Consider the following 115,343-nt stretch of genomic DNA (forward strand, 5'->3'; position numbering starts at 1 on the left):
TGTAAATTTTGTTTTGTGGTAATCCTAAGATTCCACGTTATCTTCTTAAACGAACTATCTTGTTACTCTCTTCATCATGTCAAAGAACTGTGCTCCGCGTCTTCCGAAACTTGATGCGCTGATCGTTCTCAGCGCCGTACTACCCGATTGGGAGTGCAAAGGTGCACCTCTTTTTTTTCATACGCAAGTACAAGGCAAAAGTATTTTGAAAGTTTTTTTGAAATAATTTGTAAAAAGCTCAAAATGAGGAAAATGTGCCCCGAAAATATTTTGAAGTTTTTTTACGGGGTTGGGTTAAGGTATGGAAACAGGGCTGGAATGGATGGGAATGAGGTTGTGGGTTCTTTTTCTGGTTGTGGGGAGGTGGGTTTGTTTGTGGTTTTGTTCCTATATATAAGGAAGGAGAATGTTTTGTTCAGCAAGGCAGGTTTGCGGATGGTTCATAGGAGGCTCCGAAGGAGCCGTGGGAAGCTTGGTCGTACTTGATTGCTATAAACAGGTGGCTCCGAAGGAGCCCTAAGAAGCTTGGTCGTATTTGATTGCTATAAACAGGAGGCTCCGAGGGAGCCCTAAGAAACTTGGTTGAATTTATTTGCTATAAACAGGTGGCTCCGAGGGAGCCTGGGACATTACGGGATTTGATTTTTGATAGAAACAGGGAGCCCCAAGGGAACTGAGAAAATTTCGAAAATCATTCCCGGTTAGGAATAGTATACTTAGTGATACGTCTAATAAACAACAATTCTAATGATCCAAAAAACATTCATTAGAAGCTTTATCAAAGATTGGCTTATCTTCATTATGTCTATATTTTGAAGTCATCTACTTATTTTCCACCCAAGTAAATTAAGAGGTGACAGTTTAGCTTACTGTCTCTTCTAAAACTGAGTTTAAATAAAAAATGCCTTGCTTACTGAACAAGGCACTTTCTGGATTGCAAATAAAGATTTCTTACTTGCCCAATTTTGAAACAACTTCTTCCAGGTTTATTTTCATTGCTTTTTGCCCTTCCGGTGAACCAAAGTCTGAATACAACTCTGATAAAACTGAATTTGCAGAAACTACTGAAACCCCCAACTGGCGCAGATAATCAAAACTCAGATCATCAGCCAATTTGCTCATACTTCCACAAGCGTCGGCCACAACCATCACTTCATAACCATTACGTAATGCACCTTGCATGGTGTGCAACAAACATATATCTGTTGTTAAGCCACAAATAATCAGTTTCTTTTTGCCTAATGCTTTTACTGCCTCGTTAAATTTAGAGTCAAGAAAACAGTTGATAGTTCCACCACGTTTGATGCGATTTGCATATTGTGCTGGTGCTAATTTTTGAATGTCTTCCCAAGTTTGTCCCACTTGTTCTTCCATTGTAGTTGTAATCAATAATGGTACTTTTAATTCAGAACCAATACGAGCCAACATGCGCAAATTGTTCTCTACATTTTTTTTATCCTGGCTGTAAATCCAATTCATTGTCATTGTTTGGTGGTCAACTAAAAGAATGGCGGAATTTTGTGGTGTGAATTGCGTTGGTACTTTCGCTGTCTGTCCAAAACTTGATACTGAAACCATTGTTGCTACTACAAGCAACGCTGTTTGAAATACTTTTGTCATCATTATATTTTTATTATTGTTAATAAGGATACAAATATAACTAGCTTTACTTACTCATATATAGCAGTTACCTATGAGTAAGTAGTTACCAAAAAGTAAGTAGGATGGAAAGCGAAACGAAAAATAATACTTGTCCTTTTAGATTAAGGGCGTCAAGAGATGCTTTGGAAATCATTCAAGGTAAATGGCGTATTCCCATTGTAATTTCTTTAACATATGGAACTAAGCGTTTCGGCGAAATACAAAGAGATATTGGTGATGTGTCGCCAAAAATGTTGTCGCAAGAGTTAAAAGCATTAGAAGAAAACAAAATCATCAGTCGCACTTTATATGATAGTATGCCCGTAACTGTTGAGTATTCACTCACGCCACTTGGTCAGTCAATGAATAAATTGTTAGATGAATTGCTAAACTGGGGAAACCATTTCAGGAAAGAGATTGTCGGCTAATAATTGCCGAACCAATCAGCTTATCTAATCACGTTCACTCAAATCCTCTTTACGTTTAAGAAGAATTCTTTTGCTCAAATAATGATCGCCAACCATTATCATGAAAAGCAATAAACCAATCCATAACAAATTCTTACTTCCAGTCCAGTGCTGGTAAGAGAATAAGGCTCCGAGTGAAAGCACTGAAATCGTTGCAAGCATCAATACTGCTCTAAGAATTGTGATGTAAGTTTTCATATATTCTGGCTAAGATTTAATTCCGTTCCTGAATACAGGCCTTGACTAAACAATAGTATCTATTCTGACAAACCTTTATAAAATGAAAGGTGCTCTCAATTAAAACTGAGAGCACCTTCAATATATTGTATTTCGTCAGATCAAGATCCGCAGGCTTCGCATCCTTCCGGATCGTCGAGCGAGCATTGCATATCAGAACGGCTGTCACGCGATGCAACTGGTTTTGTATGATCTTCGGCATATTGTACATAGTTCAGTGCTTTTTCAGCAACAACTTCTGTAACCGGTTCGATCTGTGCTTCTGCCTGTTTTCCTAAAGTGAATTGGACAGGAGCCGATGCTGCACGGGTACGTAAATAATACATACCTGTTTTCAATCCTTTTTTCCAGGCATAGAAGTGCATTGAAGTCAGCTTACCAAAATTCGGTTCTTCAAGGAAAATATTAAGTGACTGCGACTGGCAGATAAACGCGCCACGATCGGCCGACATATCCAGGATACTACGCTGCTTAATTTCCCAGGCCGTTTTGTAAAGATCCTTAATGTTCTGAGGAATATTTGGAATAGCCTGAACAGAACCGCTGGCCCGAACCAGATTATTTTTCATTTCCTCATCCCAAAGACCAAGTCTGACCAGATCCTTTAACAGATATTTATTTACAACTACAAATTCTCCTGAAAGAACACGCCGTACATATATATTGGAAGTGAATGGCTCAAAACATTCATTATTACCCAAAATCTGGCTTGTAGAAGCAGTTGGCATTGGAGCAAGTAATAATGAATTTCTTACACCATTCTGAATAACTCCTTTTCTTAACTTCTCCCAATCCCAACGCTGACTGTCTGGTTTTACACCCCACATATCAAACTGGAAAATACCCTGTGAAATCGGGCTGCCTTCCCATGTCTGGTATGGACCGTGAGCTTTTGCCAATTCCATAGATGATTCCATCGCACCATAATATATGGTCTCGAAGATATCTTTGTTCAGCTGACGTGCTTCATCAGAATCAAACGGCATACGCATCATGCAAAAAGCATCTGCCAATCCTTGAATACCAATTCCAATCGGACGGTGTCTTTTGTTACTATTTTCAGCTTCCGGAACAGGATAATAATTCAGATCAATGATCTTGTTCAGGTTGCGGGTAATCACTTTTGTGATCTCATATAATTTCTGGTGATCGAAACGATAAAAACCGTCCGCCTGCATTTCTACAAATTTCGGCAATGCAATCGAAGCCAGATTACAAACCGCTACTTCATCCGGAGCTGTATACTCCATGATTTCTGTACAAAGATTTGATGATTTAATCGTTCCCAGGTTTTTCTGGTTAGATTTAGAATTTGCGTGATCTTTGTACAACATATATGGTGTACCTGTTTCAATCTGCGATTCAAGAATTGCAAACCAAAGATCCTGTGCTTTTATCGTTTTACGGGCTCTTCCTTCAAGCTCATATCTTTCGTAAAGTTTTTCAAATTCTTCACTGTGCGTATCGGCAAGTCCCGGACACTCATGCGGACAGAATAATGACCAGGTGTCATTAGCTTCCACACGCTTCATAAACAAATCAGGAATCCACATGGCGTAAAAAAGATCACGCGCACGCTGCTCTTCTTTACCATGATTTTTTCTTAAATCAAGGAAATCAAAAACATCTGCGTGCCATGGTTCCATATAAATTGCAAAAGAACCTTTACGTTTTCCGCCGCCCTGGTCAACATAACGAGCCGTATCATTGAATACACGAAGCATCGGAACAATACCATTGGACATTCCATTGGTACCTTTAATATAGGAACCCGTCGCACGCACATTATGTATGCTCAACCCGATACCACCCGCCGACTGGGAAATCAAAGCACATTGTTTCAATGTATCATAAATACCATTGATGCTGTCTTCCTTCATTGTCAAAAGGAAGCAAGAAGACATTTGTGGCTTTGGCGTTCCTGCGTTAAACAAGGTAGGCGTCGCATGGGTAAACCATTTTTCAGAAAGCAGATGATACGTCTCTACCGCGGCCTGAACATCTTCCTGGTGAATCCCGATTGCAACACGCATCAACATTTGTTGGGGGCGTTCTACGATTTTACCGTCTACCTTTAATAAGTATGATTTTTCAAGTGTTTTGTAACCAAAATAATCATAGGCATAATCACGATCATATATAATTGTGGAATCGAGCAAAGAGGCATTCTGACGGATCACTTCGTAAACCTCTTTGGAAATTAAAGAAGCATTTTCACCTGTTTTTCCGTCAACATAAGTGTAAAGGCGTTTCATGGTTGCTGAAAACGACTTCAACGTATTTTTATGAAGATTTGAGATCGCGATCCGGGCGGCCAAAATTGCATAATCCGGATGCTTGGTAGTCATAGAAGCGGCTGTTTCCGCAGCAAGGTTATCCAGTTCAGCGGTAGTAACACCATCATAGATTCCGGATACAACTTTTTTGGCTACTTCTATGGGCTGGATGTAATTATTATCGAGGCCATAGCTCAGCTTCTCAATACGGGCAGTCACTTTGTCGAATTTTACCGACTCACGGCGACCGTCACGCTTTATTACGTACATGGACATGTGAAATATTTTCTGAGGTGAAAGATTTAAAGTTGATAATGAATTTTTCTGGAGGGACGTGAATAATTTTCTTTGAAATAACTCAAAATAAATTGAAACTGCAAGTCGGATTTAAGCTTTTTAAGTCACAAATTTTAACAACATAATTTATCAAATTGTTAAGATTCTCGTAACAAGTCAATTAAGATAAAAATTAGTGTAAAAGATATTTCAGAAAATTTTTATTATCATTTTTCCAAAAAAATTTGCAACTTTTTTTTGGAAACTTTTACGTAATTACAAAATATAGATTAGTATAACAATTGATATTCAACAAATTATAAAATATTTACTTTACGGTGAAATTTAAAATTTGTAAACTTTTTTAAAATCGCGGGTATATTTCTCTACACAATACTTTAATTATTTTTAATCCAATTCATTAATTCAACTACAAATTAGCCATATGGATAAGCCTTTTGAGCACCAGTCAAGAAGAACATTTCTGAAACAAACCGCTGGTTTGTCAGCAGGCTTTGCAATAGGAGCAGAAACGTTTGTACATGCCTCCGATTTTGACAGTGATCTATCAAAGTTTTCATTACCCTTAGGCGTTTATGCATCCTATGAAAAAGCCGATTTGCTAAAACAGTATGGCTGTTCCTATATTGAAGAATCAGTTGGCGGTTTTCTCATCCCGAAAGATGGTGACATGCAGTATGCCAAAAATCTCCGGCAATTAAAAGACGAAAAATTCCCCATTCGTTCTTATGTAATTCTTTTGCCGGGACAACTAAAAACATTGGGCCCGGATGCGAATCATGAAGCCATTTTGCAACGGACTGATCTTGCACTGAAACGCGCAAAAGAGTGCGGATCAAAATATATTGTTTTTGGCAGCGGTGCTTCCCGGGTCATTCCGGAAGGATTTGACCGGGAAAAGGCAAAAGCACAACACATAGAACTAAGTAAAAAAATGGCTCCGCTTGCTGAAAAATATGGTGTAAAAATTGCTTTGGAACCTCTGAATCGTGGAGAAACCAATTTTATCAACAGTTTGGCCGAAGGTGTTGAAATCATTGATGCCGTGAACAGCCCGTCCTTCCAATTGCTTTGTGATATTTTTCATATGTCAAAAGAAGATGAGCCGGCCGACCAGATTGTCAAATTTGGCAAGCATATTGTCCATTGCCACATTGCAGAAAAAAAGGACAGGACACCACCCGGCGTTGCCGGAGATGACTTCAGACCTTATTTAAGTGCCTTAAAAAAAATAAAATACAAAGGCGGGCTTTCTATTGAATGTTTTGTGTATCAGGATTTCGACAGTCAGTCCAAAAAAGGGATTGAGGTACTTCAAAAGCAGATTAGTGAAGTCTGATTTTGAATAATTTAGACACATCGCGTAGATATTGAGAAAGATAACTCAAAATTGCTTGGTTTACTTGATAAGAATTTTTACTTTTGCAATCCTTTTTGAGAATTGTATAGAATCACATAATTGCATATACCAATGAAAAATGATATTCATCCCAATTACAGAGAAGTAGTATTCTGGGATTTATCCAGCGACGACAAATTTATAACACGCTCTACAATCGAAACCAGCGAAAACATTACCTGGGAAGATGGAACAGTTTATCCTGTTTACAAAGTGGAGGTTTCTTCTAAGTCTCACCCATTCTACACAGGTAAAAATGTACTTGTTGATACTGCGGGACGTGTTGATAAATTCAGAAAACGTTACGGTACAAAAGAAACTACTGAAGCTTAATTTTATTTAAAATTAAAATCTTCAAAGAAAGCAGTCTCTAAGCGAAAGCGATCAGAGACTGCTTTCTTTTTTTGTCGGTACGAAAAAAATGGCCGAACTTTGGTGATACATACTAAAACTGAATATGCGTAGTATTATCCTGTTCGACGATCCAGAAATTCGCTTACAATTATTACCATTTACATATACAAGACCAGTCGCCGGTATCCGCTGCGGAATCCAGACGATTGCTGAAAAGTGGAGTCAATGGTTGCAAACTGAAATTTCTTATCAGACTGAACCATATCTCGCGCATCGATTTCCACTGATAACATCCGAAGACAACCTTTATATAAACGGAGCGCTTTGTCCTGACGCTTTATTAATTGAAGCAATTGAAAATCTTTCTCCCGAATCATTTCTTTTATCAAATGATAATAAGATTTTAGCGGTTCGGACTTCTTCTTCCGAATGGACACCAAATGAAGATCCGGCAAAATTAATCAGTCAGACCTACACTGAACCAATAGTTTTTATTCGTCAAGTCTGGGATATATTCTTAAACAATGGCGCACAGATTAAATCTGATTTTGACAGAATAACCTCTTCAAAACAATCTGCAAAAATTACAGATCCTTTTACGCACTGTTATAATCCGGAAAACATTTTTGTGGAAGAAGGAGCCGTTATCAAGGCTGCCATTTTAAATGCAGAAAATGGGCCAATCTATATAGGTAAAAATGCGTCTATCCAGGAAGGAGCTGTCATTCAGGGGCCGTTTGCGATTGGAGAAAATTCAGTTTTGGCGCAGGGAACAAAAATAAGACCCAATACAACCGTGGGACCTTTTTGCAAAGTGGGTGGCGAAGTGAGTAACTGTGTTATCTTTGGATACAGTAATAAAGGCCACGACGGATATTTGGGAAATTCAGTATTGGGCGAATGGTGTAATCTGGGCGCGAATACCAATAACTCAAATTTAAAAAATGACCACACTGCTGTGAAAATCCATAGTTATGCAACCGGAAAGCTGGAAGACACAGGCTTACTTTTTTGCGGATTATTTATGGGGGATTATTCCAAAGCAGGGATTTCAACCATGTTCAATACCGGAACTGTTGTTGGCGTGAGTGTCAATGTTTTCGGAGCAGGATTTCAACCTAAACATATCCCCTCTTATTCCTGGGGCGGTAATGCGGAAGGATTTTCTGAGTACCGGTTAGAAAAAGCGATTGCTGTTGCAAAAGATACAGTTGGCCGGCGTGGTGTAATATTCGATGAAAACAATCATAAAATAATGGAACAGGTTTTTGAACAAACTCAAAACCATCGGTAAGTAGCTCATTGCAATTAGCGTCTGGCCGGTCAGCGAACCGGTAGTATGTGATTTGATCAATATAAAAAATAGATTAACTAAAAACCAACGTGCTTTTTAAAGATATTCCAGGACTGACGCCTATCAAATCCACACTTATTCGTTCTGTGCAAACAAGCCATCTGGCTCATGCTTTGCTGTTCGATGGCGCAAACGGAGGCGGAGGATTGGCTCTGGCACTGGCATTTGCCACTTATATCAATTGTGAAAACCGGAGCGAGCAGGATGCCTGCGGCGTTTGTGCCTCTTGTGCAAAAATGAATAAGTTAATCCATCCGGATTTTCATTCCATTTTCCCTATTGCTACTTCTAAAAAAATAACAGGAAATACGAGCGAAGCATTTTTACCACTCTGGCGGACATTTCTGCTGGAAACGCCATACCGCGTCTTACCGGAATGGCTGGATTATATTACTGCCGAAAACAAGCAGGGAAATATTTCAGTGGAAGAAGCAAGAGGAATCCTGAAAAAACTTTCTGTTAAATCTTACGAGGGTGAATATAAAATTCTCTTAATATGGAAACCGGAAATCATGAACGCATCTTCTGCAAATGCGCTCCTGAAAATTCTGGAAGAACCTCCATATAAAACGCTTTTCTTACTGGTTAGCGATCAATCGGATCGATTGTTGACTACCATAATTTCAAGAACACAACGTGTTGCCGTACCTGCTTTTTCTGATGATGAAGTCCGTCAGTTTTTGAAACAACAGGCTGTGAGTGAGACCGTAGCCAATCAAATAGCGTATCTTTGTGATGGCAATCTGTCAGAAGCACTTCGACTTGTAAACGAAACTTCCGATGACCGGTCAGCATGGTTTGCGGAGTGGATGCGGTATTGTTACAAATACGATGTGACAAGTCTTGTAAAACTGGCTGATGCTTTTGACGGAATGAATAAGGAAAAGCAAAAAGGTCTTTTCGAATATGCATTGCGGCTTTTCCGTGACATGCTCGTGTGGAGCCAGGGTGCTGCTGAACTGTTGCGGGTTCCACAAGAAGAACTTACTTTCGTGCAGAATTTTTCTAAGGCCGTTAATTTCGATGCTTTGGAAAATATGGTACAGGAAGTGAACGTTGCTTATTACCATATTGAACGGAACGTAAGGGCAAAAATGGTTTTTCTTGATTTATCATTAACCATAGCGCCATTTTTTCAACGCAGATGAAAAAAAAGATTGATCTTATTGGTGCAACCGATATTGTAGATTTACCAGAACTTGGATGGTATCAGGTTCCTGTCCGCGTTGATTCGGGAGCAACTTCTTCCGCCATTCACTGCGCACGTGTGAAGCTCATCAAAGATGGTGAGCAGGAAAGATTATGTTTCTACCTTGATGTAAAAAAAGGTGCGCCCGAACAATCCTACACTGTAAGCGATTTCAAGGAAACCGTTGTCAGAAACTCATCCGGAAAAGCAGAAAAACGGTATGTGATCAAAACACAGATCGTTATTTTTGGCAGGAAAATACGGACCGAGTTTTCGCTGGCCAACCGTAAAAAAATGAGTTACCCCATTCTTCTCGGGCGAAAATTACTGAAAGGGCGTTTTTTGATTGATGTTTCAAAAAAAGATCTTTCCGCCAAACAAAATGCTGACAAAATCAGGCACAAAAAGAACCCTGATCCGGAGGCCAACCCTACGCTTTTAATCCAATAGATTTATATGAAAATCGCCGTATTATCCACCAATCCTGATCTTTACTCAACAAGGCGTCTGGTGGAGGCAATCAAACAAAAAGGTCACCAGGCTGTGGTTATTGACCATGTCAAGTGCTTTGTCATGATTGAAGGAGGAAAGCCAACCGTCATTTATAAAGGAAAAGCGATAAAAGGGATTGATGCAATCATTCCAAGAATCGGGACTTCGGTCAATGCTTTTGGTTGTGCTGTTGTAAGACAGTTTGAATTGATGAAAGTTTTTACAACCGTAAAATCACAGGCAATTTTGCGGTCCAGAGATAAATTGCGGAGTATGCAGGTTTTGGCAAAATCCGGTGTGGATATTCCAAAAACCGTCTTTGCCAAAAATCCGGCTTTGGTTACCGAACTGATCAATATGGTCGGCGGGCCTCCGGTAGTTATTAAATTGCTGGAAGGAACCCAGGGCGTTGGTGTGGTATTAGCAGAAACCACCAAAGCTGCGAAATCTACAATTGAAGCTTTTTACGGATTACGCGCCAATTTCCTGATCCAGGAATTTATCGCAGAATCCAAAGGCGCAGATATCAGGGCTTTCGTGATTGGAAATAAAGTTGTTGCAGCCATGAAACGCCAGGGACATGAAGGCGATTTCCGCTCCAATTTACACCGCGGCGGCGAAGGTTTTGCCGTAGAATTATCACCAGAAGAAGAACGCACAGCCATAGCAGCTGCCAAAGCATTGGGTGTCAGGATAGCCGGTGTTGATTTATTACAATCAGAACGCGGCCCGTTGGTCATGGAAGTTAATTCTTCGCCAGGTTTAAAAGGAATTGAAGAAATCAGCGGGATCGATGTTGCCTCTTTGATTGTTGCTTACATTGAAGAGAAAATTGTTACGGATGAAGGAGATACGGTTGGGGTTTAGAAAATAAATGCCCTATCATTGTAACCAATTTGGTAACAACCTGTATCTTTACACCACTTCATGAGAATAATAGCAGCTAAAACTTTGAAAGCTTACGGAGAACTTTATCCACAAGCTAAACAAGCATTATTATCATGGCATGAGGAAGTAAAAGTAGCAGATTGGAATTCTCCGAACGAATTAAAAATGCAATATGGAAATGCATCAGTCCTTAACAGTAAAAGGATTGTATTTAATGTTCATGGAAATTATTACAGACTTCTTGTTGATGTAGAATTCAGATTAAAGATAGTTTTTGTAGTCTGGTTTGGAACGCATAAAGAATATGATCAAATAGATTCTAAAACGAAAGGTTATGATAGCTCCAATAAAAAATGATGAACAATACGAGCAATCGCTAAAAAGGATATATTTTTTAATGCAGCTCAATATCAATCCTGATTCATCAGAATCAGATGAATTGGAAATCTTGTCAATTTTGGTAAAGGATTATGAAAATATTCATTTCCCAATTCCAAAACCAAAACCTTTGGAGGCAATAAAATTCAGACTTGATCAAATGGGAATAAGTGAAAAGGAATTTTCAGAAATTCTTGGATACCGTTCCCGTAAATCCGAAATCTTATCCGGAAAAAGAAAATTGAGCTTGGCAATGATTAGAAAGTTAAATGAGAAGCTACAAATCCCTGCCGAGATTCTCATTCAGTCTTACTAATGATTTACATTTCCCATACCAAATATTATCCTTACCCAAAAATAATTAACTAATAGCGCTAATAGCCACAAGCTAATACAGCTAACAGAATCATGCATATCAAAATAGGAACACGCGGTAGTAAATTAGCACTTTGGCAGGCATATTATGTTGAAAACCTGATTAAAAAAGATGGCGTTACTACTGAAATTGTTATTATCGAAACAAAGGGCGATAAAATCCTTGACCGCTCCTTATCTAAAATTGGAAGTAAAGGTGTTTTTACCCAGGAATTGGAAGATCAGCTGAGAAGCGGTGATATTGACATTGCCGTTCATAGCGCCAAAGACCTTCAATCACATCTGGATGATGATTTTGAGTTGATCGCTTTCACAGAACGAGAACATGCCAATGATGTTTTGGTAAGTCATAATACCAGTCTTTCACTGGGTAGTGGAGATCCATTTATTGTAGGAACTTCCTCTACGCGGAGAATCGCAATTCTAAAACATTATTATCCGCATATCAAAATCGTAGATATGCGTGGTAATCTGCAAACCCGGTTCAGGAAACTTGAAGAAGGACAATGTGATGCTTTGTTACTAGCATATGCCGGAGTTCACAGGATGGAATACGACGGTTCCATTGCGGAACATTTGCTGCTCGATGAATTTACGCCAGCTGTTGGGCAAGGAAGTGTGGCTATTGAAACTTCTGTTCATCTTCCGCAGGAAAAAAAAGATATTTTAAGAGAACTGCTCAATCACGAACCGACTGAAATATGTCTTAGGACGGAAAGGGCTTTTTTAAAGCGTTTGCAAGGCGGTTGCAGCATTCCCGTTTTTGCTCTGGCTATTTTAAATCACGAAGAAATTACAATTTCAGGCGGTATCATCAGTCTGGATGGACAGGAATTAATACGTCGTTCTGAAAGCGGGTCAACCGCATTTCCGGAGGAATTGGGTACAGCCTTAGCCGACGAGTTACTGGAAGCCGGAGCGGACCGCATTTTAAAAGATATAAAAACGCAAAACGGTACTTTATAACATTTCGTTTTGTCAATATGCAAAAATCCCCGTCTGCTCGAAGCAAACGGGGATTTTTTTCATGAAGAGCCGATTCTAGTTTTTAATCGGAGGAACAGTTTCTGCGGGTTTCTTTGTACTGTCTGCCGGGGTTGCAGGAACCACAACGGCAGGTTTCTTCTGCGTACTATCCGGAGTTCCGGCCGGTATGATTACTGCCGGAGCTTTTTGAGAAGTACTGTCAGCAGGTGTTGAAATTACTGGTTTCGCTATTGTGCTGTCTGACTTAGTGCTGTCAGGAGTACTCATGCTGCCGACTGGTCTTGGAAGTAAATCCGTACCTGCCGGTCTGGTAGCAGTGCTGTCGGGCAATCCTGCTGGTTTAACGCCCATTCTGTTTGATGCACTGTCGGCAGCTGTTTTAGGAGCCATACCTGCTTGTCCCTGCGGACGGTTAAATCCACCTTGCGGACGGCCTGCGGCTCCCGGAGTAATGGCTGGTGTTGCAGCCGGAGTTGCCTGCTGTGTCTGCACACCGCCACCTGCATCGTTTCCACCACCATCACTTTTCTGGTCATCATTACTTACCGATTTCCGTTTGCGTGGTTTGGTTTCAACAAAAGTCATTTTACCAAAACGATATGAGAAGTTCAGACGGAAACCACGGTTGTAGCGATACATTGTACTAACCTGGTCAAATGTTGCGGATGAAAGATCCGTTTTCATTTTCAGGGCATCGCTCAGGAAGTTTTCCATCGCCAAACCTATACTTCCTCTTTTGTTTTTGAAATCTTTTTTGATACCGAGGTCATACATTCTGAAACCACCGGCCGAACCTTGCAATTGCACCTCTTTACCTCTTGCAAATCCACCACCCTGGATTCCCCAGCCACCTTTCAAAGTAACACCGGTACGGAAACGACCGCTTACTACCACACCACTGTTATGTGATTGAAGCGCTGCCAGCGGACTGTTGTTTTTCAGATTAACATAATATGCATCCAAACCTCCGCCAACAGACCAGATTTTGAACAAAGTTATATTACCGAAGATATTTCCACCGTAGTTCTGTTTTTCTCCAATATTGCCGTAGGTGGTTGTAATTACACCATTGTCGTCGGTAGTACGAATATTTTCAATCGATCCATTGGTAAACCGAGCGAAAGTAGATACGTTGAAATACAAACTATTTTTGAAAAAGCTTGTCCCTAATTCAATCTGATCTGTTAATTCAGGTTTAAGATTAGGATTCCCTCTCGTAATATTCTGCGGGTTTGATGCATTTGTATTCGGGTTCAGGAACTGAATACCCGGACGCTGCAAACGGCGGTTATAACCTAGTTTGATCGTTTGTCCTTTTCCAAAAGTTTTGGCAATATTTAAACTTGGAACCAGATTTCCGTAAGAAGGAAGATTAAGATTGCCGCCTTCTGCCTGTTTTGCATCAATGGTCGTGTATTCATAACGGGCACCTCCCTTAACTGTAAATTTACTTTTGGTGGTAAGGGTATAGGAAGCATAACCGGCCGCTACATTCTGATCATAATTCAGGCTACTGACTGAATCCTGTACATTGTTTGTAAAATAACTGTAATTGCTTATCACCTGACGGAAAATTCCTTTTCCACCAACTTCAAACAACTGATTGTCTTTTACCGGCGTTGCATAGTCAATCTGGATCGTGCTTTCCTGATTCGAGCTTTTGTTATTATTACCCGTCTGACCAACCACTTCACCAATTATATTATTGTTGTATGAATAAAGATCTGCGTCATAATCATTCGTCCGGTTGTTGCGGCTAAACTGACCAAGGATACTTAATTCCTGCTGTGGTTTGCTTAATGTTTTGATATAATCAACATTGACATCCCAGGTTCCCGACAAATCTTTTACGTCCACATCGCGGAAAGAAGATTTTGTTACCCCACTCTGCGTGTTATTGGTTAAAATAGTTTGTGGCGTAAGTGCATTTCTCAAACCATAACGGATACCGGCTGAAAGTGTCGTGTTTTTATCAATTTCATAATCCATACCGAAATTGTAAGAACCGAAAGCACCATTATTTTTTGATTTTGTAATTTGTTGAACGGAGAAATTATCGCCTGTTTGCAAGTTATCTGTTCTGCCTGGCTGGTGATAATTAAAACGGCCAAAACCTCCTAAACTAAAACCTAGCTTTCCTGTCCGGTAATTTCCTCTCAAACCTAAATTTGAACCACGGTTACCAACACCTGTATCAAGATTTAACGTTCCGCCTTGAATCGTACTTTTTTTCGTAATGATATTGATAATACCACCCGAGCCCTCCGCATCATATTTCGCAGACGGCGAAGTAATCACCTCAACCGATTTAATCATATCCGCAGGGATTTGCTTTAATGCATCCGCAACGCTGGTAGCTACCATCGTTGATGGTTTGTTATTGATTAAAACGCGCACATTTGAGTTTCCTCTAAGCGAAACGTTTCCGTCCAGATCCACCGTAAGCATAGGCACTTTCCGCATCACATCACTTGCATCACCACCCTTACTTGTAATATCTTTCTCAGCATTATAAACAAGGCGGTCAACTTTCTCCTCGATCATTTGCGCCATACCTACCACCTGAACTTCATTCAGCTGAACGATATCCGGCGAAAGTACGATTGAGCCCAGATCAAGATCCGTTTTTTTGTCAATTTTGATCCCTTTTATCGTTTTTGTTTTATAACCGATAAATGAGATTAAAATCTTAAAATTTCCGGAAGCAACTTTGGTCATGCTGAAAACACCCTTTTCATCCGTTGTAGTACCATCAACAGGTACATTAGTTTTGTCGTCGATAACTGCCAATGCAGCAAATTCAACAGGATTTTTCGTTAGTGAATCAACCAGAATACCTCTTATTTTACCACTTCCTTTGGGTGCGTCATCAACTGTTCCGGGAATGATAGCTTTTTGTCTTTCACCTCCACGTTGAAAATCACCACCTCCACCGCCCGGACGGCCTCCGCCACCTCCGCCGCCTCCCCCAAACTGTGCAAAAGCAGAAGTAGTCAGCCCAAGGATCAATGCTAATAATGTAAATCGTTTCTTCATGTTCATGGTTATTGGGGCAATGTATTGTGTATAAATCAAGTTCAAAATAAGTTGCTATTAAATTCTAAAAAAAAGGCAATAGATGGAAAGGTAGGTAACACCGATCAAAAGGCATTTCTGGACGATGAGAAGGTGACGGATACCGCTCTCTTTTCCAGGAAATTTTACAAACAGCTGTTTTTCACATATATTAAATAATTATTCCAGTATTTCGTTTCCCCATTCAATGATTTAGGAATTCACTCATAGAGGCTCACAGCCCAACTGTCGATTTATAACTTACTTTGATCGATTGGACTAGGCTCTTTGATTTTTTCCCACTAAGATTGTATTGTGATAAGAAGGTTTAATAAGCGTTGAACAATAATACATGCATGGATACTCCCACAGTTAAAAAATATACTCCGTTTTTCTTACATCTTCTGGGCTGGAGTTTTCTGGCCTTATTTCTTATGTGGCAGCCTTTAAGCTGGCAAATTCAGTTTCCAAATTCATTCTGGATCAAGCAGGCTGTTTTATTTTCACTTTTGATTGCCATATTTTATTTGAACGTCTATTACTGGTTTCCCATGTTTCTGGCGAAAAACCGGTATTGGCGTTTTATTTTATTCAATTTTGTTTCCGTTCTTATACTCGCTACAATTATTGAGCAGGTAAAGGTCTACATCAACCATAGCGAGCAAATGGACCGTGCGTTTAAAATGGCCAGGGAAGCAAATGGTGATAAAAAATCACACGACCGGCTGGATTATTTCGCTATGCTTACTGCATTGATTATCATTGGTATAAGCACCAGCGTTGCCGCCGTGCAAAATGCTGAGCGCGACAAGCAATACAGGCAAAACCTGGAACAGGAAAAAATAAATTCAGAACTTTCTTTTCTGAAAGCGCAGATAAATCCGCATTTTTTCTTCAATACATTAAATAATATATATGCATTAACGGTGATTGACGTTGAAGCAGCCCGTGAGGCTTTACACAAACTGTCACGTATGATGCGATACGTATTGTATGAAACCCAGCACGGTACTGTTTTGCTAAGCCAGGAAATCGCGTTTGCCCAGGATTATATCCAGCTTATGCAGTTGAGGCTCACTGATAAAGTTAGTGTAAGTTTGAAACCGCCCGTTCCGCTGCATGATGTTTCCATAGCACCAATGCTGTTTTTGCCATTTATTGAAAACGCGTTTAAACATGGCGTCAGCGCGGTTCAGCCTAGCCATATCGATATAAAAATCTGGCAGGAAGGTCACAAAGTTTATATTGATGTCCGCAATACGTTGTTTACAGAGAAGAGAACGGTGCTGGACGAAAGTAACGGAATTGGTTTGACAAATACCCAAAGAAGACTGGATTTGCTCTATCCGGGAAAATACCAGCTGGACGTGAGCGAAAATACCAGTGAAAAAGAATTTGAAGTACATCTGGAATTGCAAACTGCATGAACGTATTACAATGCATCGCCGTAGATGATGAGCCTCTTGCACTGGGTTTGGTTTGTGCTTTTATCAACAAAACACCATTTCTGAACCTGGCCGGAAAATATTCCAGTGCTGTGGAAGCTTTGGAAGCTATTCATGAATTATCGGTTGATTTAATATTTCTGGATATTCAAATGCCGGATCTGACCGGAATTGAGCTGGCCAGGATTATCGAAAAGTCAGGGAATCAAGGACCTAGAATTATCTTCACAACCGCATTTAATCAATTTGCACTGGATGGTTTTCGTGTTGATGCGCTGGATTATCTGTTGAAACCTTTTAATTATGAAGAATTTCTGAAAGCGGCTACAAAAGGAAAAGCTTATGTAGAACTGTTACAGCGGGCCGCAAATGGATCTGCCCCGGAAATGAAGGAAGATTATTTATTTCTGAAAGTTGAATATCAGCTTGTAAGAATTGCCTACGATGACATTTTATACGTGGAAGGTTTAAAAGATTATGTCAAAGTGATTTTGAAATCGGATACCAAACCTGTGCTTTCGCTAACCAGTCTGAAAGCTTTGGAAGAAAAGTTACCAGCGGCAAAATTCATGCGGGTGCACCGATCTTTTATTGTAAACCTTGATAAAATCGCCGCCGTTACCCGGAATACGATTCAAATTGGAGCGGTAACCATCCCGGTAAGTGATCAGTATAAAGAAAATTTTAGTCAGTTTTTGAGTAAGTGGATGTGAGGGTTTTAAATTATTTCTTCTTAATACTCGCTAAAAATTCATCCGGAGTCATTACTGGTAATCTGGATTCTTTAAATTCTTTTGTGTTTCTTGTGATAATAATATGACAATTTGCTTTCAAGGCACTGAAATATTGAACTGCATCTTCAAAGTCAGAAAAGTTTGAATTTAATCCTTTTTCAATTATTTCGTCGTCAAGCAGTGCAACTTCGGAAATAATCTTAAATTTCCGAAGCTTATCAAGAACAATATCAACATTATCAATCTTAGTTAATAAGTAATTTATTGTTGTATACGATAAACCAGAAGCAACCATTTTTATTTCCCCCTTATCCGCAAGCGAAGTGATTTTCGCAATTGAATTGTAAAATGGGAGCCTTTCAGATAGCAAATCCATCATCACATTTGTATCAAGGAATAATTTAGCTTTCACTTATATTTCTCTTCCAAATGAGAACGATACTCCTTTTTGTCATCAAAATCAGGTGGCAATTTTGATCCTGACGACATGCTTTTTACAAAAGGGGTGATTTCAATTTCTTCAATATTTTCTGTTTCGCCTATTCCAGTTAATGATTGTAAATAGGATTCTATAATTGCAGATAAACTTCGTTTATGAGAACTAGCGTATTCCTTTGCTTTCTCAATAACATTTTTATTCAGCTTTAAAGTTAATTTCGTGTCCATAAAACATAAAATTGTACGTGCAAATATAATAAATTGATACGTAAAAAACAGTCAGATCTGAGCATTCATACTCAATACCTGACTGCTTTATCAATAGCTAAATCCTAGCTGCTAATAGCTAACGCCTAAACCTATCCCTTCAATTCTTCTTTCAGGAAAAACCCTGTATAACTTCCTTTTACCTTCGAAACCTTTTCCGGCGTTCCTTCGGCAACTATTTTTCCACCCAATGCGCCACCTTCCGGACCAAGGTCTATTACATAATCCGAAACTTTGACAACATCCAGATTATGTTCAATGATCAAAACCGTATTTCCCTTTTCAACCAACTTATCCAGAACGACCAGAAGATGTTTTATATCCTGGAAATGCAAACCGGTAGTTGGTTCATCCAAAATGTAAAGCGTTTTACCGGTATCTCGTTTTGACAATTCCTCCGATAGTTTCACACGTTGTGCTTCACCGCCGGAAAGCGTCGTAGCGTGCTGACCAAGCGTAATATATCCTAAACCTACATCAAAAAGTGTTTGTACTTTTCTCAAAATCCTCGGTTGGTTTTCAAAAAAATCCAGAGCCGTTTCCACCGTCATATCCAGAATATCCGCTACTGATTTTCCTTTAAACCGAACTTCCAGCGTTTCACGGTTAAAACGTTTTCCTTTGCAGGTCTCGCAGTTCACATGGACGTCAGGAAGAAAATCCATTTCAATTCGCTTCATTCCAGCACCTTCACAATCCTCACATCTTCCACCTTTAACATTGAAAGAAAAACGTCCGGGTTTGTACCCACGGATTTTTGCTTCCGGCAATTCTGCAAAAAGCGTACGGATATCGGTGAAAAGATTTGTATAGGTGGCAGGATTCGAGCGTGGTGTACGTCCTATCGGCGACTGGTCCACTTCTATGACTTTATCAATATGCTCTAAACCTTCAATTGATTTATAAGCAAGCGGTTCTCTTCTCGACTTATAAAAATAATGGTTTAATAACGGAAACAGTGTTTCATGAATCAATGACGACTTCCCACTTCCACTTACACCGGTTACCGAAATCATCGTTCCCAGAGGAAATGCCATCGTCACATTTTTCAGATTATGACCGGTACATCCTCTAAGCGAAAGATAATTACCATTCCCTTTTCTGCGAACTTTCGGGATTTCAATTTTTTGTCTCCCACTTAAATAATCTGCCGTTGAAGACCCATTTTTCAGAAATTCCTCAGGCGTTCCTGCACCTACCACATTTCCCCCATGACGGCCAGCGCCAGGGCCAATATCTACAATGTAGTCGGAAGCAAGCATCATATCCTTATCATGCTCCACAACCAGAACCGTATTGCCAAGATCACGCAGACTTTTCAAAGAATTGATTAGTCTGACATTATCCCGCTGATGAAGCCCGATACTTGGTTCATCCATAATATATAAAACACCTGTAAGTTGGGTACCGATTTGTGTCGCCAACCGGATCCTTTGCGCTTCACCACCTGAAAGTGTACGAAGTGCCCGGTTTAAAGTCAGGTAATCCAGACCTACGTCCAGTAAGAATCCAACCCTTTTTCTGATTTCCTTCAATACCTCGTGACCGATAACCCGTTGCCTTTCTTCCAACCGGTCTTCCAGACCTTCCAGCCAGTTCGACAAATCACGCACATCACGGTTTGACAAATCGGCTATATCTTTTCCGTCAATTTTAAAATGTAAGGATTCTTTTCTCAAACGTTTTCCATTACATTCCGGACAGGTATTGATTGTCATAAAATCCTTCAGCCAATCCTGAATCTTATCATTTCCACTTTCCTGCTGACGTTTCAGGAAATTGATTATTCCATCAAATTTGGTATCCCATTCAGTTCCGGGATATTTTTTGGAAGCTACTGCCACAGGTTCCTCACTTCCGTAAAGGACAACTTTGATCGCTTCCTCAGGGAATTTTTCAAGCGGTGTGGTTAGATTAACTTTGAAAGGTTTCAATAAAACTTCCAGTTGTTTGAAAATCCATGCATCACGATATTCTCCCATCGGCGCGATTCCAGCTTTGCTAATGGATAATTTGCGGTCCGGCATGATCGAATCTTCTGTAATTTCTTCAACCAAACCTAATCCCTGGCAAGTCGGGCACCAGCCATAAGGCGAGTTGAACGAGAAATTATTTGGAGAAGGATCATCGTAACTGATCCCGGATTCCGGATCCATCAGGTTTTGAGAGAAATAGTAAGTTTCTCCTTTTTCATCCAAAACCATCAGAGCACCTTTTCCCTGTTTGATAGCCGTGGCAACAGACTGGCTCAAACGAAAACGCGACTGGGGATCTTCCGATTCCGTTTTTGGAATAACACGGTCCACAACAATTTCAATATCATGAACTTTATAACGGTCCAGCTGCATTTTTGGAACAATATCCTGAACCTCTCCATCCACACGCACTTTGGTATAACCCAACCTTGCAATCTGAACGAACAACTCGCGGTAATGTCCCTTTCTTCCTTTAACTGCGGGTGCAAGAAGAATCGTTTTTTGTCCCAGAAACTGAGTCATCAATTGGTTCACAATCTGGTCCTGCGACTGCTTCACCATTCTTCTTCCCGTAACGTATGAATATGCCTCACCTGCCCTTGCGTATAGTAACCTCAGGAAGTCATAAATTTCAGTAACTGTTCCAACTGTGGAACGGGGATTTCGGGAAGTTGTTTTTTGTTCGATACTGATTACCGGAGACAAACCACTGATCTTATCAACATCCGGCCGCTCCATTTCTCCTATAAATCCACGGGCATAGGCAGAAAAGCTTTCCATGTAACGCCTTTGTCCTTCTGCATATATGGTATCAAATGCCAGCGACGATTTTCCACTACCACTGATTCCTGTTACCACGACCAGTTTATTGCGGGGAATGCTAACATCAATATTCTTCAGATTATGCTCACGGGCACCCTGTACTTCTATCAGGTCCTGTTCCGCAAGTTCAATTCCATTCAAATGTTTCAAAATGATGCTGTTGATTTATAACCGTGTAATGCTCTCAGTAGATAACCACAAAAGTACATGTTGAGTTGCAAAATTTCACCTGAATGTTCACTGACTTTAACAAATTTCGAATTGTGCGAAATGCAGATTACGTATAGCCCGCAAACGTTTGCGCATTGCATATAACGCAGAAATGTAAAATTTGTAACCATTTATATATTAATATTATTTATAAAAATAATACCCTATTTATATATGTATTTTGCGAATAATCTGTACTTTTAATATTATCTTGACAATAAGTAATACTTTTTTAACATCTAACAAAATCCCCCATTTATGAAACAAAATTTACGATTCTTATTTCTTGGTGTGACCCTGTTGCTTCTGGCAATTTTTGGCAGCAGCAATACCTATGCCCAGGACAAACGCGTCACAGGCAAAGTCGTTTCCTCCACAGACAACATTGGCTTACCCGGCGTTAACGTAACTGTAAAAGGAACCACCACCGGTACCGTTACAGACACTGATGGAAAATATGCGATTGATGTTAAAGGGGCCGGTGCCACACTGGTATATTCTTCGATCGGTTTTGGCAAGCAGGAAATTGCAGTTGGTACTAAATCTGTAATTGATGTCAGCCTGGTGGATGACATTAAAAACCTGAGTGAAGTGGTTGTGACGGGTTACGGATCTCAATCTAAAAAGGAAATTACCGGAGCGGTAGCTACTCTGGATGCCAAACAATTGTTAAGTACACCGTCTACCAACCTTGGCCAGGCACTACAAGGAAAAGTGCCGGGTGTGGTTATTGGTAATGAAAACAGCCCTGGTGGTGGTGTTTCTGTACGTATCCGTGGTTTTGGAACAATCAATGACAACTCACCCCTATATGTTGTTGACGGAGTTCCTACCAAAGGTGTTGGAGCAAACGGTGTGTCCAATACTTTGAATACACTGAACCTTAATGATATTGAATCCATGCAGATTTTGAAAGATGCATCTGCGGCTTCTATCTACGGTTCACGTGCGGGAAATGGTGTTGTGATCATTACAACAAAAAGAGGAAAAGTTGGGAAACCGGTTTTTACTTATGACACTTACTACGGAACGCAGCGCCCGGGAAAACTTCTGAGCATGCTGAATACGCAGCAATATGCCGATTTGACCTGGGAAGCGAGAACAAATACAATTAATCAGGCCAAGATGGTTGACGGTGCATTTCCTTCCGGAACTGCTTTAACTTATCCTACGCACGCGCAGTTTGGTAAAGGAGCTACACCCCAAATCCCGGATTACATTTTTCCGTCCGGAACTTACGAAGGTGATCCAAAAGTGGCCAAAAATCCGGATGGAACTTATGTTAATTACAGTACTGACGTGAACTCAGCCGATTTTAACAAAACAAAATGGCTGATCACAAAAGCAAATAAAGAAGGCACTAACTGGTTAAAAGAAATTTACCAGCCTGCACCCATCCAGAACCACCAGATTGGTGTTTCAGGCGGAACAGAAAGTGGTCGTTATGCGATGTCGCTGAATTATTTCAACCAGCAGGGTATCATGATCAATACGAGTTTCAAACGCTACACTTTACGTTCAAACACTGAATTTAATATTAACAAACGTATCCGCGTTGGTCAGAATTTCCAGGTTGGTTATGCACAAAGAGTTGGTCAGCCAAACGGAAACAGTAATGAAAGTAACCCGACAACATTTGCTTATCGTGTACCACCTATCGTTCCTGTTTATGACGTTGCCGGAAATTTTGCAGGAACACGCGGTACTGACGTTGATAACTCCGTAAACCCGGTTTCGCTCCTTGTAAGAAATAAGGATAATAATCAAAATGAAGTCCGTCTTTTTGGTAATGCTTATGCAGAGGTTGATATCCTGAAAAACCTGACCGCAAAAACGAGTTTTGGTATTGATTACAACTTGTATAATTATCGCAACTACACGCCAAGAGATATTGAATCGGCCGAAGCGAGAAGTACACAAAGCCTGACGACGACCAATAACTACGAATGGACATGGACGTGGTACAATACATTGACATACAACATTGTTCTAAATAACATCCATAAATTCAATATCATCGCCGGTACTGAATCCATCAAAAATTACTACGAGAACTTTGATGCCACACGTACCAACTTCCTTGTTGATGCCTTGGACAACCGTTATCTGAGCGCAGGAACAGGTGTTCAGACTAACAATGGTGGTGCGGCTAACTGGCGGCTTGCCTCTGAATTTGCACGTGCAAGTTATGGTTTGAAAAGCCGCTACTTATTTGATGCAACGATCCGTCGCGACCGTTCTTCCAGATTTGCGGCTGCTAACCGTGTGGCCTATTTCCCTGCTCTAAGTGGAGGATGGGTATTGTCCGAAGAAAGTTTTGCAAAATCAACGGCATCCTGGTTGTCTTATGCCAAACTTCGCGTGGGATGGGGACAGACAGGTAACCAGGAAATCGGAAATTACAATTCATTTACACAATATGCTACAAACCCAGCTTTATCATTCTATGACCTGAACGGAGCAAAAACTTCCGCAATTCCGGGATATGAACTGGTACAGTTTGGTAATGTGAAAGCAAAATGGGAAACTACAACCTCTACCAACTTAGGTTTGGATGCAGCCTTTTTCAAAGGGAAATTTGACCTGGCATTAGACTGGTATACACGTACAACATCCGACATGTTGTTTCCTGTATCGCCTCCTTTAACCGCTGGTGTGGCTACTGCACCTTTCCAAAACATTGGTTCTATGAGAAACCGCGGTGTGGATCTTGGTATCAATTATAACGGAGCTGCACTTGGCGGAGATCTTACTTACACGATTGGTGCCAATGTAAGTACATATCGTAACCTTGTAACCAAAACAAATGGTGATCCAAATACGCAGTATTTTGGTATCAACGATGAACGTATCCAGAACTTTGTTGTAACACAGCAAAACCATCCGATCTCATCTTTCTTCGGCTACAAACATGATGGTATTTTCCAAACCGATGCCGAAGCAAAAGAAGCTCCTAAAAACAATTTGGGAGCTAATGAAAACAGAGCGGGTCGTTTCAAATTTGTAGATGTAAACGGTGATGGTGTAATTGATACAAAAGATTTGAGCATCATTGGAAATCCGCACCCGAAATTCACTTACGGTCTTAACATTAACGTGAATTACAAAAACTTCGGGCTTGCTTTGTTCGGGGCGGGCGTGCAGGGTAACGAGATCTTCAACTACGTAAAATACTGGACCGATTTCCCTACTTTCTTCGGTAACAAAAGTACACGTATGCTGAACGAATCATGGAGACCTGGCAAAACAGACGCGATCCTTCCTCAGCTGAATTCAAGCGATCAGGTGAGTATTCTTCCTTCTGATTATTATTTGGAAAAAGGTTCTTATTTCCGTTTTAAAAATATTCAGCTGACTTATTCTTTACCAAAGAATATTTCTACAAAACTGGGACTTGGACCTTGCCGCATATATGTTCAGGGCCAGAACCTGATCACGATCACGAAATATTCAGGAATGGATCCGGAGATTAACCTTCGTAACTACGGTGCAGGAAACGACAGACAGATTGGTGTTGACGGAGGATCATATCCTGCTTCAAAACAGTATATCGTTGGACTTAACGTAAGTTTCTAATCACCTGACCTGGCAAAACTTTAATTATATAAAGCAATGAAAAAAATTACCATACTATTCTCGGCCGTTATTCTGGGAATTCTGAGTTCATGTTCAGATAAGTTTCTGGATGTTAATCCAAAAGCGGCCCTAAGCTCGACAACACTTCAAAACAAAGTTGGTGTAAACGCCCTGCTTGTAGGTGCATATGCGCTGCTTGACGGATGGGCAACAGCCGAAGGTGCTTACCGGTCTTATAACGTGGGGGCCGACAACTGGGTATACGGCAGCGTTGCCTCAGATGATGCACATAAGGGTACCAACGCGGGTGACCAGCCACCAATTTCATTAATTGAAACAGGAAATATTGCGTCGGATAATATCTATTTCCGTGGAAAATGGAGAGGTATGTATGATGGTATCGCGCGTACAAACGACGTACTGCAAAATCTGGCAAAAGCAACCGACTTCACTGACGCCGAACGTGCTCAGGTAACTGCCGAAGCCCGTTTTCTTCGTGGAAACTACCATTTCGAATTGAAGAAAATGTACAATATGGTGCCTTACATCGACGAAAAAACGTATGACCCGAACAATCTGGAAAGTACTAAATTGCCGAATAGCACGGATATCTATCCAAACATTGAAGCTGATTTAAAAGCGGCATATGACGTTTTGCCAACTTCACAATCGCAACCAGGCCGTCCTACTAAATGGGCAGCGGGAGCATTACTTGCAAAAGTTTACTTGTTTCAGAAAAAATATGCTGAAGCAAAAACGATTCTTGAAGCGATTGTTGCAAGTGGAAAATACAGTCTGATGGCCAAATATCATGACAATTTTCAGGCAAGCACTAACAACAATGCAGAATCTATTTTTGAGGTTGAATATTCAGTGAATGATGGTGCAGCTGGTGGAGAAAACGGTAATATAGGATCTACTTTAAATTATCCATACGGTGGTGGTGCCTTTACTACCTGCTGCGGATTTTTCCAGCCTTCGAATAATCTTGTGAATGCTTTTAAAACGGATGCAAACGGTTTGCCATTGTTGGATACTTATGATGATTTAGATATCCCAAATGACCAGGGCATTGAGTCCACAGCTCCGTTTACTCCTTATGCAGGACCGCTAGATCCTCGTTTGGACTGGACAGTTGGCCGTCGTGGAATTCCATATCTTGACTGGGGCGTTCATCCTGGAAAGGCCTATATCAGAGATCAGACTTACGGAGGCCCGTATTCTCCAAAAAAACACGTTTCACATAAATCTGACCCATCTTTCGCATCAAATAACCGTCTGAATGCCAACAATTTCCGCATGATCCGTTATGCGCAGGTTTTGTTATGGCTGGCTGAAATTGAAACGGAAATTGGTAGTCTTGACAAAGCGAGAGCTTATGTAAACCAGATTCGTGCAAGGGCGGCAAGACCGGAAGGTTTTGTTAAAAATGCAGATGGCACACCAGCTGCTAATTATGTGATCAAAGAATATACATCTGCATGGCCGGATCAGGCATATGCCCGTAAAGCTGTCAGATTTGAAGAACGTCTTGAACTTGGCATGGAAGGTAACAGACGTTATGATCTTGTACGCTGGGGAATTGCGGCTGAAACTATGAATGCATATTATTTAATGGAAGGTACAAAACGCGCTTACCTTAAAGGAGCTCAGTTTGTAAAAGGAAAACATGAATATTTCCCAATTCCAATTCAGGAAATCTTAAACAGCCAGGTGGGCGGAAAACCTACTTTGACACAAAACAGCGGATATTAGAACATCAGGTTGAATTTAACAATAAAAGAGCCGATTCATTTGAGTCGGCTTTTTATTATTATTTTTGTATCGAAAACTTAAAATTAGCCCGATATGATACTTAAAAATGAAAGCGATTACGAAAAAGCATCAGAAAGAATTGATGAAATTTTCGGCGCAAAACCTGGCACACCTGAGAAAAAAGAACTCGAAGAATTGCTAAAAGCGGTAAAAGCTTACGAGGACGATTTCATCAGAATGTTGAAAGAGAACGATATGTAATTTTTTGGCCGGTTATACCTTCAGCGCCTTCGCCTGATTCCAGTATTCGTCCATCTCTGTCAAAGTCATTTCCGTCAGCGATTTCCCGTCCGCTTTTGATGCCTCTTCCATATACTGAAAACGCCGGATGAATTTTTTGTTTGTACGCTCCAATGCAGTTTCAGGATTAATATCAACGAATCTTGAATAATTGACCAATGAAAATAACAAATCCCCAAATTCGCCTTCTGCTTCTTTTTGATCTATTACCTCTCCCGTTTCAATATTAAAATTTTCTTTAAACTCCTGTAATTCTTCTTCAACCTTTTCCCAAACCTGCTGTTTTTCATCCCAGTCAAAACCAGCTCCACGCGCCTTTTCCTGAATACGCATGGCTTTAACCAATGCAGGCAAAGATGCAGGAACTCCGGAAAGAACTGATTTATTTCCTTCTTTCAATTTCAGTTTTTCCCAATTCTGCTTCACCTGTTCTTCGGTATCAGCTTTTGCATCGCCATAAATATGCGGATGACGAGAGATCAGTTTTTCACAAATTCCGGTCAGTACATCAGCAATATCAAATCTAAACCCTGATTCAGGATTATTTTCAGAAGCGATTTTGGCATAAAAAACAATGTGCAAAAGCACGTCTCCGAGCTCCTTTTTTATTTCAGGCAGATCGTTTTCCAGAATCGCATCCGACAACTCATATGTTTCCTCGATGGTCAGATGCCTCAAACTCTCCAAAGTTTGTTTTCGGTCCCAGGGGCATTGTTCCCGCAACTCATCCATAATCGTAAGCAAACGGTCAAAAGCCATAAGTTGCTGCTGACGGCTTTCCGGCAAATCATTGAAGTTTTTTTCCATAATTCAAAGGTAAGGTTTCAGGGTTTAAAACATAAAAATTCTGTTAAACGCTCATGGCAATTTTCTCAAATGATGAAGCTTGAAATCAACGAACTTTTTTTTATCTAAAATGATTATTTGAGTATAACCAACTTAATAATATCTATTGAAGAAAATTCCTGCAAATCAATCTTTTAAATCAACTTCCTCATCTTCACAATCGTTAAAAAAGCGATTTTCTGCTTTACAAAATCTTCCCCGCTTTTTTGGTCTGGTTTGGGAAACAAATAAATTTCTCACATTAGGAAATATTTTTTTCCGGCTTATCAAATCCGCTCTTCCGTTACTAATGCTTTACATTGGTAAGGAAATCATTGATGAGGTAGTCCGTCTGATTGGAAATCGCACAGATTCACATACTTATTTATGGATGCTCGTCGGCGCAGAACTTGGGCTAACGATTATTTCAGATCTCCTGAACCGCTGTATCAATTTATTTGACAGTCTTCTCGGTGATCTGGTTGCTAATAAAACCTCCGTCGATTTAGTCCATCATGCTGCAAAACTGGATTTATATCAATTTGAAAATCCTGTTTTTTACGACAAACTGGAACGCGCCCGTAGGCAAACTTCCGGCAGAACCGTTTTGCTTTCTCAGACACTGGCGCAAATCCAGGATATATTAACCTTGCTTTCCCTTGGTGCAGGTCTGATCGTTTTCAATCCCTGGCTCATATTAATTCTTATCATTGCTGTTATTCCTTCTTTTTTGGGAGAAACCCATTTCAATGAAAAAACCTATTCCCTAACACGTAGCTGGACACCGGAAAGGCGGGAACTTGATTACCTCAGATATCTGGGATCAAGTGCTGAAACTGCGAAAGAAGTCAAAGTTTTTGGTCTGGAAAATTATCTGGCGAAACGTTTTAAAGAACTTTCAGAAGAATATTATCTGGCAAACCGCAAAATCTCGATCAGCCGCGCCAGTTGGGGATATGGCTTATCGGCTATCGGAACGCTGGCTTATTATGCCGCTTATTTTTTTGTTTTGATCCAAACGCTCAGCGGAATTATCACCATAGGAACGATGACTTTCCTTTCCGGTTCATTCCAAAGAATGCACGGAATGCTCCAAAGTATCATGAGCCGGTTTTCCGGGATTGCAGAAAACGCGCTTTATCTGAAAGATCTTTTTGAGTTTTTTGAAATTAAACCCACAATACTGGCCAACGAAAACGGCGAGTTAATCCCCAGGCCTATTCAGAAAGGAATAACTTTCGAAAATGTCAGTTTCAAATATCCTGACAATGATTTCTGGGCGATAAGGAATCTTTCTTTCACTTTAAACCCTGGCGAAAAACTTGCCTTGGTTGGAGAAAATGGTGCTGGTAAAACGACTCTTGTAAAACTTCTTGCCTGTTTGTATAAACCCACAGAAGGCCGGATTCTGATTGATGGAATTGATATTCTGGATTATCAGCTGGCTGATCTTCGGGCCAATATCGGGATCATTTTCCAAGATTACATCCGCTACGAAATGACGGTTTCTGATAATATCGCTGTTGGGGATATTGAAAATATTGATGATAAAGAAGCGATTCGAATTGCATCAGAAATGAGTATGGCCAACGAACTGATCACCCAGCTGCCTAATGGTTTTGAACAGGTTTTAGGGAAAAGATTTAAGGAAGGAACTGAACTTTCCGGCGGCCAGTGGCAAAAAATTGCTTTGGCCCGCGCCTATATGCGGGATGCACAGCTTATCGTTTTGGATGAACCCACTTCGGCACTCGATGCCCGCGCAGAACATCAGGTTTTTCAGCGTTTCAGCGAACTGATCCATGGAAAAATGGCTGTATTGATTTCTCACCGATTCTCCACCGTCAGAATGGCCGACCGGATTTTATTTCTGGAAAAGGGACGACTGATCGAATTCGGATCACACGACGAGCTATTGAATCTCGACGGGAAATATGCTGAGTTATTCCAGTTGCAGGCCCAGGGATATTTATGACAACGAAGGAATTCTCAAACCGGTTTGAAGCAGATTACTCGTGCATTTTGCTATAATCACACCTTCCGAGTTCACGATACTTCCTTCAACATGAACAATATTTTTGCCGGCGCGAATGACATTTCCGCTGGCAAAAATCTTTTCTCCAACTTTTGCAGCGTTCAGATAATCACAATTCAGGTTAACAGAAACAAAGGCAAATTCCCTTCCCAACGCATATACCATGGTCCCGACTACTTCATCCAGAATGGTGGCAGCAATACCGCCGTGCAGGATTCCCATCGGATTTGACATATCCTTTCTAACCACAAACTCAACCTTCATACTTCCTTCCTGAATATCAAGCAGCGTTCCGTTTAACCACCGTCCAACCGGGGAATGACTTTCCTGCATGGGTTTCCCGATAAAGGACTGCATATATTTCAGACGGGTTTTGTCGTTGACCTGATCAGACATCAAAGATTCATTCATTTTATTTAATCATTAAGAACTGTAAATATACAGCGGTATATAATTGGAAAATAGTAATTAACACAGATTTACAAGAGCAACTGCGTCAATACTATGGATTTTATTGCTACGTATCAAAGGTAATTGCTACCTTTGCCCGTGTTTTTCGAAGACTTAAAAGAGTATCCAAATATGAATTTTACGTTATCACAAATTCCTTCCCGTTCTGAAAAGCCTCGTGAAAAGGGGATTACGATGGTTATGGATAAGGGGCTTAGTATCAGGGAAACCGAAGATATGATTTCGAGTGCCTCAGGGTTTATCGATATCGTCAAGCTGGGATGGGCCACTTCCTACGTTACATCTAATCTGAATGAAAAACTGGCGGTATATAAAAATGCCGGTATACCAGTTTATTTTGGCGGAACCCTGTTTGAAGCTTTTGTAGTAAGGAATCAGTTTGATGATTATCGCAAACTTCTTGATAAATATGATCTGAAATTTGCAGAGGTATCTGACGGATCAGTTGAAATGCCACAGGATGTAAAATGTGAATATATCCGTAAACTGGCTACACAGGTAACCGTTTTGTCGGAAGTAGGATCCAAGGACGAAAACAAGATAATCCCTCCATATAAGTGGATACAGCTCATTCAGTCTGAATTGGAAGCCGGCGCATGGAAAGTGATCGGAGAAGCAAGAGAATCCGGAAATGTTGGACTTTTCAGAGCCAGTGGTGAAGTTCGCCAGGGTTTGGTGGAAGAAATTCTGACTCAGATCCCTTTTGAGAAAATGCTTTGGGAAGCACCGCAAAAATCGCAGCAGGTCTGGTTTGTTAAACTTTTAGGGTCAAATGTTAATCTTGGAAATATTGCTCCAAGCGAACTTATTCCATTAGAAACGATTCGTCTGGGACTGCGTGGAGATACTTTCAACCATTTCCTGAATGCAAAGACAAAAAAAGAATGGAAAATTGATTCGAAATAACTGTTTTACCTCATCTTTCATCTTATCACATAATTGGTCAAATTTTTAAAGCCATGGAATTATTAAAGCAGTTTATTGATTTTTTCCTTCATCTGGATAAACATTTGTTTGATATCGTACAGCAGTATGGTACACTCACCTACGTTATTCTTTTCCTGATCGTTTTTACAGAAACTGGTTTGGTTATTATGCCGCTTCTACCGGGCGATTCGTTGCTTTTTGCGGCGGGTGCGATTGCAGCCAATGAAGGAACTGGTCTTAATGTAGTATTGATCATTATCGTATTGATCATCGCAGCACTTTTAGGTGATAATGTCAATTATTTCATGGGGAAAAAGTTTGGTGGTGAAATTAAAAAACGAGAACGGATCCTGTTCCTGAAAAGAGAATATCTTGAAAAGACAGAAGCTTTTTATGAAAAACATGGCGGAAGTACTGTAATCATGGCCCGTTTTATTCCGATTGTACGTACAGTTGCACCTTTTGTTGCTGGTGCAGGAAGTATGAATTATTCAAAATATATTGGATACTGTGTTTTAGGTGCTATCCTCTGGGTTCCGTCGCTGACACTTCTTGGCTACTTCTTTGGGAATATGGATATTGTTAAAAGAAACTTTGAACTTGTCATCTTTGGTATCATCGGATTCTCAATACTGCCAATGATTTTTCAGTTTTTCAAAAGCAAAATGGCAAAGCCGAAAACAGCCTAGGTTTTTTAACAGTTTTGCTATCACCTCTCATAACATTCAAAATCAAGACCTTCCAAACCAGGAGGGTCTTTTTTATGTAGGATATCAGTTACTTAAATAAAAAAATCAGCAACCAGGGTCAATATAAAAAAATAATTTAAAAAATTGTTAAAACAGTTTAGGGGTTTTTGACCTTTGTTTGACTATACCTTTGTATTCCTGTAAATGGAAACTAAATGAACACAACTTTAACTGATGAACAGCTGGTTATGAAACTTAGCGAAGGCAATAAAATTGCCTTTGGGGAAATTTATGACCGGTATTGGTACAAATTATTTTGTATCGCGTATCATCAGACCGGCACAAAAGAGGAAGCCGAAGAATTGGTTCATGATTTGTTTGAAAGTCTGTGGAACCGCCGTGAACAAAGCCAGATCAAACACCTGAGTTCCTATCTGGTGATTTCAATGAAAAATTTGATAACCAATTTTATCAAATCAAAAATTACCTGGCGGAAATATAAAGAACACATCATTCTGCAAAAAATGCAGGAAAATGCTTTGACCGAAGATACCGCCGAATTTACAGACCTTTCACAGGCACTGGATAATGCTCTGAAAAAACTTCCTGAAAAAACGAGCAAAATATTTCAGCTAAGCAGGTTTGAAAATCAGTCGGTAAAGGAAATTGCAAAAGAGCTGAATTTGTCAGAAAAAGCGGTTGAATACCATATCACAAAATCACTCAAAGTTTTAAAAGATCAACTCTCGGTCTATCACACACAAAATTGAAACGAAGACAACTAAAAGAGAAATGAATCAATTCGATTTTGATATAGTATTGCAAAAGTATCTGTCCGGCGAACAATCGCCTGACGAAGAAAAGTTTATAAACGAATATCTGGAAAATAATCCCTTTGAAGAAACGCCTGTTTTTGAAGCTGAAAAAGAAAAAATAGGAAAAAGGATCAAGCAAAAACTGTATGCCGAAACGATCCGTGAGCCTGTTTACATTCGCTTTTTACCATGGATAAAGGGAATAGCGGCTTCGGTATTAATTCTGTTTGGAAGCTGGGCATTTTTAAAAAAATCGGAGTATGCTGATATTCTCAAACTTGAAACATTAGGTAACCAGGGCGTTGTTGAAATTAAAAATACATCAGCAAAACCACAGCGGGTATATCTGGAAGATGGCAGTGTGGTGATTTTGAAAGAGAAAAGCAGCATCAGTTTTCCTGAACATTTTGGTGCAGAGCGCAGATTGGTCTATCTGCATGGAGAAGCATTTTTTAAGGTAAAAAGAAACCCTGCGAAGCCGTTTATCGTATCTACTGAAAACCTGGTCACGCAGGTTTTGGGAACCAGTTTTACGATTAAATCTTATGACGATGCGCGGTCCATTGAAGTTTTGGTAGCAACCGGCCGCGTTTCTGTGTATGAAGTAGCTGAAAAATCTCCCTCCAATAGCAATGGTGTTATCCTGACCAGAAACCAGAAAATCACTTTTGACAAAAAATCAAAAAAGATGGAACTAGCCATTGTTGAAAATCCGGTGATCAACCGTTCCGAAATTCGGGTCGCTTATGGATTTTCATTCCTGGAAACGCCCGTCAAAGAAGCTTTCTCATTACTGGAAAAAGCATATGGTATTGATATTGTCATTGAAAATGATGCAGTTGAAGCCTGCAAATTTACCGGTGATCTGACGGATCTCTCTTTATTTGAACAACTTGACCTGATCTGTAAATCCTTAAACGCTACGTATGAAAGAAGAGGAACAACGCTTTTCGTTCGTGGAGAAGGTTGCTCGAAATAGCTGAACGCACTTATATTAAAAGGAAGCTTACATCTTTGAATCTCAATAACCCGGAAAAACTTTTTAACCTATGAATAGAAAAATACCTCGTGAACGAGTTGTTTACAACGTGGCAAGTGCTACTGTCAAACAACTGCTGATTTTTATTTTATGCTGTGGTATTTCTACGGCGCATACGCTTCATGGTCAGGAATTACTGAGCAAGGAAATTTCGCTTAAAGTGGAATCTCTGGAAATTAAAAAGATTTTGAACCTGATTGAAAAACAGGCGGATGTAAAATTTGTATACAGCACCAACAGTATTCAGGGAATTCAAAATACTACGCTGAAAGAAATAAAAGGACCATTGAATAAAGTGCTTGACCAGATTCTGGCACCTATCAATGTGTCGTATGAAGTTGTGGGAACCACCAGGATCCTGCTTCGTAAAAAACCTTCGGGAACGGCGATCCAATCACAAGGAATCATTTTCCCAAACCAGTTAATTGAACGTAAAGTTTCAGGAAAAGTGGTAGATGAAAAAGGCGAAGGTTTGCCAGGTGTGAACGTTCTGGTTGTTGGTAGCCAGACGGGAACTTCAACCAATGAAAAAGGTGAATATGCACTGAATGTTGGTGACGGCGCCGTGACGCTAAAATTCTCTTTTATCGGTTATGTGAGTCAGGAAGTATTATCAGACAAAAATAGTGTTGTCAACATTTCACTGGCTCCGGATGTAAGCGCGCTGAAAGAGGTTGTTGTAGTAGGTTACGGTACGCAGGAAAAGAAAGATGTTACCGGTGCAGTTTCTTCCATCAAAGGTGCGGATTTCCAAAACTTGCCATCAGGTGGTGCGCAACAGGCATTACAGGGAAGAGCCGCCGGTGTTAATATTGTCAGAAACGGTGGCGCACCTGGTGATGCCGGTTCAATTCAGATACGTGGTTTTGGTACGGTAAATAACTCAACGCCATTAGTTGTGATTGACGGGGTGCCTTCCGGAACGATGAATGATGTCAACCCAAATGACATTGAATCGATTGAAATCCTGAAAGATGCCTCGGCTTCTGCGATTTATGGAACACGTGCTGCAAATGGCGTTATCATTATTACCACAAAACGCGGAAAATTCGATAACCCGATCAACCTGACTGTTAATGGTTATGTTGGTGTTACAAACCGTATCAAAACACTTGACGTTCTGGACGCGCCAACTTTGGCTTCCTTAAAAAGAGAAGCGTACACAAACGATGGTTTACCGATTCCCGCGATCTGGAATGATGCAAAATATCAGACTCAACTTACAAATTGGCAGGATGAAATATTGAAACAAGGCGTTACCCAAAACTACGACGCATCGATTCGCGGGGGTGGTAAATATTCATCTTTCTCCTTATCCGGCGGATATTATAACGAAAAAGGAATAATAGGTAAGTCAAATTACAAACGGCTTACTTTCCGCATCAACTCTGATCATAAAATCGGATCAAAAATTAAAATCGGACAAAATTTCCAGTTTACCAATACGCACAATACCTCACCAGATACACAGTCTTCTCAGACAGGATTGCTATGGAGCGCTATTCGTTTTCATCCCGGACTGCCCGTTAAAAATGCAGACGGATCTTACAGCTCAACCCAGGGAATTGGTGCTTTTGGCGATATAAACAACCCCGTTTTTACGATTGATAACCAGGATCAGGACAATATCCGTAACCGTTTTCTAGGCAGTGTAACCGGCGAGCTTGAAATTGTTGAAGGATTAAAACTGCGTGCAAACCTTGCCATGGATGCAACATTTGGTGAAACGCATTCCTTTGATATTAAAATCAACGATCAGTTCAGAACAAATTCATACAATCAGTTGAATCTTGGACACGATAAAAACTGGTCATTTTTACAGGAATATTTCCTTTCTTATGACAAAAAATTTGGTCAGCATTCGCTTAATGTCGTAGCGGGTTACACATCACAAACTTTCAATGATATCTATGCAAATCAGCGTGGACGTGATTTTGCGAGTGAAGACCCTTCCCTGCGTTACATGCAATATGCCGGAACCATCGTTTCCATTTCTCAAAATGACGGTGGAAACGGCGGCCGCAGTTATGATGCATTGGGCTCCGTATTCGGACGTATAAATTATTCTTTGAAAGACCGCTATTTACTTACAGCTACGGTCCGTAGTGATGGATCTTCAAAATTTACCCCTGGTAACCAATGGGGTTATTTCCCTGCTTTTTCTGCCGGATGGAGAGTTTCAGAAGAATCATTTTTCAAAGATGCTCTTCCCTTTTTCAGCAACTTTAAGCTAACGGGAGGTTGGGGACAATTGGGTAATCAAAATGTAGCCTCATTGCAATATCTCGCCCTGATCAATTCTTCTTACCGTTATGCATTCGGAAACGGTGGTGTTCAGAATTTCATTTCCGGCGCGGCACAAAGCAGACTGGCCAACACAAATATTGGTTGGGAAACGGCTGAAATGACAAACTTTGGCCTTGAAGCAGGTCTTATGAAAAACAGTTTGTATTTCTCCGCCAACTATTTTGTTAAGGATACCAAGAAAATGCTTTTGGCACCGCCGGCAGTAGGTACGATCGGAACTGCTACCATTCCTGATCAGAATATCGGACAGTTGAGAAACAAAGGTCTGGAATTTGAAGCTTCTTATCGTCACTCGATTGGCGGATTGACACTGAATTTCAGTGGTAATGCTACTCTTATCCAAAACAAAATCACGAAACTTGCAACACCGGGCGGATTCCTAGCCACACAGCTATACGGAAGAGGTCAGCAGGAAATTGTAAGGACTTATGAAGGCCATACTTACGGTACTTTCTATGGCTATAAAACAAACGGAATTTATCAAAATCAGGGCGAGATTGACGCTGATGCGAACATCGCGAATGATTCCCGTAAAACCGGAGGACAAATTAAACCTGGGGATGTGAAGTTTCTGGATTTAAATAACGATGGTGTTATCGACGATCAGGACAGAACGATTATCGGCAGTCCTCAACCAAAAATAAATTACGGTTTTTCAGCAGGAGCTAATTTTAAAGGTTTTGATTTAACATTATTCTTTGTTGGCGTGGGCGGATCAAAAATCTACAATGCAGACCGTATGCAGGGACTTGACGCAAGTTATTCTTTCAATTTGTATGCAGAAGAACAAAATCGCTGGCATGGAGAAGGAACGAGTAATTCGATTCCACGTGTAAGTATTGATAACGGAAACCGTAACTATCGTCCTTCCGATTTGTTTGTTGAAAAAGGGGATTTTTTACGTTTGAAAAATATGACACTTGGTTATACGGTTCCAAAAACGGTTATCAGCAAATTAAAAATGTCACAGGCCAGAGTTTATGTAACGGGTCAGAACATTATCACTTTTACCAAATATTCAGGACTTAACCCGGAAATTGGATATGCAGCTGGCGGTCAGAAATACAGTCAGCTCAATGTGGATTATGCACAGTATCCGCTGGCGCGCACGTGGACAATCGGAGCTACACTATCATTCTAATCTAAACGTTCAGATCTATCCCAGCCGAATTTTAATCCTATGAAAAAGATAACGATACTAGCCGGATATATTTTTCTTGCAACGTTTATGAGTTGCCAGAAAGACTTACTCGAAACAACACCCTACGGACAGGTTACGTCCCAACAATTCTGGCGTAATGGCGATGATGTGGTCTCTGCCACCAACGCCATTTATGCTCCTCTTTTGAATGAAGACGGATTTGCCCATACGGAATATACTTTTGACAACTGTTCAGATGATATGAACCGCGCCGGTGACCACTCTGACGAAACAGTTCTGGAAAACTTCACTTTCGACGCTTCCAATTCGCATATTCTTGCAACATGGTCGACGAAATACGAAGTAATTTCAAGAGCAAATGCAGTTTTGATTAATGCGCCAAAAGTGACAATGGACGAAACTTTGCGCAACCGCAGCCTCGGCGAAGCTTATTTCCTGAGAGGATTTGTTTACTGGAGACTTTCACTTATTTACGGTGAAGTGCCGATTTTACTTGAAGCTGACGCGCTTGCTCTGACTTTTAACAAACCAAAATCAACGCTTGCAGAAGTTCGTGCGCAGGCAGAAGCAGATTTCCTGAAAGCTGCTTCCCTGCTTCCGGTTTCATATAGTGCCACAGAGGCAGGTCGTGTAACCCAGGGTGCTGCGTATGGATTCCTTACCAAACTTTATGTATACCAGGAAAACTGGCCAAAAGCGATTGAAGCAAGCACGAAAGTGACGGGCAATGCAGCTTACCAATTGGCAACCGGCTTCAACCAGAACTTTGAACTGACAACAGAAAATAACACGGAAACCTTATTTTCGCTTCAATATGAAACGGGCTGGACGACGGATAACTCACCAGCTTTTTACCATACCCCGCAGACTTTCGGAGGCTGGGGTTTTCATGAACCGATTCAGGATCTGGTAAGTGAATTTGAAAAAGGTGATCCACGTTTGGCATACTCCATTTTCAGTCCGGGTGATAAGGTTGAAAGAGGTGCTTTGGGTGAAACAGAATTTACCGCGGACATGACACGTGTAACGGGTTATGCTTTCAAAAAATATTCTCAGTTCACTGCAACGGGAGATATGGACCAAAGTCTGAACGCTCCGTTTCTTCGTTCTGCTGATGTATATCTTTTAGCGGCTGAGGCTAAAATCCGTTCAGGACAAAGCGGCGATGCGGAATTGAATGTGGTAAGAAAACGTGCAGGCCTCAAAGCCATTACAGGTGCTACGATGAAAGATATCATGCATGAGCGCCGCGTTGAACTTGCCGGTGAAAATGAAAGACACCAGGATCTGATGCGTTGGGATAAAGCAGGTTTGATCGATATCGTGGCGCATTATAAAATCGCACGCGGACCTTACAAACCAAGTCGTAATTTTGTAAAACCAAAACATTATTACTTCCCAATCCCGCAACGTGAGGTGGATTTGAGTAATGGAGTATTGATCCAGAATAGTAATTATTAATTGTTAATTGTTAATTCCGGGTCGCCGATGCGATTAATGTGGCTGAGGGACTTTCCCCGGCGTTTTGAAAGAAGTCAACGTATGAGACATTGTTCTTTAATAGTTGACTTCTTTCTCTTTTCAAATTGAATAATTTAGCATAACGTGAAAAAAGTTATTGTAGCCTTCTTGTTGATTTCTGTTTTGATGCGATGTGTATCGAAGGAAAAGCAGATTTTGGGTACCTGGAAAACGGATTCGATTTCGAACTTTGTTAATGGCTTTTCCCATACCAATAATTCTCAGGATGAGCATTGGTCGCATTTTGAGTATACCAAAGATGGGGTTGTTTTTGAACGCCGGAAGGACGAATTCAGGAAGTATAATTACAAAATTATAAAATCTGATTCGCTCGTATATCTGGATTCGGCCGGTACTTTTTTGAATGGATACAAAATTCTGAAACTGGACAATGATCAGCTTGTGTTGAAAAAACTTCAAAAACCATATCTTCCCGGCAAAAACCAGGAATTATACGAAATACGCTTTTTTTCTAAAATAACCTCCGATAGTGCTGCATCCAAATGACCCGAAAACTGATCTTACTTTTCATAATTAGCATTGCGCTGTTTACCTGTAAAAAAAAGAATCAGGATACTTTATTTGAGTTGCTTCCTTCCGGCGAAACCGGGATAACTTTTTCCAACAATTTAAAAGAGGATGAAAATCTCAACATCCTCACCTACGAATATTTTTACAACGGCGGCGGTGTCGGAATTGGCGACATCAACAATGACGGCTTGCAGGATGTTTTCATGGGCGGAAACATGGCAGAAAGTCGTCTCTATCTCAACAAAGGCAATTTAAAATTTGAAGATATTACTGGGAAATCAGGAATAAAACTTTCCGACAGCTGGGCTCGCGGAATATCGATGGTCGATATTAATGCTGATGGCCTTCTGGATATCTACGTTTGTAGGGCTGGGCCGCAATTGGCTGGGCCGCAAAAGCTGAATGCAACTTTCATACCCCGCCCTAATTTATTATACATCAATCAGGGAAATAACACATTTGTTGAAGAAGCGAAAAAGTATGGTTTGGATTACTCCGGCAACACGACCCAGGCTGCGTTTTTCGATTATGACAAAGATGGTGATCTGGATGTATTTTTGGTTGTAAATGTCATGGAGCGCAAAGGTCCAAATGTTATCCGCCCGAAACGGACGGATGGTTCAGCATTAAGTACTGATAAATTATATAGGAATGATGGTAAAATTAATGGTCAGATAAAATTCACCAATGTTTCCACAGAGGCAAATATCCTTACCGAAGGTTTTGGTTTGGGTGTTTCTATCGTCGATGTGAATGAAGATAACTGGCCGGATGTGTATGTTTCCAATGATTATTTGTCGAACGATCTGCTCTATATCAACCAAAGAAACGGGACTTTTAAAAACGAGATAACCGATTATTTCCGTCACCAGAGTTATTCAGCCATGGGTAATGATGCGGCTGATATTGACAACGACGGACTTGTGGATTTTGTAACGCTCGATATGCTGCCTGAAGGAAATATCCGCCGGAAAAACATGTTCGGGCTGATGAATTATGACCGTTTTCTTTCTGAACAACGCATGGGTTATCAGCCACAGTTTATGCGTAATACCTTGCAGCATAACAATGGAAATCGCCCGGGAACTAACCATCCTTTTTTTAGCGAGATAGGAAGATATTCAGGCATACAGGCGACGGATTGGAGTTGGAGTGCTTTATTTGCCGATTATGACAATGACGGAAAACGCGATTTAATGATTACCAACGGTTATCCGAAAGACATTACGAACCGCGATTTTGTGATTTACCGGATGGCCCAATACCAGCAGCAAATCCAATCAGGAAATCTGGATAATGCGCCGACAGTTCAGGCATTGAAAGAAGTTGAAGGTGCTCATGTTGCTAATTATTTGTTTAAAAATAACGGCGATCTCACTTTCAAAAACCAATCAGAATCCTGGGGTTTCGATAAGCCCTCTTTTTCAAATGGTGCCGCCTATGCAGATCTGGACAATGACGGTGATCTGGATTTGGTAATAAACAACATTGATCATGAAGCTTTTGTCTACAAAAATCAATCTGAAAGACTTCCGGATCATCACTATCTGCGAATCAAATTAAACGGCACAAAGGAGAATCCTTATGGATTTGGAACAAAAGTGACAGTTTATACTAAAAGTGAAAAACAATTTATTGAGCATTCTCCCTACCGCGGATATCAGTCGACCGTTGAAAACACGCTGCATTTCGGACTTGGAAAAAATAAAAAAGTTGATTCAATCCGGGTAGTTTGGCCGGATAACCAAACACAATTGTTGACCAATATTTCAGCTGATCAGATTTTAAAACTGGAACATGATAAAGCGTCTGTCAATCAGAAAAATAATCCGATAATACCAAAACCCCTTTTTCAGGAAGTTTCGGATGCGTTGGGGATTCTTTACAAACACAAAGAAGAATTATATATTGATTTCAAAGTACAGCCCCTTTTACCACATTTACTATCACAAAACGGGCCGGGCATTGCAGTTGGCGATATTAATGGGGACGGTCGTGAAGATTTTTATATTGGTGGGGCATTCCGTCATTCCGGAAGTTTTTTTGTTCAAAATGCGCAGGAAAAGTTTGTCGAAAAACCACTGACCAAAGACCAAAAATTCGAAGAAGATATGGGTTCACTGCTTTTTGATGCGGATCAGGATGGCGATCTGGATTTGTTTATCGTCAGCGGCAGCAGTGAATTTCCGATTGATTCAAAATATTATCAGGACCGGCTTTATTTGAATGACGGGAAAGGAAATTTCAAACTCGATTCATCTCTTTTACCTGTTAATACAACCAGCGGTTCTTCGGTTAATGCTGTTGATTTTGACAAAGACGGGGATCTGGACTTATTCACAGGCGGAAGACTGACACCCGGCCAATATCCAACTTCCCCTAAAAGCTCCATACTCAGAAATGATCTTGGAAAGTTCACAGATGTAACTGACCAAATTTGTCCTGAATTGAAGAATATTGGTATGGTCACCACTTCACTCTGGACAGATTTTGATCATGATGGCTGGATAGATCTGATTTTGGCGGGGGAATGGATGCCTTTAACCTTTTTGAAAAACAAAAACGGAAAGTTTATTAACATAACCAGTTCGACAGGCTTGACCAATACGAATGGCTGGTGGAGTAGCCTTGTCGCAGGAGATTTTGATGAAGACGGTGATATGGATTATGTTGCCGGAAATGTGGGTTTAAATTCAGAAGAACGTCCGTCAGCGACCAAACCGCTTACAATGTTTGCCAAAGATTTTGACAAAAGCGGAACGATGGATCCGGTTATATTTCGGTATACCGGCGAAAATTTATATCCTATCCATCCGCGTGACGAAATGACAAGCCAGATGAATTTCCTCAAAAAGCGCTTCGTTTATTATGGCGATTATGCCAAAGCGGAGATAAAAGATATTTTCTCGAAGGACGAACTTAAAAATGCAATACAACTTAGCTGTGAAGAAATGCGCAGTGTTTTTTTAGAAAATCTTGGAAACGGAAAATTCAGGATTAAGGCACTTCCAATTACCGCACAGCTTGGACCTATTTATGGAATTTTAGCCGGAGATTATAACCAGGACGGGCATCCGGACTTGTTATTGACAGGTAATTCCTATGCACCGGAATCTATCAGCGGGCGACTGGATGCATTTAATGGGTTACTTCTTCAAGGAAACGGCAAAGGTAATTTTTTACCAATTTCGCCTGCAAATAGTGGATTTTTGGTTGAAGGTGATGGAAAAGGTTTGGCGGAGTTATCTTTGAATAATGGAAGAAAACTAATTCTGGCAGCGCAGAATAATGATATGCTCAAAACATTTATCTCGGATAAAACCGATCAAAAAACCATAAGACTAAAACCATTACCGACGGATCAATGGGCAGAAATCAGCTTTAAAGATAGTCGTAAAAAAAGACATGAATGGCATTATGGTGCGGGATATTTGTCACAATCATCACGGACTTTGGTAATCCCGAGAGATAATATTGCCGGTATTAAAATTTTCAATTCAAAAGGAGTATCCCGGACCATTGATATCCAAAAACTATAATAATGAATCTTATCCAACCAAAACCCTGACTTTCTTAATTCTCTTTTTATCAGCTGATTGAACTTTGAAAGTAATACCACGGTGCGTCGCAATTTCTCCTGTTCGTGGTAATCTTGAAAAAAGTTCAAGTAAAAGGCCGGCAAGCGATTCGCTGTTTCCGCGTACTTCATCAAAATAATCCGATTCCAGATTAAGAATTCTACATAAGTCGTTGATCAAAACCATACCTTCAAAAACGTACGTATTTTCATCGACTTTGGTATAATTCACTTCATCTTCTTCATCGTATTCATCATTAATATCACCAAAGATCTCTTCAATAATATCTTCCAAAGTAATCAAACCACTCGTTCCACCGTACTCATTAATTACAATAGCCATATGTACCCGACGGCTCTGAAAATCTTTCATCAGATCATCCAGTCGCTTACTTTCCGGGATCAGGTAAGGAACACGAAGTAGTTTTTGCCAGTTGAAATGTTCGTTATGATGTAAATGAGGGAGCAGGTCTTTTACATTTAAAATACCTTCCACGCTATCCAGCGTATCTCTGTAAACAGGCACTCGTGAATATCCGGATTTATTGATTTTATCCATCAATTCATGAAAATTCAATTCAATGTCGAATGCGTTAATATTCATACGCGGCTGCATGGCTTTTCTCGCATTGGTCTGACGGAAATTTGCCAAGCCTCTCAACAGATCCGTTTCCTCTTCGCTTTCTGCTTTTGCTTCGAGTCTTTCCGTAGAAATTTCAGAACCTTCCGGTGTTAAAATTCCAAAAACATAGCCCAGTTTCGTTATAGGTTTGGTTAATGGCTCACAGACTTTTATAATAAAATGTGTGATTCCAGCAATCTTGGGAATAAATTCTACCGCATTACGCGCTGCATAAAAGCGAATAATAACATCCAGCCAAATCCAGAAGGCAAGTGATCCAAGAGAAATCCAGTGAAAAATGGTTTGGTCGTTATGCTGAACCTGAAGCCAGGTAAATCGTGCTGCAAGTAATAAAGCGAGCAATGTAACGCCGCGCTGGATAATGGAAAGGGCAAGTTGCTGAATGCGGGTTGGTATATAACCTTCGGAAACTCCTTTTCGCTCCCAGGGATTTTCCATCGCGCCGGCTGTTGCGTAAGAAGCTCTTATCCCGGAAAGAAAAAGAGAAACAGCCAGAAGTATGAAGACAAGAATTAATTCGTAAACGGCAAATTCATCAATAGGTATGACCATCCCGGTCAAGACAGGAAGCGCACTTTTAACGGGATAAAACATCCCCGTACGCTTTCGGGACAACGGATCGTCACTGTCGGCAGTTTCTTTCACAAAGAGTAAGAAAAGTTCATAATAAACCTTGCGGATCCACATGCGGAATTTAAGCCTGTGGCGCAATGCAATATAAGAATTCTATCCAAAATTAGTATTGTCAATTTAGACACATTTTTAAATTAACATGTTTTTTGGATAGAATTCCTTTAAATATTAGAATGGTAAGTCGTCATCATCATTTCCTGCTGCCATGGATGGCGGAATCGGGTCAGAAGATCTTGGTGCCTGGTTTTGTTTCGGAGCGGATGATTGCGCATAATTTGGAGTGCCCTGATTATTATTTTCCCCGCCGGCATTGTTAGGTCCGCCCAGCAAAGTCATGCTGTTTGCGCGGATCGTTACGCCGGATTTCTGAACACCTTCCTTATCTGTCCAGTTATCCGTACGGATTCTACCTTCTATATATACAGAATTACCTTTTTTAAGATATTTCTCAGCAACTTTCGCAAGTCCTTCCCATAATTCAATACGGTGCCATTCGGTATTTTCTACCTTTTCACCGTTCTTATTTGTGTAAGAATCAGTTGTTGCAATACTGAATTTTGCAACCGCCGAACCGCTCTCCAGATATCTGACTTCCGGATCGCTCCCTAAATTTCCAATAAGGATTACTTTGTTAACTCCTGCCATGATTTTGTGCGTTTGTGATGATTGTGGATAATTAAATTCAATATACCGGATATTAGTTCAAATATGCAAATTCAAATTTCGCATAAATATTGTGATGACCATTTCCAGTATTCTGAATCATTTTTCATACATCCTGCTCACTGATTTTTCCTGTAATTTTATTTTTCAGAATCAATTTGTTCCGTCCGTCGTGCGTCACTTCCTGTTTGATCAGATAATGTTCTTCATCATATTCAACATAATTTGAAGGTTTGGTAACGCCTTCCTGTCCACGCCAAACAGGGAGTTCGACTTTCTCCCACAACTTGGTTTTTGAAGAACGATAGGCGGCATCAATCACCGCATTCACGACATAACCGTCATAGAAAGTTTCGGCCGCATCACGCCCTTCTTCTGCCGCATTAAACATATCCGTGAACATGTGATTGTAACCCAGATCATTTACTTCATCTCCAACCGGAAAAAGCCAGCCGCTTTTACTTTCCGCTTTTTCTGCAACATAATCACCGCCGCTTCCGGAGGTGTACATTTCAAATCCCGTGCGAAGGAAATTATTGATCCAGATTGTCCCTTCGGTTCCCATCACTTCATCACGCAAATCCATACCCCCCCGGAATGTCCAGCTTACTTCAAATTGGCCTATTGCTCCATTTTCATATTTCACCAAAGCAATGGCATGATCTTCTGCATCAATCGGTTTTACCTGCGTATCTGCCCAGCACATGACTTCCACCGGCCGAATATCTTTGCCAATAAAATTCCTTGAAATTTCGATGCAATGGCAACCCAGATCCAGAATACAACCGCCGCCTGCCTGCTCAATATCCCAAAACCATTCACTATGCGGGCCAGGATGTGCCTCTCTGGATTTTGCCCAGATAATTCTGCCCAGTGCTCCGGTTTTAACACTTTCCAGTGCCTTTAAAAATTTCGGACTGTAACAAAGATCTTCCAGATAACCGGCAAAAATCCCGGCTTCTTCCACCGCTTGCATCATACGAAGCGCCTCGTCGGCGTTTCTTCCCAAAGGCTTTGTGGAAACAACGGCCTTTTTATGTTTTGCACAAAGCATCACGGCCTCTTCGTGAAGATTATTTGGCAGTGCAATACACACCATATTAACACTCGGACTGGAAATAATCTCTTCCATACTTATGGACCAGAAATCACAACCATAATCATCCGCGAATTTCTTCGCACTTTCTTCCCGACGCGCATAAATTGCAACAACCCGGTCGCGGCCGCGCTGGCCATGAATGGATTCCGCATAAAAACGTCCGATAAATCCGGACCCGAGCATGGCTATTTTTTGCATAAGGATTCATTGGGTTAGGTGAATTGGTGTCTGGAAATCAAACCTTCGAAACTAAATAATATTTCGGTGCTCTGCACCTTGGAAATCTTTGACCTCATTCAGCTACAATTATTGCGGTACTCTGTACCTATGACCGCGGTAGGTACAGAGTACCCAACTATTTGTAACAATAAATAATCTCTACAACTACAATTACTGCGGCACTCTGTACCTGGGACGAAAAGGTGCAGAGCACCACAATATTTGTAGTAACCAGTGATATGATATGAATGGCCCAAAGGTGCAGAGCACCGTAATAATTTATTTATTCATATTTTCTCAATTCCTTTTGCTTCTTGTTCCTATCCTCGGCTTTCAAAGCTGTTACATTCCGTTCAATACTCGGATGATTTGGAAAGATGTCATTTCGAAAATAGATTTCACACGAATGCCCGAATTCTCAGGAATAAATTACGGCAACATTCGTGGAAAATATGTGTATTAGTAGCAAGAAAGATTACAAAAACAATTCTTCTTTTAAAACTGTATCCATTAAAATAGGTTTCGGCAATTCCTCCACTTCATTACGGGCATAAAATGCCATATCCTCCGGCAGATTTAAAACCTCATCTTCCGGAATCGTAATCCACCAGAATCTTACTGTTAATCTTTGATGCGTTAATAAATGCGTGTATTCTTTCAGAACCTGGCGAATTGTTCCTTTGTTTTTCCAGTCTTCAAGAAAAACGTCTTTTGTCAAATCATCAGGCGTGTTAATATCAGATGGCGATTCTACTAAATAAAAATCATAAAGTCCTTTCCAGATATCCTTTTTGAGCCGCTCATGCATTGCCAGACTATTTCCTTTTTGCAAAATGAAATAGTTGAAATACCGGTTTTTCACAGCATTCTTTTTCATCTTGACAGGCAGCTTGTTCTGCATATTGAATTCATACGCGTAACACATATAAGTAAAAGGGCAAACAGAACAATTAGGTGAAACGGGCACACATTGCAAGGCCCCGAACTCGATCATAGCCTGATTATATGTTGCAGGATCTTCCTGTGAAATAATCTGTTTAGCGAGATTAGTGAATTCATTTTTTGCACCGGAACTTAGTATATCCGTAAAAATTCCAAAAAGACGTGACATCACCCTGTACACATTTCCATCGATAGCCGGCACAGCCTCGTTAAAAGCAAAAGATGCAATGGCTGCGGCAGTGTAGGCCCCTAAACCTTTGAGTTTTGCAAGTTTAACAGCACTTTCAGGAAACTTCCCCTCCCATTCTTCGACAATATGCCTGGCGGTATGATGCATGTTTCTGGCTCTGGAATAATAGCCCAAACCCTGCCATAATCTCAGCACATCCCGCTCATCCGCAGCAGCCAGATCAAATACTGTCGGATAGTTAATCAGAAACTTTTCATAATACGGAGTTCCCTGAGCCACACGTGTTTGTTGCAGAATTATCTCCGAAAGCCAAATTTTATATGGGTCAGTGGTTTGTCTCCAAAGAAGCGGACGATGGTTTTGGAGATACCAGGATTTCAGTTTTGCGTTAAATTCAAGTAGTTGTAAATGATCGGGTAGCATAACGTTTTGACTTATATACACTGTTTTTTAACCAATTAGAAAAAAAATGAAAATGCTAACCTTTTAAATTATGGTAAAATTACCCTACCTTTGTGTTCCCAAAATTTGGAGGAGGAAATAAATAAACGAAATAATATCCACTTAAAGTAAATAATCAAAGTGACTAAGGCAGACGTAATCGCACAAATTTCCGAGAAAACAGGTGTAGACAAGGGCGATGTTCAACAAACGCTAGAATCGTTTTTCACTGTTGTGAAAGACTCGCTTGCAGAGGGTGAAAATCTATATGTTAGAGGTTTTGGTAGCTTTATCAATAAAAAGCGTGCCCGTAAAGTAGCTCGTAATATCTCTCAAGGAACTTCAATGATCATTGACGAGCATTTTGTACCAAGCTTCAAGCCAGCAAAAGTTTTTGTTGAACAGGTGAAGGTAAGTGACAAATTGAAAGATCTCGCTGAAAAATAATTTGCCTTAATTAGGTTTGATTAAAACAGTATGAAAAAGTCTATAATTCTTTCTTGTGTATTGGCGTTGGCCCTGGTTGGAACTCTTTACAGTCTTCCGAAGGTGGTTGTGAATACAAAAGCAAAAGAAGTGGACACCGAGAAGAGTCAGGCTGCAAAAGCGCCAGGTGCTAGGGCACCAGCTACTCCGGCATCCGAAACTCCCTCAAACATGCATGATGGAGCCACTTTATCCCCGGAACAACAAAAAACCGTTGATTTGCAGAGAAGTGGCTTCAATCAGGCAACCGGAAAAGACAAAATAGCTGCCGGATTAAAATTGTCTGACACATTTGCCAAACTTCAAAAGTTTGACAGTGCCGCCAGTTATGCGGAGAAAGTAGCACAGCTGGCTCCTTCTGTTGAGAATATCACAAAAGCTGGTGACCGTTATTACGAAGCATACGGATTTGCCGTTGATGACGCCAAAGCGAAAAGCCTTGGTAACAAAACGCGCGAATTTTATGGTAAGGCAATTGAAAAAAATCCTGGTCTGCTGGCTGCAAAAGCCAATATGGCCATGACATATGTGAACACAGAAAACCCGATGCAGGGAATTTTGATGTTGCGCGAAGTTTTGGATACGGATCCAACAAATGAACTAGCTTTGTTTAATCTTGGTATTCTATCTATGCGTTCGAATCAATATGCAAAAGCAGCGGACAGATTCAGACAAATTTTGACGAATAATCCTGCAAATACGAAAGCAAAATTCTACCTGGGATTGACACTTGTTGAACTGGGGAACAAAGATGAGGCCCGTAAAGTATTGGCGGAAGTAAAAAAAGAAGAGAAGGATCCTGTTATCCAACAGGCGCTTATCGAACTTCAGGAGCGTCTTGACAATTAAATAAGTAAAACAATTATTTTTTATTATATAAACGACATAAATTTATGCCTTGCGGAAAGAAAAGAAAGAGACATAAGATTTCCACTCACAAGAGAAAGAAACGTCTTAGAAAAAATAGACATAAGAAGAAATAATTGATGTATGACCGGATCTCTATCAAATTGATCCGGTCATATTATCACTTACGATATATATGTTGCCTGTCTTTCAATGTAAAGCAGGAGGTCGAGTATTAACTTTATATAGCCATTTGGTTGGTTGAACATTGAGTAACGAATTACTAATAAATTCTACTCAAAAGGGAGAACGTATTGCCCTTTTGCAAGATAAACGTCTGTTAGAATACCACGTCGAAACACCGGATCAGAGCTTTACCGTTGGTGATATTTACCTTGGTACTGTGAGAAAACTGGTGCCTGGGCTTAATGCCGCATTTGTAGACGTAGGTTTCGAAAAAGATGCTTTTTTGCATTATCTGGATCTAGGTCCTAATATTAACTCGCTCAACAAATTAACCAAAGATGTAATTTCGAAAAGGGCTAATTCCGGGAAGTTGAATAACTTCAAAATGGAGCCTGAAATCGAAAAACTTGGCAAGATTGATAAAGTACTTTCCAAAAACCAGGCTATTCTGGTTCAGATCGTAAAAGAACCAATTTCAACAAAAGGTCCCCGCCTGTCTTGTGATATTTCTATCGCAGGCCGTTATATCGTTCTGGTTCCTTTCTCAAATTCAGTTAACCTTTCTAAAAAGATTACTGACAAGCAGGAAAGAACACGTTTGCAGAGACTGATGTCTTCCATCAAACCAGCCAACTTCGGTGTTATTATCCGTACTGTTGCCACTGGAAAAGATGTAGACGAACTGAATAAAGATCTTCAGGATTGTCTTGACAAATGGGAAAATGGTATCAAAATACTGCGTGATGCCAAGCCACGCGACCGTGTGATCGGTGAAATGAACCGTGCTTCTTCGATTATCCGTGATATGTTGAACGAATCGTTTGACAGCATTACAGTGGATTCAAAAGAAGTTTATGAGGACATAAAAGCCTATATCCACAACATTGCGCCGGATAAAGAAAGTATCCTGAAATTGCATAATGGCAAGAACAAGATATTTGAACAATTCGGTTTAGAGAAGCAAATTAAATCACTTTTTGGCCGTTCGGTAAGTTTGCCAAACGGTGGTTATCTGATCATTGAACATACAGAAGCTTTGCACGTTATCGACGTGAACAGTGGAAATAAGTCCAATTCCGAAGAAGATCAGGAAGCTACTGCGCTCAGTGTAAACATTGAAGCAGCGAAAGAAATTGCCCGCCAATTGCGCCTTCGCGATATGGGTGGAATTATCGTTGTCGATTTCATTGACATGAAGAAGGCGGAAAACAAGCGCGTTCTTTTTGACATGATGCGGGACGAAATGAAAGGTGACCGTTCAAAATATACGGTTCTTCCGCTTTCGAAATTCGGGTTACTGCAAATCACACGTCAGCGTGTAAGACCCGAAATGAATATTGTTACCCGCGAAACCTGCCCGACTTGCGGCGGTACGGGAACGATCCAGGCAAGTATTCTGGTAACAGATATTATTTTGTCGAATCTGGATTATATTCTTTCAAAACAAAATGAACGTGGTATCACCATCGCGCTTCATCCGTTTATTCATGCTTATTTCACGAAAGGAATAATTTCTGAACAGGTAAAATGGCTTTTCCAATACAAAACCTGGGTGAAACTGATTAAAGATACGTCACTTGGTGTTATCGATTTTAAATTCCATAACAAGTATGGTGAGGAAATTGAGATTGTTCCGGGAAGCTAAATTGGCAGTCGGCTGTCGGCAATCAGCTTTCGGCTTTGGCTCGGTGTAAGTTTTTGGCAATTCTGTTACTTTCCTTTCCAGGTTGGAGTTCGTTTTTCTTTGAAAGCGGCTGTGCCTTCTTTTGCGTCTTCGGATTTTAGGAGTTTATCCAATTGAGCTTTAAGATAGTTATGGCGATTGTTTTCCGCTATATCTGATAAATTTTGAAGTGTTTCCATTCCTGATTTAATAGCGTAGGGAGCATTTAAACAAATTTGATTAGCTAGATTATTGACTTCGTTTTCAATAATTTCTTTCTCTGCAATTTGGGTGACCAAACCGAAATTCATTGCCTCTTCCGCCGAATAACTTTTCCCGGTTATTGACATTTCCAGCATTTTTCTTTTTGGGATAATTTCTAGTAATGACGCCATCACCTGCATTGGCCATATTCCTCTTTTTACTTCGGGTAAACTAAAATTTGCCTCTGGTATACTCACTACAAAAGTACATCCACAGACAATCAAAAAACCTCCTGCAAAGACAGACCCTTCCACTTGAGCGATACATGGTTTATGTAAATTCGCAAAAGCATCACCAAGTCTTATTTCTTCTATTGGTTCAGGAAGTGTTTGATTTTTTTGATCTGCTGTTGAATCGTGAAAAGCGTTAAGATCCGCACCAGCACAGAAAACAGTACCTTCTGCTTTGATAATAACGCAACGAATTTCATGCCGGTTTTCCGCATAAGCCAATGCAAATGCAATTTCACTTGCCATTGTTGGCGTGAAAGCATTTCGCTTTTCCGGCCGATTTAGGATTATTTCAACAACATGTCCTTTCAAAGAAGTTTTGATATACAGAAACCGTACTGTATCAAATTTTTCAATATCTTCTTCTTTGAAAAAAAGCATAATAGGCAAATATTAAGGTGAAACTATTTAGTCACAACTTCTTCCAGCATACTGATATATTGCAGAATACCAGCTTCGATTTCATGGAAATAAATAAATTCGTTGGCGGTATGTGAACGCTCCGAGTGTCCCGGGCCCATTTTCAAAGACGGACAATCCAGCAATGCCTGATCGGAGGTGGCCGGGGAGCCATAAGCAGTTCTGCCTCTTTTTAAGCCTGCCTGAACAATCGGATGTTCCATCGGAATACTCGAAGGGCGCAGGCGAATCGAACGCGCACTAACTTCCGACTGAATATTTTCCTGGATCACTTCAATGATTTCTTCCAGAGTATATTGATCCGTTGCCCGAACATCAACTGTAAAAACGCAGGTATCCGGAACAACATTATGCTGCGTCCCGGCATTGATGATCGTAACCGACATTTTTATTGGCCCCAAAGTCGGGGAAACTTTTGGGAATTTATAATTCCGGATCCAATCTATATCCTGAATGGCTTTATAAATCGCGTTATCCCCTTCTTCTCTCGCCGCGTGTCCTGACTTTCCATTAGCAGTGCAATCCAGTACTAGCAAACCTTTTTCCGCTACTGCCAAATGCATTTCCGTTGGTTCGCCAACAATCGCAAAAGCTATTTCCGGAAGTTCAGGAACAACAATTTCCAAACCTTCCTTCCCTGAAATTTCCTCTTCTGCTGTGGCAGCAATCACGATATTGTAAGTTAAATCTTCGCGATTATAGAAATAACAAAAAGTAGCAATCAACGAAACCAGACAACCACCTGCATCATTACTTCCCAAGCCAAAAAGCTTATCATCTTCAACCAAAGCCTGAAAAGGATCCAGTGTCCAGGATTTATTTGGTTTTACCGTATCGTGGTGAGAATTTAAAAGAACAGTAGGTTTTGCGGGATCAAAATATCTATTGTAAGCCCAGATATTATTTTTTTTTGTCTGAAAAGGAATCTCTTTTTGTCTGAAAAAATCCTGGATCAACGCAGCTGTATGTTCTTCCTCCCTACTAAATGAAGGTGTTTCAATCAGTTTTTTTAGTAAAGAGATTACTTCCTGCGTAAGTTGTTGGATATCTTCAGAATCAGTTATGGAGGACATATTTGGGTTTTCTGGTACAACAATATCTTGGGCAAAGGTATAAAAAAGGAATTACAAGAGTGACCTTTCAATCTGAGCACGTCAAATCTCTTTGAACCTATAACATTTTGTTCAATAGTTGTGTTATGATAATAAACTTTCGACACAAAGGTCTGAGGCTATTGTATGAAAAGGATGATCCTTCTAAATTACAACCTCACCATATTGAAAAGATTAGACGAATTCTTTATCGCCTGGATGAGTCGTTCAGTATTGAAGATATGAACCAGATCGGTTGGGGACTTCATGAACTTACAGGAAATTTGAAAGGTTTTTGGTCTGTTAAGGTTGATAAAAATTTTAGAATTATATTTAGACTGGAAAACGGGATTGTGTTTGACGTCGACTATATCGACTACCATTAATAAAGGTTATATATGATCAATCGAGGCATGAAACCTCCACATCCAGGATCCATGATTCGGGATATTATGGAAGGAATAAAAGAGGAGACTGGAAATACTTTGACAATTACTACTGTCGCAAAAGGACTGGGCGTAACAAGGAGCACTGTTTCATCAATTTTGAATCAACGTCAGGGAATAAGCTCAGAAATGGCGATCAGATTATCTGAGGCATTTGGTTCATCGCCTCAATTTTGGGTAAAATTGCAATCAGACTATGATTTGTGGCACGCGGAAAAGAAAGTGAACAAAAGTGAAGTGAGACATTTCTTGTCACCACGAACATTAGAATCTGCGTAGTGACAAGAAACAATATTACGCTCTAATTTGCCCGTCACCCCTCACAACCCATTTTTCAGTCACCAGTTTTTCCAAAGCAAAAGGCCCACGGGCGTGTAGTTTTTGTGTTGAAATTCCAATTTCAGCACCCAAAGCGAAAACGCCGCCATCTGTAAAACGCGTTGAGGCATTGGCATATACCGCAGCTGCATCAACTTCATTTAAAAACTTTTCAATCGCGGCAGCATCTTTTGAAATAATCGCTTCGGAATGACTTGATGAGAAATTATAAATATGATTAATTGCCGCATCTAATCCATCGACAATTTTAATCGAGCATTTATAATCAAGAAATTCTCTTCCAAAATCTTCCGGTTCCGCTTTTTGTAAAAATGGATATTCTGCTTTTTGAAGAATATCAAAAGATGTTTCGTCTGCAAAAACTTCAATGTTCCAATTTATAAAATCCTCTTTTAGCGTTGGTAAAAACGCAGCAGCAACTTCTCTGTCTACTAAAACTGTATCAAGCGCATTACAAGCCGATGGACGGGACACTTTTGCATTTACAACAATATTTTTCGCCTTTTCTAGATCAGCTGTTTTTTCTACATACGTATGACAAACACCAGCACCTGTCTCGATGGTTGGTACCAGAGAATTTTTACGAACAAACTGGATAAGTCCTTCTGAACCGCGAGGAATAATGATATCCACGTATTTTGTCGCAGTCAAAAGTTCATTGACAAATTTCCGGTCAGTCGGCAAAAGCATCACCGCAGCTTCATCAATTCCCATTTCAGCCAGACTTTCATGGATTAAACCTACAAGATATGTATTTGAAAAATGTGCTTCTTTTCCACCTTTCAAAACGCAGGCATTTCCTGAACGCAGACACAGAGATGCTACATCAAGTGTAACATTCGGCCTGGATTCATAAATAACGCCAACTACGCCAAGCGGAACAGTCAATTTTTGTAATGACATTCCCTGCTCTATTGTTTTTTCCAACAAAACTTCTCCCGTCGGATCCGGCAAAGCGGCCACATCACGTAAACTTTGGGCTAAATCAATAATCCTTTTTTCATTCAAAAGCAGTCGATCTTTCTTGGGGTCGGCATCATCCATCAATACCAGATCCTTTTGGTTTTCTGAGATGATATTGGCCTTATTTGCCAAAACTTTTTCTGCCAAAGCATTAAGCAAGTCTGCTCTCTGTTTGTTAGATAATTTCCGAACCGCCACCGAGGCGTCTTTCGTTGCTTTTAAAAGAGGTATTATAGATTCCAGTTCCATTATAATAAAACGATATCGTTGGCGTGTGCCACTTCAAAATTCAATGTTTTCAAATTCACTTTTATAGCACCCGAAGTTTCTCTTGCACGTGCCACTGCGATCATTTCCTGCTCTGGAGAATAAATTTCGATAATCTCTCCCGCTTCAAAATCCCCGGTTACTTCTGTGACACCAACGGCCAATAAACTTTTTCTTTTCAATAATGCCTTGGTTGCCCCTTCATCTACCTGCAATCTGCCTGAAACCAATCCTCCGCTTCCTAACCAACGGTTTCTTGCGGATAATGTACTTTTCTCCGGACTCATTTCCGTACCAGCCTTTCCGTCAAGTGCTTTCAATAGTTCGTCCTGTTGTTTCATTCCAAAAATGAAAACCTTTATTCCCATGCGGGTAGCAAGTTTGGCGAATGTTAATTTGGAAGCCATTCCCCCTAAACCAAGAAAAGATTTATCAGTCCGTACAAATTTAAAAACCTCATTAACATTGGATACGTTCCCGATAATTTTCCCTTCTTCGTCCAGCAATCCGCCAACGGAAGTACAAAACATCAATGTTTCTGCTCCAAAACCGACGGCTAGTAAAGTTGCCAACTCATCATTATCCGAAAATTTCAACTCACGATCACTGACAACGTCATTCTCATTAACAATGGGAATAATATTGTTTTGCCATAATTCTTCAAACGTATTTTTCAACTGCAAAAATTTGTTACGGTTGGCAAAATGCTGACGTTCACAAAGACTCTGCGCAATAAAAATCCCATTGGGTGCGAAATAACTGGCATATAGTCCAACTAATAACGGATTTCCGACAGACGCTGCCGCTTTCCGCTGCGTCATCGTTCCCTTGTAATCATTGATATAAGCTTTTCCGGCCCCCACCGCACCTGAAGAAACGATGATGATGCGATAACTGGGATGAAGCAAAGAAACCTGACGGGCAACTTCCGAAATAATCGTAACATCGGGCTCACCGGAAGGAAGCGTGATAGACGCCGTCCCGAACTTGATAACAAGAATTGGTTTTGACACTTTGAGAATACTTAAAATACTTCTTACGCCAGGAATGGCTTTTCAGGCTAAAATTACTGAGTTAGCCGGTTATTAAAAAGCGGAATGTTTGGGCGGGGAAGTTTGCGACGGATTTAGAAGAAATTTTCTATTTAACTGAAGCGCCTTTTTCAACTTTTCCATATAATCGGTTCGGGGAATTTCTATCGCCCCATATCTTAAAACATTGTCGTTGATAAATTGTGTATCCAGTAACTGATACCCGTTCGCGCGTAGAATTTCTATCAAATAATGAAAAGCAACCTTGGAAGAATTTGGTTCGGTATAAAACATGGATTCTCCGAAAAATACGCCACCTATTGATACACCATATAAGCCACCGACCAGTTTATTTTCCCGGTAAGCTTCCACGCTATGTGCGTAACCAAGCTTATGCAGATTAGTATAAGCAAAAATAATATCGTCAGATATCCAGGTTCCATCTTCCTGGGAACGAGGCGCTGCACAACCACGCATGACACCTTCAAAATCAAAATCAACCCGGATCTCAAAAGTTCTTTTATTAATGACCGGGCGGAGTGACTTGTGAGGTTTGTATGAGTCTATAGGTATAACAGCTCTGGGATCGGGGGAATACCAATAGATTGTTCCATCCTGCTCGGCCATTGGAAAAATTCCATTGATGTATCCGTAAAGAAGATCGTCAGCTGTCAGGGTTGTCATTCCAAAAAATCATTCAAAATCATAAGACCGATGCAAGCTAGAAAATTTGTTGTTATGCCCGAATATTTTTTCCATAGGACGAACTATAAAAATATAATGCATGTTTCTTTCAAGTAACATTTTTTTTTACAAAATTTGCATCCTCTTAGACGGACCAACCAAGTCAAATGAATAGCAACGGCATACATACTGTTCTTCATACTACACCTTTCAGGTTTAGGTCCCCCAGGACCGTCTAACTCTTGTTTACCTATGTGGTAAAACTTCTATCCCCGTCTTTTTTAAATTTTTGAAACGTCCCATCGTAGTTTTCTGGGAATTTAATTTTTGTTTCGAACAATTTTTCGTCAGTACATTCATAAATGAAAAATACCGAAGTAGTAGGCAGTAAGTTTATTGTACAAGCTGCCAATGAAAATCATCTCCATTTTGCCGAAACCATTTGTGCAGAAATGGAAGAGAGTGCCAAAAAACGTGGTACTGGTATAGCAAAACGCTCTCCTGTTTATATCATGGAAAAAATGGTAGAAGGAAAAGCGATTATTGCCACTACTGACACGGGAGAATGGGTAGGTTTTTGTTATATCGAAACCTGGGAACACGGCAAATTTGTTGCCAATTCCGGTCTGATCGTACATCCGAATTTCCGTCAGAGCGGAATGGCAAAAGCGATCAAGCAAAAAGCATTTGAACTTTCACGTAAAAAATACCCTGATGCCAAAATTATTGGTATCACCACCAGCTTGCCTGTAATGAAGATCAACTCCGATCTGGGTTACGAGCCTGTTACTTTCAGCGAACTTCCTGCGGATGACGCGTTCTGGAAAGGCTGTGCGAGCTGTGTAAATTATGATGTACTGAGCCGTACGGGCAGAAAACACTGCTTGTGCACCGGCATGATGTACAATCCTGAAGATCACAAAGAAGTCGAGGCGAAACATGAAAAAGATTCATGGGATTTTTTGAAAGAATCGAGTCTTTACGAGCGCTGGATGCGTATTAAACAACGTATTTTGCTGCGAAGGGAAGAACGTGCCAAAAAGAAAAATGCCGAGGCGATGCTCGTACACTAAGTACAGCACTCATATTATTGATTATTATATCATTCTAAATACCTCGCCCGGCAGCTTTTAAACTCCGATGCGAGGTATTTTTCGTTACTTTGTAATTCCATTTTAATTAACACCAGAATAAAACAATAGAATGTCACAGCCCAAAGTAGTATTAGCGTTTAGTGGAGGATTGGACACCTCATTTTGTGTAAAGTATTTAGCCGAAGACAAAGGCTATGAAGTTTATTCAGTTTTGGTTGACACCGGTGGTTTCACAGAAGAAGACCTTAAAACTATTGAAGCGAATGCCTATTCGTTAGGTGTGAAAAGTCATGCTACTATTTCAAAAACAACAGATTACTACAACGATTGTATTAAATATCTGATTTTTGGTAACGTTTTAAAAAACAATACCTACCCACTTTCTGTAAGTGCTGAACGTGTGTTTCAGGCGGTTGCTGTTGCTGAATATGCAAAAGAAATTGGTGCTACGGCGATTGCGCACGGAAGTACCGGGGCTGGAAATGACCAGGTTCGTTTTGATATGGCGTTCCGTATAATCATTCCGGAAGCTGAAATTATTACACCAATTCGTGACCTAAAACTTTCACGTGAAGCTGAAATTGAGTATTTAACTAAAAAAGGTGTTGGTCGCGAATGGGCTAAGGCTGCATATAGTATCAACAAAGGTCTTTGGGGAACTTCGGTTGGAGGTAAAGAAACTTTGACATCCGAAAAATATCTTCCGGAAGAAGCATGGCCAACGCAGGTTTCCAAAACTGAACCTGAAACGATCACGCTGGAATTTGTCGAAGGTGAATTGAAAGGTGTTGCCGGCGAATCTTTTGAAAACCCGGTTCAGGCAATCCAGAAATTGGCAGCGATTGCGCAGCCATTTGGAATCGGTCGTGATATTCACGTGGGTGATACCATTATTGGCATCAAAGGTCGCGTTGGTTTTGAAGCCGCTGCTCCTTTGATTATCATTAAAGCACATCATACGCTTGAAAAACACGTTTTGAGTGAGCAGCAACTTTACTGGAAAGAGCAACTTTCTAATACTTACGGGACGCTACTTCACAAGGGACAGTTCACGGAACCCGTTATGCGTAACATCGAAGCATTCTTATCTGATACGCAGTCGCATGTAACAGGAAAAGTACACGTACATCTTGCGCCATACCGTTTCTACGTAGAAGGAATTGAATCTCCATTTGATTTGATGTCCTCGAAATTTGGAAGTTATGGTGAAATGAACAATGCCTGGACGGGTGACGATGTAAGAGGATTCTCAAAAGTTGCGTCGAACCAGGTGATGATTTATCAGAAAGTAAGCGAGAGTAATGGTTAATTATTAATGATGGTTTGGAATTCAAACTTTAATAGCATCAAACAATTCCGGTTATGACAATAACAGAACTGCAAAATCAAATTCAGCGCAAGACGTTGGAATTGCCTCCTGATTTACTTCAGGAAGTATATGATTACATGGAATTTATTGTTGAAAAAAAACGGAAGAGATTATTTTCGTCTGATCAGGAATTTCAGAAATGGTGGAAAAACCTCGATAACTTTTCTGATAATTTTATGAAGGATCGTACGCAACCTCCATTAGATAAACTTGAAAATTTGTTTGAATGAAGTATTTGCTTGATACTAATATTATCGCCTACATTATAAATGAACGGCCACCTGAGGTAATTTCTAAATTTCTGTCTTTATCAAAAGATGAAATTCTCGTCTCCTCAATTGTTGTAGCAGAACTATGGTATGGCGTTGCTAAAAGCTACAAAAAAGAGCAGAATAAATCCGCTTTGGAAGAATTTTTAGCTCCTTTGACCATTGTTGATTTTGATTTCACAGCGGCAAAGTTTTATGCGTTAATTCGTGCAGATTTAGAAGCCAAGGGTTTAATTATTGGTTCAAATGATATGTTAATCGCATCACATGCTCTTAGTTTAGGAATTACTTTGGTAACCAATAATACCAAAGAGTTTACAAGAGTTAATGGTTTGAAATTAGAAAATTGGGTGGAATAATGAACAAAATAAACATAGGCATCATTGGTGCCGCGGGGTATACAGGAGGAGAATTATTGAGAATTGTCATAAACCATCCGAATGTAAATATTGCCTTTGCACATAGTAAAAGCCAGATCGGGAAACCGGTTTATGCAACGCATACAGATTTATTGGGTGATACAGAACTGACTTTTTCAGGAGAGGATATCCAAACTTTGTTAAATAAGGAAAGTCTGAATGCGATTTTCTTGTGTTCAGGTCATGGAGAATCGAAGAAGTTTCTGGATGAATATAACGTTCCTGAAATAGTGAAGATCATTGATTTAAGTACTGATTTCCGTGATGAATCAAATGGGTTCACGTATGGTTTACCTGAACTTCAAAAAGAAAAAATAAAGATATCGACCAAAATTGCTAACCCTGGCTGTTTTGCGACGAGTATTGAACTGGCGATATTACCCTTGGCAAATGCTGGTTTGTTGAAAGAAGATGTTCATGTAAGTGCTGTGACAGGAAGTACTGGTGCTGGACAATCACTTAGTGCAACGACACATTTTTCATGGAGAAACAATAACCTGTCGATCTACAAGGCTTTTAGTCACCAACATTTGACTGAAATAAAAATGAGCCTGAAAAAATTGCAGGCTGGTTTTGACAAGGCAGTGAATTTCGTTCCGTATCGTGGTGATTTTACCCGTGGGATTATGGCTAATGTTTACACGCCGTTTTCCGGAACGATTGAAGAAGCGAAAGAATTATATAAAAACTATTATGCTGAACACCCATTTACCCATATCAGCGATTCGCCGATTGATGTAAAGCAGGTTGTCAATACCAATAAATGTTTTATTCATTTGGAAGTACATGACGGGCAATTATTGATCAGCAGTATCATTGATAATTTAACAAAAGGTGCTTCGGGACAAGCAGTTCAAAACCTGAACCTGATTTTCGGATTACCAGAAGATGCAGGATTAAGGTTAAAAGCACCATCATTCTGATATATTAAACGCAGAGTTAAAAGAGCGGCCGCCGCGCGGTAAAGCGCAGAGGACGCTGTATTTTTTATTCTGCGTACTCCGCGTAAAACTCTAATTCCTCTGCGTCTAAACAAATATTACTATGTCTCATTTATTTGATGTATATCCCCTTTACGATATAGAACCTGTAAAAGCTGAAGGAAGTTATTTATGGGATACGAATGGTACAAAATACCTGGATCTTTATGGCGGTCACGCGGTGATTTCCGTTGGACATTGCCATCCGTATTATGTCGATATGTTAAGCAAGCAGCTTCATGCGATTAACTTTTACTCGAATTCAGTAAAAATATCTTTGCAGGAGGAATTGGCTGAGAAACTTGGAGATCTTTCAGGTTATCCGGATTACAAACTTTTTCTTGTGAATTCCGGTGCAGAAGCCAATGAAAATGCTTTGAAGCTGGCCTCATTTCATACAGGCCGTTCAAAAGTTGTAGCTTTCACAAAAGCATTTCACGGACGTACCGCCGGTGCTGTTGCAGCGACTGATAATCCGTCAATCGTTGCTCCTGTGAATTATAATAAACATGTAACCTTTCTTCCTTTTAATAATATTGAAGCATTGGAAGAAGGTATTACTGACGAAGTTTGTGCAGTAATTGTGGAAGGAATCCAGGGTGTTGGCGGGATTCAGGTGAGTAGTGATGAATTTCTTCAGGCTTTACGCAAACGTTGTGATGAAACCGGAGCTGTTTTAATCCTCGATAGTGTTCAGTGTGGTTATGGCCGTACCGGGAAATTCTTCTCGCACCAGTTCAGCGGAATCCATCCGGACCTGATGACAATGGCGAAAGGTATGGGTAATGGTTTTCCAATCGGTGGTGTTTTGATTTCTCCGAAATTCAAGGCGAGTTACGGTTTGCTTGGTACAACTTTTGGTGGAAATCACATGGCGTGTGCTGCGGGAATTGCTGTGCTTGACATTATGAAAAACGAAAGCCTTTTGGATAATGCTTCCGAGATTGGCGAATATCTGATGAATGGTATCAAGGAAATTGGTGGATATAAAGAACTCCGCGGCCGTGGTCTGATGATCGGAATTGAATACGATTTCCCGGTTAAAGATCTTCGGAATAAGTTATTATTTGAGCATAAAATGTTTACGGGTGTTGCAGGGGCGAATACAATTCGGTTATTACCTTCACTTGCGTTAGGGAAAGAAGAAGCTGATTTGTTTTTGGAAGCATTAAGAACAGAAGTAACTAGCCTTTCTTAAACGCAATAGGCGTAATAGGTTTTCGCAATGGACGCAATGGATATTTTGAAAATAGAATTACGAAATAAATCTATTTTTTGCGCTCTATAATCATTTTCCTAACCGCAATGGACGCAATGGATATTTTTGAGAATAGAATTGCAAAACAAATCTATTTTTGTGCTCTGAAAGTGCATAAGACTTTGGGACCGGGTTTACTGGAATCTGCTTATGAGGAATGTCTATATTATGAAATTAAAAAAGAGGGGCTTTTAGTTGAAAAGCAAAAAGCACTTCCTCTTGTATATGAAGATATCAGGCTTGAAGTCGGATATAGAATAGATTTATTGGTGGAGAATTGTGTAATCGTTGAAATAAAAGCTGTTGAAGCATTGAACGATGTGCACGTTGCTCAATTATTAACTTATCTAAAACTAACAAATTGCAAACTCGGACTATTGATTAATTTCAATGTCGCATTAATAAAAAACGGTGTCAAAAGATTGGCAAACGGATTATAATTTATTGCGTCCATTGCGAAAACCATTGCGTCCATTGCGGTTAAATACAACATTAATGAAACATTTCCTTTCCTTTGCCGACGTCTCAGATCTGAATCACCTTATCAACAGTGGGATTGAAACGAAACGTAATCCCTTTGCTGACGAAACACTTGGCAAGCACAAGACCATTGGTTTGATGTTCTTCAATTCGAGCTTACGTACCCGTATCAGTACCCAAAAAGCAGCGACGAATTTAGGCTTGAACGTCATTGTCATGAACGTTGGGCAGGATAGCTGGGGACTTGAAATGGAAGAAGGTGTCATTATGAATGGGACCAAAGCAGAACACGTCAAAGAAGCAGCGGCAATTATGGGTCGCTACTGCAACATCATCGCAATCCGGTCCTTTGCTGAGCTCGAAGATCGTGATAAGGATTATGCTGAAACGGTTTTTCAACAATTCAAAAAATACGCCGAGGTTCCGATCGTAAATTTGGAATCTGCGACTCGCCATCCGCTACAATCTCTCGCAGACTGCATCACGATTGAAGAATTCAAAATTAAAGAACGCCCGAAAGTAGTTTTAACCTGGTTACCCCATTTTAAAGCACTACCTCAGGCCGTAGCAAATTCCTTCTGCGAATGGATGAATCCGATGAATGTAGAATTGGTGATCACACATCCGGAAGGATATGATCTTGACCCGAAATTTGTTGGTAAAGGACAAGTGATCTATGACCAGGACAAAGCCCTTGAAGGAGCCGATTTTGTTTATGGAAAGAACTGGTCGTCCTATACTCATTATGGTCAGGTTTTAACCCAAGACCCTTCGTGGATGATCACAGAGGCTAAAATGGCTTTGACGGACAATGGAAAATTCATGCATTGCCTTCCACTGAGACGTAACATGAAAGTAGCTGATGAAGTACTCGACGGTCCGCGTTCACTTGTAATTGAACAGGCCGCAAATAGAGAATGGTCGGCGCAGGCTGTTTTGAAAGAAATTTTATTAGGTCTGAACGCATAAAACTTTTCATTCCCTGAACTTTGTAGACGCCGGGTATAGTTATATAATTTAATAACGAATCCCGCTGTAAAATATATAATAATGAATACCGAAACGCTGACAACTCCATCTTTATTAAAAGAAAAACCTGTTGGAAAAACAGGCGTTTTGATTGTAAACCTGGGCACTCCGGATAGTCCTTCCGTTCCCGACGTAAGAAAATATCTGCGTGAATTTTTAATGGATGAACGCGTTATCGATATACCCTATCTAAATCGCTGGTTGCTGATTAATTTGATCATAGCACCTTTCCGTGCACCAAAATCTGCCAAAATTTATCGTGAGCTCTGGACGCCGGAAGGATCGCCGTTAAAAATCTACGGTGTGTCTGTTGAGAAAAAATTACAGAAAGTTTTGGGTGATGACTTCGTCGTGAAACTGGCCATGCGCTATCAAAGTCCAAGTATTGAAAATGGTTTGAACGAGCTTAGAAAACTATGTCTTTCTGAAATTATTGTCGTTCCATTTTTCCCTCAGTATGCCTCAGCTTCCACAGGTTCTGTTTATAAGAAAGTAATGGAAGTTGTGAAAGACTGGGAAGTTTTACCAGAAATTAAATTTATCAATCGTTTTCTGGACCATCCAAAATTTGTTGAAGGTTTTGTTAACCTTGGCAAAAAATACATGGCTCAGCGCGAGTATGACCATTTTGTTTTTAGTTATCACGGTATCCCCGAAAGACAAATTACAAAAGGCGATGTCGCTAATTATTGCCAGTTTGGTACTTGCTGTGATACGTTAAACGAAAAAAACCAGCATTGTTATCGTGCGCAATGCTACGAAACAACCCGACTTTTTGTAAAAGGTATGGGAATTCCGGAAGGAAAATATACAGTTGCTTTCCAATCCCGACTTGGAAAAACGCCATGGATTAAACCTTACACGGATGAGCTGATTCCCGAACTGGCAAAAAAAGGTGTGAAAAGTGTATTAGCATTTTCTCCTGCATTTGTTGCTGACTGTTTGGAAACAACCATCGAAGTAGGTGAAGAATATAAAGAAATCTTTGAAAAAGAAGGTGGCGAACACTGGCAATTGGTGGAAAGTCTGAACGATAGTGATATCTGGATTGAGGCATTGGAGGATATGGTTCGGAAGGCTTAATTCTGGTCATAGGTTGTCAAGAAATTGTCATTTGTTGTCAGGGGTTGTCGTGGCTTGATTTGTTGGATAAATATTTCAAATAAATTATAAACAAAAAGAAGTCAACTTTGGGGTTGACTTCTTTTTGTTTATAGACTTAAATATTTTATCAGCTTTTACAGCATAACCGATTCTTTTCGGTAAAGTTCAGCTAAGGTATCTACTGCGAAGTCAACTTCTTCTGCCGTGTTATATTTCCCAAAAGAGAAACGAACATTTGCTCTATCCGGATTAATTTGAATTTCGGTTAAAACGTGGGATCCAACATCTGTTCCGCTTGCACAGGCACTTCCGCCCGAAACTGCTACACCGGCAATATCCATGTTGAAAAGTAGCATATCGTTTAATCCTGAAGGAGGCAAACTGACACTTAAAACAGTATATAAACTTTCATCAAGTGACGACGATTTTCCGTTGAATGATACACCTTCAATATTTTCACGAAGTTTGTAAATCATTCTTGTTTTAAGACTTTCGATATGCGCGCGATGCTGATCCATATCCCGGTAAGCTATTTCAAGTGCTTTTGCCAAACCTACAATTCCATAAACATTTTCAGTTCCGCCACGCATGTTACGCTCCTGTGCACCACCGTGAACGAATGGGAAAATCTTTGTTCCCGGTTTCACATATAGAAATCCGATACCTTTTGGACCATGAAATTTATGCGCCGAACCAACGATAAAATTGGTTTTCAGTTGCTGCAAGTCATGTTTATAATGACCCATGGTTTGTACCGTATCACTATGAAATATCGCATCATAATGTTTGCACAAATCACCAACAGCATCAAGATCAAGTAAATTTCCAATCTCATTATTTCCATGCATTAAAGAAACAAGTGAGCGGGAATTTGTTTGTAAAAGTGTTTCCAGATGTGCCAGATCCACTTCGCCTTTTTCATTCAGATTGACAAAACTTAATTCAATCTGTCCGGATTTTGCCAAATGCTCCAAGGTGTGAAGCACGGCATGATGTTCAATTTTCGAAGTAATGGCATGTTTCAGGCCAAAAGTTTCGATGCTTGAACGAATGGCTGTGTTGTCTGCTTCTGTTCCGCCGGACGTAAAAAAGATTTCGGCAGGCGCTGCATTTAATATGCCTGCAACACTTTTCCTCGCTCTTTCCACCGCGGAACGAACTGCACGTCCATAAGAATGGATTGAAGAAGGATTACCATAAGTCTCTGTCATCAGAGGCAGCATAGTTTCCAAAACTTCCTGATCCAGGCGGGTCGTTGCAGCGTTATCAAAATAGGCTTTCATTATTTGTTTTTCGGTTCTGAAATTATTTCCTTGATATCAGAAATGATTTTATTTGCCAGATTAACAGCAGTCGTCAATGTTTCAGATTCTGAATAAATCCTGATAATCGGTTCTGTATTTGATTTACGCAAATGAACCCATTCCCGGTTAAATTCAATTCTTACTCCATCAATGGTACTCAATGGCTGTTTGGAATATTTTGTCTGAATACGGCTTAGAATATTATCAACATTAATATCCGGCGTCAATTCAATTTTATTTTTTGAAATATAATAACTCGGATAAGACTTCCGGAGTACCGAAGCCGTCTTTCCAAATTTGGCCAGATGCGTCAGAAATAAACCAATTCCTACCAGAGCATCACGGCCATAATGACTTTCAGGATATATAACGCCGCCATTTCCTTCACCTCCAATGATTGCATTATTTGCCTTCATTGTCGTCACAACGTTCACCTCGCCAACAGCAGAAGCAAAATATTCGCCCCCTGCTTTTAACGTTACATCTTTTAAAGCCGCCGTAGAAGATAAGTTTGAAACTGTATTTCCTGGTGTATTTTTAAGAACATAATCAGCAACTGCAACCAAAGTATACTCTTCACCAAACGGTGATCCATCCTCACACATCAGAGCAAGACGGTCAACATCAGGATCAACGACGATACCAAGGTTGAACGAACCATCCTTTAATTCTTTACTGATATCCCGCAAATGTTCAGGAAGTGGTTCCGGGTTATGTGCAAAATTACCTGTTGGCTCGCAGTGTAACTTTTTAATATTTTTTGTTTCAACACCTAATGCTTCAAGCAACATAGGAACCACTATCCCTCCTGTTGAATTCACAGCGTCAACGACTATTTTGAAATTGGCAGCTTTGATCGCTTCAACATCTACAAGAGATAAAGAAAGTACGTGATCAATATGTTTTTGAAGATAAGTATCGTCCGATTTATAACTCCCAAGTTTTTTTACATCCGGAAAAAGAAAATCTTCCTGATCTGCAATTCTCAAAATTTCGGCACCTTCTTCTTCGGAAATAAATTCTCCTTCATGGTTCAGCAATTTCAGTGCATTCCATTGAATTGGGTTATGGCTGGCAGTGAGGATTATCCCTCCGGCAGCTCCTTCCATTGTTACCGCAATTTCTACGGTAGGCGTTGTGGACAATCCAAGGTCAATCACATGAAGACCAACACCTTGTAAAGTACCAGCTACCAAACGACTTACCATTTCACCGGAAAGTCTGGCATCCCGCCCTATCACTACCTTTAAATTCTGTGTATTTGTCCGCCTCAACCAAGTGCCATAAGCCGCAGCAAATTTAACAACATCAATTGGAGTCAGTGCCTCTCCGGATTTACCTCCTATTATCCCTCTGATTCCTGATATAGATTTGATTAACGTCACGATCTGGTTTTCCTCTGTTTGTTACGATACAAAAATAACAAATTTCCCGCGGTCTATCGGATTATTTGATAAAACAATACTATAAATGAGTAATTGGCCAATATGAATTAAACCTGCTCGATGTCTACATGCGTAACCAGGGACGACTGAGCCGAGCCCCGGAAAAATCCCATAACAGGCGCCAACTGATCAAAGTCTGCGGATGCGCCCAAACTGATGTGATTATTTGCAATGACCTTTCCCTCTGTCGGATCGAATCCACGCCAGCCAGCACCAGGCAAATAAACTTCTACCCACGCATGGAGCTCATGGGCCTGCATTGGATTTCCATATAAATATCCGCTAACAAATCGTGCTGCGATACCCAGACTTCTGCAAGCTGCTATGAATAACCTTGAATAATCCCTGCAGGATCCGGTTTTATCCCGCAAAGTATCATCCGGAGGATAAGCCACGCCAAACTCTCTGTTTTGATAAGAAAAGTTTTCTGAGATGTATTTACTTAGTTCAACCAGAAATGGAACGGTTTCCCAGTTTACTTCGGCTGCTATTTTTCTTGCAAACTGCTCAACGTAGGTGGTTGCTTCATTCCGGCTCAGATAAGGAATAAGATATTTGTATATCCTGTTATCATACAAAAAAGGAATATTTTTTGTGATAAATGGGAAAAGTACAAAATCAAAAACATTCACAGGATCTGAACAAACGGTCATTTCCGCAAATACTTTTAAACCTGTTACCTTGCCATTGAAAAAATGAACAACCTGTTCCACATTTCCTTCTGCATCTACATTTTTAACAATATTTGAAGGTGCCGGATCTATCACCAGCGAATACTTAAGTACCCGCTGGTGAGGATAAGCTTTGGGATACAGATATAAAGTATGCATATCCAGCTCAACAGGGAAATCATAACTATAGTCAAGTGAATGACGAACTTTCAGATTCATAACATTTCCCGGGTTTAGCAAAAATTGATGCTGTTTATTAATATTAACCCTTGTAAGACTCTGTTTGGTTCAGTTCATCCATTGGCTGCGGATATGTCCGGAAGTTTGTCCCATCGACTGAGTCTGGGATTTTTCCGATTCAAGTCCAAAATACAGATCGAAGATTGCGCTGTCGACTTCGTTATTATTTGTCTGAAAACGATCCAGATATTTATGAAGGCCTATTTTGAATACATCTTCCACATCCGTAAATTCAAGTTCGCTGCGCATTTTGCTTAATGCTCTTTCCGCAGCATTGGTATGGCCCCGCTCAGGAATTGAACCCGCAATTGCATACAGCGAAAGTTCAGCCTGACGAACTGAATAAGCAATGGAACGAGGGAATAATTTATCCAGAATCAAAAATGCCACAATGTTCATCGGTGTTAAAGCACGATGCGTCTGGCGGTACATATTATAAGCACTTACAGATTTCAAAACCGCAGTCCACATCATGAGATCCAATGTTGAACCCGATGTTCCGGTATCCTGTAAAAGTGTAAAATACTTAACATCCAAAAATCTCGAACATTTATCCGCACGCTCAATATGACGGCCTAAGCGACCAAAATGCCACGCCTCATTACGTGTAATGGATGCGTCTACCACACCATGAAAAAGCTGACAGTTTTTACGTATATCTGTAAAAAATGACTGCATATGATCCATATTCCGGAAATCATCAGGAGAAGTTCCGCGGATGGTCAGATAAAATGCGTTGATACTTTCCCACATTTCTTTCGAAATGGTTTCACGTATCGTACGGGCATTTTCCCTTGCTTCATACAAACAGCTGACGATGGAATTTGGATTGCGCTTGTCAAACGTCATAAAGTGGATCACGTCCTCCTTCGTTGGTTTGTCATAATATTTGTGGAAAAGAAAATGATCAGCTGTGGCAATAAGAAGCGGCTCCCATTGTTCATCCACATCAGGCGGCAGGTCAAGTGCAAGATTAAAATTCACTCCAACAAAACGGGCGTAATTTTCAACCCGTTCCATATAACGATTCATCCAATAGATTGAATTAGCAACTCGACTAAGCATAAGCGGCAAGAATTGTATTTAATAAATTATTTCAGAATAATGTCATAGTGATAAGACCAAAATACCTAATAATATTTCGCAAAAACAAACTACTACGAAAAATAATATAAGATCTTTGAAGAGTATTATTTCGCCCGGAATACTACTGATAAAGCGTGAAATCATTACAAAATATATAATTTTAGTAAATTAGACCATTATTAACAATAACTCTATACACAAGTGTCAAAAAGAGATCTATTCATAGCGGCCATCCAGAAATCTTATCAAACCGATAAACCAACGATTCATCTGGGGTCAGCTATTCTTGACGGGGATATTATCACAGAGGCAAAAGTTAATTTGCCTCTTCGCATGATGAACCGCCACGGATTGGTGGCCGGAGCAACCGGCTCAGGAAAAACACGCACACTTCAGGTACTGGCCGAACAGCTTTCCGCTGCCGGTGTACCCGTTTTCATGTCGGACATCAAAGGTGACTTATCAGGTATTGCACAGCCTGGAACTTCGAATGCGGCAATAGAAGAACGTTCTAAAATATTGGGCACACCTTTCGAAGCAAAAGGCTATCCCGTTGAACTCTATTCATTAAGCGGAAATAAAGGTGCGCAGATGCGTGCAACAATCCTGGAATTCGGCCCGATTTTACTGTCAAAAATATTTGAACTGAATGATACACAATCAGGTGTACTGGCGATTCTTTTCAAATATGCGGATGATAAAAAATTGCCGATGATTGATCTGAACGATTTAAAAAAGGTACTTAGTTATCTTTCTGAAGGCCCGGGAGCAGCTGAAATCAAATCGGATTATGGCTCGATTTCATCTTCGACAGCAGGGACAATACTTCGTAAAATCGTTGCGTTGGAACAACAGGGTGTAGGAACCATTTTCGGAGAAAAATCTTTCGATATTTCAGATCTGATCAATAAAGTGGACGGACAAGGTGTAATCAGCCTTTTGAATATTTCTGATGTCCAGGATAAACCGGCACTATTTTCAACATTTATGTTGAGCTTGCTGGCGGAATTATATCAGACTTTACCGGAAGCTGGCGATCTGGACAAACCAAAACTGGTCTTCTTTTTAGATGAAGCGCATTTACTTTTCAAAGATGCGCCAAAAGCATTTCTTGACCAGATTGAACAGGTTGTGCGTTTGATACGGTCAAAGGGTGTGGGTATTTTCTTCTGTACACAATTGGCTCAGGACATTCCTGTATCAGTTTTGTCACAGTTGGGAAATCGGGTTCAGCACGTGCTTCGTGCTTTCACTCCTCAGGATGCTGATGCCCTTAAACAAACTGTTAAAACATACCCGCGCTCTGAATTTTATTCCATTGATCAGATCCTGACAACGCTGGGTATAGGCCAGGCACTGATTACGGTTTTAAATGACAAAGGTATTCCAACAGAAGTTGCGGCTACACATTTACTTCCGCCAACATCAGTGATGGGCCCCATGACGCAATCGGATTATGAAAATCACGTGCGCCAGTCGGATGTATATTTGAAATATAAAGATCCTATCGATCCCGAAAGTGCTTATGAAATATTAACGAAACGGATTGAAGAACAAACAAAACAGGAAGCACAGGTAAAAGAAGAAGCTACGATTGCGAAAGGCGGAGGCAAGCAGGAAAAAGGGATGTTTGAAGAAGCCCTGGCATCACCTCTGGCAAAACAAATTGGCAGAGAGGTGGTTCGTGGTGTATTTGGAATGCTTTTTGGAAAATCAACAACAAGGACTAAAAAAGGCGGCCTTTTTGGTTTTTAGACTAAGTATCCGATTACCTGATTGTTTTAATTCAGGTAATCGGATTAGTATTTTCACCAGCCGATCACACAACGCTGTTCTACCAGCTTATCCAGATTTTCAGCTACATCAATTCTGCCTTTCTCACTATTAAAAGCATGGCGGAACTCTTCCCGCAACTGTCGGCGTGTCATCGCTTCCAAAAATCTTCTTCCATCTTCTTCACTTTCCAGCAACAAGGGTGGAACTACTGAGGGCAAATCATCTTCACCTTTTGCCACCATGGTTACGTAAGAAGTATTGGTATGCCGCTGAATTCCATTTCTGACATTTTCTGCAATCACCCGGATACCTATAACCAGCGAAGTTCTTCCCACATAATTAACCGATGCCATTAAGGAAACCAGATCCCCGACTTCCACCGGTTTTAAAAAGTCAACCCCGTCCACAGAAACAGTCACACAATATGTACCCGCATGGCGCGAAGCACAGGCGTAAGCTACCTTGTCTATCAATGATAATAAAATTCCTCCATGTATTTTTCCGCCAAAATTGGCATAGGAAGGAATCATCAATTCTGTTAATGTAGTTTGCGAAAATCTGACGGGTTTTGGATCGAGGGAAGGTTCGGTTTGTTGCACAGGTAATCTGTTTTTAAATGAATAGCTTTACAAGGTAACAGTTTTTCCAGATTTAGCCGATTTCCGGGCCGCTTCGAGGATTTCAACAACCGTTACATTGACAGGCAATCCGTACAAATCATTTTTATCCAGCTTCAAACGACCTTGCACGACGTCAGATAATACTGAAAACGGATCGGTGTAAGGCGCTGGTCTCGGATCGATTTTCTTTTTTTCTTCCGGTGCCTTCTCCTGCAAACGTTCGCGAATTGTTGTAGGGTCAACGGCTATTGCATAACCTTTGGTTCCGTAAACTTCCATGTCTTTACGTGCAAAAGTCCAGTTCCAGGAAGCCTGAATGACACATTGCGCTTTTGGATATTGCAAAACTATTGAGGCTTCGTCATCCACATTTTTATAAATATCCGGTTTGTTCTGATGCGCAACAGCAGTTACCGAAATCGGCCGTTCACCTTTCATCAGCCAGGTCATCAGATTTGCTCCATAACAACCAAAATCCGTTAAAGCACCCGCTCCGTTTTTGACAGGATCAGTCAGAATTTCGAAAAACTCTTTTCCTACGCCAATTTCTTTCGGTCCCTGGTGGCCGTCATTAACCATTACTTTCCGGATTTCACCTAACTTTCCCTGCTCGTAAAGATTATGTACATATTGATTACTGGCATACCAGGATGTTTCGTAATTTGTCAAAACCTGGATATTATTTTTCAATGCAAGACTTTGGATTTCCTTTGCATCGGCAAAAGTTGTCGCTAACGGTTTTTCAACCATAACATTTATTTTTCTTGGCGCGCAGGCTCTTACAATAACGATATGCTCATTAATCGGACCAAAGGCAGAAACGGCCTCCGGTTTTGTTTCGTCAAGCATTTTGTTCAAATCACTGTAAAATAGCTTTTTGTCCAGTTTATATCTTTCAACAAACCGATCAACCAATTCCTGATTTGGCTCATATACACCGACCAAAACCGCGTCTTTTTTATCTGTACGATTAAATGCCCAGCCAACATGACCATGACTCAATCCGGCCACAGCAAGACGCATGGGAGATTGTGAAAAACCTGCCGTTGCAATCATTGCAACCAGCAAAATTGATAATAAATACTTCATGGATTTAGGTGTTAGCCATTAGAGATTAGTGAAATAGAAAAATACATATCCCGGCAAAGAATTTCGATTGGACGCCCTAATCGCTAAAAGCCAAAAGCTACCTAAGACATTTTGTCGATCAAATCCTTTATTGCCTCCTGAAAATATGCACCATTGTATGGACCAAACCAGCTCATGGTTTTAGTTTCGTACAAGTCTCTATCAAAGTATTTATCATTGGTAATATACCCAACATACCCGCCATTGAAACTGGTTACCATTAAATGCAGTCCTTTTTTCGCAGCATAGGCAGTTAATTCCGGCATCAATTCCCCTGAAAAATCACAAGGCGTGCCGACCATCAAAATATTTCCGATACGCAGGGCTTTCATATAAGAAGGTACATCGCCAAAAGCCCAGCGAAAAACCCAGCTGCGCAGTGCCAGATTCGGCATAATTTTAGGCCTTGGGTCTCTTAAAGGCAAAGCAACCGTAACCGATCTGAGAACGGATGGTTGTTTTTCAAATTTACCAATAATAGTCTGAATCGATTTTTCGACGTTACCGGCCTGGTTTTTTACCTCGTCAAAATCATCTTTGCCTTTTTCTATCGGCGCCATACTGCCCACTGCTCCGGCCATATATACAGCAAAGTTCGCCTCCCTGCTTTCCAGATCATCTACCAGCGCGCCAGCCCAGTCGCGTGATAACTCCATGGTGCTTGCATTCAAAATTGTAGAATGGGCGGCATAAGAACTGATCATCGCTTTTTGTCCGTTAGCACCTGTAATCTCAATATTCCTGACCCAGGGATCAACAATTCCCTCCTTGCCTACGAGGCGGTTTTTGATATCAGTTGTATCTTTTACTTCTCCAAAACCAATGGTTGCTGGCTGTATGTTTTTCTTAGCGTCGTTGATCGATTTAATAATAGCCTGCGACACCGTTTCCATAACAGCCGCATCATAAGGCCCCGCAAAAAGTTTTCCGGTGATGGTGTTATACCAGCCCCCCAGACTGTTGTGACTGTGGATTGCGCCAAAATAAATCTGGTCAAAGGTAAATCCGGTTGCAGGTAAAAGTTCTTTTACGCGAGCCGTGATATTGGGTGGAACAATCAGCATATCGGCGGTGATGATAGCCGCTTTTGTTGATCCGTTTTCAATAATAACTGTGCGTACATAAATCGAATCATGCACTGCTTCGTAATGTTTTCCTCTTCGTTTGCCATAACCTGCCATGGGTCCGGGCGTTGCAGGTGTAATATTCACTTTCGCCCAACCCGCGCTTAATGCGGCAGAAGTTGTATCTGTGGCAGTCTGTCCACTGATTTTAGAAATATTCTCTTTCCATTGTTTGTAATAAGACATTTCCTTGTAAGGAGTCCGGTCAATGGTGGTTACCATTGTTGCAACCATGATCAGCAAAATAAAAAATATTGAACCGATGATATAGAGAAGAATTTTAAGGAATTTCATGAATTGGGCGGGATTGTTTTTAGGAGGGTAAAGATAGGGAAGGAATTGTGAATTTAGGATTGTAAATATTACTGTTTGATTAAGTTAAAAAGAGATTTGAATTTCCCTCGTTAACTCATTTTAATGCTCTACCCAGATTTTCAACTTTCCTAAGCCACTTCGTTCTTTGCTCAGCGGTAGAATTCCGGATCGAACCAAAAGTTGTCGTCCTTACTGGCTTGAAGCCTGAAAATTCCAGCGTCATTTTTTTCATCATATGATAAGTGGGACGTCCGTTGACAAGCCAATAATACAAAGTTGGCTGATCAAGCGTGCTGATGATATGCGCGCTTCTTCCGGCAAGAAGCTTGTCCCACCAAACTGAGTTTTCACGATATTTAAAAGCAAAGCCAGGCAAAAAAGTCCTGTCAAGAAATCCTTTTAACAACGCCGGTAAACTACCCCACCATACCGGATATACCCAAACGATATGTTCGGCCCAAAGTATTTTTTGCTGTGCATTTATCAGATCAGGTTCAAGTTCTACGCGCTTCCGATATCCAAATTGAAGGATGGGATTGAAATTAAGGTTAGCCAGAACTAACTCTTCAACCTCCGCCCCTGCTTCTATTGCACCGTTTTTATAAGCTTTGGCCAATCCGGCTGCAAAACTTTCCAGATCCGGATGTCCGTTGATTATCAGTATCTTTTTCATATTTACTTTTTTTGATAAATGATTGATATTAAATGAACAGTGTTTAGTATTAGAACAAATTTTTTTGTGCCTTTTCAATTCAAAATTTTAAAACTTAAATCGTTTTAATTGACAACCGGTATGAAACTAAACGGTGAAGTACCCCAACTGAAATTAATTATTGCTTATTGAAAAGATCAATAAGTGCACTTGATCATTTCAATAAATAATTTGAATGCATTCTGAATCCGTTCCATTTCGCGGTCATCTTCAAAAAAGGCCATCCGTTTTCTTAAATGAAGCGATAACAAGCCATGCATAAAACTCCATATGGTTAGGGAAGCATTTTCAATATCAGTTGTATTTTTAAAATGACCAGCCTCTATACATTCCGCTATCGTTATTTTCAAAAACTCAAAGGATCTGGCACCCTCATCCCAGGCTTCTTCACGACAGGATAATGTTTCCATTGGCGCGTCCATGATAAACATCAGGTCGTACAATTCAGGATTATCAATTGCAAATTTCAGGTACTGATTCCCCAACGTTATAAGCTTTTCAAACGGATCTTTGATAGCTTCCACGATTGAAAAATCTTTCATCATCTTCTGAAAACCTGCCTCATGAAGAGAATAAAGCAATTCGTTTTTGTCTTTATAGTACAGGTAAATCGTCGCCGGACTATATTCAATTGCTTCTGCGATGTTTCTGATACTCGTTTTATCAAATCCCTGGGCTAGGAATAATTTCCGGGCTGCTTCCAAAATCAATTCCCTCATTTCTTCGCGTTCCCTTTCTTTCCGTTCTACAATTCCCATCTTTATGATTATTTACAATGCAAATATAATAAACAGTGTTTAGTGAAAATAATTTTATGCGGAAATTATTAATTTTTAACATTGGCCGTACCGATGGCAAACTGCGCAATAAATTCCGCGGCTACCATATCGTACGTGCCGATGGCACTATTTCCGTAAAATACGACCAGGCATGAACGATAAGATAACCGTGGGTTCCAACCCATGGAAAAACGGAAAACAAAAAATGCCCATCCACATAAGTGAAAAGGCATTTTCAAAAGATGCAGATTTCTTAATTCTGCTTCATCAACTGTATATTGGCGATCAGCTTTACATCTTCACCGATTAAAAGACCACCGGTTTCCGTGAGCTGCATATAATTCAATCCAAATTCCTGACGGCTTATCCTTCCTTCTACTTCAAAACCTAACCTGATATTCCCATTGGCGTCACGTTCTGTTCCACCATATTCAGCATCAAGTTCAATAGGTTTGGTAATACCTTTCAAGGTTAACAAACCTGAAAGCTTGTAATGATCACCTTTGACTTTATGAAAATAATTTGACTGAAAAGTGATGTGCGGGAATTGCTCCGCATCAAAAAAATCTGCGGATTTCAAATGCTCATCACGCATATTTTGATTGGTATCAATACTATCCACATCCAGCGAAAAGTGAATTTCCGCATTTTCAAAGTCATTCTGATCAGATGTCGCACCACCTTCAAAATTCTTGAAAGAGCCTGTAATCGTAGAGATTACCAAATGTTTAATTTTAAATTGCACATCAGAATGTACCGGGTCTACTATCCATTTTGTAACTGCCATAGGAATTCTATCTTTTATTTTGAAAATACCGGAGGAGATTCTACATCAGAAAACCGGTTTAATTACTTCAAGGAAATATAGCCCAAATTTAAATTTTTGCTATATATCTATCTTCTTACTTTGAAAAACAGTAATTAAATAAAATTAGATCATCCATCAAAAGATTTTAATATTTATCTAATACTCTATTTTTTAAGTTCTACTGATCAAACAGAAATTCAGTCTCACTTAGACTGATCGTACAAACCTGAAAAAAATTGCACTTCCCGGTTATAATATCTCTGCAACTTGCAAGATGTCACAATTGACCGGATTCCGGCATTAAGAAAGTTTTAAAAATGCACCTCACACCTCATTTCCATCAATAATGCTTTCTATCTTTACATACTTTACTTAAACGGATTTTACATGAGAATGAAGGGACGCAGCATATTCACTTACGATGTTTATGCGCCCACAACAATTACCACAATGCTGCGCCCAAGACGTGAAGAAAGCCAATCCATTATCAGCGAAGGTTTTCTTATTGAACCAACCATTCCGTTTTCAGAATTTACCGATATATACGGCAATTTATGTCAGCGGGCAATATTACCCGTCGGAAAAGTGACTATAACCTCAGAAGTGGAGGCACAGATCAACGCCACAAAAGTCACTCCGGATCCGTTACCAAAATTCATGCTGGTGAGTGATTTGCCCGATGAGGTCATGCTTTACATTTTGCCAAGCCGGTATTGTCAGTCGGACTTATACGAAATTAATATGCTCGCACTGGAAATCGCAGGTAATCTGCCGCCAGGTTATGAGCAGGTTGAGGCGATCCGAAGCTGGATACACAACAATATTACGTATCAATATGGGGTCACCGATGCCAGTACTACTGCGGTAGATCTGGCCAGATACCGTTACGGCGTTTGCAGGGATTTTACACATTTAGCCATTGCCCTTTGCAGAAATCTCTGTATTCCGACGCGGATGACTGTGGGTTATCTCGACAAACTAAAGGACATTGATCTGCACGCATGGTTCGAGGTTTATATTGGTAATGAATGGTATCCGTTCGACGCCGTGCAGGAAAAAACAGAAGGTTACAGGATTGAAATTGCCCATGGCCGAGATGCCGCGGATGTGGCTATGGTAACACAATATGGAAATGCAGTTTTACAATCTTTACTTGTAGAAGTAGAACTTCTTGAACAGGAACCGGATCACAATAATTAATTCCAGCTTCCCTGTAAAACAAAAATCCGGATACCTTACAGTAGCCGGATTTTTTATATCGAAATTATTCTAGCTGATAACACCTAGTTCCTTACCCACTTTCGTAAATGCGGCTACTGCTTTTTCAAGATGCTCCTGCTGATGTCCGGCAGAAATTTGTACACGAATACGTGCTTTTCCTTGTGGTACAACGGGATAAAAAAATCCGATCACATAAATTCCTTCATCCAACAATTTTGCAGCAAACTGTTGCGCCAGTTTTGCATCATAGAGCATAATCGGGACAATCGGATGTTCGCCAGGCAAAATGTCAAAACCAGCCTTGGTCATTTCTTCGCGGAAATATTTCGAGCTGTTTTCAAGCTTATCACGCAGTGCGGTGGATTTGCTTAGTAAATCCAAAACTTTTATTGAAGCGCCAACAATGGACGGAGCCAATGTGTTTGAAAACAAATATGGACGGGAACGCTGACGAAGAATTTCAACAATTTCTTTTTTTGCAGCAGTAAAACCACCTGACGCGCCACCTAATGCTTTTCCATAAGTTCCGGTAATGATATCAATCCGTCCCATTACATTTCTGAATTCATGTGTTCCTCGGCCCGTTTTTCCAATAAATCCGGATGCGTGACATTCATCAATCATCACCATGGCTCCATATTGTTCAGCCAGATCGCAGATTTTATCAAGCTGCGCAATGGTTCCGTCCATGGAAAAAACGCCATCCGTAACAATCAAAATCCGGCGACTACCCTGTGCATCTTTCAGCTGCTGTTCCAGATCTTCCAGGTTATTATGTTTGTAACGGAAACGTTTTGCCTTACACAAACGGATACCATCGATCAAAGAAGCATGATTCAATTCATCAGAAATAATTGCATCCTGTTCACCCAGCAATGGTTCGAAAACACCACCGTTCGCGTCGAAAGCAGCTGCATATAAAATACAATCTTCCGTCCCTAAAAACTCAGCTGTTTTCCGTTCAAGTTCCTTATGGATATCCTGGGTTCCGCAAATAAAACGAACCGAAGACATACCAAAACCATGTGTTTTGATGGCGTCAATGCCTGCTTCAATTACATCCGGATGTGAGGAAAGTCCAAGATAATTATTGGCACAAAAATTCAGTACTTCCTTGCCATTATCCGTGGCAATTCTGGCTGCCTGCGGCGTGGTAATTATACGCTCGGTTTTGTAAAGTCCGGCTTCTCTGATGCCTTCCAGTTCGCCTTGCAGTTGTTCTTTGATATCTCCGTACATAGTTTTATATTTTTAAATGAATCAATAAAGAAGATTTTAACTTCTTACTATCTCATACTTTTTTCTCAGTTCAATAATCATCTCCTCTGTCATTTTATCAAGCGAATAAGCCGGGCGCCATCCCCAGTCGGCTCTGGCCTTGGCATCATCAATTTGCTTAGGCCAGGATTCGGCAATGACCTGACGGTAATCCGGTGTATAACTTATTTCAAAATCAAAAATGATTTTACGGATACTCTCATATATTTCTTTGGGCGAAAAGCTCATTCCTGCAAGATTATAACCAGTTCGAACGGTGATTTTTTCAGCAGGAGCTTCCATTAAACGAACGGTTGCATCCATTGCATCACTCATGTAAATCATGGGCAGCGTTGTATCTTCTTTTAGAAAACAATCAAAATGCTCACCTTTTACAGCTTTGTGATAGATATCAACGGCATAATCCGTTGTGCCTCCGCCCGGCATCGACTGATAACTGATGATTCCCGGATATCGCAGCGAACGAATATCCATACCGTAACGATTGAAATAATAGTTCGACCAGTTTTCACCAGCCGCTTTGCTGATTCCATAAACCGTCGACGGATCCAGATAAGAAAACTGATCGGCCAAACCATCTACGTGCGCTCCAAAAACAGCTATGGAACTTGGATAGAATATTTTCCTAACGCCGTTTTCTCTCGCAACTTCAAGTACGTTAAAATACGTCTGCATATTAATCTGCCAGGTATTCAACGGATCCTGTTCTCCTTTTGCAGATAAAATTGCGGCCAAATGATAAATCTGTGTGATGCCGTGGCGTTTCACAATTTTATCCAAAGTTTTGCCATCTGTTGCATCCAATACTTCAAAATAATCCTGTCGCTCTGAATTAACTTTCAGGTCTGATGCAATAACCTGGTTTTCACCATACATACCACGCAGATATTCCACAAGGACAGATCCAATCTGGCCATTTGCTCCGATCACTAAAATTCTTTCAGATTTCATTTTACAAGACATTTATAAAGTATAAATCACTTGCAATTTTGCATTTTAAGACAATATTTTAATTAATTTAAACCCATTTCAATAAAAATTACTGCAAGGGTATTAAATCGAAGAAAATTTTACTTATTGCAGGTATACTCTATTCTAAAAGCAGGAAAAATTGTGCCATTATGGAAGACATCGATAAGATCGATACCAAAATCTTACGCATTTTACAGAAGGATGCGAAGAAAACGACCAAGGAAATTGCCAATATTCTTAACCTGACGATTTCGCCGATTTACGAGCGGATACGGCGCCTGGAAAACCTTGGTTTCATTAAACAATACGTTGCCATACTTGATAAAAAACTGATCAACAGACCTATCACCACGATCTGCCAGGTTTCCATGCGTTATCATAATGAGGCCTTTATTGAAAAATTTGAACAGGAAATCCAGAATCTGGATGAGGTTCAGGAATGTTATCATATGGCTGGTCAGGTTGATTTTCTTTTGAAGATCAATGTGAGAAGTCTGGATGAGTACCACGATTTTGTCAAATATAAATTGTCCAAAATTGATAACATCGGCGTGCTTAACAGTACGTTTGTTTTAAAGGAGATCAAGCATACTTCGGAATTTTATATTTGATTTGAAACGCAGAATAAAGAAGCGGTTTGACGCGGAGGTTCGGGAGTTTTATTTTTTAGTTTGAAAATAAAAAAACCCGAAAAAATTGGCTTTCGGGTTTTGCACTGGATTTGGGTGGACGACGCTGTAAGATCTATAAGCTTCTTCGTGCTACTTCAAATGAAAATGTTTTGCTTCCAGCTAAACCACTTTTTGTAATTCCCTGGACGATTACACGATAATGTCCCGGCTGGTCCGAGGTGTAAAAACTTAACTGTGCCTTGCCTTGTGAATCGGTATCAACATCCGGTGCCCAATGTAAAAGATTCCGGAAATCAGGGATACGGCTCTGCAATTTAACCTGAGAATCATATTTCGGCGAATAAAATTCCCTGATTATCTGAGCTCCCTCATATGGTAAAACCAACACGCGTGGATCCATTTCAAATCCGGCCAGATCACCCCGGTATGTCGACAAACTTACGATACCAGTGAAATCTCCCCAGCCAAGATAGTAATGTGCATTCATTAATTCAATCTTTTTAACTTTTAATGGATCAAAAGCCATAATTTTATCCGTATTGAAGACCGGAATACCATCCAGTAGGATCAGAGGATCGGTGTTGAAAAGTATTTGAGGAAAGAATTTATCAACCATTCTAAAATGAAATTCTTTCTGGCGCCGCCTCACCATTACTCCGCGCACATATTCCCGCATCACTTCTTCCATGGTTGGGAAACGTGTGAAATCATCCAGAAAATACTTTTCGTCAGGAGTCCCGAAAAAAGCGATGGAGTCAGCAAACACGTATTTATTTTCCTTGTATATTTTTGGCAAAAATGAATTGCCGGTCTGCATATTGACCGTACGTGTTAGCAGCTGGTTTTCCAGTTTTTTATCAAAAAGGAAGGATTTCAGACCGGCTTTCAAAGGTTGTTTTGAAAAGGGATTTGCCATTTCAATACGGTACGTACTATCCAGACGAAGGTTCGTCTGAATAGTTATTTCTTTTGGTCCGAAAAACTCTTTTACCTCAAATCTGATTGTGCCGGACGCATCACTCATTGCATAATATAATCTGGCAGGAAAATCAGGGGCGGCCAGGTAAGTACCAATACCTCTGACCGGCTCATTTGATATGGTGTTAAAAACTTTACCATAAATAAAATGGCCGTCAAATTCAGGAAGATTAGCAAAAGTTACCGGAGTTTTCGAAAAAACGTCATCCCATTTAAAACGGCGCCAGCCCTGGGTAATCATCAGATTATCGAGATCTGCATCTACTTCTTTGCTGTTTCGTTGTGCGTAATATTCAGGAGATTCAATATTTCCTTTTAAATCCGAAGACAGATTCAAGTAACTACCAATACCTTCCTGATCATCACTTTGTATAGAGTCAGATAAAAATACGGATACAGAAAGATTTGAAATTTCCGCTATTCCGGCATCCGAGCTCGAACTCAGATCCATAATTACCTTGTCACGTGTGTTGTATTCCTGCTTGCTTACTTTACCATCCAGTACAAAATCCTTTGCAGGACGTTTAAAATATAACCTTTCGGAAACAGGTTTGCCCAGTATATTAAAAACAGTGATCTGGCTGATACCGTCTCCCATTTTATTTTTTTCCAAAACAAAAACAGCTTTACCGGCATTCAGCGGTTTTGTTTCGGCATAATTGTTTGCCTGGCGGGTGTGGACAAATAGACTGATACTGTTCTCTAATCTTTCAGCATGGGTGCTAACCAATACCTTAACCAGCTTATCCGTAGAATCTTTCACCTGCAAAACGTAACCCTGTTCCTGAACTTCCGGAAGTTTGTAGGTACTGCTTTTTCCTTTGGAATCTTTAACCAAAATCCGGTATTCATTTCCGGCAACAGGTTTGAACATAAAACTGCCAATTCCGAATTTCCTTGGTGAAAACCTTACCAAAGTGTCATTATCCTGATTGACTAATACACCATTAAAATTAATACCCTTTCCATCACTCGCCACGGCGCGGAACCCGATCTTACTTTCAATGTTTTTGACCAATTGTCCCCCTTCCGGAAAAAACTGGATATCATAAGTAAGCTCCTGCTTTTCGTCCGGATTTGGGTCAAATTTGACAAATGGATTAACAATGGAGATTGTCGTTTCAAAGAAATATTCCGAACTGAAATTTTTCATCCAGTTGGTATAACATCTGATCTTATAATTTCCACTGGCAATGGAAGACGGAATAACCAGGGAACCATTTCCCTTACCACCCAATAAGGAAAATTTGGTTTGAATGACTGCATTCTGCTCCCTGTCCATTACTTCCACATAAGCAATTTTACTCAAATCCATGAATTGATTTGATGCCGCATTTACGTCATATGCTTTAAACCACATGGTTTCTCCCACCACGTAAAAACTGCGATCCAGGTGTAAATACAACTTTTCCTGTATCGCCTTTTGACTATATGACTGAAATTTCTTTTCTACCTCAGACAAATTATTGTCCTGTCCGTTTCCCAAAAAAGGAAAACAAAACAAGCTGAGGAATAACCATATGAATCGTTTGTAATTCACTTTTTGATATCGTTATGGTAAATATTATGGCCAGAAAGAAGGCTTCGTTGTGGTACCTCCCTGCACCCGGCAGTCGGCACAGAATCCACTACTATATAGTACAGAATCCATCTTTGCACCCACCGTGTTTAGCAGGATCTGCTGCGGAGATGATTTCAGAGCATCAGCAATTGACAATGAATCAGGCATCGGGCAAGACGGATAAGATCCTAAATAAGGCCGGATAAATATTCTTTTCGATTGCTCTACGGCAGCACTGAAATAGCCAAAAACCAACTCCTTGGCATTGGTAGTACTTTTAAAATTGCCGGTAACCTGGGAAGGAAGCGGATCAAATAAACTTCCGGTACCTTCCGTGGTTTTTGCCAGGCTCGTCCAGTACTCAAATGCATCCTGCGTCAGTCCATATTGCTTGACTAAAAGACTGTAACCAAAGTAAAGCTTGTTGGTTGATACCAAAACTGTGGTGAGCGGAAGATCTTTAATAATATCCTCAGACAATTTGATGGTGGAACCTAAAAGGATATTTCCTGATTTGATGGTTCGCCAACAAACATTAATATTGTCTCTCCTTCCTATAAGCTGGTTGTTAAGCACTTCCAGGCCTGAGTAATAAGCGGTTCTGTATTCCCAGGTTTCCTCAAATTTCCATCTGTAAAAACGCGTCTGATTATTTGGATCATGCGTATTTACATACATGACACCAGCAGGTTGACGGTTATCAAATTTATAACCTATGCTATCAATCGGCGGGGTACTTTTTACTTCAACAAAATCAGAAAGATATTCCTTTCCGCCTTTCGTTTTAACACGCAGCCGATATTTTGATAATTTACTGAAATTTTGTGGTGGTAATAAGTAAGTTCCATTTCCCTTTTCACTAAATGAAAAAGTTGTACCCTTATCATCCTCAGCTGTAATCGTTGCCCCTGTTTCGTTCAGTACCGCCTCGTTTGCACTTGCATTTTGGGTATGGCTCAGGTCAATCCGGCTGCTGTCAGCACCTACATTTAAAAACCCGTCGATCACTAAATATTGCTCATCCGAATTAATCTCCGGAGGAGAAAATGGCTCCACGCAACTATACAACACAAAAAGTGATGCAATGAGGCCGGTTGTCAATAAGCAGTACTTTTTTGTCCTGTTCATTTTAAAATCTGAAGTTATAGGTAAGTGTCGGGATCGGCCTTCCAAAAATCGAAAGCTGATAACCATTGACCTGTCCGTTTACCGTCTGGAAATATACCGAAGACGGGTTTTTCCGACCTAATAAATTATATACTGCGAATGTCCAGGAGCTGTGCGCCAACTTTTTCACCCGGTGATTTCCCTCGACATTGACTGCAACATCTGCCCGGTAATAGTCAGGAATCCTGTACTGGTTCCTATCCGCATAATAAACCCGCTCCGCACCATCGATAATGTATTTCCCGATCGGCGGTGTGTAAGGACGGCCCGTACTGTACGTAAAATTGAGTGAAAGACTGATACGGTGCGTGAACCTGTAATTGGTGATCATCGTGAAATCATGGGGTTTGTCATAATTGCTCGGATAATAATTTCCCTCATTAGGAGCATCCGGAGAATCACGATCCAATGCCCTCAACAGGGTCCGGGAATAGGTATACCCGATCCAGCCATTTAGTTTTCCGGTCATTTTTTTGACCATCAGCTCCACCCCGTAAGCTTTTCCCTGCGTGCCTAAAACAGCAGCTTCAATCCTCGGATTCATAATCAGCGAATCGCCGCCTTTGTAATCCAGAAAGTTGTGGATCTTTTTGTAATAACCTTCCAGAGAAACTTCCACTTTATTGCCTCTCAGGTTTTTGTATAATCCAACAGAAATCTGGTCTCCTGTCTGAGGTTTGATATATTGATCACTAAGTTTCCAGATATCCGTTGGTGAAACCGTCATCGTATTCGTCAGCAAGTGAATGTACTGACGCAAAGTGTTGTAACTTACTTTCAGCGCTAAGTTGTCATAAATCGTGTAACGTAGCGAAAGTCTGTATTCCGGTCCGCCGTAACCTTTAATTTTTTTCCCGGAAGCATAAGTCTGAGTGCCGTCTTCATAAATTTTGTCGATCGGAAAGCCGGCAACATATTTGTTCACAGTCCTTGGCCCCAGATATTGGTAAAACGAATAGCGCAAACCTGCATTAATCGAAAGACGCGGGCTGAATTCAAACTTATCCTCAATATAAACCGCGCTTTCCAGTGCCTGTTCCTGCTGTAACTGATCCGGAATAACGAGCGACTGCTCTCCTTTTGGCATGAATGAGCCCGGATGAAGTTTGTAATAAACAGAGCTTAAACCAAAATTCAGTGTATGTTTCGGATGCAGGATATAATTAAAATCTGCTTTAAACTGCGACTGGTTGATATCAAATTTGAGATCGAATGCATTAAGTGGCAAACCCTGGCTTTCCATATGGTAATTATACTTACTATGGGTCGCCGTAAACTCGCTGTATAACCTGGCGTTGAAAGTATGTTTCCACTTGATTGCACCAAGCTGGTTTTGGTATGAATATGTAGTATCACCAAATAACCTGAATTTATCATTACTCATGTAGCCCGTCACCAGAATACTGTTTTTCTCATTAATTTCATGGCTAATCTGCAAGTTCAGATCGTAAAAATTGGCAGCACTTTTGTTGTATTTATTATCATCCAGACGTTTCAATATCCAGTTTGAATAAGTCGAGCGGCCACCAAGAATAAATGAAGTTTTATCTTTTATAATCGGGCCTTCCACGGTAAGTCTTCCTGTTACCAGACCAATGCCACCGGATGCAACAAATTTCTTTTTATTCCCATCGCGACTATTGATATCCAGTACGGAAGATAATCTGCCACCGTATTTTGAGGGGATTGTACTTTTATACAATTCAACATCTTTTAAAACATCCGGATTAAAAGCAGAGAAAAATCCGAAAAGATGGGATGGATTATAAATGACGGCATCATTAAAAAGGATCAGGTTTTGATCCGTAGAACCTCCGCGGACGTTCAATCCTGTACTGTTTTCTCCAACAGATTTTACGCCCGGCAGTGTTAAAACGGTACGCAATAAATCGGTTTCTCCAAAAACGGTTGGTACTTGTTTCAGGTTTTTGATAGTCAATTTTACCTGGCCCATATCCGTGCTCACCACATTTTTATCCATTCCGGCTTTCACAGAAACTTCTTTCAATGCGATAACACTTTCACGCATTTCAATATCCAGTTTCCCATCAGAATAAAGAACTATCTGACGCTGGGTTTCGCGCATACCAAAACTTTTGATTTTTAATTTTTGCTTTCCGCGTGGAATCGTTAGAGAATAAAATCCGAGTGCGTCGGTGGTTACACCAATGGAAGGCGTTTCAATAAAAACTGCTGCACCAATTACCGGCTCTCCCGTGATGGCGCTGCGAACATATCCGGTTATGGTTGAATTTCCCGGTGGGATTTTATACCGCTTCACACCAATTTCATGGACTTTGCTTTCTGCCGTTGAGAGCAATTTTTCCTGCGCTTCATTGTCAGGCCCAACGTACGCAACAGGCTCTGATGCGTCTGAACTGTTTGGATTAAACAATCCCGGTTGCAGCTGCGTGATGATTTTCTGGCCTTCGGTAATATAAACCCGTTTGCCCGCATCCAGCGCATAGGTAAAATCCGAACCGCGGAAAACCTGATCCAAAACGGCTCTGATGGTTTGATCTTTTACATCAAGATCGATGGTCAGACTATCAAATCGGGCGGCATCATAATAGAAAAAATAGCCTGTCTGTCTTTCAACATCTTTGACAAAATCATTAAAACGTGCAGAGTCCAGATGGATCGTGATACGTGGTTCCGCGACATTCTGGGCCCTGGCTAGCTGGGAAAATAGAAGTACACAGATGAGGATCGTAAAGTTTCTGAATATTTTCATTGTTTAGTTAATTCGTCATAGCGTGCAACCATTGTTACAATTGCTCTTTCACGATCTTTCCGAAATTTGATATTTTGCTCACGCAAAGCCTTACGTAATTCTGCTTTCTGCCCGGGAAAAAGCTTTGTTACTGACTTTCTGGTATGTACGCTATTGAATTTTCCGTTTGAATAGATATAGAAAAAATTCTTCTGAGGAAACATGGCGATTACTTTTCTTTCGACAATTTTCTCCTGCCGCTGTTTGATCCTGCGAGCCAGTGTTTTTGTTTTTCCGTTATAAACAACATCATAAAAACCGGTCTGCATATCCGGAGTAATATCTTTACCCGATTTCAGATTGATATAACTGTGGTCATAAATTGTAAAAAAACTAACCTTTGGAGATTGTAGTACAATTGGCTCAAAACCATTGATATGTTTGATAACAAGCTCATCCTTAACGATATCATACATCATAGGAATGCTGTCGTAACGCTGTCCGTCATAAAAAACAGCGCCATTTTCATACTTCCGGTCATTGAAAAACTGGTGCTCATCTTCCCGGGAATCATAGATGTAATAAACACGGCCATTGTAAAGATTTTGCGCATCTTTGGTTGCCGATCTGTAAAGTGACAAAGGGTATGCCGGCACATTGTCCGGAACGGAAGGCTGTAAAACGGCTATTTGCCCATAGGTGTTACCGGCAATGAGATAAATCAGAAAAAAGCAGATAGTAAAAATTCTCATATAACGATATCACTTTTAACTCCTTACGAAGCAAATCCATTGTTTGTGGCAAAAAATCATTTTATGTGTTAAAGGTATTAAAATTAGTTACTTACTTTATACTTGGAATATTTATTTCTTAAAAGAATAAAATCTTAATTCTAAACCATTCCATAAAAATCCTTTGCTTCACTACCCAAATTGGCTGAATGCTCCTAACTTTGATGCTGGAAATGAACACACTTTCATTCAATCTCTCATATACCAATATTATTCATGAAAATACTTATTACCGGAGGAGCCGGATTTGTAGGATCGGCACTGGCGATATCACTCAAACTAAATTATCCTGACTACCAGATTTTTGCACTTGACAATTTAAAACGTCGCGGTTCTGAATTGAATCTTAGCCGTTTAAAACAAGCGGGAGTTGAATTTGTGCATGGAGATATTCGTAATAAAGAGGATTTTGACGCTTTTCCAGCTGTTGATTCAGTGATTGAAGCGTCTGCTGAACCATCGGTTTTGGCTGGATTGGATGGAACTCCGGATTATCTGATCAATACCAACCTGGTTGGAACAGTTAACTGTCTGAACTACGCGCTTAAACATAAAGCTGATTTCATTTTTCTTTCAACAAGCCGTGTATATCCGATCAAAACGATTGAAACACTGAATTTTGTTGAAGAAGAAACAAGATTTTCGCTGGCTGACGATCAGCCGGTTCCGGGTGTTTCGTCAAAAGGAATTGCAGAAGATTTCCCGTTAAATGGCGCACGTTCTCTTTACGGAACTACGAAACTGGCTTCTGAACTGATTATTCAGGAGTATAACGAATTTTACAATCTGCGTACTGTTATCAACCGCTGCGGTGTGATCACTGGTCCATGGCAAATGGGGAAAGTTGATCAGGGTGTGATGGTGCTATGGATTGCAAAACATTATTTTGAGCAGCAATTAGGCTATTTTGGCTATGGTGGAACAGGAAAACAAATGCGGGATATGCTTCATGTTGCCGATTTGTACCGTTTGATCGACTGGCAGCTTCATAATCTTGACAAGGTAAATGGTGAGATCCTGAACGCAGGTGGTGGTTTGCAAAGCAGCGCATCGTTGCAGGAACTTACCAAGATCTGTCAGGAAGTAACCGGAAAAACAATTCCGATCAAAGTTGTTCCGGAAACACGTACTGCTGATATACGTCTGTATTTAACTGACAATACAAAGGTTACTGCTATGACAGGCTGGGAACCAAAAATAGGTATCCGCCAGATCGTTGAGGAAATTACAGCCTGGTTAGCTGAAAACGAAAAGGATTTAGCACCAATTTTGAAATAAAATAAACCCAAAGCGCACGAAGTTTTACATAAAGAAAAACAAAGGTTGCACTATTATTCTTTGTCCCCCTCGTGTTGAACTTCGTGCGCTTTTTGGTAAAAACCAGGTACCAGATAAGTTTGTTATACGATTTGTAGAGATAATTCAAAGCAGAATGTCAAGGCGCCGTACGCCGGAATTAAATCACAAATTTCTCATGAAAATCATTGAATGCCCCCGCGATGCATGGCAAGGCCACCATCCTTTCATCCCCACCGAGCAGAAAACTGAATACCTGAATAAACTTCTGCGTGTCGGTTTTGATACCATTGACTTTGGAAGTTTTGTCTCGGCAAAAGCGATGCCTCAGGTTTCTGACACGGCAGAAATTATTTCAAAACTGGACCTTTCCAATTCCTCTACAAAACTTCTCTCCATTGTTGCCAATGAACGCGGTGCTTCCGAAGCTTGCGCTTTTGATGAGATCAGTTATCTGGGTTATCCCTTTTCTATTTCTGAAACATTTCAACTAAGAAATACGAATGCCACCATTCAGGCATCTTTGAAACGTGTGCAGGAAATTCAAAAGCTGTGCGAACAAAATAACAAAAAGCTGGTCATTTATATTTCCATGGGATTTGGGAATCCATATGGTGATTTATGGAATCCTGAAATTGTTTTGCAATGGATTGAAAAGTTGTCGGCTCTTGGCATAACCATTTTTTCACTGGCCGATACAGTCGGCCTGGCCTCAATCGATGATATCAGTTCTTTATTCAACCAATTAATCTCTGCAAATCCTGATCTGGAATTTGGCGCACATTTTCATACAAAACCGGAAGAGTGGAAAAACAAAATTGAAGCAGCTTATAACGCTGGTTGCCGTAGGTTCGACGGAGCTTTATTAGGTTACGGCGGATGCCCGATGGCCCAGGATGATCTGGTTGGGAATATGCCAACCGAGCGGTTGCTGGATTTTATAATCGAAAAAAAGGAACCGAATTTACTGGATTTGAATGCGTTGGAAGAGGCTAAGGGAATGTTTTTGGGGTTGATCTGATTATTCAACAAGACCCGAAGGTTTATATTGACCAAATATAAAATCGAATATCGGAAAGTTATAAATCATTGATTGTGGATCACAACCAACAGGTAACGCACCATATATCTTTTTTTGGAGAAGATTATATTCAACATGGATATAGTCAGGATAGTTGGTCTTCATTATATTGTGTACTGCATCAATTTCACCTTTTTCTTCTATTGTGTATTGTTTTCTATGCATATCTACAACTTCATTTAACATTCCATTTTCACTGAAAGTAGCAAGTTGTTCTTCAATCCAAACACAATAATAATTGGATAATAAGGATACAACGCCGGTTAACAACGTTCGTCGATGTAACAAACCTTCATGGGATTCATGAAAAATAGCCATAAATCGCTGCGATGGAAGAGCTGCAATTGCACTGGCATCAAAATAAGTTCGGTTTAAGTTTAACTCTTCAAGTGATTTGCAAACGCTGTTCCAAGGATCAGTAATGCTCCCATCCATCGTGGACTGACAATTTTCCACGATGATACTTTGTAGTTTTTTATACCCGTCATAACCTAAATTCGAATATGGGAAGCCCACCGGGTAGTATGTATGCACTACTTTTAATAAATCGTAAAAGATCTCTTGATTACTTTTCATCCTCAATCTAATGGTTTTATTTAATGTCTCCAAAAGCTACAAAATAAGTAGGTTGGTAGTATAAAACTATCAATTGTTATTTTTCACTTTTTCCACCAATTACATACCCCAAAGAAAAATGATGCGACCATCCCAATTGCGGGTGCGTGTGAACCGCGTAATCAATATGGAATTTACTTCCTTTAAAACCAACACCAAAATGGTTGGTTTGTGGTCGTGATGCAATTCCTGTTCTTACGAAAAAATTGGGCATAACTTCATATTCCAAGCCTGCACGGAAGCTGACAGAATATGCTGTAGCTTTTTCAATTTCTGCACTAAGCTGAACAGTTTTTGTTGGTTTGTATAAAATTCCGGTTTTCAGTGCGGTATCTATTTCTTCATGCGTTTCGCTGAAATAACGGGATTGTGTAACATTGAACATATGCGCACCAAAATACAGTTTTGAAGAAATCATCGCTATTCCTCCAAATTCAAAAACCAGCGCTTTTTTACTCAATGAAATAGTCGATGCATTGATGGCCGTTTGAAGATAATTTATTTTTAAACCCAGGCTGAATCTGTTAATCCTATGCCCGGCACCTATCCCGATTGCTATCTGATTATAGGTTTTATCTCCAAAACGCTGCATGGAAAATCCGGTTCCAAGATCTTTGGACAACGGCAAAACCGCGCCAAAACCCAAAGTATTTATTCCGTCAAAGTTGTAATGAGAATCGTAGGTAGAGAAAATGGTTGCGTTAGAAATCCCGGCGAGTCCGGCTACATTATTTCCAAGCGCATAATAATCAGAACGGGCAACAGTCGCATTTGCCAAACCCCATGCCCTTGCGCCGATGGGAAAGGGATTCCCATCGGCGAAGGTTTTAAAGGATATTACCAAAAAAATAACGAAAGATTGAAGGAAGTTTTTCTGTCGAGTAAAATATGCAGATTGCTCTCCCATATTCACTACGCCAGTAAAATGCTATTTCAAAAAACTATTTCAAGAATTGAATTTGCGTTTAACGATATTCAGTAAAGCCAAAACCGCTTCTCCGTTTACATCCCACGCATATTTAGATGCATAACGATGCCAAATCAGATTTTCTGCTTCTTCATAGCTTTTTACAAGGTCAAGCTCGTAAATTGCTTTATCAAAATGCTCGCTGTTTTTGCTGAAAAGTTGATTGACAAACATAAAACGCTGTCCCAACGGAATAGATCCCGCAATACTTTCCACCTTAACCTGAACATTTCCGTAACGATTTTCCTCGGAAGCTTTTGGCACCTCGACTTTAAAACGGCTGTTCAGCGATTCTCTTTCAGAAGAATGGGTTTGTGAAACAATATTGGATAGAATTTCAACGCCCGGTTCTGCACGTTGCGGCGCAGGCGAAACAGAAGGCGTTACCGGCTTTATATTATCAATTTCTGAAAGAGCAGAATCAAAAAACGATTTCGGTTCCTGCCTGTTACCTTGTGGGGCAACCGGATATACCGGGTTATTTATAGGAAATAATTCCGATGAATCCAGATTCAGAATTTCTGAAAACTGACTCACATAAGGTGTCACATCATCAAGGATTTCAGTATTGCTTTTTATTTCATACAACCAGCCATTTACCTGCGTCATATAAACAGAATCAGCATTGCTTTCCGAAAGACGTTGTGCCAATGACCTGGCAATACCATTGTGGATCTGTGTGTATTTTGAAAGTTGCTCAGCCTTTTCTGCTGTAAAAACAGATTCCGGCATCGCTTTTAATTTTGCTTCAAAATAAACTTCCGGCGTATAAATAAGCGTGATCGCATCTTTCACAGAATCAAGAAGAAGAGGTTCAAGATCGGCACGTTTTACAGCGATGTTTTGAGAAACGGTATTCATAAAAGCCTGTAATGCAGCTTTCACTTCTTCACTTTCAAAATCAAAATATATGCTTCGAAACGCCTGAGCGTTATTTTTCCATTGGTCAAACAGACGATTTAATACACCCAGATTCACCTGACGAACCGGTGTGAGTTTGAGTAATTCCGAGCCTTTTACAACAGCCTGATTACGATACACCTCGTTCAGGACAGTTGCCGTGAAACGGGAAGCATATTGGTTTAGAGCATTTGAGTTCAAACTATTCGGCATAACGAATACGAGCTTTGTAACGAGAGTGTTTAAAAAATGTGTTTGATTTGTAAAGATAAATAAAAAATGGCTGTTCGGGCAGTCAATTACAGATTCAACTTATTTACGGCTATCATGTTTATTGAGCCTTCTCATACAAGACACCACCAGCACCCGCGAACCGGGTGGATTGAAGTAATCTGCGGATCCATGTTTTCGGGGAAAACCGAAGAGCTGATCCGTAGACTTAATCGTGCCAAAATTGCGCGCCAGAGAATACAAATCTTCAAACCTGCTTTGGATAAACGATACCATGTGGAGAACATTGTTTCGCATAACGAGAATTCCGTGGAAGCAACGCCGGTAGATCTTTCATCCGAAATTATTGCACTGTCTGAAAACGCGGAAGTGATCGGACTGGATGAAGCGCAGTTTTTCGACGAATCCATCGTGAGCGTTTGTGACGCGCTGGCTAATGCCGGCAAACGGGTGATCATCGCAGGACTGGATATGGATTATTTGGGAAAACCTTTCGGTTGTATGCCCCAGCTGATGGCTGCCGCAGAATATGTCACAAAAGTACACGCAATCTGTATGGTTTGCGGAGAAGTGGCTTCCCATTCCTACCGGCTTTCTCCTTCCAATGAAAAAGTATTATTAGGAGAAACGGATCTATACGAAGCCAGGTGCAGAAGATGTTTTAATTTGGGAGAAGAGGCATACGATCAGCCTTGTTGAAATTTCAGGCTCCGTCATATTAAAAAAATCGACAGAGCCTGATTGCTTATTTTGTCAATTCCTCTACCAACCGGTTTGCTTTGTAAATATGTTTCATAGCAGCAATCATTCCGCCGGCATGAACCGAAATGGTACGATTTCCTGCATCAGGAGCAAAAATGAAATAGCCAGGCAAACTTTCCATATTTCCGTCAAAGATTAATCCGACCGCTTCCAGTTTTTGATTGATCATCGGAGAACCTGAATTGCCACCGATAATATCATTTGTTGAAATAAAATCGATAGGTGCTTTTAACAAATCAAGTGGCGGATTCAACCAGCGTTTTGGTAATGACCAGGGGAATTCTCCCTTGGCAGATTCATAGCGGTCATACATGCCAAAATAGGTTGTTTTGATCGGCGCCGTTGTTCCGTTATAATTATAAGATTTAACTAAACCATCACTGATTCTTAAAGAGAAAGTGGCATCCGGTGGAATGCTGGTTCCGTAAATATCATAAAGTAACCGGCCCAGTTTTGCCCGCTCCACATTCAATCTCGCATTGGCATCGCGCGAGGCAATAGCACCCGTCATAAATCTTGGCTGAGAAATTCTGGCCAGTTTGATCAGCGGATCCTGTGATGCTTCGATTGCAGTTGCACCGCCGTCCAATAAGGAATTTACGTAGGCCTCGTCACTCAGTTTTGTATTTTTCAGCGCGTTTAAGGCTGCTACCTTTGGCGTTTTTCCGCCAAGCGCAACTTTAAGATATTCGTCGTCCTTTTTCAAAAACGTTACCGATTCTTCAAAATGAGAAATCAGGTAAGCCTGTTCCAGAGAAGGAATTTCAGGTTTAAAAGCTTTTAAAGTACCTTTTAATGTAGCAGCACGATCTGGGTTAGTTTTAGACAGTGTTGCAAAATCTACCAGCTGCTGAGCAAAGGTTAATAATTCTCCTCGTGAAAGCGGGTTTGGCTGCATGATCGCGATATCATTACGTGCAGAACGGAGGATTTCTACATTTTCAGAAATTTTATCCCAGGTGCCATAACCGGCAGAAAGTTTCGGATTAGCCTGAACTGCTTTTTTAAAAGTCTTCTCAAAATCCATTTTTCTCGCCATCAGCACCGGATCTTTCATTCCGTCATATCTTCCCTTGTAAGATTTGTAACTGTTTTCGTAGCTAAAAATCTCATTCAGTATGCTATCACTTTTTGCGGTTTTGTTGTATTCCTGCAATGCAAGAGAACGGTTTTTTAACAATTGCAGCGTGAAAGGCATAACCAGATCCCGGTCAAATTCAAGTTCATCAACCGTTCTCAAACGACCGGTGCTTCCCGGATTTCCAACAACGAAAACGGGCTCGCCGTCTTTTACCCCATCCGGATTAAATTTGAAATAATTATCGGTATGCAACGGTTTGCCATTATCATCATAAACCCTGAAAAATGAACAATCCAGGTTATAGCGCGGATAGGTGAAATTATCCGGATCTCCTCCGAAAAATCCCATTTGCAGTTCCGGCATAAAAACAACTCTTACATCATTGTATCTTTTAAACCCATATAAAGAGTACCGGCCACCGCTGTAAAAACTAACCGACTGGATTTCAAGACCTTTCCATTCTGCTTTTTCCTGATATTCTTTTTTTATTGTTTCAAAAGCCTGGTCGCGGAACTGCGTTTTCTCTTCATCAGTTTCACCCTGATCTTCAATTTTTTGCATTCTGGCAGTGATATCTTCGATTTTCACCAACTGATCAACAAATAAATCTGGCACCTTTCTTTCGTCAGCAAGTTTGGCAGCGTAAAATCCGTTTGCCAGAAAATCTTCGCCTTTTTTCTGAACAGCCACGCCTGATTCTCTTGCGCAGTGGTGATTGGTCATCACCAAACCATCCGCGGATACAAATGAAGCTGAGCAATAAGTTGCAAAGCGTAGAGCGGATAACCTGGCTTTTTCAAACCACTTTTCGTCCGGTGTAAAGTTGTATGTTTTTTTAAAATACTCGGCAGGCGGCGTATCGAAAGTCCACATTTTTCCCATATCAAACGCCCCTGCCTTCACAGAATCGAGCTTGATATCCTGCGCCTTAACCATCACGTTTCCAAGGGAAAGCAATCCAAGCAGGCCGAGTTTTTTAATGATTTTTATTGATGACTGCATTAAATAAATTTATTATTGGTGTAACAATGTTATCCAAAGCTAATAAGTTTAAGGAATAAATGATCCGTTCCGATCAATATCGACCCTGGCTGTGCGAATAAACCGGATTTGAAATGAAAATTAAATATTCCCTCGCGATCTCGCTCTTATTCAATGTAATATTTATATGCCTTTGTGCTTACATTTTCCGTGATAAATGGATTCAGAAAATCGTTGCTTTGAAAGGAGATGCTAAAATTGTAATGTTTGGAAATTCGCTGACGGCTCAGGGAAAATGGGTCGAATTGCTAGGCAGAACAGATGTGCTCAATAGCGGTTTTGCCGGGTTGACTACTTATCATTTTCTTGGGTTGCTACAAGATAATGTAATTGAAAAACATCCAAAAATCTGCTTTGTTGAAGCCGGGATTAATGATATCACCGTTGGCGTTTCGGCGGAAAAGATCCAGAAGAATTATACCACAATTTTGAACACACTTGAAAAGAATAACATCATTCCGATTGTTACCTTAACATTTTACGAACAAAACGATCCCGTAAGCAAATCAGAAGTAGATCGTCTCAATCATTTTTTGATCAAATATTGCGAGAAGCATACTATAAAATTTATCAATCTAAATCCGCTGATCTCTGATTCAACTGGTTTGAAAGCTGAATTTGCGGTTGATAAAACCCATTTAAATGACAAAGGATATAAAATCTGGGCGAGGGAAATTGAAAAGGTTTTGAATCAAAAAATATCACAATAAATTTTATTATAATATTTCCTTAAATAATTGTATTATTGAAGTTGCAAAATCTTATTCACGTAAATCAGATATAATGAAAAACTTCTCCATCATACTTATTTCCATTACCTCGCTATGGTGGAGTTCTTGTAAAAAAGAAAATAATCCTGAGCCAACAGAGACTTATCTTAACAAAATTACAGAGTTGCGATATTTACCGGATGACAGCATAACCGTGCAAAGTGAGCTGGATTCTGACGGTGTAATACGACTTGAAAGATCATCAAAAAGTAGCCCTGTTATGGGATTCAGAGAAAACCCGGAAAACCTGCTAAACACAAAAACATTGACTTATTACCGGCTTTACACTTTTAGTACATCCAATAAATTAATAAAGTTTACTCAATTCGGCCATCCTGCGGGTGCCGTATCAATGTCAGATAGTTCTATTTTCAGTAATACTATACTGATCAAAAAAGAATTAAAAAGTTACAGATTTTATGCTGACGGAGATTACTATTTTCGATCCCCCTTGTGGCTTACCAAACGTAGCTTTACTTATGATTCTCAAAATAGAATTTCAATAGAGGCTGATTCTGTTTTTATTTGTCATGATGTTCCGAAAGGAGAATTTGCTATTGTTCAAAGAACTCCGAAATTTATTTTCACAACAACAACCAATAATATTTACAACAGTAAAAATGAGCTCGCTACGACAAAAACAGCAACTACCAGAAATAATGATTTATTTTATAGTAATGGCTGGAATGCGTTTTTAGCATCGCAACCTGGCAAATTATATATAGGAACTACGAATTATTCTTACGAATATGATTCAAATAACCGAATAATTACGAAAGTGGCAAGTTTTGTCCAAGCCTCAACAAATCAGGTTTATAATAGTATATTTTCTTACTCCTACGCTAATTGATAAACGATAATTATCCTTCTTTCAAATTATCCTTAAATAAAAACGGATCACTTTCATGAAGAAGGTGACCCGTTTTATTATTATTTCAATATCTAAACCAGCAATTAAGCATTGATCTGATTCATCACCTCAGTCTGTTTACGGATAGATTCCATATGAACAAGTTTGAAAAGTTCGTCAACAAGATTCGGGTAAAGGTTTAAGCTTTTTCCCCATGCCGCACGCGTTTCCAAAACTTCACGGAAACGATCAACCTGGTAAGCCGCAACGTTATTATCACGTTTGTACTCAGCAAGTTTTTCAACCAATGACATCCGGTTTGCAAGGTTTTCAAGCAATTCGCGGTCAAGGTGATCTATTTTACCACGCACAACTTCCAGTTGAGACTGGTAATCTGTCGGGTAAGATTCTTTACGCACGTGAAGCTCATGCAACATTTCCGCCAAAGCAGGAGGAGTTAATTGCTGCGAAGCATCCGACCACGCCTTATCCGGATCACGGTGCGATTCGATGATCAAACCGTCATAGTTCAAATCAAGTGCACGTTGTGCAATTTCAAACAACAATGAACGCTTTCCAGCCATATGGCTAGGATCGCCGATCACTGGAAGTTCAGGGAACAATGTTTTCAATTCGATCGCTATATTCCACATTGGAGAATTACGATATTTTGTTTCCTGCGCGTTAGAGAATCCACGGTGAATTGCACCCAATTTCTTAACACCCGCCTGGTTCAAACGTTCCAGAGCACCAATCCACAATTGAAGATCAGGGTTAACAGGATTTTTAACAAGAACCGGAACATCCACACCTCTAAGCGCTTCTGCCAATTCCTGAACATTGAATGGGTTTACTGTAGTACGGGCACCAACCCAAAGAATATCTACACCATATTTCAACGCCAATTCTATATGCTGAGGATTTGCAACCTCAATAGCCACAGGCAATCCAGTTTCTTTTTTTGCAGCTTGCAACCATGGCAATGCCGCTTCGCCCATCCCTTCAAAACTTCCCGGACGAGTTCTTGGCTTCCAAATTCCCGCACGAAGTACGTGTGCAAATCCTTCTTTTTTGATCTGGCTTGCGGTTTCCAACATTTGTTCCTCGGTCTCTGCACTGCAAGGTCCGGCGATTACCAAAGGTTTTCCTTCGGTATTGATCCAACTACTTAGCGGAAGGATATCTAGAGAAGCATTCATATTCAAAAACTTGTCCTTAATAAAACAATAAGATAACTATAATATTTCGACTCGGTATTATGCGTATTTGACGGATTGCCGTACATTTGATGCTCCAAAAGAATACAACCCTTTTTTGTATAACTTTTGCCTGATTGGTTTAAAATAAACCATGAAGACCCCACTTATGATAAACTTAAAAATGGCGTACGCTTCACAAAAAGATCAAATCCCTGTATTTTTTGAAGACACTTCAATAGCATTTGCTTCAAAATCAGATTCTCAACTCAGGAAAACCTATTGGTTGTTTAGCTTAATGAACCAGGCTCGAGTGGTAAATTTAGGCACTTTTTTTATAAAGATTGCTCTAAAGCTGCACTTACCTATAAAAAATCTTATCCGGCACACGATTTTTGAACAATTCTGTGGCGGTGAGACGATTAGTGACTGCCAGCAAACGATTTCAACATTGGCCGGTTCGGGTGTTGGGACAATTCTGGATTACTCCGTTGAAGGAGAAGATGACGAAAATAGTTTTGATGCTACGGCAGCTGAAATTTTACGTACCATTCAGAAGGCTTCAGAATCCAAGGCTATCCCATTTTCGGTTTTTAAGATTACGGGAATTGCCTCAACCGACCTTCTGGAAAAAGTACAACGTAAAGAAACACTTTCCGCTTCCGAATCTGCTGCTTTTGAGCGTGTAAGAGAAAGGGTTGAAAAGCTTTGTTCACAGGCTCATCAGCTTAATGTACGCATTTTTATAGATGCAGAAGAAAGCTGGGTACAGAATGTTATTGACGACCTGACTTACGAAATGATGGAAAAATACAACAAAGAAAAAGCCATCGTTTATAATACTTATCAATTCTATCGTCATGAAACCTTGCAAGCCTTGAAAAGTGCTTACCTGGTTGCACGTCAAAAAGGATACGCGCTTGGCGGCAAACTTGTGCGAGGTGCCTACATGGAAAAAGAGCGTATTAGAGCCCGGGAGCAGGAATATTTCAACCCGATCCATACTTCAAAAGAAGCGACGGATAAGGATTACAATGCAGCTATCGATTTTTGTCTTGAAAATGTTGAACATATTTCGATTTGCCTGGGTACGCATAATGAGTATAGCTCTCAATACTGTACCTGCAAAATGAAAAAACTTGGTTTAAAAAACGATGACAGCCGAATTTACTTCGCCCAGCTTTTAGGAATGAGCGACAATATTTCTTACAATCTTGCCAAGGTTGGTTATAACGTTGCCAAGTATGTGCCCTATGGCCCGATCGATTCAGTGCTTCCCTATCTGATCCGCCGTGCAGAAGAAAATACTTCCATAGCCGGACAAAGCAGCAGAGAGTATCTGCTTGTAAAAAGCGAAATGCACAGAAGAGGGGTAAGTTCTTTATAAGAACTTACTACTTTTACAGGCATAGTGATATAAATTGTAATTAATAAAGAATGAATCAACCAAAAAATCCTGCCCGGTATTTATTATTTAGTGTCTTGTTGATTGCAATTGACCAATTGTCTAAGCTTTTGGTTTTTAAATACATGCAGCCTGGTTTTTCCGGACAGATATTATTGGCTGGCAACTGGCTTAAACTTCATTATGTACTTAATCCCGGGATGGCTTTTGGCATGCAGCTGGGCCATGAATATGGAAAGCTATTTTTAACACTTTTCCGATTACTGGCCATGTGCGCCATCGGGTGGTATCTGGTTCATCTTGCCCGTACCGGTGCTTCCAAGGGTTTATTATGGGCCTTGTCCATGATCCTGGCCGGCGCTGTTGGAAATGTTATCGACAGTACTTTTTACGGTGTCTTTTTGGATAATGCGCCATATGGTTCGCCGACTCCCTGGTTCCACGGACAGGTTATTGATATGATCTTTGTGGATTTCTGGGAAGGATTTATTCCTGAATGGGTTCCGGTCTGGGGTGGACAATATTATTCCACGCCAATTTTCAATATTGCAGATTCATGTATTTTCCTTGGCGTTTGTAGTATTCTTATCTTTCAGGGTCATTTTTATACACCTGAGGAAGAAGAAGTTACTCCGGAAGTTATTCCTGACCATGAAGATGCTGAAAGCCTTTCAAAGCCGCACAGTTTTGATGAGGTAACCAAAACATCAGTTACCCACACGGAGGATATTTTGAATTCTGATGATAATTTAGATCTTGATCCATCCAGAAATGTTGCTGCGTCCATGGTTAACCTTGAAACCGGAGAAATTGCTGAACCCATCGAATCTGCTTCTTCGGATAAACTGATTTCAACTGTGGAAACCGAAGATGAAAATGTAGATATTGATTCATCTCAGGATATTTCTTCTTCCATGATTAATCTTGAAAGTGAGGAGATTGTAAAACCAGGTGAATCTTCTACGGAGAAATAGAAATTCTTTTGCGGTCTATCAAAACATATAAAACCAAAAAAGAGAGCTGCCGGCTCTCTTTTTTGGTTTTATATGTTTCCTGTCAGATTGAAAAAATCAAAATTACTATTGCTCTTCTTTTTCCAAAGGCATAAAATCTTTAAATGTCTTCTTCAGTGCTGCATCGATCTTTTTATCATCATAGCCAGCCGCTTTTTTGTTTTCCCAATTTGCGTCGAGTTCAAGTGCTACCAATCCGCTCAGGTTCATTAAGGATTTAAATTCATCCAGTTTACGAACAAAGTCAGGTGAACGACGTGCTGATTTTTGTGCATATTCTCTTGAAAAAACATCTCCCTTATTTTGAAGTTCGTTTTTCTTCTGCATTACATAATTAAAACGATCAAGCAGGCTATTGGTCGATTTACCGATAACTTCTGTCGCTTCTAACGTTCCCATAGTCGCAACTGTTGTTCCGCCAAGCGTAGTAATATAGCCTCTGTTATTAACATTGTTAGGTGAAATAACAGGAGCAAGACCGGTTGTTGCACCCAGAGAAGCATTAATCAGGGAACGGCTTCTCTTGCCTCTTTTCGCCCTGCTATATGATTTTTTAAGCTCTCCCTCCTTCTCTTTCATTTGTTCGAGCAAACTCCACGCAGTGATAAGTCCGCCGCGGTAGAGGCCATAAACGTATGCATCGCGTTCGGATTCATTCACTGTGTTTTCAATAATAAAACGTAAAGTTCTTTCCTTTTTATTCTGCGCTTTGTCCAGCACGTAAAAAGTGATATTGAAAGCCAAAGAGTCAAAAGGATCTCTGACGAAGTCATAACCAGGCTCCCAGATAAACTCATAACTCGTCGGAGCATTTTTAACTAATGCAGATTCCGGAATATTTTTATTTTCGGATACAAAACCAAAAGTTGTTATATCATCATCTCCATTCGGATCAGACAAAGTAAATTTCAGGTTGATCCGGTTATTTTCCTTACTTTTTATAACTTGATTTTGCGGAATGACCTTGAAATCAGGTTCAAGATCCATTTGCGTTACTTCCAGTTTCAAGCGACCTTTTGTCCTTACTTTCGAAGGCTGATCTTCTACATAAAAATCAATATATCTCGGCCCTTTTTTCAATAAATTAAACTGTGTTGTGGAAGGGTCCCAGACAATTTCACCTGCCGCACTCATCTTCATTCCTTCCGGCATTCCTTCCAAAACAGGAATAAAAACCAAAGGGTCACCATCACTATCCCGAACAGAATTCATATCGATCTGATAGGTATTCTGGGTTTTATATTGAACGTAAAAAGGTTTCAGTTCATCAACTTCGGGGGCTCTGTTGACATGTACAATTTTAAAAGCGATCTGCTGCGATACTGTTTCACCCGCCTGGTTTGTAGCTTCAAAAACAATAGGCCACAATTTGACTGTATTAATCCGATCTGCTATATCATAACTTGGTGTCCAGATGAAATGTCCAAGGGAATCAAACTTCATATCACGCCTGAATCCGCTCGCAATACTGTAACGAACAGAATCACTCTTTCCACCCTTTACCTGCAAATGAAAATCTATTTCCTTTCCTTCCGGTAATGTATTCCAATCAGCTTCTTTTGGGAAAATTAATTGTAAAGCACCATTACTGCCTGAATGCGTGTTATCCTGCGCCCGAAGCGGTTTAGACCAAACTATCGTTAACGCAAAAATGAGAAAGTAAAAGATATTTTTTAAAACCATAATTTCAGAAATATAATTTTTTTATGAGCTTAGGGATGCAACTTCCATAACGCAAAATTAACAAATCCTGTATGCTTAACGTTCTGAATCATTCTGTTTTTTTAGAAGACGCAAAACCCAGAAATCAGCTAAATATTAAATTTGTACTTTTTGAATATTATCAAATTTCTGATTCACCAATTATCAGAACTTGAATGACTGCCTTACTAAAACAAATACCGGAGAACAACCTGTTAAAGGCTACTCTCCGGTACTTTATATTTTAATAACTTATTAAAAAACTCCGGATTATTTTTTCTTAGGAGTTGCTGCCGGAGCTGTTGTAGCTGGCTTTGTTGCTGCTGCTGGTGTTGTTGTCGCAGGTTTAGCGCCCGCAGGAGCTGCTGCTTCAATTTTGTCAGGATCTACACCCAATTTTCTTAGGATAAGGTTTGTAGCATTGTTTTCTTCAGAAGCCGCGAACAAGATAATAGGCGTTGTTCCCTGACCTGCATCCATATTAAGGATATAAAGAAATCCGCTTTCCTTACCTACTTCCTGAATTGCGTTGTTAACCTTTGTAAGGATTGGTTCAAGCAATTGTTGCTGCTTAGCCTGCAAAGACTGTTGTGCATTTGTTTGCATTTCAGTGATACGGGTTTGCAGATTCTGCAATTCTTTTTCTTTATCAGCACGGATTACGTCAGTCATCTGAGCACCGTTTTTCTGATAAGCTTCATACTTTTCCTGAGCCTCTTTATAAGTTTCTCCTAACGCCTTATCAAGCTGCGCTTTGGTAACTTCAATTTGGTTTTGCATTAGTTTACTCTCAGGCAACTTGCTGATAACGTAATCTACATTGGTATAACCAATTTTTGTAAGACCGCCAGCAGGTGTTGTTTGTGCCAAAAGAGGGGTACTAAGCATGGCCATCGCGACCAAAAGCACTATCAATTTTTGTTTCATTGTTTTGTTACTATTTAAGTTTACTGTTTGTACTTTTTTGTTTAGGGGAGCTTTCTTTAGGCGCTACCGTCGGTTTTTCTTTTGCTATCTCCTCTTTTGCTGTTGCTTTTGAAGCCTGGCCATCTATCCCAAGCTCTTCCATAATATAATCCGAATAATCATGTTTCGGATTTGAATAAATGATCCCGACATCACTTGATTTATCAAACATAAAATCAAGCCTTTTCTGGATACATATTTTGGAAACTGCCCTCTGGACTTTTTCCATAGATGGCTTCATAAGTTCTTTTTTCTTTTGGAAAAGCAAACCCTCCATACCAAATATTTTACTATTGTATTCACGGGCTTCCTGCTCTTTTTCTTTTATTTCCGTTTGTCTCTTTCTTTTAAGATCATCCGTTAATAAAACTTCTTCAGCCATATAAGCCCGCTGCATTCTTCCAACCTCAGCAAATTTATCCGAAATTTCTTTGGCCCACTTTTCCGAAAACTTTTTCATTTCCGTTTGTGCCAATTGATATTCGGGCATTTTACTGGTTATGAATTCCATATCGGCATAGCCAAATTTCTGGGCTATTCCTTTTCCAATTGAAATAAAGGACAAAACTAGCAAAATAAAAATCTTCTTCATGCCTGGCCCGCTAATAATTTAAACTGTTTTAACGAAAAGCAAACTAATATATTATCTGATCTGCTGACCGATCGTAAAGTGGAATTGTGCACCACTTCTCTTACTCTGACCCTGGATACTGTCAAATCCGTAACCCCAGTCAATACCCAAAAGACCAAATGCCGGCATAAAGATACGCGCACCAACACCCGCAGAACGTTTCAGATCAAAAGGATTAAACTCTTTGTAATTTCCCCAGTTGTTACCTGCTTCTGCAAAACCAAGAATAAATATCGTTGCCTGTGGATTCAGAGAAACCGGATAACGAAGTTCCGATACAAATTTGTTATAAACAACACCACCACCCGACGCCGGATATCCGCTCGTTGTCAAAGGACCAACCTTCTGATCCTCATAACCACGTAAACCGATAATGTCCTGATCAGCCAGCGAGAATGAACCCTGACCTGCTAAACCCGAACCACCGACAATAAACCGGCCGAATTTACTGAAGTCAAGTTTAGTACCATATCTACCCAGATAACCCATGTGCGTACGGGCACTGATTACCAGTTTACCGGTAATGGTTGCATAATAAGTCGCATCAAACATCCACTTGTTGTATTCTACCCAACGATAGGTATCGCTAACATCTTTGTAACCATTCTTACGAATCAATGAATATGGCGGAGTCAAGGTCATACTTAACGAAATATTCGATCCGCTTCTCGGAAACTGGAAGTCACTTAAAGTATTTCTGGAAATCGTAGTATTGAACGAAATATTGTTAGAAACCCCTTTGCTGTAACCAATCCGGAAGATATCCAGACTATCCAGACGATAACGCTGGTAAGATAAAGAGTGTGTTAAAACAAGGTTACGATCCGGCTCTCTCAAACGACGGCCCAGGGACACTGTAATACCACTGTTGTAATATCCTCCTCGATAGTTAACACTTCCTGAGCCACCTGACGAATAAATCGAGTTATAATTTGCTACCCGGTAAACAGTGTGCTGTAAAGAAACACCAAAATTGATCGGTTTTTTACCCCCTAACCAAGGCTCGCTGAATGAAAGCGAATACGTTTGATACTGCTTACCATTGGCCTGGAAACGAAGCGATAATTTCTGTCCGTCACCTGAAGGAAGCGGTCTCCATGTTTCTCTGTTTGGAATGTTGCGTAATGAGAAGTTGTTGAAAACAAGACCCAACGTTCCTACAAAACCAATATATCCACCCCAACCACCGGAAAGTTCAATCTGATCAGATGGTTTTTCTTCCACATTCCATTCGATATCCACCGTTCCATCCTGAGGATTCGGGATCGGGTTCGGAACAATTTTCTCCGGGTTGAAATAACCCATTTGAGATAACTGACGCTGTGTGTTGATAATTTCAGTTTTACTAAATTTTTGTCCCGGCAATGTGAAAAGCTCACGTAATACTACGCGGTCACTTGTTTTGGTATTACCATTCAAAATGATACGGTTAATCGTTGCCTGCTTTCCTTCATACATACGAAGTTCCACGTCAATCGAATCACCTTCAACCGCTTTTTCAGTAGGCTCGATACGGAAATAAAGATAACCGTCATCCATGTAAATCGAGCTGATATCATTTCCCGGAATACCATTGATTTTCTTATCAAGCTCTTCCGGATTGTAAACGTCACCTTTGGCAATACCCAGTTTTTCTCCAAGTGCTTTTGATGGGTATAAATAGTTACCAGTCCAGGTTATATTACGGTAAAAGTATTTTTTGCCTTCATCAATTTTCATCTTGATACTGATCGTTTCGCCATTGTTTGTAATGGTATCAAAATCGATCGTAGCATCACGGTAACCGTTTTTACGATAGTAAGCGATCAGCTTTTCTTTATCCTCATCGTATTTTTTAGGAATGTATTTTGAAGGATTAAACAAACGGCCAATGCGTTTCTGCTTGGTACCTTTCATTTTATGTTTCAGCGTACGGTCACTGATATCTTCATTTCCTTCAATATCAATTTTTTCAATCTTCACTTTACTTCCTTTGGTGATCGTAAAGTTCAAAGTTGCTTGTCCACGTGTAGAATCGGGGATTTGAAGCACCTTCACTTTGGTATTGTAAAAACCTTTATCCAGATAATATTTCTTGATAACAAGCTGGGTATTTTTAATAACCGTCGGCGTAATTACACGTCCTTTGATCAGCTTTACTTTATCATTCAGCGTTTCTCTTTCACCTTTACGAATACCGGAAAACGATACTTTGTAAAGTCTAGGGCGCTCCTTGATGTGAATATTAAGCCAGATTTTTTCTCCTTCGGTTTTTGTCGCAGCGATTTCCACATCATCCAGAGTACCGAAATCCATCATTCTTTTGATAGAAGAAGGAATTGCTGGTCCAGGAACGCGGATTTTATCACCAGGTTTTAATCCTGAAATAGAAACCATAGAGTTAGGGTCCAGAAACTGGGTTCCTGAAACGGTAACTTCTGCGATTGTATATTCTTTTGGGTTGGCCGGATCAATTCCCATATTGGCAGTAGCTGCCGCGGGCTTTGCATTACTCCCTAATCCTATCTTTTGCGCCTCAGCCGAAAAACACCAGCATAACAGAACTCCTGTTAATGCCCAATTACTTTTTACGAATGTTTTAATAAAGTTTCTCACCAGGTTCATATAATTCTACTTAGCTCCATTCGCTTTAACTTGTTCACCGGTTTTACCAAAACGACGTTCCGTTTTCTGGTATGCCAAAATTGCCTCATACAGATGTTCCCTGCGGAAATCAGGCCAAAAAAGGTCTTTATAAAAATACAGCTCCGCATAAGCGAGCTGCCATAACAAAAAATTACTGATCCGGTGATCACCACCCGTACGCAACATCAGATCCACCTCAGGACGATCTAGTGTGGAAAGATGTTTATTCAACAAAGTTTCGTTGATTTCTTCCGGCTTTAAAATTCCTTTTTGCACTTCGGCTGCAAGCTTTTTGGTGGCCTGCACAATATCCCATTTTCCGCTGTATCCCAATGCAAGGATAAGGTTCAGCCCGGTATTTTCACGGGTGATCTCAATCGCTTCTGCGAGCTGGTTCTGGCAACTTGCAGGAAGACTTTCCATATCTCCGATGGTATCCAGCCGCACATTGTTTTTCAGCATGGTAGGAATTTCATTGCGGATAGACTGGACTAACAATTCCATTAAAGCACGGACTTCAAACTGCGGACGAGCCCAGTTCTCGGTAGAAAACGCATAAAGGGTTAGATAGGAAACGCCAAGTTCAGCACAACCCTCGGTCACCTCTCTCACTGCCTTAATCGCATTCCGATGGCCGAATACACGTGCCGCTCCCTGGTTCTGCGCCCAACGCCCGTTACCGTCCATGATAACGGCAATGTGCTTTGGCAGATTGCCCGAATCAATGAGTTCTTTCATTATAGCTGAACTCTTTTAACCTTTTTTAACAAAAACAAACGAACCATTATACGCCGATCTTATAAATTCTATTTGATGTTTTTTTTAATCTGACGCGCAATGCATACCATCTGTTCCCATTTGTGTACGCAGTTTGTCACCCAATTGTGTCGAAAAATTGTAAATTTCAATAACAATAATTTGAGCTCTTAGGATAAAGGTACTGATAAACAGTACATTAAACTAAAAACACAGTCGTCGGATTTTAACAAGGGCGCAATTTAGGAATAAGTATGGCGTCTTCAAAATCAATATTTTGAACAAGACGCCGTGAAGCAAGGTGATTAATTATCAAGAAGATGACGGATGACTTCGGTATAAGTGCTTCCGCTTTGCAGTTGAGAGACTTTCCTGTCGCGCATTACGACCAGATATTTGCCATTAAAATGTTTCTGAATTTCTTTGATATGGTGCGAATTAACAATGCCTCCCCGGCTGATGCGCAGGTAGTGAGCAGGTAATTTTTCTTCCAGCGATGTGAGTGTATAGTTTAAAAGATATTTTTGTCCGTCCAGGGTGTTCAGAAAAACATATTTCTCCTCCGCTTCAAAATGCGTAATTTCTGTCAACGGAATCAATAAAATGCGATCTCCCGACTTTACCGACAATGAAAATATCTCCTTTTTAGGTTTCATTTCTTCCAGCAACCTGAGCAGATTATCAGAATAAGGATTTTTACTTTCTCCCGTTTTAAAACCTGCATTCAGGATATTCCTGATTTTATCGATCGTTTTCAGAAGCCGTTCGTTTTCAACAGGTTTCAACAAATAATCAACAGAATTTTCCTCAAAAGCTCTGATTGCATACTGATCATATGCGGTGGAAAAAACGACCAATGGCATTTTGGTTAGTTTTGCCAGCATTTCAAAACCATTCAAAAGCGGCATTTCTATATCCAGAAATATTACTTCCGGATTGTGTTTGTCAATTTCCACCAAACCCTCTGCCCCGTTTCTTGCTTCTGAAACAATGACAAAAGTATCCTGATGTTTTTCCAATAATCTTCTCAACCTGCTTAATGCAAGCGGCTCATCATCAATCAATATTGTTTTTAGAGGAAATGTCATTTCAGATTATTTTTTTGTGATGAAATCTCTGCAGAGTTTTCAATTATTTTATATCAATTTAAACCGGTAAACTACTTCACCTTCTCTTCACTAGCCTGAATAGCAGATTTTCGGATTGAAATATTAACGGATTTTATTGGTTTATTATGAAGTTCAATGGCAGCATCTTCGCTGTATAATAATTTCAGTTTGTCCTGGATACTGCGGATACCGTAACCTGCTCCCATGGTATCAGAAAAAAGCGGTCCGTTGTCATGAACGCAAAGGTGAAGCCATCCATCTTCTTCGTAAATTTTTACAATAATTCTCCCCTGGTCGGCCAGTTTGGCAATACCATGTTTGATCGCGTTTTCAACAATCGGCTGGAGGATAAATTTCGGAACCAGAAGACTATTCAGTTCCGGGTCTGTTACTTCCACACCAAACTGCAGCCGATCACCAAATCTGACTTTTTCAACCTGAAGATAAGTATGCACCATTTCCAGTTCGTTTTTAATGCTGTCAAAATAGTCATTATTTTTCCTGCCCGTTGTATACCGAAATAGCTTTGACAATAATAAAGTCATTTCCTCCGCCTTATCCGGATCTTCGTGCACGAGACTTGCGATACTATTCAGGGCGTTGTATAAAAAGTGCGGATTAATGCGTGCCTGCAATGCGTCCAGCTCTGCCCTGGTTTTCAATTTTTCAAGATTCAAAAGCTGATATTCCTGCTCGGAGATCTTTCTGGACAGTTGCCTACCCTGACGATTCAGATAATAAAATACGTTTGCTATGATCAAGGGGCCAATTGCGTAATAAAACCAGACACCATTTTGCCTTGCCTGCTGTGGTGATTCGGCCGCCAGGGCTTTGAATATCTTTTGCCCGAACGCGAAGAACATACCAACATTAATTCCTAAAAAAACAAGCGTTACAACTGCACTCAGGGCAAGATGCCGTAAAAAAACTTTTTCAATCATCGAATCGAGCCATATTGCCATATTTTGAGCAATGAGCACTACTGCCACTCCGCTAACAATATTTTGAGCAATCAGATATTTATTCAGCTGCACCTGTACAGGATTGGATGTGTATAAAATTTCCAGTGTGAAATAAATGATCGCGCTTGTTCCATAAAGCATCAAGGCACCAATGATAATGGCGACCAGCGTTCCAAGCCAGCTTTGGCTCTGGATCAATCCGATCAATTTAAAATCCTGCCATTTGAATGATTTGCCCTGGGAGGAAAAACTGAAATTGGCACCTTCGATTTTAGCCCCGGTCATGTCTGCATCTGTCAGACTGCTGAAACTTAAATCGGCGTTGGTAAGATCCGCATTTCTAAAGGTTGCATTTTCCAGGGAAGCAAAACGTATTTTTGCACCACGAAGATTAGAGCCGTCAAAATTTATTCCTTCCAGACTTGAAAAGCTAAAATCCGCTCCTTCCAGATTCATGTTACTGAAATCCCTGCCTTCCAGCGAAGTTCCATTCATGCGGAGCGGTTTCTTTTTGGTTTCTTCCATCAGTAATTATATGATAAATCTTCATTTCAAAGGATACATTTCCAAGTTATATCCGGTAAAGAATATAAAATAAAAAACCTCATGGCTAACAGAATGTGTTTTTGATAACACAAAGCTATTAGCCATGAGGCCGTTTTCTTATCTATTTCCGATGAACTGCGGATTAATGCAGCATGAACTTCGAAACTTTGGAAATGAAAGTAAATTCAGAATGCTGATTTTTACAATTCTTCAAGAAGAATATCTTTCCAACGTACTTTAATTCCACCGCCCGAGTGAATTTGCAGCGCGATTGATCCGTCTCCGGCACCAATTTTTGCATCTTCAAAATCAACCATATCATGGCCGTTCAACCAGGTTTGTACTTTTGGGCCATTTACACGGATGCGCAATGTATTCCACTCACCCATTTTCAGAAACCCTTCTTTTTCGTCGGGAATTTTCTGCAACCATTCACGACCGTAAGATTCGTAAACTCCTCCGGTATCGTGGTTTGGCGGTGCAACCTCAACCTGCCAGCCAGAAACCTTCGTTCCATCCACAGTTGATCTGAAAAAAACGCCGCTGTTTCCGTTTGCTTCCTGTTTGAATTTCAGTGTCAGGTCAAAATTTTTGTAAAACTTGTCCGTTGTTAAGTAACCGTATTCCTTGTCAGGACCGCTTTCGCAGATTAACTCGCCTTTTTCAGCATACCATTTTTCGGTACCGTTGATTTTCCAGCCTGTTAAATCTTTACCGTTAAACAGCTTTACCGCTTTCTTTTCCGGCGCATTTACATCGTCCTTCGTTGCTAAAAAAGCAGAACTGGTAAACAAAATCACTGCACATAATGCAGTCAGAAATTTAAATTTTAACATCTTGTTTTTGGGATTAGGATAAAAAAAATTAGTTTTAAAATTCACCAAACTACTATTTACATTAGTTTTACAAAAATTAAACTGAACCGAAGCTATGAAAAAAAATAACTTTATAAGTCGTTACGCGGCATTTTTTTTGATTGTTACATTATTTGGCGGAATAGTGACATCCTGTACCGAAAAAGATAGCGACATTGTAAAGCCTAAAACAATTACGGATGTAATTCTTCAAAACAGCGAATTTTCAACGTTACGCGAAATAATTCTGGCGAACGATTTGGGTGATGCATTGAGAACTGAAAACATTACATTATTTGCTCCTAACAATGCAGCATTTTTAAATTCCAAAATTACAAGTGCTCAAATCAATGCAATGCCTAAGGATTCGATAAGAGCTTTTGTTTATAGACACATACTTAAACAAAATCTTACTTTTGAGTCATTGAAGGTTCAAAAATATCCAACCATTTTGAAAGGTGATAGTATTGTAGTGACACAAGCCTCAGCAGATGCGCCACTCCAACTAAATAAACTTGCATACGTAATAACTAAAAATGTCAATGCTGACAATGGCTCGATTCAGGTTGTTGACCACAGCTTGAAAAATATCAAATAATACAATCTTCCAAAATAAAAGCGGGCCTGATGTTTGAAACATCAGGCCCGCTTTTATTTTACAATACCAGTTCATTAAAACTGCTCCGTATGAGCAAAAAAGAAACTACCTTCTATTACAGCATTCTCATCAGAATCAGAACCATGGATTGCGTTTGCCTCAATTGATTTTGCAAACAATTTACGGATCGTTCCATCTTCAGCATTGGCAGGATTGGTAGCACCAATCAGTGTACGGAAATCCGCAACTGCATTTTCCTTTTCAAGAATAATAGGCACGATCGGTCCTGATGACATGTAAGCACATAAATCGTTATAAAAAGGACGCTCTTTATGTACTGCGTAAAATTCACCCGCACGTTCCGGAGTCATTTGTGTTTTCTTCAAAGCTACAACACGGAATCCGGCAGCCTCAATCATTTTGATAATAGCACCTGAATTTCCGTCTAATACGGCATCAGGCTTAATCATCGTGAAGGTCTTATTGGTTGACATACAGTTTGCTAAAATTTATTTTGATGCAAAACTACAATTTTCATTTTATATAGTCATCAAATCTGCCCGGAACCTCATTTTCAGGCAAAAACATTCACTACTGATTAAGCCTTTCGTTGTCAACATTAAACAAATCCCAACAGTTTTGTTAATTTTGTCATCGAATTGCCGGGTCCAAATTTTCTTTTTGAATTAAATAACTGTGAATCAAACTGTTGAAGAGCTAGTAGCTTTTCTATCTACTCCTCAAAAAATCATCATCACGATGCATAGAGATCCTGACGCAGATGCGCTGGGTTCTTCGCTTGGATGGGCAAGTTATTTATCTAAAAAAGGACATACTGTAACCGTTATCAGCCCGACAGATTATGCTGCAAACCTTCGCTGGCTTCCTGGCATGAGCGAAGTTCTGGTATATGAAAAGTCTGGTGAGCAAGGAAAATGCAAAAGAAAAATTGATGAGGCCACGCTGATATGCTGTCTTGATTTTTCAGCACTGTCCCGTTTGAAAGATCTTGGAAAAGTAGTTTTGGATGCAAAAGCACCTAAATTGCTGATTGATCATCACTTGGAACCAGAACATTTTGCAAAATGGATGGTCTGGGATACGACGGCCGCCGCAACAGCTCAGCTTGTTTATGCGTTAATAAAAAAAATTGAAGGTGATGTTCCGACCACATCGGTTTTTGACATAGCGATGGCAGAAAACCTTTATGCAGGAATAATGACTGATACAGGTTCTTTCAAACATGGGAATGTAACGCCGGCAGTTCATCTGGCGATTGCAGATCTTATGCTGACAGGATTTGACACGAGCCGCGTGCACAGATTGATTTATGACAATTCGCCGCTATCCCGTTTACAATTTCTGGGATATGTTTTGTCTCAAAAATTAATTGTTCTGCCTGAATACCGTACAGCTTATATGGTGCTGACCGATGCAGAACTTGCCCGATTTAATTCAAGTCCGGGTGAGACGGAAGGTATCGTCAATTACGGTTTGCAGGTCGAAAACGTCGTGATGTCTGCATTGTTCATTGAAAGAAAAGGAGAAATAAAAATTTCTTTCCGCTCGGTAGGCGACTTTTCAGTTCGTGAGGTTTCGAGTACTTATTTCAGTGGAGGCGGACACAAAAATGCATCAGGCGGAAGAACTGAGCTTTCTATTAACGATACTGTTGATCTGTTTTTATCCATACTTCCTAAATACAAAGAAGAATTACTGAAAGTTGATTAATCTCAAAATACAAATAATATAACATTCACATAAATATTTTTTAATTAATACAATCCAATGAATCTTAAATCAATCGGTTATGTACTAGGCATAGCTATTCTCGCCACAGCTTGCGACAAGTATAAGACAAAAGTTACTGAAAGTGGTCTGAAGTATCAGATTTTCGAGCACGATGATGCTGCCCGGAAAGCAAAACTTGGTGATATCATGTCATTCCACCTGGTTCTTAAAAACGGAGCTGACTCAACGCTACGTGATACTTACAAAGATAAAACTCCTGTAAAACTGGTTCTTCAGGCTCCTCCTTTTAAAGGAAGTTTCGAAGAAGGTTTGGCTATGCTTGCAGCCGGCGACAGCGCGAAATTCTTCATTAATGCAGATACACTTTTTGCAAAAATGATGCAGCCTTTGCCTCCAATGATCAAAAAAGGTTCAGAAATTACTTTTACAGTTAAAGTTTTGAGCGTTCTTACGTCTGAGGAATTCCAGAAACAACAGTCAGAAGCTGGTGTTAAACAGAAAGCAGTTGACGAAAAAGTGATCCAGGATTATCTTACAAAAAATAACCTGACTGCAAAAGCACAGCATACGGCTTCTGGTCTGTATTATGTTGATGATGTTGTTGGAACCGGCGAAGCTCCTACACAAGGCGATAACGTGAAAGTTCACTACACTGGTAAACTTTTGGACGGAAAAGTATTTGACAGTTCTAAAAATGCAGGAAAACCAATTGACTTCCAGGTTGGCGTTGGTATGGTTATCCCAGGTTGGGAAGAAGGAATTATGTCGATGAAAAAAGGCGGAAAACGCACTTTGATCATTCCCTCAGGATTAGCTTACGGTGTAGACGGATCACCAGGTGCAATTCCGGGAAATTCAGTATTGCTGTTTGATGTTGAATTGATCGACTTTACAAAAGGTGCTAAACCGGCAACACCTCCAATGCCTGCTCCAACGAGATAATTCGGGTAAGGATAGAAAATAATAGACGGCTGCTTCTTCTGAAGTGGCCGTTTTTTGTTAAACTGCATTTTCAAACCATTCTTATAAAAACACATAATGAAACTCTGTTTTGCAACCAATAATCAGCATAAACTGGAAGAAGTACAGGCGATGCTTGGAGATTCTTTTATTTTAACCACATTAAAAGAAATTGGCTGCGAAGAAGAAATCCCCGAAACGCACGATACCATTCCTGAAAACTCTTACGAAAAGGCTGAATTTGTCTGGAATAACTACGCAGTAAATTGTTTTGCTGATGACTCCGGACTTGAAATTGAGGCATTGGACGGCGCACCCGGCGTGCATTCTGCCTACTATGCGGGCCCTCAGCGCGATGCTGACGATAATATGGATCTTGTTATCAAAAACATGACGGGTAAAGATAATTTCAATGCAAGGTTTGTGGCAGTGATCACACTTGTCCTCGATGGAAAATTTTACCAGTTTGACGGGGAAATAAAAGGGAAAATTATTTTGGAAAAACGCGGAACCTATGGCTTCGGCTACAATCCGATTTTTATTCCCGAAGGCCATAACCGCACATTTGCTGAAATGACAATGGAAGAAAAGGGCGGTCTCAGCCACCGCGCCAGAGCTTTTGCCAAACTGGAAGAATTTTTAAAAAATTACACGATATAAATTCATCTGATTAACTAAAATCCCTAAAATATGTCGCACTTCAAGTCGAGCGAATTCCGCGTTGACGGCACAGAAAAATTTGATATCAAAAAAGCGAATACTAGCTTTAAGGATATCTATGACGATAAGGACGAAT

103 protein-coding genes (1 of these 103 running past the window's edge) are annotated in these 115,343 nt (G+C 40.2%); 54 read left to right on the forward strand and 49 right to left on the reverse strand.

All coding sequences use genetic code 11. The features are described 5' to 3' along the window. The first annotated feature begins 76 nt into the window (after positions 1 to 76). Positions 77 to 226 carry a hypothetical protein gene (locus LXL81_RS16625; RefSeq protein ID WP_234647929.1) on the forward strand — a complete coding sequence of 50 codons (150 nt, stop codon included), beginning with the start codon at positions 77 to 79 and terminating at the stop codon, positions 224 to 226. 725 nt (positions 227 to 951) lie between these two features. On the opposite strand, the gene LXL81_RS16630 is transcribed toward LXL81_RS16625, so the two are convergent. Beyond that, on the reverse strand, positions 952 to 1,623 hold the full coding sequence (locus LXL81_RS16630; RefSeq protein WP_234647930.1) for an isochorismatase family protein: 672 nt from the start codon (positions 1,621 to 1,623) through the stop codon (positions 952 to 954). Between the two features lie 101 nt (positions 1,624 to 1,724). Between LXL81_RS16630 and LXL81_RS16635 the strand changes: the two genes are divergently transcribed. Beyond that, the gene (locus LXL81_RS16635) at positions 1,725 to 2,069 is read left to right on the forward strand and encodes a helix-turn-helix domain-containing protein (protein ID WP_234647931.1); all 345 of its coding nucleotides are present in this window, start codon (positions 1,725 to 1,727) and stop codon (positions 2,067 to 2,069) included. Between the two features lie 24 nt (positions 2,070 to 2,093). On the opposite strand, the gene LXL81_RS16640 is transcribed toward LXL81_RS16635, so the two are convergent. Together LXL81_RS16640 and LXL81_RS16645 are read right to left on the reverse strand one after the other, a co-directional pair. Next, positions 2,094 to 2,306, reverse strand: a complete 213-nt coding sequence (locus tag LXL81_RS16640; RefSeq protein WP_234647932.1) for a hypothetical protein — start codon at positions 2,304 to 2,306, stop codon at positions 2,094 to 2,096. A gap of 140 nt (positions 2,307 to 2,446) precedes the next feature. Beyond that, positions 2,447 to 4,891 (reverse strand): ribonucleoside-diphosphate reductase subunit alpha, encoded by a 2,445-nt coding sequence (locus LXL81_RS16645; RefSeq protein WP_234648343.1) that lies wholly within the window; start codon positions 4,889 to 4,891, stop codon positions 2,447 to 2,449. Positions 4,892 to 5,342: 451 nt separating this feature from the next. Between LXL81_RS16645 and LXL81_RS16650 the strand changes: the two genes are divergently transcribed. The 9 genes from LXL81_RS16650 (at position 5,343) to hemC (ending at position 12,313) form a co-directional block, all read left to right on the forward strand. Continuing rightward, positions 5,343 to 6,257 (forward strand): sugar phosphate isomerase/epimerase, encoded by a 915-nt coding sequence (locus tag LXL81_RS16650; RefSeq protein WP_234647933.1) that lies wholly within the window; start codon positions 5,343 to 5,345, stop codon positions 6,255 to 6,257. A gap of 132 nt (positions 6,258 to 6,389) precedes the next feature. Continuing rightward, a complete protein-coding gene (locus tag LXL81_RS16655) occupies positions 6,390 to 6,650 on the forward strand; it encodes a type B 50S ribosomal protein L31 (RefSeq protein ID WP_234647934.1) in 261 nt (86 codons plus the stop codon). Positions 6,651 to 6,774: 124 nt separating this feature from the next. Beyond that, positions 6,775 to 7,965 carry a putative sugar nucleotidyl transferase gene (locus LXL81_RS16660; protein ID WP_234647935.1) on the forward strand — a complete coding sequence of 397 codons (1,191 nt, stop codon included), beginning with the start codon at positions 6,775 to 6,777 and terminating at the stop codon, positions 7,963 to 7,965. Positions 7,966 to 8,054: 89 nt separating this feature from the next. After that, positions 8,055 to 9,173, forward strand: a complete 1,119-nt coding sequence (gene holB, locus LXL81_RS16665; RefSeq protein WP_234647936.1) for a DNA polymerase III subunit delta' — start codon at positions 8,055 to 8,057, stop codon at positions 9,171 to 9,173. Continuing rightward, complete coding sequence (locus LXL81_RS16670; protein WP_234647937.1) at positions 9,170 to 9,664, forward strand: RimK/LysX family protein; 495 nt, start codon at positions 9,170 to 9,172, stop codon at positions 9,662 to 9,664. The genes holB and LXL81_RS16670 overlap by 4 nt, the downstream gene beginning before the upstream one ends. A gap of 6 nt (positions 9,665 to 9,670) precedes the next feature. After that, a complete protein-coding gene (rimK, locus tag LXL81_RS16675; protein ID WP_234647938.1) occupies positions 9,671 to 10,573 on the forward strand; it encodes a 30S ribosomal protein S6--L-glutamate ligase in 903 nt (300 codons plus the stop codon). Between the two features lie 60 nt (positions 10,574 to 10,633). Further along, positions 10,634 to 10,951, forward strand: a complete 318-nt coding sequence (locus tag LXL81_RS16680; RefSeq protein WP_234647939.1) for a type II toxin-antitoxin system HigB family toxin — start codon at positions 10,634 to 10,636, stop codon at positions 10,949 to 10,951. Further along, positions 10,929 to 11,288: a type II toxin-antitoxin system HigA family antitoxin gene (locus tag LXL81_RS16685; RefSeq protein WP_234647940.1), complete on the forward strand. Its 360-nt coding sequence runs from the start codon at positions 10,929 to 10,931 to the stop codon at positions 11,286 to 11,288. Before LXL81_RS16680 ends, LXL81_RS16685 begins: the two co-directional genes overlap by 23 nt. A gap of 92 nt (positions 11,289 to 11,380) precedes the next feature. Continuing rightward, positions 11,381 to 12,313: a hydroxymethylbilane synthase gene (hemC, locus tag LXL81_RS16690; protein ID WP_234647941.1), complete on the forward strand. Its 933-nt coding sequence runs from the start codon at positions 11,381 to 11,383 to the stop codon at positions 12,311 to 12,313. Between the two features lie 75 nt (positions 12,314 to 12,388). Here the strand turns inward: hemC and LXL81_RS16695 are convergent, their stop codons facing one another. After that, positions 12,389 to 15,370 carry a TonB-dependent receptor domain-containing protein gene (locus LXL81_RS16695; RefSeq protein ID WP_310589596.1) on the reverse strand — a complete coding sequence of 994 codons (2,982 nt, stop codon included), beginning with the start codon at positions 15,368 to 15,370 and terminating at the stop codon, positions 12,389 to 12,391. A gap of 374 nt (positions 15,371 to 15,744) precedes the next feature. Here LXL81_RS16695 and LXL81_RS16700 point away from each other — a divergent pair, with 374 nt between their 5' ends. Together LXL81_RS16700 and LXL81_RS16705 are read left to right on the forward strand one after the other, a co-directional pair. Continuing rightward, a complete protein-coding gene (locus LXL81_RS16700; protein ID WP_234647943.1) occupies positions 15,745 to 16,815 on the forward strand; it encodes a sensor histidine kinase in 1,071 nt (356 codons plus the stop codon). Further along, positions 16,812 to 17,546 carry a LytTR family DNA-binding domain-containing protein gene (locus tag LXL81_RS16705; protein WP_234647944.1) on the forward strand — a complete coding sequence of 245 codons (735 nt, stop codon included), beginning with the start codon at positions 16,812 to 16,814 and terminating at the stop codon, positions 17,544 to 17,546. Before LXL81_RS16700 ends, LXL81_RS16705 begins: the two co-directional genes overlap by 4 nt. A gap of 10 nt (positions 17,547 to 17,556) precedes the next feature. On the opposite strand, the gene LXL81_RS16710 is transcribed toward LXL81_RS16705, so the two are convergent. From LXL81_RS16710 to uvrA, 3 genes are all read right to left on the reverse strand, one after another. After that, complete coding sequence (locus LXL81_RS16710) at positions 17,557 to 17,979, reverse strand: PIN domain-containing protein (protein ID WP_234647945.1); 423 nt, start codon at positions 17,977 to 17,979, stop codon at positions 17,557 to 17,559. After that, positions 17,976 to 18,233, reverse strand: coding sequence for a DUF6364 family protein (locus LXL81_RS16715; RefSeq protein ID WP_234647946.1), 258 nt, complete (start codon positions 18,231 to 18,233; stop codon positions 17,976 to 17,978). The genes LXL81_RS16710 and LXL81_RS16715 overlap by 4 nt, the downstream gene beginning before the upstream one ends. Before the next feature lie 131 nt (positions 18,234 to 18,364). Next, positions 18,365 to 21,220 (reverse strand): excinuclease ABC subunit UvrA, encoded by a 2,856-nt coding sequence (gene uvrA, locus LXL81_RS16720; RefSeq protein WP_234647947.1) that lies wholly within the window; start codon positions 21,218 to 21,220, stop codon positions 18,365 to 18,367. A 318-nt stretch (positions 21,221 to 21,538) separates the two neighbouring features. Here uvrA and LXL81_RS16725 point away from each other — a divergent pair, with 318 nt between their 5' ends. The 3 genes from LXL81_RS16725 to LXL81_RS16735 all read left to right on the forward strand — a co-directional run bounded on the left by LXL81_RS16725 (position 21,539) and on the right by LXL81_RS16735 (position 26,872). Beyond that, positions 21,539 to 24,856: a TonB-dependent receptor gene (locus tag LXL81_RS16725; RefSeq protein WP_234647948.1), complete on the forward strand. Its 3,318-nt coding sequence runs from the start codon at positions 21,539 to 21,541 to the stop codon at positions 24,854 to 24,856. A 36-nt stretch (positions 24,857 to 24,892) separates the two neighbouring features. Beyond that, positions 24,893 to 26,611 (forward strand): RagB/SusD family nutrient uptake outer membrane protein, encoded by a 1,719-nt coding sequence (locus LXL81_RS16730; RefSeq protein ID WP_234647949.1) that lies wholly within the window; start codon positions 24,893 to 24,895, stop codon positions 26,609 to 26,611. A 93-nt stretch (positions 26,612 to 26,704) separates the two neighbouring features. Continuing rightward, on the forward strand, positions 26,705 to 26,872 hold the full coding sequence (locus LXL81_RS16735) for a hypothetical protein (RefSeq protein ID WP_234647950.1): 168 nt from the start codon (positions 26,705 to 26,707) through the stop codon (positions 26,870 to 26,872). Between the two features lie 12 nt (positions 26,873 to 26,884). Here LXL81_RS16735 and mazG read toward each other — a convergent pair whose 3' ends face one another. After that, positions 26,885 to 27,718: a nucleoside triphosphate pyrophosphohydrolase gene (gene mazG / locus LXL81_RS16740; protein ID WP_234647951.1), complete on the reverse strand. Its 834-nt coding sequence runs from the start codon at positions 27,716 to 27,718 to the stop codon at positions 26,885 to 26,887. Positions 27,719 to 27,863: 145 nt separating this feature from the next. Between mazG and LXL81_RS16745 the strand changes: the two genes are divergently transcribed. Next, positions 27,864 to 29,711 carry an ABC transporter ATP-binding protein gene (locus LXL81_RS16745; protein WP_234647952.1) on the forward strand — a complete coding sequence of 616 codons (1,848 nt, stop codon included), beginning with the start codon at positions 27,864 to 27,866 and terminating at the stop codon, positions 29,709 to 29,711. Here LXL81_RS16745 and LXL81_RS16750 read toward each other — a convergent pair. Beyond that, positions 29,706 to 30,182, reverse strand: a complete 477-nt coding sequence (locus LXL81_RS16750) for a PaaI family thioesterase (protein ID WP_234647953.1) — start codon at positions 30,180 to 30,182, stop codon at positions 29,706 to 29,708. The two genes, LXL81_RS16745 and LXL81_RS16750, sit on opposite strands and share 6 nt — an antisense overlap. Positions 30,183 to 30,353: 171 nt before the next feature. Here LXL81_RS16750 and LXL81_RS16755 point away from each other — a divergent pair, with 171 nt between their 5' ends. The 8 genes from LXL81_RS16755 to LXL81_RS16790 all read left to right on the forward strand — a co-directional run bounded on the left by LXL81_RS16755 (position 30,354) and on the right by LXL81_RS16790 (position 42,772). Further along, positions 30,354 to 31,148, forward strand: a complete 795-nt coding sequence (locus tag LXL81_RS16755; protein WP_234647954.1) for a phosphosulfolactate synthase — start codon at positions 30,354 to 30,356, stop codon at positions 31,146 to 31,148. A gap of 53 nt (positions 31,149 to 31,201) precedes the next feature. Beyond that, the gene (locus LXL81_RS16760; RefSeq protein ID WP_234647955.1) at positions 31,202 to 31,858 is read left to right on the forward strand and encodes a DedA family protein; all 657 of its coding nucleotides are present in this window, start codon (positions 31,202 to 31,204) and stop codon (positions 31,856 to 31,858) included. A gap of 215 nt (positions 31,859 to 32,073) precedes the next feature. After that, a complete protein-coding gene (locus LXL81_RS16765) occupies positions 32,074 to 32,628 on the forward strand; it encodes an RNA polymerase sigma factor (RefSeq protein WP_234647956.1) in 555 nt (184 codons plus the stop codon). Between the two features lie 22 nt (positions 32,629 to 32,650). Further along, complete coding sequence (locus LXL81_RS16770; RefSeq protein ID WP_234647957.1) at positions 32,651 to 33,652, forward strand: FecR family protein; 1,002 nt, start codon at positions 32,651 to 32,653, stop codon at positions 33,650 to 33,652. 70 nt (positions 33,653 to 33,722) lie between these two features. Beyond that, positions 33,723 to 37,160 carry a TonB-dependent receptor gene (locus LXL81_RS16775; protein WP_234647958.1) on the forward strand — a complete coding sequence of 1,146 codons (3,438 nt, stop codon included), beginning with the start codon at positions 33,723 to 33,725 and terminating at the stop codon, positions 37,158 to 37,160. Positions 37,161 to 37,199: 39 nt separating this feature from the next. Then, a complete protein-coding gene (locus LXL81_RS16780) occupies positions 37,200 to 38,642 on the forward strand; it encodes a RagB/SusD family nutrient uptake outer membrane protein (protein ID WP_234647959.1) in 1,443 nt (480 codons plus the stop codon). Positions 38,643 to 38,786: 144 nt separating this feature from the next. Continuing rightward, positions 38,787 to 39,209: a hypothetical protein gene (locus LXL81_RS16785; RefSeq protein ID WP_234647960.1), complete on the forward strand. Its 423-nt coding sequence runs from the start codon at positions 38,787 to 38,789 to the stop codon at positions 39,207 to 39,209. Next, positions 39,206 to 42,772, forward strand: coding sequence for a VCBS repeat-containing protein (locus LXL81_RS16790; protein WP_234647961.1), 3,567 nt, complete (start codon positions 39,206 to 39,208; stop codon positions 42,770 to 42,772). Before LXL81_RS16785 ends, LXL81_RS16790 begins: the two co-directional genes overlap by 4 nt. Before the next feature lie 9 nt (positions 42,773 to 42,781). Here LXL81_RS16790 and LXL81_RS16795 read toward each other — a convergent pair whose 3' ends face one another. The 4 genes from LXL81_RS16795 to mutY all read right to left on the reverse strand — a co-directional run bounded on the left by LXL81_RS16795 (position 42,782) and on the right by mutY (position 47,622). After that, entirely contained in the window at positions 42,782 to 44,140 is a 1,359-nt protein-coding gene (locus LXL81_RS16795) for a transporter associated domain-containing protein (RefSeq protein WP_234647962.1), read from the reverse strand. Positions 44,141 to 44,254: 114 nt separating this feature from the next. After that, complete coding sequence (locus LXL81_RS16800; protein WP_234647963.1) at positions 44,255 to 44,731, reverse strand: single-stranded DNA-binding protein; 477 nt, start codon at positions 44,729 to 44,731, stop codon at positions 44,255 to 44,257. 124 nt (positions 44,732 to 44,855) lie between these two features. Then, positions 44,856 to 46,046: a Gfo/Idh/MocA family protein gene (locus LXL81_RS16805; RefSeq protein ID WP_234647964.1), complete on the reverse strand. Its 1,191-nt coding sequence runs from the start codon at positions 46,044 to 46,046 to the stop codon at positions 44,856 to 44,858. 496 nt (positions 46,047 to 46,542) lie between these two features. After that, positions 46,543 to 47,622 (reverse strand): A/G-specific adenine glycosylase, encoded by a 1,080-nt coding sequence (gene mutY, locus LXL81_RS16810; protein ID WP_234647965.1) that lies wholly within the window; start codon positions 47,620 to 47,622, stop codon positions 46,543 to 46,545. Between the two features lie 159 nt (positions 47,623 to 47,781). Here mutY and LXL81_RS16815 point away from each other — a divergent pair, with 159 nt between their 5' ends. The 3 genes from LXL81_RS16815 (at position 47,782) to LXL81_RS16825 (ending at position 50,803) form a co-directional block, all read left to right on the forward strand. After that, complete coding sequence (locus LXL81_RS16815) at positions 47,782 to 48,087, forward strand: HU family DNA-binding protein (protein WP_090341329.1); 306 nt, start codon at positions 47,782 to 47,784, stop codon at positions 48,085 to 48,087. Positions 48,088 to 48,117: 30 nt separating this feature from the next. Further along, positions 48,118 to 48,975, forward strand: coding sequence for a tetratricopeptide repeat protein (locus tag LXL81_RS16820; protein ID WP_234647966.1), 858 nt, complete (start codon positions 48,118 to 48,120; stop codon positions 48,973 to 48,975). A gap of 265 nt (positions 48,976 to 49,240) precedes the next feature. Then, positions 49,241 to 50,803: an Rne/Rng family ribonuclease gene (locus tag LXL81_RS16825; RefSeq protein WP_234647967.1), complete on the forward strand. Its 1,563-nt coding sequence runs from the start codon at positions 49,241 to 49,243 to the stop codon at positions 50,801 to 50,803. A 65-nt stretch (positions 50,804 to 50,868) separates the two neighbouring features. On the opposite strand, the gene LXL81_RS16830 is transcribed toward LXL81_RS16825, so the two are convergent. Continuing rightward, entirely contained in the window at positions 50,869 to 51,696 is an 828-nt protein-coding gene (locus LXL81_RS16830) for an enoyl-CoA hydratase/isomerase family protein (RefSeq protein ID WP_234647968.1), read from the reverse strand. Between the two features lie 23 nt (positions 51,697 to 51,719). Next, entirely contained in the window at positions 51,720 to 52,808 is a 1,089-nt protein-coding gene (locus LXL81_RS16835; protein ID WP_234647969.1) for a M20 family metallo-hydrolase, read from the reverse strand. A gap of 125 nt (positions 52,809 to 52,933) precedes the next feature. Here LXL81_RS16835 and LXL81_RS16840 point away from each other — a divergent pair, with 125 nt between their 5' ends. After that, positions 52,934 to 53,212, forward strand: a complete 279-nt coding sequence (locus LXL81_RS16840) for a type II toxin-antitoxin system RelE/ParE family toxin (RefSeq protein WP_234647970.1) — start codon at positions 52,934 to 52,936, stop codon at positions 53,210 to 53,212. Between the two features lie 12 nt (positions 53,213 to 53,224). After that, positions 53,225 to 53,551: a HigA family addiction module antitoxin gene (locus LXL81_RS16845; RefSeq protein WP_234647971.1), complete on the forward strand. Its 327-nt coding sequence runs from the start codon at positions 53,225 to 53,227 to the stop codon at positions 53,549 to 53,551. Positions 53,552 to 53,566: 15 nt separating this feature from the next. On the opposite strand, the gene LXL81_RS16850 is transcribed toward LXL81_RS16845, so the two are convergent. The 3 genes from LXL81_RS16850 to aat form a co-directional block, all read right to left on the reverse strand. Beyond that, the gene (locus tag LXL81_RS16850; protein WP_234648344.1) at positions 53,567 to 54,817 is read right to left on the reverse strand and encodes a glutamate-5-semialdehyde dehydrogenase; all 1,251 of its coding nucleotides are present in this window, start codon (positions 54,815 to 54,817) and stop codon (positions 53,567 to 53,569) included. Positions 54,818 to 54,822: 5 nt separating this feature from the next. Beyond that, positions 54,823 to 55,854 (reverse strand): glutamate 5-kinase, encoded by a 1,032-nt coding sequence (proB, locus tag LXL81_RS16855; protein ID WP_234647972.1) that lies wholly within the window; start codon positions 55,852 to 55,854, stop codon positions 54,823 to 54,825. Between the two features lie 72 nt (positions 55,855 to 55,926). Then, positions 55,927 to 56,556 carry a leucyl/phenylalanyl-tRNA--protein transferase gene (gene aat / locus LXL81_RS16860; protein WP_234647973.1) on the reverse strand — a complete coding sequence of 210 codons (630 nt, stop codon included), beginning with the start codon at positions 56,554 to 56,556 and terminating at the stop codon, positions 55,927 to 55,929. A 362-nt stretch (positions 56,557 to 56,918) separates the two neighbouring features. Between aat and LXL81_RS16865 the strand changes: the two genes are divergently transcribed. The 9 genes from LXL81_RS16865 (at position 56,919) to hemH (ending at position 64,537) form a co-directional block, all read left to right on the forward strand. Then, entirely contained in the window at positions 56,919 to 57,629 is a 711-nt protein-coding gene (locus LXL81_RS16865) for a GNAT family N-acetyltransferase (protein ID WP_234647974.1), read from the forward strand. 130 nt (positions 57,630 to 57,759) lie between these two features. Continuing rightward, a complete protein-coding gene (argG, locus tag LXL81_RS16870) occupies positions 57,760 to 58,959 on the forward strand; it encodes an argininosuccinate synthase (protein WP_234647975.1) in 1,200 nt (399 codons plus the stop codon). 53 nt (positions 58,960 to 59,012) lie between these two features. Next, complete coding sequence (locus LXL81_RS16875) at positions 59,013 to 59,249, forward strand: DUF2281 domain-containing protein (RefSeq protein WP_234647976.1); 237 nt, start codon at positions 59,013 to 59,015, stop codon at positions 59,247 to 59,249. Then, entirely contained in the window at positions 59,246 to 59,647 is a 402-nt protein-coding gene (locus tag LXL81_RS16880) for a type II toxin-antitoxin system VapC family toxin (RefSeq protein WP_234647977.1), read from the forward strand. The genes LXL81_RS16875 and LXL81_RS16880 overlap by 4 nt, the downstream gene beginning before the upstream one ends. Next, complete coding sequence (gene argC, locus LXL81_RS16885) at positions 59,647 to 60,630, forward strand: N-acetyl-gamma-glutamyl-phosphate reductase (protein WP_234647978.1); 984 nt, start codon at positions 59,647 to 59,649, stop codon at positions 60,628 to 60,630. Before LXL81_RS16880 ends, argC begins: the two co-directional genes overlap by 1 nt. Before the next feature lie 121 nt (positions 60,631 to 60,751). Beyond that, positions 60,752 to 61,885, forward strand: coding sequence for an aspartate aminotransferase family protein (locus LXL81_RS16890; RefSeq protein ID WP_234647979.1), 1,134 nt, complete (start codon positions 60,752 to 60,754; stop codon positions 61,883 to 61,885). Between the two features lie 107 nt (positions 61,886 to 61,992). Continuing rightward, on the forward strand, positions 61,993 to 62,385 hold the full coding sequence (locus tag LXL81_RS16895; protein ID WP_409013918.1) for a GxxExxY protein: 393 nt from the start codon (positions 61,993 to 61,995) through the stop codon (positions 62,383 to 62,385). A gap of 55 nt (positions 62,386 to 62,440) precedes the next feature. Further along, entirely contained in the window at positions 62,441 to 63,394 is a 954-nt protein-coding gene (locus tag LXL81_RS16900; protein WP_234647981.1) for an N-acetylornithine carbamoyltransferase, read from the forward strand. Between the two features lie 81 nt (positions 63,395 to 63,475). Then, complete coding sequence (hemH, locus tag LXL81_RS16905) at positions 63,476 to 64,537, forward strand: ferrochelatase (RefSeq protein ID WP_234647982.1); 1,062 nt, start codon at positions 63,476 to 63,478, stop codon at positions 64,535 to 64,537. A 155-nt stretch (positions 64,538 to 64,692) separates the two neighbouring features. On the opposite strand, the gene LXL81_RS16910 is transcribed toward hemH, so the two are convergent. The 4 genes from LXL81_RS16910 to LXL81_RS16925 all read right to left on the reverse strand — a co-directional run bounded on the left by LXL81_RS16910 (position 64,693) and on the right by LXL81_RS16925 (position 69,283). Continuing rightward, entirely contained in the window at positions 64,693 to 65,841 is a 1,149-nt protein-coding gene (locus tag LXL81_RS16910) for a cysteine desulfurase family protein (RefSeq protein ID WP_234647983.1), read from the reverse strand. Beyond that, on the reverse strand, positions 65,841 to 67,247 hold the full coding sequence (gene glmM, locus LXL81_RS16915) for a phosphoglucosamine mutase (RefSeq protein WP_234647984.1): 1,407 nt from the start codon (positions 67,245 to 67,247) through the stop codon (positions 65,841 to 65,843). The genes LXL81_RS16910 and glmM overlap by 1 nt, the downstream gene beginning before the upstream one ends. 107 nt (positions 67,248 to 67,354) lie before the next feature. Further along, a complete protein-coding gene (locus LXL81_RS16920; protein WP_234647985.1) occupies positions 67,355 to 68,197 on the reverse strand; it encodes a transglutaminase family protein in 843 nt (280 codons plus the stop codon). A 69-nt stretch (positions 68,198 to 68,266) separates the two neighbouring features. Next, positions 68,267 to 69,283 (reverse strand): alpha-E domain-containing protein, encoded by a 1,017-nt coding sequence (locus LXL81_RS16925; protein ID WP_234647986.1) that lies wholly within the window; start codon positions 69,281 to 69,283, stop codon positions 68,267 to 68,269. A 222-nt stretch (positions 69,284 to 69,505) separates the two neighbouring features. Between LXL81_RS16925 and LXL81_RS16930 the strand changes: the two genes are divergently transcribed. Beyond that, positions 69,506 to 71,059 carry a helicase HerA-like domain-containing protein gene (locus tag LXL81_RS16930; RefSeq protein WP_234647987.1) on the forward strand — a complete coding sequence of 518 codons (1,554 nt, stop codon included), beginning with the start codon at positions 69,506 to 69,508 and terminating at the stop codon, positions 71,057 to 71,059. A 53-nt stretch (positions 71,060 to 71,112) separates the two neighbouring features. Here the strand turns inward: LXL81_RS16930 and LXL81_RS16935 are convergent, their stop codons facing one another. The 7 genes from LXL81_RS16935 to LXL81_RS16965 all read right to left on the reverse strand — a co-directional run bounded on the left by LXL81_RS16935 (position 71,113) and on the right by LXL81_RS16965 (position 76,545). Beyond that, positions 71,113 to 71,610 carry an acyl-CoA thioesterase gene (locus LXL81_RS16935; protein ID WP_234648345.1) on the reverse strand — a complete coding sequence of 166 codons (498 nt, stop codon included), beginning with the start codon at positions 71,608 to 71,610 and terminating at the stop codon, positions 71,113 to 71,115. Positions 71,611 to 71,706: 96 nt separating this feature from the next. Then, positions 71,707 to 72,789: a Gfo/Idh/MocA family protein gene (locus LXL81_RS16940; protein ID WP_234647988.1), complete on the reverse strand. Its 1,083-nt coding sequence runs from the start codon at positions 72,787 to 72,789 to the stop codon at positions 71,707 to 71,709. A gap of 101 nt (positions 72,790 to 72,890) precedes the next feature. Then, a complete protein-coding gene (locus LXL81_RS16945; protein WP_234647989.1) occupies positions 72,891 to 74,246 on the reverse strand; it encodes a neutral/alkaline non-lysosomal ceramidase N-terminal domain-containing protein in 1,356 nt (451 codons plus the stop codon). Between the two features lie 115 nt (positions 74,247 to 74,361). Then, entirely contained in the window at positions 74,362 to 74,940 is a 579-nt protein-coding gene (locus LXL81_RS16950) for an NAD(P)H-dependent oxidoreductase (protein WP_234647990.1), read from the reverse strand. Between the two features lie 176 nt (positions 74,941 to 75,116). After that, entirely contained in the window at positions 75,117 to 75,737 is a 621-nt protein-coding gene (locus LXL81_RS16955) for a TetR/AcrR family transcriptional regulator (RefSeq protein WP_234647991.1), read from the reverse strand. A gap of 68 nt (positions 75,738 to 75,805) precedes the next feature. After that, positions 75,806 to 75,991, reverse strand: a complete 186-nt coding sequence (locus LXL81_RS16960; RefSeq protein ID WP_234647992.1) for a hypothetical protein — start codon at positions 75,989 to 75,991, stop codon at positions 75,806 to 75,808. 20 nt (positions 75,992 to 76,011) lie between these two features. After that, on the reverse strand, positions 76,012 to 76,545 hold the full coding sequence (locus LXL81_RS16965) for a YceI family protein (protein WP_234647993.1): 534 nt from the start codon (positions 76,543 to 76,545) through the stop codon (positions 76,012 to 76,014). Between the two features lie 408 nt (positions 76,546 to 76,953). Between LXL81_RS16965 and LXL81_RS16970 the strand changes: the two genes are divergently transcribed. Beyond that, positions 76,954 to 77,766: a transglutaminase family protein gene (locus tag LXL81_RS16970; protein ID WP_234647994.1), complete on the forward strand. Its 813-nt coding sequence runs from the start codon at positions 76,954 to 76,956 to the stop codon at positions 77,764 to 77,766. Between the two features lie 69 nt (positions 77,767 to 77,835). On the opposite strand, the gene kbl is transcribed toward LXL81_RS16970, so the two are convergent. Together kbl and LXL81_RS16980 are read right to left on the reverse strand one after the other, a co-directional pair. Continuing rightward, a complete protein-coding gene (gene kbl, locus LXL81_RS16975; RefSeq protein ID WP_234647995.1) occupies positions 77,836 to 79,026 on the reverse strand; it encodes a glycine C-acetyltransferase in 1,191 nt (396 codons plus the stop codon). Between the two features lie 36 nt (positions 79,027 to 79,062). After that, the gene (locus LXL81_RS16980; protein WP_234647996.1) at positions 79,063 to 80,016 is read right to left on the reverse strand and encodes an NAD-dependent epimerase/dehydratase family protein; all 954 of its coding nucleotides are present in this window, start codon (positions 80,014 to 80,016) and stop codon (positions 79,063 to 79,065) included. 170 nt (positions 80,017 to 80,186) lie between these two features. Between LXL81_RS16980 and LXL81_RS16985 the strand changes: the two genes are divergently transcribed. Next, positions 80,187 to 80,648, forward strand: coding sequence for an Lrp/AsnC family transcriptional regulator (locus LXL81_RS16985; protein ID WP_137342239.1), 462 nt, complete (start codon positions 80,187 to 80,189; stop codon positions 80,646 to 80,648). A gap of 133 nt (positions 80,649 to 80,781) precedes the next feature. On the opposite strand, the gene LXL81_RS16990 is transcribed toward LXL81_RS16985, so the two are convergent. The 4 genes from LXL81_RS16990 to LXL81_RS17005 form a co-directional block, all read right to left on the reverse strand. After that, positions 80,782 to 83,109 (reverse strand): hypothetical protein, encoded by a 2,328-nt coding sequence (locus tag LXL81_RS16990; protein WP_234647997.1) that lies wholly within the window; start codon positions 83,107 to 83,109, stop codon positions 80,782 to 80,784. Positions 83,110 to 83,211: 102 nt separating this feature from the next. Continuing rightward, positions 83,212 to 84,336 carry a DUF4249 domain-containing protein gene (locus LXL81_RS16995; protein ID WP_234647998.1) on the reverse strand — a complete coding sequence of 375 codons (1,125 nt, stop codon included), beginning with the start codon at positions 84,334 to 84,336 and terminating at the stop codon, positions 83,212 to 83,214. Position 84,337: 1 nt separating this feature from the next. Beyond that, a complete protein-coding gene (locus LXL81_RS17000; RefSeq protein WP_234647999.1) occupies positions 84,338 to 87,109 on the reverse strand; it encodes a TonB-dependent receptor in 2,772 nt (923 codons plus the stop codon). Beyond that, on the reverse strand, positions 87,106 to 87,840 hold the full coding sequence (locus LXL81_RS17005) for a hypothetical protein (RefSeq protein WP_234648000.1): 735 nt from the start codon (positions 87,838 to 87,840) through the stop codon (positions 87,106 to 87,108). Before LXL81_RS17005 ends, LXL81_RS17000 begins: the two co-directional genes overlap by 4 nt. Before the next feature lie 255 nt (positions 87,841 to 88,095). Here LXL81_RS17005 and LXL81_RS17010 point away from each other — a divergent pair, with 255 nt between their 5' ends. After that, a complete protein-coding gene (locus LXL81_RS17010; RefSeq protein ID WP_234648001.1) occupies positions 88,096 to 89,157 on the forward strand; it encodes an NAD-dependent epimerase/dehydratase family protein in 1,062 nt (353 codons plus the stop codon). Between the two features lie 196 nt (positions 89,158 to 89,353). Further along, on the forward strand, positions 89,354 to 90,196 hold the full coding sequence (locus LXL81_RS17015) for a hydroxymethylglutaryl-CoA lyase (RefSeq protein WP_234648002.1): 843 nt from the start codon (positions 89,354 to 89,356) through the stop codon (positions 90,194 to 90,196). Here the strand turns inward: LXL81_RS17015 and LXL81_RS17020 are convergent, their stop codons facing one another. The 3 genes from LXL81_RS17020 to LXL81_RS17030 all read right to left on the reverse strand — a co-directional run bounded on the left by LXL81_RS17020 (position 90,197) and on the right by LXL81_RS17030 (position 92,951). Then, the gene (locus tag LXL81_RS17020; protein WP_234648003.1) at positions 90,197 to 90,832 is read right to left on the reverse strand and encodes a hypothetical protein; all 636 of its coding nucleotides are present in this window, start codon (positions 90,830 to 90,832) and stop codon (positions 90,197 to 90,199) included. Between the two features lie 76 nt (positions 90,833 to 90,908). After that, positions 90,909 to 91,715 (reverse strand): hypothetical protein, encoded by an 807-nt coding sequence (locus tag LXL81_RS17025; RefSeq protein ID WP_234648004.1) that lies wholly within the window; start codon positions 91,713 to 91,715, stop codon positions 90,909 to 90,911. A gap of 102 nt (positions 91,716 to 91,817) precedes the next feature. Further along, positions 91,818 to 92,951, reverse strand: a complete 1,134-nt coding sequence (locus LXL81_RS17030; protein WP_234648005.1) for a hypothetical protein — start codon at positions 92,949 to 92,951, stop codon at positions 91,818 to 91,820. A gap of 114 nt (positions 92,952 to 93,065) precedes the next feature. Between LXL81_RS17030 and LXL81_RS17035 the strand changes: the two genes are divergently transcribed. Next, positions 93,066 to 93,668, forward strand: coding sequence for a thymidine kinase (locus tag LXL81_RS17035; RefSeq protein ID WP_234648346.1), 603 nt, complete (start codon positions 93,066 to 93,068; stop codon positions 93,666 to 93,668). A gap of 46 nt (positions 93,669 to 93,714) precedes the next feature. Here the strand turns inward: LXL81_RS17035 and LXL81_RS17040 are convergent, their stop codons facing one another. Next, positions 93,715 to 95,814 carry a S46 family peptidase gene (locus LXL81_RS17040; RefSeq protein ID WP_234648006.1) on the reverse strand — a complete coding sequence of 700 codons (2,100 nt, stop codon included), beginning with the start codon at positions 95,812 to 95,814 and terminating at the stop codon, positions 93,715 to 93,717. Between the two features lie 113 nt (positions 95,815 to 95,927). Here LXL81_RS17040 and LXL81_RS17045 point away from each other — a divergent pair, with 113 nt between their 5' ends. Both LXL81_RS17045 and LXL81_RS17050 read left to right on the forward strand, forming a co-directional pair. Next, entirely contained in the window at positions 95,928 to 96,563 is a 636-nt protein-coding gene (locus tag LXL81_RS17045) for a GDSL-type esterase/lipase family protein (RefSeq protein WP_234648007.1), read from the forward strand. Between the two features lie 73 nt (positions 96,564 to 96,636). Continuing rightward, positions 96,637 to 97,473 (forward strand): hypothetical protein, encoded by an 837-nt coding sequence (locus LXL81_RS17050; RefSeq protein ID WP_234648008.1) that lies wholly within the window; start codon positions 96,637 to 96,639, stop codon positions 97,471 to 97,473. A gap of 104 nt (positions 97,474 to 97,577) precedes the next feature. Here LXL81_RS17050 and LXL81_RS17055 read toward each other — a convergent pair whose 3' ends face one another. After that, positions 97,578 to 98,672, reverse strand: a complete 1,095-nt coding sequence (locus LXL81_RS17055) for a chorismate mutase (RefSeq protein ID WP_194123636.1) — start codon at positions 98,670 to 98,672, stop codon at positions 97,578 to 97,580. Positions 98,673 to 98,853: 181 nt separating this feature from the next. On the opposite strand from LXL81_RS17055, the gene LXL81_RS17060 reads away from it, so the two are divergent. Both LXL81_RS17060 and LXL81_RS17065 read left to right on the forward strand, forming a co-directional pair. Continuing rightward, positions 98,854 to 100,056 carry a proline dehydrogenase family protein gene (locus LXL81_RS17060; RefSeq protein WP_409013926.1) on the forward strand — a complete coding sequence of 401 codons (1,203 nt, stop codon included), beginning with the start codon at positions 98,854 to 98,856 and terminating at the stop codon, positions 100,054 to 100,056. A gap of 50 nt (positions 100,057 to 100,106) precedes the next feature. Next, positions 100,107 to 101,048 (forward strand): lipoprotein signal peptidase, encoded by a 942-nt coding sequence (locus tag LXL81_RS17065; protein WP_234648010.1) that lies wholly within the window; start codon positions 100,107 to 100,109, stop codon positions 101,046 to 101,048. Positions 101,049 to 101,153: 105 nt separating this feature from the next. On the opposite strand, the gene LXL81_RS17070 is transcribed toward LXL81_RS17065, so the two are convergent. From LXL81_RS17070 to LXL81_RS17105, 8 genes are all read right to left on the reverse strand, one after another. Continuing rightward, the gene (locus LXL81_RS17070; protein ID WP_234648011.1) at positions 101,154 to 102,770 is read right to left on the reverse strand and encodes a hypothetical protein; all 1,617 of its coding nucleotides are present in this window, start codon (positions 102,768 to 102,770) and stop codon (positions 101,154 to 101,156) included. Between the two features lie 288 nt (positions 102,771 to 103,058). Next, the gene (locus tag LXL81_RS17075) at positions 103,059 to 103,715 is read right to left on the reverse strand and encodes an OmpH family outer membrane protein (RefSeq protein ID WP_234648012.1); all 657 of its coding nucleotides are present in this window, start codon (positions 103,713 to 103,715) and stop codon (positions 103,059 to 103,061) included. A gap of 10 nt (positions 103,716 to 103,725) precedes the next feature. Then, the gene (locus LXL81_RS17080) at positions 103,726 to 104,346 is read right to left on the reverse strand and encodes an OmpH family outer membrane protein (protein WP_234648013.1); all 621 of its coding nucleotides are present in this window, start codon (positions 104,344 to 104,346) and stop codon (positions 103,726 to 103,728) included. 51 nt (positions 104,347 to 104,397) lie between these two features. Beyond that, entirely contained in the window at positions 104,398 to 106,989 is a 2,592-nt protein-coding gene (gene bamA / locus LXL81_RS17085; protein ID WP_409013919.1) for an outer membrane protein assembly factor BamA, read from the reverse strand. A gap of 6 nt (positions 106,990 to 106,995) precedes the next feature. Next, positions 106,996 to 107,748, reverse strand: a complete 753-nt coding sequence (locus LXL81_RS17090; RefSeq protein WP_234648014.1) for an isoprenyl transferase — start codon at positions 107,746 to 107,748, stop codon at positions 106,996 to 106,998. A 323-nt stretch (positions 107,749 to 108,071) separates the two neighbouring features. Then, positions 108,072 to 108,854, reverse strand: coding sequence for a LytTR family DNA-binding domain-containing protein (locus tag LXL81_RS17095; RefSeq protein ID WP_234648015.1), 783 nt, complete (start codon positions 108,852 to 108,854; stop codon positions 108,072 to 108,074). A 71-nt stretch (positions 108,855 to 108,925) separates the two neighbouring features. After that, positions 108,926 to 110,362 carry a histidine kinase gene (locus LXL81_RS17100; protein ID WP_234648016.1) on the reverse strand — a complete coding sequence of 479 codons (1,437 nt, stop codon included), beginning with the start codon at positions 110,360 to 110,362 and terminating at the stop codon, positions 108,926 to 108,928. Positions 110,363 to 110,583: 221 nt separating this feature from the next. Beyond that, positions 110,584 to 111,219: a DUF1080 domain-containing protein gene (locus tag LXL81_RS17105; protein ID WP_234648017.1), complete on the reverse strand. Its 636-nt coding sequence runs from the start codon at positions 111,217 to 111,219 to the stop codon at positions 110,584 to 110,586. Between the two features lie 94 nt (positions 111,220 to 111,313). Between LXL81_RS17105 and LXL81_RS17110 the strand changes: the two genes are divergently transcribed. Beyond that, positions 111,314 to 111,835, forward strand: a complete 522-nt coding sequence (locus tag LXL81_RS17110; RefSeq protein WP_234648018.1) for a fasciclin domain-containing protein — start codon at positions 111,314 to 111,316, stop codon at positions 111,833 to 111,835. A gap of 74 nt (positions 111,836 to 111,909) precedes the next feature. On the opposite strand, the gene LXL81_RS17115 is transcribed toward LXL81_RS17110, so the two are convergent. Next, positions 111,910 to 112,329: a nucleoside-diphosphate kinase gene (locus LXL81_RS17115; RefSeq protein WP_234648019.1), complete on the reverse strand. Its 420-nt coding sequence runs from the start codon at positions 112,327 to 112,329 to the stop codon at positions 111,910 to 111,912. 202 nt (positions 112,330 to 112,531) lie between these two features. Here LXL81_RS17115 and LXL81_RS17120 point away from each other — a divergent pair, with 202 nt between their 5' ends. The 4 genes from LXL81_RS17120 to LXL81_RS17135 form a co-directional block, all read left to right on the forward strand. Continuing rightward, positions 112,532 to 113,566, forward strand: a complete 1,035-nt coding sequence (locus tag LXL81_RS17120; RefSeq protein WP_234648020.1) for a bifunctional oligoribonuclease/PAP phosphatase NrnA — start codon at positions 112,532 to 112,534, stop codon at positions 113,564 to 113,566. A gap of 57 nt (positions 113,567 to 113,623) precedes the next feature. Beyond that, positions 113,624 to 114,529, forward strand: coding sequence for an FKBP-type peptidyl-prolyl cis-trans isomerase (locus LXL81_RS17125; protein WP_234648021.1), 906 nt, complete (start codon positions 113,624 to 113,626; stop codon positions 114,527 to 114,529). A gap of 96 nt (positions 114,530 to 114,625) precedes the next feature. After that, the gene (gene rdgB / locus LXL81_RS17130) at positions 114,626 to 115,207 is read left to right on the forward strand and encodes an RdgB/HAM1 family non-canonical purine NTP pyrophosphatase (RefSeq protein WP_234648022.1); all 582 of its coding nucleotides are present in this window, start codon (positions 114,626 to 114,628) and stop codon (positions 115,205 to 115,207) included. A gap of 30 nt (positions 115,208 to 115,237) precedes the next feature. Beyond that, a protein-coding gene (locus LXL81_RS17135) for a polyphosphate kinase 2 family protein (protein WP_234648023.1) crosses the window boundary here: on the forward strand, positions 115,238 to 115,343 show its 5' portion. Its footprint extends 785 nt past the window's final position; the window shows 106 of its 891 coding nt (coding positions 1–106); its start codon is at positions 115,238 to 115,240; its stop codon lies beyond the right edge, outside the window.

The sequence above is a fragment of the Dyadobacter sp. CY356 genome (genome assembly GCF_021440195.1).
Taxonomy (GTDB): Bacteria; Bacteroidota; Bacteroidia; order Cytophagales; family Spirosomataceae; genus Dyadobacter.

What these genes read in the sequence shown, in the direction of transcription:
- LXL81_RS16625 (WP_234647929.1), top strand. Translation starts at nt 77, where the DNA reads ATGTCAAAGAACTGTGCTCCGCGTCTTCCGAAACTTGATGCGCTGATC.
- LXL81_RS16630 (WP_234647930.1), bottom strand. Translation starts at nt 1,623, where the DNA reads ATGATGACAAAAGTATTTCAAACAGCGTTGCTTGTAGTAGCAACAATG.
- LXL81_RS16635 (WP_234647931.1), top strand. Translation starts at nt 1,725, where the DNA reads ATGGAAAGCGAAACGAAAAATAATACTTGTCCTTTTAGATTAAGGGCG.
- LXL81_RS16640 (WP_234647932.1), bottom strand. Translation starts at nt 2,306, where the DNA reads ATGAAAACTTACATCACAATTCTTAGAGCAGTATTGATGCTTGCAACG.
- LXL81_RS16645 (WP_234648343.1), bottom strand. Translation starts at nt 4,891, where the DNA reads ATGTACGTAATAAAGCGTGACGGTCGCCGTGAGTCGGTAAAATTCGAC.
- LXL81_RS16650 (WP_234647933.1), top strand. Translation starts at nt 5,343, where the DNA reads ATGGATAAGCCTTTTGAGCACCAGTCAAGAAGAACATTTCTGAAACAA.
- LXL81_RS16655 (WP_234647934.1), top strand. Translation starts at nt 6,390, where the DNA reads ATGAAAAATGATATTCATCCCAATTACAGAGAAGTAGTATTCTGGGAT.
- LXL81_RS16660 (WP_234647935.1), top strand. Translation starts at nt 6,775, where the DNA reads ATGCGTAGTATTATCCTGTTCGACGATCCAGAAATTCGCTTACAATTA.
- LXL81_RS16670 (WP_234647937.1), top strand. Translation starts at nt 9,170, where the DNA reads ATGAAAAAAAAGATTGATCTTATTGGTGCAACCGATATTGTAGATTTA.
- rimK (WP_234647938.1), top strand. Translation starts at nt 9,671, where the DNA reads ATGAAAATCGCCGTATTATCCACCAATCCTGATCTTTACTCAACAAGG.
- LXL81_RS16680 (WP_234647939.1), top strand. Translation starts at nt 10,634, where the DNA reads ATGAGAATAATAGCAGCTAAAACTTTGAAAGCTTACGGAGAACTTTAT.
- LXL81_RS16685 (WP_234647940.1), top strand. Translation starts at nt 10,929, where the DNA reads ATGATAGCTCCAATAAAAAATGATGAACAATACGAGCAATCGCTAAAA.
- hemC (WP_234647941.1), top strand. Translation starts at nt 11,381, where the DNA reads ATGCATATCAAAATAGGAACACGCGGTAGTAAATTAGCACTTTGGCAG.
- LXL81_RS16695 (WP_310589596.1), bottom strand. Translation starts at nt 15,370, where the DNA reads ATGAAGAAACGATTTACATTATTAGCATTGATCCTTGGGCTGACTACT.
- LXL81_RS16700 (WP_234647943.1), top strand. Translation starts at nt 15,745, where the DNA reads ATGGATACTCCCACAGTTAAAAAATATACTCCGTTTTTCTTACATCTT.
- LXL81_RS16705 (WP_234647944.1), top strand. Translation starts at nt 16,812, where the DNA reads ATGAACGTATTACAATGCATCGCCGTAGATGATGAGCCTCTTGCACTG.
- LXL81_RS16715 (WP_234647946.1), bottom strand. Translation starts at nt 18,233, where the DNA reads ATGGACACGAAATTAACTTTAAAGCTGAATAAAAATGTTATTGAGAAA.
- LXL81_RS16725 (WP_234647948.1), top strand. Translation starts at nt 21,539, where the DNA reads ATGAAACAAAATTTACGATTCTTATTTCTTGGTGTGACCCTGTTGCTT.
- LXL81_RS16730 (WP_234647949.1), top strand. Translation starts at nt 24,893, where the DNA reads ATGAAAAAAATTACCATACTATTCTCGGCCGTTATTCTGGGAATTCTG.
- LXL81_RS16735 (WP_234647950.1), top strand. Translation starts at nt 26,705, where the DNA reads ATGATACTTAAAAATGAAAGCGATTACGAAAAAGCATCAGAAAGAATT.
- mazG (WP_234647951.1), bottom strand. Translation starts at nt 27,718, where the DNA reads ATGGAAAAAAACTTCAATGATTTGCCGGAAAGCCGTCAGCAGCAACTT.
- LXL81_RS16750 (WP_234647953.1), bottom strand. Translation starts at nt 30,182, where the DNA reads ATGAATGAATCTTTGATGTCTGATCAGGTCAACGACAAAACCCGTCTG.
- LXL81_RS16755 (WP_234647954.1), top strand. Translation starts at nt 30,354, where the DNA reads ATGAATTTTACGTTATCACAAATTCCTTCCCGTTCTGAAAAGCCTCGT.
- LXL81_RS16760 (WP_234647955.1), top strand. Translation starts at nt 31,202, where the DNA reads ATGGAATTATTAAAGCAGTTTATTGATTTTTTCCTTCATCTGGATAAA.
- LXL81_RS16765 (WP_234647956.1), top strand. Translation starts at nt 32,074, where the DNA reads ATGAACACAACTTTAACTGATGAACAGCTGGTTATGAAACTTAGCGAA.
- LXL81_RS16770 (WP_234647957.1), top strand. Translation starts at nt 32,651, where the DNA reads ATGAATCAATTCGATTTTGATATAGTATTGCAAAAGTATCTGTCCGGC.
- LXL81_RS16775 (WP_234647958.1), top strand. Translation starts at nt 33,723, where the DNA reads ATGAATAGAAAAATACCTCGTGAACGAGTTGTTTACAACGTGGCAAGT.
- LXL81_RS16780 (WP_234647959.1), top strand. Translation starts at nt 37,200, where the DNA reads ATGAAAAAGATAACGATACTAGCCGGATATATTTTTCTTGCAACGTTT.
- LXL81_RS16790 (WP_234647961.1), top strand. Translation starts at nt 39,206, where the DNA reads ATGACCCGAAAACTGATCTTACTTTTCATAATTAGCATTGCGCTGTTT.
- LXL81_RS16795 (WP_234647962.1), bottom strand. Translation starts at nt 44,140, where the DNA reads ATGTGGATCCGCAAGGTTTATTATGAACTTTTCTTACTCTTTGTGAAA.
- LXL81_RS16800 (WP_234647963.1), bottom strand. Translation starts at nt 44,731, where the DNA reads ATGGCAGGAGTTAACAAAGTAATCCTTATTGGAAATTTAGGGAGCGAT.
- LXL81_RS16805 (WP_234647964.1), bottom strand. Translation starts at nt 46,046, where the DNA reads ATGCAAAAAATAGCCATGCTCGGGTCCGGATTTATCGGACGTTTTTAT.
- mutY (WP_234647965.1), bottom strand. Translation starts at nt 47,622, where the DNA reads ATGCTACCCGATCATTTACAACTACTTGAATTTAACGCAAAACTGAAA.
- LXL81_RS16820 (WP_234647966.1), top strand. Translation starts at nt 48,118, where the DNA reads ATGAAAAAGTCTATAATTCTTTCTTGTGTATTGGCGTTGGCCCTGGTT.
- LXL81_RS16830 (WP_234647968.1), bottom strand. Translation starts at nt 51,696, where the DNA reads ATGCTTTTTTTCAAAGAAGAAGATATTGAAAAATTTGATACAGTACGG.
- LXL81_RS16835 (WP_234647969.1), bottom strand. Translation starts at nt 52,808, where the DNA reads ATGTCCTCCATAACTGATTCTGAAGATATCCAACAACTTACGCAGGAA.
- LXL81_RS16840 (WP_234647970.1), top strand. Translation starts at nt 52,934, where the DNA reads ATGATAATAAACTTTCGACACAAAGGTCTGAGGCTATTGTATGAAAAG.
- LXL81_RS16845 (WP_234647971.1), top strand. Translation starts at nt 53,225, where the DNA reads ATGATCAATCGAGGCATGAAACCTCCACATCCAGGATCCATGATTCGG.
- aat (WP_234647973.1), bottom strand. Translation starts at nt 56,556, where the DNA reads ATGACAACCCTGACAGCTGACGATCTTCTTTACGGATACATCAATGGA.
- LXL81_RS16865 (WP_234647974.1), top strand. Translation starts at nt 56,919, where the DNA reads ATGAAAAATACCGAAGTAGTAGGCAGTAAGTTTATTGTACAAGCTGCC.
- argG (WP_234647975.1), top strand. Translation starts at nt 57,760, where the DNA reads ATGTCACAGCCCAAAGTAGTATTAGCGTTTAGTGGAGGATTGGACACC.
- LXL81_RS16875 (WP_234647976.1), top strand. Translation starts at nt 59,013, where the DNA reads ATGACAATAACAGAACTGCAAAATCAAATTCAGCGCAAGACGTTGGAA.
- LXL81_RS16880 (WP_234647977.1), top strand. Translation starts at nt 59,246, where the DNA reads ATGAAGTATTTGCTTGATACTAATATTATCGCCTACATTATAAATGAA.
- argC (WP_234647978.1), top strand. Translation starts at nt 59,647, where the DNA reads ATGAACAAAATAAACATAGGCATCATTGGTGCCGCGGGGTATACAGGA.
- LXL81_RS16890 (WP_234647979.1), top strand. Translation starts at nt 60,752, where the DNA reads ATGTCTCATTTATTTGATGTATATCCCCTTTACGATATAGAACCTGTA.
- LXL81_RS16895 (WP_409013918.1), top strand. Translation starts at nt 61,993, where the DNA reads ATGGACGCAATGGATATTTTTGAGAATAGAATTGCAAAACAAATCTAT.
- LXL81_RS16900 (WP_234647981.1), top strand. Translation starts at nt 62,441, where the DNA reads ATGAAACATTTCCTTTCCTTTGCCGACGTCTCAGATCTGAATCACCTT.
- hemH (WP_234647982.1), top strand. Translation starts at nt 63,476, where the DNA reads ATGAATACCGAAACGCTGACAACTCCATCTTTATTAAAAGAAAAACCT.
- LXL81_RS16910 (WP_234647983.1), bottom strand. Translation starts at nt 65,841, where the DNA reads ATGAAAGCCTATTTTGATAACGCTGCAACGACCCGCCTGGATCAGGAA.
- LXL81_RS16920 (WP_234647985.1), bottom strand. Translation starts at nt 68,197, where the DNA reads ATGAATCTGAAAGTTCGTCATTCACTTGACTATAGTTATGATTTCCCT.
- LXL81_RS16925 (WP_234647986.1), bottom strand. Translation starts at nt 69,283, where the DNA reads ATGCTTAGTCGAGTTGCTAATTCAATCTATTGGATGAATCGTTATATG.
- LXL81_RS16935 (WP_234648345.1), bottom strand. Translation starts at nt 71,610, where the DNA reads ATGATTCCTTCCTATGCCAATTTTGGCGGAAAAATACATGGAGGAATT.
- LXL81_RS16940 (WP_234647988.1), bottom strand. Translation starts at nt 72,789, where the DNA reads ATGAAGTATTTATTATCAATTTTGCTGGTTGCAATGATTGCAACGGCA.
- LXL81_RS16945 (WP_234647989.1), bottom strand. Translation starts at nt 74,246, where the DNA reads ATGAAATTCCTTAAAATTCTTCTCTATATCATCGGTTCAATATTTTTT.
- LXL81_RS16950 (WP_234647990.1), bottom strand. Translation starts at nt 74,940, where the DNA reads ATGAAAAAGATACTGATAATCAACGGACATCCGGATCTGGAAAGTTTT.
- LXL81_RS16955 (WP_234647991.1), bottom strand. Translation starts at nt 75,737, where the DNA reads ATGGGAATTGTAGAACGGAAAGAAAGGGAACGCGAAGAAATGAGGGAA.
- LXL81_RS16960 (WP_234647992.1), bottom strand. Translation starts at nt 75,991, where the DNA reads ATGCCTTTTCACTTATGTGGATGGGCATTTTTTGTTTTCCGTTTTTCC.
- LXL81_RS16965 (WP_234647993.1), bottom strand. Translation starts at nt 76,545, where the DNA reads ATGGCAGTTACAAAATGGATAGTAGACCCGGTACATTCTGATGTGCAA.
- LXL81_RS16970 (WP_234647994.1), top strand. Translation starts at nt 76,954, where the DNA reads ATGAGAATGAAGGGACGCAGCATATTCACTTACGATGTTTATGCGCCC.
- kbl (WP_234647995.1), bottom strand. Translation starts at nt 79,026, where the DNA reads ATGTACGGAGATATCAAAGAACAACTGCAAGGCGAACTGGAAGGCATC.
- LXL81_RS16980 (WP_234647996.1), bottom strand. Translation starts at nt 80,016, where the DNA reads ATGAAATCTGAAAGAATTTTAGTGATCGGAGCAAATGGCCAGATTGGA.
- LXL81_RS16985 (WP_137342239.1), top strand. Translation starts at nt 80,187, where the DNA reads ATGGAAGACATCGATAAGATCGATACCAAAATCTTACGCATTTTACAG.
- LXL81_RS16995 (WP_234647998.1), bottom strand. Translation starts at nt 84,336, where the DNA reads ATGAACAGGACAAAAAAGTACTGCTTATTGACAACCGGCCTCATTGCA.
- LXL81_RS17000 (WP_234647999.1), bottom strand. Translation starts at nt 87,109, where the DNA reads ATGAAAATATTCAGAAACTTTACGATCCTCATCTGTGTACTTCTATTT.
- LXL81_RS17005 (WP_234648000.1), bottom strand. Translation starts at nt 87,840, where the DNA reads ATGAGAATTTTTACTATCTGCTTTTTTCTGATTTATCTCATTGCCGGT.
- LXL81_RS17010 (WP_234648001.1), top strand. Translation starts at nt 88,096, where the DNA reads ATGAAAATACTTATTACCGGAGGAGCCGGATTTGTAGGATCGGCACTG.
- LXL81_RS17015 (WP_234648002.1), top strand. Translation starts at nt 89,354, where the DNA reads ATGAAAATCATTGAATGCCCCCGCGATGCATGGCAAGGCCACCATCCT.
- LXL81_RS17020 (WP_234648003.1), bottom strand. Translation starts at nt 90,832, where the DNA reads ATGAAAAGTAATCAAGAGATCTTTTACGATTTATTAAAAGTAGTGCAT.
- LXL81_RS17030 (WP_234648005.1), bottom strand. Translation starts at nt 92,951, where the DNA reads ATGCCGAATAGTTTGAACTCAAATGCTCTAAACCAATATGCTTCCCGT.
- LXL81_RS17035 (WP_234648346.1), top strand. Translation starts at nt 93,066, where the DNA reads ATGTTTATTGAGCCTTCTCATACAAGACACCACCAGCACCCGCGAACC.
- LXL81_RS17040 (WP_234648006.1), bottom strand. Translation starts at nt 95,814, where the DNA reads ATGCAGTCATCAATAAAAATCATTAAAAAACTCGGCCTGCTTGGATTG.
- LXL81_RS17045 (WP_234648007.1), top strand. Translation starts at nt 95,928, where the DNA reads ATGAAAATTAAATATTCCCTCGCGATCTCGCTCTTATTCAATGTAATA.
- LXL81_RS17050 (WP_234648008.1), top strand. Translation starts at nt 96,637, where the DNA reads ATGAAAAACTTCTCCATCATACTTATTTCCATTACCTCGCTATGGTGG.
- LXL81_RS17055 (WP_194123636.1), bottom strand. Translation starts at nt 98,672, where the DNA reads ATGAATGCTTCTCTAGATATCCTTCCGCTAAGTAGTTGGATCAATACC.
- LXL81_RS17060 (WP_409013926.1), top strand. Translation starts at nt 98,854, where the DNA reads ATGGCGTACGCTTCACAAAAAGATCAAATCCCTGTATTTTTTGAAGAC.
- LXL81_RS17065 (WP_234648010.1), top strand. Translation starts at nt 100,107, where the DNA reads ATGAATCAACCAAAAAATCCTGCCCGGTATTTATTATTTAGTGTCTTG.
- LXL81_RS17070 (WP_234648011.1), bottom strand. Translation starts at nt 102,770, where the DNA reads ATGGTTTTAAAAAATATCTTTTACTTTCTCATTTTTGCGTTAACGATA.
- LXL81_RS17075 (WP_234648012.1), bottom strand. Translation starts at nt 103,715, where the DNA reads ATGAAACAAAAATTGATAGTGCTTTTGGTCGCGATGGCCATGCTTAGT.
- LXL81_RS17080 (WP_234648013.1), bottom strand. Translation starts at nt 104,346, where the DNA reads ATGAAGAAGATTTTTATTTTGCTAGTTTTGTCCTTTATTTCAATTGGA.
- bamA (WP_409013919.1), bottom strand. Translation starts at nt 106,989, where the DNA reads ATGAACCTGGTGAGAAACTTTATTAAAACATTCGTAAAAAGTAATTGG.
- LXL81_RS17090 (WP_234648014.1), bottom strand. Translation starts at nt 107,748, where the DNA reads ATGAAAGAACTCATTGATTCGGGCAATCTGCCAAAGCACATTGCCGTT.
- LXL81_RS17095 (WP_234648015.1), bottom strand. Translation starts at nt 108,854, where the DNA reads ATGACATTTCCTCTAAAAACAATATTGATTGATGATGAGCCGCTTGCA.
- LXL81_RS17100 (WP_234648016.1), bottom strand. Translation starts at nt 110,362, where the DNA reads ATGGAAGAAACCAAAAAGAAACCGCTCCGCATGAATGGAACTTCGCTG.
- LXL81_RS17105 (WP_234648017.1), bottom strand. Translation starts at nt 111,219, where the DNA reads ATGTTAAAATTTAAATTTCTGACTGCATTATGTGCAGTGATTTTGTTT.
- LXL81_RS17110 (WP_234648018.1), top strand. Translation starts at nt 111,314, where the DNA reads ATGAAAAAAAATAACTTTATAAGTCGTTACGCGGCATTTTTTTTGATT.
- LXL81_RS17115 (WP_234648019.1), bottom strand. Translation starts at nt 112,329, where the DNA reads ATGTCAACCAATAAGACCTTCACGATGATTAAGCCTGATGCCGTATTA.
- LXL81_RS17125 (WP_234648021.1), top strand. Translation starts at nt 113,624, where the DNA reads ATGAATCTTAAATCAATCGGTTATGTACTAGGCATAGCTATTCTCGCC.
- rdgB (WP_234648022.1), top strand. Translation starts at nt 114,626, where the DNA reads ATGAAACTCTGTTTTGCAACCAATAATCAGCATAAACTGGAAGAAGTA.